This is a genomic window from Flavobacterium sp. TS_SC_5, assembly GCF_056156265.1.
The window spans coordinates 2,859,685-2,975,027 of sequence record NZ_CM149588.1 but is presented as its reverse complement, the minus strand read 5'-3'; the positions used below and the strand labels follow the sequence as shown (position 1 = coordinate 2,975,027).

Sequence of the window (115,343 nt, the reverse complement as noted above, 5' to 3'; positions counted from 1 at the left end):
TGGGTTCAGGTTCGCAACTTATGGCATATGTCAATGCGGACAATCAATCCCGACTTAATTCGGGATGGAAAATTGATAATCTGGAATTTGAAATTGTAAATACTATCGACGGCGCTGTTGAAGCGTTGACAAATGGAACGGCTGATTATTTTATGTGGGAACGTTTCATGACTAAACCATTAGTCGATAAAGGAATTTTTAGACGAATTGCGGATTGCCCAACGCCTTGGCCTTGTTTTGTAATTGCGGTTCGAGAGGAAGTTTTAGAAAACAATCCAGTCCTTATTTCAAAAATTCTGGAAATCATCAATCAAACCACAGAAGATTTTAAAGAAATTCCGAGCATTGATAAAACGTTGGCTTCAAATTTCCATCAAAAAGTTGAAGATATTCAAGAATGGTTGTCATTAACGCATTGGTCACAAAAACCATTATCTGTTGAAATGTTAAACAAAGTTCAAAATCAACTTTTTCAACTTAAAATTATCGATAAAAAAGGTACTTTTGAGGATATTGTGAAAACAGTCTAGATTACTGTTTTTATTTTTACTATGATAAAAATAAAAGAAATTAATTTTCAGGGTATTAAGCAGCAATTCCGGGTCAAAAAACCTTGGGATGACGTGATGATTTTTATCCTGAACATATTAATTGCTATTCCGGTTTTTATCATCTTGCATCAAAACTTAATCAACCCCAATTGGCCTCTTAATATTGACCGGGTAGCGCTGTTTTTGGTGATGATTGTAATAATTCAAATCTTACTTCGATTCTTACGAACGATTATCCTCTTTTGTATTATTCTATATTTATTGGTTTTAGTATACGGTTCTACAATTGGAAACTATGGATTTAACAGTGTATTTGAAGATTATAATTCAATTTTGTATACGATGTCAGATAATCCATATCCGCAAGATATCATCATTGCAAAGTTGCTTCCGTTTCCCAATAAATCAAAAATTATCAATGCCATAGAATATCAAAATCCTAAAATCAGGAATTTTGCAGTAATGGCTACCACCAAACATTTTAAAGACCTAAAAGGATATTCGGATTATAGAACTATAATTCAATGCTTTGCCGTTTTCAAAGAAATAAATAGCCGATGGAACTACGTAAGCGACCCAAAAGCAAGAGATTATATCGCAACGGCTACGGAATCACTGCTTTATTTTTCTGGAGATTGTGATGATCATTCAATATTAATGGCTGCCGCAATTAAGTCTATTGGTGGAACTCCGCGATTGATTCATACTACAGGTCACATTTATCCCGAAATATTGATAGGCTCTCTAACTGATTTAGAAAAAGTCAATTTTCTAATAAAGAATGTACTATTTGTTAATGAAAGTAATGAAAATAAACTTCATTATCATGTGGATGAGCGCGGTCAAATTTGGATGAATCTGGATTATACGGCTAAATATCCCGGAGGACCTTTTATGTCTGAAGAAATTCTCGGTGCTTTGACATTGGATTAATTTGCATGCCATTTTCGTTTAAAAAAGCTAATCCAATTTCCTTGCAAATTTTCAAGTATACCAATAATCCTCACTTTTAGTCAATAAATTTTCCTATCTTAACCAAACTGAAATTATTGTTTTAATTAAGTTTTACTATGGAAAATTCAAAATTAAAGGCTTTTATCCCATTTTTTTATCTCGTTTGGTCGGATGACCTTTTATCTCAAAAAGAATTCGTTACGTTACAAGAATTTATAGGTTCACAGCGCTGGATTTCCGAAAAAGAACAAGAATTTCTTCTTTCAAAAGTAGCGATTTCTGTTCCGCCTTCCCGAGCACAACTTACTGAATGGAAAAGTGAAATTGATTCTGTTATTCATCACCATCCTTTGCTAAAATCTATATTTGAAGTTTCGATGGCGCTTGCTGAAAACAATTCTTATATCGAAGATCACGCAGCTGATTTTCTGCAATTGGAAAACGATTTGGGAATTTTAGGCGAAGAAGCAATTGGAAATTTTAAAACAAGGTCAAAAACCTTTACTTCAAATAATCAATCTGCTCATACATTCGAAATTGAAAAACTGACCCAAATTCTGGATGGAAAACAGTCGACAATTATTAAGAAGGTAAAATCAATCATCAGCAGACCTAAATTTGCCTATGAAAATTCGACTGATACTGCCGTATATCGTGAAAAAGTTTACGGCTGGTGTAAAATCCTTGCAGACGAAAACTTAGGAAACATGGCGTACCCAAAACAATACGGCGGCGGCGAAAACATAGCCGATTATTTTGCGATCATGGAAACATTAAGCTATCACGATTTAAGTTTGGTAATTAAATTTGGTGTACAATTCGGGCTTTGGGGAATGAGCATACAATCACTTGGAACCGAAAAACACTATAGTAAATATTTAAAGGATATTGGTTCACTCCAGTTACCCGGCTGTTTTGCCATGACTGAAACCAATCATGGTTCGAATGTAAAAGGATTAGAAACAACGGCAACATACAACCATAATGACCAGACTTTTACCATTCATACACCGCATGAAAAGGCGCAGAAAGAATACATTGGTAACGCAGCAGTACATGGTCAGATGGCGACAGTTTTTGCCAAATTAATTATTGATGAAATAGATTACGGCGTGAATGCTTTTATTGTTCCAATACGCGATATAAACGGCAAAATCCTGAAAGGGATCACAATTGGTGATTGCGGACTTAAAATGGGACTTAATGGCGTTGATAACGGTACTATTCGTTTTGAAAATGTGGTTATTCCAAAAGAAAACATGTTGGATCGATTTGCCTCGGTAAACGAAGAAGGAAAATTTGAAAGTCCGATTCCAAGTGACAATAGACGGTTTTTTACGATGCTGGGCACTTTGGTCGGTGGCCGAATTGGGATTCCGAGATCAGCTTTGGCTGCAGCCAAATCAGGATTGACAATAGCGATCCAATATAGCGACAAACGCAGGCAGTTTGGACCCGAAGCAGGCTCAGAAGTTCCAATCTTGAATTATCGAATGCATCAACGAAGATTGATTCCATTGTTGGCAAAAACGTATGCCATTCATTTTGCATTACAATACGTGACGAATCGTTATATTGATAGAACAGAATCGGAAATGCCAGAAATTGAAGCCTTGGCTGCCGGAATGAAAGCCTACTCAACCTGGAGCACCACGGATGTTTTACAAGAATGTCGCGAAGCCTGCGGTGGTAAAGGATATTTATCCGAAAATAGAATCGACGCGTTGAAAAATGATACCGAAATCTACACTACTTTTGAAGGGGACAATACCGTATTAATGCAATTAGTTGCTAAAAATCGCTTATCAGAATTTCGCAAGGCATTTGGTGAAATGGATGCTATGGGAATAATTAACTACGTTTTTGAAAATGCCAAAACAGCTATTTCTGAAAAAAATCCAATTGTAACGCGCAAAACTGAGGAATCCCATTTAATAGATAATGAATTTCACTTGAGCGCTTTCCAATATCGAGAAAAAACAATATTGGCATCAGCAGCAAAGCGATTGAAAAAACTAATTGATGGCGGACTTGAACCTTATGATGCTTTTAATGTGGTGCAACATCAAATGATTGGTGTATCTGAGGCTTATCTCGAACGAATTGTTCTAGAGCAGTTTCAAAAAGCCATAGAAGACATCGAGGACAAGAAAAGTAAGGAAATAATGACTCAGTTGTGTCAATTGTATGCCCTTTCACAAATGGAAAAAAATAAAGGATGGTATCTTGAAGATGGTTATGTGGAAGCTGCAAAAACGAAAGCCATTCGTAAGATGGTGAATCAGCTTTGCTGGGAAATTAGACCGGATGCCGTTTCATTAGTAAAAGCATTTGACATTCCGGATAGTTGTCTTGCAGCTCCAATTGCTTTAGATTGATGTACACTTAATTCTAAAAAATGATTCATATTTTAAAAGAAACTCATTTTTAATTATTCTATTCAGTATTTAAATAAAATTTGAATAATTAGCGCTGATAAATCCGTTATGGTTTTAAATGAATAAAGTAATTTTGCAACGCTATTCTTTTGTCTTAAAGTTACGAAACTGCCACGAGATGTAATTTTTTAAAAATGTAAAATTTTCACGTTAAACTAGATAGAAGTAATTAGATATTAATAACTACATTATTTATAAATCCAGCATCAATTGTAAAGGCCACGTTTTTTCTTTAAGAGAAAAGCAATAAAAAAGTTTAAATAAAACAGGAAGTAAAAAAATTGAAAAATAAAGAATCAAGCTGGACTATGTGCCTAGAATGTCAAGGTAGAGGCAAGAAAAGTCGAGGGCTAACCAAAAAAGCGCGACTCCAATATCAGATAGTATTAGACCAGTTTGAAAAGACGAATGGCGAAGGGACCATTCCGGTTCCTCCTAAAGGACACCTTCACTCCTGCCCGAAATGTTCTGGATCGGGACTGCTTCGTTCTGCCAGTCCTCCTATAGCTGACAAAGAAAACTATCCACACCTTGCCATTATTGGTGGCGGTATTGGAGGCGTAGCTCTTGCTGTGGCCTGTTTGCACCGCGGAATTCCTTTTACCCTTTATGAGCGCGATGATAATTTTGAAGCCAGGTCTCAGGGATATGGACTTACATTGCAACAAGCCACTAAAGCAATTGAAGGTTTGGGTATTTTTTCATTAGAAGAAGGGGTAATTTCAACAAGACATGTAGTTCATACTACCGATGGAAAAGTTATTGGGGAATGGGGAATCAGAAAGTGGATACAGTCAGATGCGAAAACTTTTCAGAAACGTACCAATATCCATATCGCACGACAATCTTTACGCTTAGCACTTCTGGAGCAGCTAGGCGGGCATGATGTGATACATTGGGGACATCAGTTGGTAGATTTTAAGGAATGTGAGGACAATGGTGTTGATCTAAACTTTCAAGTGGATGGAAAAATCAAGAATGCCAAAGCGGACCTAGTAGTTGGAGCTGATGGTATTCGCAGTTCAGTTCGGAGATTATTGATAGGTGATGATAGTAGCCCTTTACGTTATCTGGGTTGTATAGTGATATTAGGCATCTGTCCTTTGAAAGCACTCGAAGGTCTTAATAGTCATTTACTGGATTCGGCCACTGTATTTCAAACTGCTAATGGCAATGAGCGAATCTACATCATGCCTTATGATTCAGACTCGGTAATGTGGCAATTGAGTTTTCCAATGCTAGAAGAAGATGCTAAGGCGTTAAGTGCTCAAGGACCTCAAGCACTCAAGGAAGAAGCGCGTCGTAGAACTCTGTGGCACAATCCTATTCCTCAGATTTTAGCAGCGACTCTGGAAGCTCAGATTTCTGGCTATCCTGTGTATGATCGGGAATTACTTAAGTTGGAATTTTTGGCGAAAGCCGGACCAGTAACTCTTATTGGAGATGCAGCTCACCCTATGAGCCCATTCAAAGGGCAGGGTGCAAATCAAGCGCTGCTAGATGCTCTATCATTGGCTCGTTTGATCAAAAGAGGATGCAGACCTTTATCGCAATGGAGAAAAGTTGGAATAAGGGAAAGTGTATTAAAGGAGTTTGAATCAGAAATGTTAGAACGCAGTGCTACAAAAGTGAATGACTCTGCAGCTGCAGCACAGTTTCTACATTCTGAAATTGTGCTTTATGAGGGTGATGAACCAAGGGGTCGGCGTTTGAAGAAAAAGTAAATGGTAACCGCAAAGTGGGAAATGAAAGGAGAATAAAAAGTTCACAATGAGTTAATTTAAAATTTACAAAACCAGGCTCAAGATAAAAAGCTGTGGAGAAAAATAAAAATTGATTACTTTCACCATTAACAAAGCTGTTTTTAGAGACTGGAATATAGTAGCACAAGGCACTCAATTTACCTATGATTTCGACTCTTTTTTAAAAAGATATTAGTCGAATCTAACCCTCATGAAACCAAAAGAATAGCTAAATTTCATGGTGTAGATGGAAAAATGCTTCAAAAAATTATAAAGATTTTTTGAGTGACTTTAAATCTTGGGAGAAACGCAATCATACTAAATAATGGCTGTTTTGTCCCCAGAACATAGGTGAAAATCTATTGATAGATGAAACTGCTTTATCTTGTAAAGAATAATATACTATCATTGCAAATAAAAAAAAGAAAAGCAGGAAGTATTGTGGCTATCATCAAAGGGTCTAAATCAGAAATCATTACCGAAATATTTCAAAAAATTTGCTATACTATTATGATAACAAGCGCGGTCATGTCTGGACGAATCTGAATTAAATACAAGTATACCGGTGGACCTTTTTTATCCAAATGAATTTTTAGTTGCTTTAACTTTAGATTAGTTGGATTTCTTTTTAAAATTTTTATCGTAAAGTTGTCTGCCTAACTCTCCCAAAAATGGAGAAGCCAACTTCATCATAATCATAAATATTATCATTAAAAACTTGATCTTTATTCACTAAAATTGTTGCCGAAATCATAAATTCAATTTGATTTTTTATATCGACAATATAAGCGCAGTCAATTAATGTACCATAAGCATCCCCTACCTTATTATATATTTTTATGTTTTCAGGAATAGGCTCTTTTAAATCGCCAAACATAAAGAACTTACAATAACCATCGTAATATTTAGTCGGATCATAACCTGCATTTTTGGGCAGATTTTGCATAGAAAAAAGAATAAACTCCCTATCTTTTTTTGTCAAATTAAAACGCTCTCGCTTTTTAAACGCTTCAGGAAAAACAATTCGTTTCAAAGTATTATGTAAAGTCTCTAACGGATAATAATTCTTCTTTGAAAAATCAAAGGGTATTTGCACGAGTTTTTCATCATTCATATACCCTATTCCTTTCTTTATTTTTTTTAATCGTAAGGGTTTGTTGTCTTTTTTACTCAATACTGATGGCAGAGTCAAAATTGAATTATCATCATTGTATAATGTTACAGACTTAGTTATTGGATTTCCTGAATCTGGTGTAGACAGTCGATGTGATATTCTGAAAGGTTTCAGTCCTTTTGAATGCATGCTTTTATTTAAATAATCAAAACCTATAAATTCTAATAAATTATTACTAGCATCATTATCACTGACCGCAAAAATTTTCGAAATTTCCTCTGTAAATTTATTTTTATCTGATTTTCCCTCGATTGAAAATTCAGAGTTCATTGAAGTATTTTGTATCGTGTTCAATTTTTCTAAAGCTAGAATAGCAATGGGAAATTTTATAGTACTTGCAGGATAAAAATAATTTTTGGCATCTACATTATAGGTATAATCTTTAAACTTCACTTCATTATGTTGATTTCGTATGATCTGAGTATAGATAATCTGAAGTTCAAATTGTTTCGGATTATCCATTACTCTTTTTATACTTTCATTTTTGGAAGACAAAGTTTCTTCAAGAATGTTTTTTTTTAAGGTTGAACATCCTACTATGAAGAAGACTATGGAAATAAATAAAATTTGACTACTATTTTTCATAGTTACTTAATTTATTTTGTGAACTATAGGGAATAGGTTAATGACTTTTATTACACTAAAAATAGGTAAATATAGATCAAAAAAAAAACTCCATTAGAAATAATGGAGTTTTTTGTGGTCCATACGGAACTATTTACGAACTATTTCATGCAGGATTTGAAGAAGTTATCGATACTAGATTGTAAATGATTTTAAATTTTAGTAATTATTGTTATAACTGATTATTTCTTAATAAATTAATTTTCAAGTCAATGTATTGTAATTGAATATTGTTTTTCAATACTTCATACTCAGCAGAGAGAGATTGATTTTTCACCGAAGAATATAAAACAGCTTCCACTTTCCCGCTTTCAAATTTGGCTTGGGTAGTGGCCAAAGATGCTTTAGCATAAGACTTTTTTTTGTTCAACTTATCCTGAAACTGCGTATAATTTCTTTTGTTTGTATTCTCCAATTCAATTTGATTGCGCAAGACTTGTTTTGTCTGTTCCATAACCAACTTTGATTTTTCACTTTCTATTTTTGAAGCACTAATTTTTTTAGTATTCCTAAATCCATTGAAAACCGGAATTGTCAATTGCATCCCAATCTGATGACTTTTATTAGCTTCTAGTTGCGTAAAAAAAGGATCCGTGTTTGAATTTATCTGATTCAATGTTTTATAATAAAAAGAGGAAAACCCATAATAGGCTGTTAACATAGGTAAATTAAGAGCGCGTTCTACACGAATCGATTTCAAACTGTTTTCGTATTGGAGTTCCGCAAGTTTTATTTTAGGATTACGTATTCCTGCATCTAAATCTTCAGTGTCTCCTTCTTTAAAATAGGAATCTAATACGATTGCATCAGAAAGTCCCACATCGCTAACATTCATCAATTGAAACAATTCCATTTTTTTAATAGTATACAATTGTTCAGTTTCTAAATTTCGGTTTTCTTCCTCCGAAAAGCTCAATTGCATATCATACAAATCGCTTTGGGGTTTGCTGCCAATAGCAACTTCTTTTGTCACTCTGTCCAAATTAAAAGTGGTTTGTACAAATTGCTCTTTTTGAATTTTCAATAATTCCTGTGCGTAAAGTACTTGATAATAGCTTTCCAAAATCTGCAATTTATATTCGTTTTCCACTACTTCTTTTTCGGCCTTAGCTTGCTCTATATTGATTTTATCTTTTTGAGCATTCGCAAAAGCACTGAAATCTATCATATTTGTTCTTGCATTCAGGTAGAAATTATCATTTTGAATATTGGAACTTACTCTTCCATTAGTCGAAGGATCAATGGTGGAACCAAAATTATAGCCTTGTTCACCAAATAAATTGATAGCCGGCAACATTCGATTCAAAACTGAGTTTTGGGACTTTTCTGTTTTTTTTATTTCAAGTTGTCTGATTTTTATTTCGATGTTATTCTTCAAAGCCGTTTCCATGCATTTAGTAAGCCTCCAAGATTTTTCCTGAGCACTTCCTAAAGCAATAATTAAAAAAAAGACTAACGTAAAAATTGAATTCTTATTCATATTTTAAATATTTTAAAACATCTGTTTTTGTTGCTTGAAAGGCTTTTGTAAGCACTATCGAAAGTGTTAGTAGTAACAAAATAATAAACCCATAGACAAATGGAAACAAAGCCATTTCAATTCTAAAAGCAAAATTCTCTAACCACCTATTCAATAAATAATAGGTAGGAAACAAGGCGATTAAAAACCCAATGATGCAATACAAAATATATTGTTTAGATAATTCTTTTAATAACACATTCGTCTCTGCCCCAAGGGTTTTGCGTATGGCAATTTCTTTTATGCGTCTTTGTATTGAATACGAAGCTAAGGCGAATAACCCGAAAAGAGCGATTAGAACTACTACTACATTCAACAATGAAAATAGATTCTTTTGCTTCACATACGATTCATAAGTTCTTGCATATTGTTTATCGACAAAATCATATTTAAAAGGATACTTTGGATCCATTTTTGTCCATAATTTTTCAATATCGGTAATTGTATTTTCAATATTATCCGATTTTAGTTTTACAAAAACCTTATTGATATTTTGAGCAATATCTACCGTTTTAAGATGATAGAAATACATCCCTGACACCTCTACTTCAGGACTTAATAAATTAAAATCTTTTATAACTCCTATGATTTTTAATTTTCGTTCTTTGATAATTAGTTCTTTTCCTATAGGCTCTTTCATGTTCATCAACTTTTGTGCTGTTTCATTAATCACCACAGAAGTAATAGTATCCGAAGCATGTTGCTGATCAAGAGACCTTCCTTTAACTACTTCTATTTTCATCATTTCGAACATACCAAAATCAACTGCAATTGTTCGTGATTTAAAAAGTTCATCATTGTACAATACACCTCCTAATGAATCATCTGAACCATCAAATGAAATCAATCCTGTAGAAGCTTGTTCTACACCTTTTATTTTAGCCAGTTCTTGTTTTATTGTACTGTATTTGTTGTAGATATTTTGCCCTACGTTTTTCACTTCATAATCCGAATCAGGAAAATTCAAATTAATTTCAATCACTTGATCTCCCTTAAAACCTAAATTTTTATTGGTTAGATAATCGATTTGCTGATACACAATATAAGAACCAACAATAAAGAAAGTAGCCACTGTAAACTGGAAAATCAACATTCCGTTACGCAACCAGATTCCGTTTTTACTTCTTCCAAAATTGCCTTTGAGAACTTTTAAAGTTTCGAAATTAGCAACGTAAACGGCTGGAAGTATTCCTGCTACCAAAACTGTAATACAGAAAATCAGAAGTAATTGCAGATAAAACTGACTACCAATTATTCGTAAACTCTTATTTAAAAAATCATTGTAATACGGCAAAGTCAACTCAACAATAACTAATGCTAATAAAATCGAAAATAAACTTATTAGAGCAGTTTCAAAAATAAATTGAATAACAATAGTACTTTTTGAAGCCCCCACAACTTTACGAACACCAACTTCTTTAGCACGTTTAACCGCATTCGCTGTAGCCAAATTGATATAATTTACAATCGAAAGGATGAGAATTAAAACAGATAACCCAACCATAATCAACAAAAACTGATAATTACCTCTCCCTTCTGGATATCCATCTGTAATAGAATGCAATCTCGCTTTTGAAAGTGGCTCTATAACTACATTAAAGTGACCCATTTTCTTAGCCATTTCTTCTAAAGTAAAACCTTCTTCCTTGGCAATTCTCCGAACAAAATCTTGGTTGTAAGTTTTCTCTAAACTCTTTCGAGTATTCTCAATTTTTGATGGATCTTTAATTTTAAGAAGTAACTTGAATATAAAAGGTCCTGTCGTATTTTCACTTTTGAACTGCGTCATTTTATTCATTATAACATCTGGAGCAATTGAAGAGTTCCCTGGAATATGATACAAAGCGCGCACTATAAACATTTGATCCAAACATGTTATTTGTTTACCAATCGGATTTTCGTTACCAAAAACTCGTTTAGCAATCACATCTGAAATAGCAACACTTGAATCATCTTTTAATGCTGAAACCACATCTCCCTTAATAATTTCAAATGGAAAAAGAGAAAAGAAATCAGGCTCAACATTAATAATTTTATCAACTATTTCTTTCTTCCCTTTGAAGATAATTTTATCCTTTTGATACCAGCTGTCAGCATAAACTACCTTTTCTACATTAGTATCTTTATCTAAAATAGGTTTTAGGAATAAAGCACAATCTGAAAAAACTGGCATTCCTGTTAACTGTACTAAAACCTGATACACATTGTCTTTTTTGGGATTCCAAGCATCATAACTTTGTTCTTCATTCCAATACAGTAATGCGAAAATTAATCCTGAAATTCCAATGGCCAATCCAAAAATATTCAAGACAGAAAATAGCTTATTATTTTTGAGGTGGTATAAAAATATAGTTATCCAGTTTTTTAGCATGATTTTAGTTTTTAGATTCCGTTACTAATATATCCACGTTCCTGTTATTAACTTTTTCTGAAAGTATCATTCCATCTTTCATTAAAATGGTTTTTTGAGAAAAAGAAGCATCATAATTAGAGTGCGTTACCATTAATATTGTGGCTCCATTGGCATGTAAATCAGTTAAAAGTTCCATTACTTCATTTCCGTTTTTACTGTCTAGATTTCCTGTTGGCTCATCGGCAAGAATGATTTTTGGGTCGTTAATCAAGGCTCTTGCCACAGCCACACGCTGTTGCTGTCCTCCGGAAAGTTGCTGCGGATAATGTTTCAATCGGTGGGAAATCCCTAGTTTATCAGCGATTGCTTCTACTTTTTTCTTTCTGTCAGAGGATGGAACTTTATTGTAAATCAGCGGTAATTCAATATTATCATAAACCGACAATTCGTCTATCAAGTTGAAATTCTGAAAAATAAAGCCAATATTTTCTTTTCTAGCTTTCGATTTTTCTTTCTCTTTCAGCCCAATCATTTCCTGGTTCAGTAATTGATAACTTCCGCTCGAAGCGCTATCAAGTAATCCGATAATATTCAATAAAGTGGACTTCCCGCTTCCCGATGGTCCCATAATCGAAACAAAATCACCTTGATTAATGGTTAATGAAATTTCGCTTAATGCCATGGTCTCCACTTCTTCGGTTCTAAATACTCTTGAAAGATTTTTAATTTGAATCATACTATTATTCGTTTTTTGATTGATGATATTTGTTTATTTCTCTTTATTCTTTATTATTTATTATTTATTCTTTACTCTTGCTTCTTTCCTCTAAGCTCTTTTTCTTTATTCTAAATTCAAAATCTCGACTTCTTTGTAATCTTTATAGGAAGACGTGATCACTTTTTCACCCGCTTTTAAACCGCTGAGAACTTCATAATACAAAGGGTTTTCTCGCCCCAATTTGATTGCTTTTCGCTCTGCTTTGTTGCCATTGACAACAAAAATCCATTTTCCGCTAGTTTCTTCGTTAAAGCTTCCTTTAGAAAGTACTACCGTCTTGGTTTTTTCTGACAGATTTAATTTCACTCCAAAACTCAATCCTTGTTTTAAATCTAATTTTTCAGAGGAAACAAAATCCAATTCTACTTGAAACCTACCATTTTTAATTTCAGGAATCACTTTGGTTATTTGAACTTCGATGGATTTGTTTTCAAAATCTACTGTTCCTTTTTGTTGCTCTGCAACTTTATCCAAATAAAATTCATCGATGTAGGCCATCAATTTATAGCCTTTCCTGTCATCAATAGAACCAATACTTGTATTTTGCACATAGGTTTTCCCGAGTATAGGTTCAAAGGAAGAAAGTCTTCCAGAAATGGGTGCTGTGATTAGGAAATTCTTTTTATTCATTCTCAAAATATCCAAACTTTTATTCATAAAACCAATAGATTGATTCAATTGTCCTATCTGGACTTGATTTGCTAATTTTTCTTTTTTGACACTTTTTTTGATGATGTTCATTCGCTCTTTTTGAAAACGATAATTTTCTTGGGTCTTTTCCCATTCATTTTTTGAAAGTATTTCTTTGTCAAAAAGTTTGTGGTTCAATTCAAATAGGTTTTTGGCATCAAGATAATCGTGTTCTATTCCGATCAAGTCTTTTTCTAAATTCAATTCCTGATTTCTTAAATCGAGTTTGGCTTTGTTCAAATTATTGATTTGTTCGATAATCGCTGTTTCCTGCTGCATGTACGCCAATTCTGCATTAGGATTATACAAGCGCACTAACGGCTGTCCTTTAACGACCATATCGCCGTTTTCAACAAATATTTCCTGAACGGCTCCACCTTCAATGATATTAACTAACATTGAATTTAAAGGAACGGCTTTTGCCTGAAAAGACATAAAATCTTCGAAAAAATTATTTTCTACGGTCTTAATCGTAATTTCAACTTTTTTTACGTTCAAACTTCTTTTTTTAGTCACAGAAGTAAAGACAAAATACCCGAGGAGTAAGATAATTGGCAAAACGATTAAAAGATACTTATTTTTGTTAGTTTTACGTACGATTTTGGTGTCCATTGTTTATTATTTGTATATTCTATTAGGATAATCGTACCATAAAATTAAAAACTGTAATAATCTTATTATTAGGTTTTTAATTTCAATAAAATTTACACAATGTCCATAATTGAACACTATTTGTCCAAAACCGAACAATAATTCCATTTTCTGAATAAAAAAATACAGATATTCCGTTAGAATGAAAAAGACCAACGCCTCCATATTAGTCATAGACGACCAAGAAGATATTCTTTTTGCTTCAAAAATGCTACTTAAAAAGCATTTTGAAAATATTTATACGCTCACTAACTCTAAAAATGTGGTTGAATTATTAGCAAAAAACACAATAGATGTGGTTTTACTCGACATGAACTACAGAATTGGGTTTGAGGATGGTAAAGAGGGTTTGTATTTATTAAGAGAAATAAAAACGCTTTCGCCAAAAACTGTCGTTATTTTGATGACCGCTTTTGGCAAAGTAGAAACGGCTGTTGAAGGATTAAAATCAGGGGCTTTTGATTATATTTTGAAGCCTTGGGAAAATGCAAAATTACTTAGCGTTGTAAAACAAGCTGTCGATAAAAGCCGGAAAGAGCAAAAGAAACCAAATAATATCGAGATTGCAGACGAATTCTTCGTTGGTAATTCAGATGTTATAAAAAAAGCTTATTCTCTGGCTGATAAAGTGGCTAAAACTGATGCCAATGTTTTAATCCTTGGCGAGAACGGAACTGGTAAATTTGTTTTGGCGCATCATATTTATTGCCAATCGGAGCGGAAAAATAATCCTTTCATTCATGTTGATTTGGGTTCTTTGAATTCCAATATTTTTGAAAGCGAATTATTCGGCTATGCCAAAGGCGCTTTTACAGATGCTAAAATCGATACTCCAGGACGTTTTGAGATGGCTCAAAACGGGACTATTTTTTTGGATGAAATAGGAAACGTCCCATTGCATTTACAATCTAAACTCTTGCAGATAATTCAAACCAAAATGGTAACCCGATTAGGAGAATCGAGAGCGAGACCATTGAATGTACGCATTATTACAGCCACCAACCTGAATTTGAAGCAAGAAGTTGTAGATAAAAACTTCAGGGAAGATTTGTATTATCGCATTAATACCATGGAAATCGTGTTACCTCCATTGCGAGAACGAGACGAAGATAAAATCCCTTTGGCACACTATCTCTTGCAAAAAATGGTGGTTAAATACGGACGGGATGAAATTAATTTTGACGAAAAAGCATTGGAACAAATCGAAAAACATGCTTGGAACGGAAACATCCGGGAAATGGAGAACCGAATAGAGCGTGCCGTGATTCTTTGCGAGAACAATCATATTACCGTTTCGGACTTGGATTTGGAACAAATAACGGCTTACGAGAACAATCAAGACGATATTCAACTTTCGGCTGTCGAAAAAACAGCCATCGAAAAAATATTGTTCAAGAACAATAACAATATTAGCAAAACCGCTGAGGAATTGGGATTGTCCAGAGGATCATTATATCGACGTTTAGAAAAATACAATATCAACTAATATGTTTAAATCCTTAAAAATATACCAACTCCTTTTTCTTAGATTAATTTTTATTCTTTGCTTTTCTGGAATTTCCATATTTATTTTTCAAAAAGGATTACTTTTTTCAGCACTTTTTGGGCTTCTTGTACTTTTTCTTCTCTTAGTCGAAATGTATTTCTATATCAAAAAAGCCTTTTTGATTTATGATGGAACGATCACCTCTATTTTACAAAATGATTTTACATCGGATTTTTCCAAACATAAATCGTATCAAAATTATTCTAGTTTGTTCAAGCTGTATGAAAGGCTAAAAAATAAAAAAAACGAGCAGGTTTCAAAAGATATAGTGTATCGTTCTATTCTAAATACTATTGAAACGGGAATTATTATTCTGCAAAAGGAAGGAAATGATTGGAATATCTTTTTGATGAATGATTATTTCTCCAAACATTTTGATGTGCCAAAAGTTTCCAAATGGAAATACTTAAAAAATCATTTACCTTCCTTGTGTGAAATTATTGAGGAACAGGATTTTCAAGAAATTAAAACGTCATTAGAAATACGTGTTAATCAGCAAGACACACAAACATTTGTGATGCAGACTTCGAGAAGCGAAATTTACAATACGGATTATTTTATTGTCTTATTGGATTCAATTCAAAATGTAATCGAGAAAAAAGAGAAAGAGGCTTGGGTCAATCTGATGAAGGTGATTTCTCATGAACTTTTGAATTCGATTACTCCTATTCGGTCACTTTCACAAAATTTACAGGAATTGGTACAGCAGGAAACCATTTCGGCAGAAGATTTAGACGATATGAAAAGCAGTGTTGCCACAATGTTGAGACGAAGCGACCATTTACAGCAATTTGTGGAAAGTTACCGAAAACTGGCCATGTTGCCTTCTCCCAAAAAAGAAGTAATTGAACTATCAAAATGGATTGACAACAGTTGTCAAATCATGAATCCTTTGTTTAAAAAGGAACACATAGAAGTTATAAATACTATTGCTTTAGACCGCAGACTTAATATTGACCCACAACAAATGGAGCAGGTATTGATAAATCTTTTGACTAATTGCATTTATGCTTTGAAAGATGGCGTAAAGAAACAGATTGTTATTTCGGCGGAAGTAAAAGAAAAAAGAACCTTTATTATGATTACCGATAATGGGAAAGGCATTGAAAAAGAAATAGAAAGCAAAATCTTCCTGCCATTTTTCACTACTAGAAAAGAAGGTGCTGGAATAGGTTTGACGTTATCCAAAAACATTGTCGAAGCCCACGGTGGTTATCTGGCTTATAGAAATGACAATGGAAAAACCGCTTTTGTGATTTGCTTGGTAAATAATTAATTAATCCTAAAAAGAGAACAAAAATGTAGAGGTGAAAAAACATAATTGTTATTGGATTATTTCTTGTCATATGCAATTCGAACATGCCATTATAGCAATCAATGTTGTTGAAAGATTTTATAAAATATCTGTCAATTTTTCAAACCAAAAAAACCTCCAAAATCAATGACTTTGGAGGTTTTTAAATTTATGGTGGGCGATGAGGGGTTCGAACCCCCGACCCCCTCGGTGTAAACGAGGTGCTCTGAACCAGCTGAGCTAATCGCCCTAAACAATGCAGTCATTTTCATTTCCTTATTGCGAGTGCAAATATAGTGTTAGAAATCGTATCTGCAAGCAAAAAAGTAAAAAAAATGAATAAAATATAGACTCTATTTTCTTTTATGCTCTATTCTAGTACTTTATGTCAATCATGAAACGTAGCTATTTTTTTGTATTGATTCTTTATAGTCTTACATTTGCGATATAAACAATAGATAATGGCCAGGTTCAAAGAAAACGATTTACCAAAATCAAAAATTACCGCAAGTTCACTCCAGAAAGCAACTGTAATATTTCAATACGCAGGAAATCACCGTTGGAAATTTTATATAGGTTTAATTTTTTTATTATTCACCGGAGCGACTGCTCTTGCCTTTCCAAAGTTAATGGGAATGCTTATTGATTGTGTGAAAAACAAAGACAACTCTCAGGCGAATATGATTGCTGGAGGTTTGATAATAATCTTATTTCTTCAATCGATTTTTTCGTTTTTTAGATTGTATTTATTTGTCAATTTTACTGAAAATACATTAGCTAATCTTAGAGTCGCACTTTATAGTAATTTGGTAAAACTGCCGATGTCTTTCTTCTCACAAAAACGTGTTGGAGAATTAAACAGCAGAATAAGCTCTGACATAACCCAAATACAAGACACTTTAACGTCAACAATTGCCGAATTTTTAAGACAATTTATTCTCATTATTGGTGGCGTTCTTTTATTGGCAAACGAAAGTATCAAATTAACGTTATTGATGCTATCCGTAGTTCCGCTTGTTGCAGTTGCTGCTGTTATTTTTGGGCGATTCATCAGGAAATATTCAAAAAATGTTCAAGATAAAGTTGCTGAAAGTCAGGTAGTTGTTGAAGAAACTATGCAAGGCATCAGTATCGTTAAGGCTTTCGCCAATGAATGGTACGAAATCGCCCGTTATAATGGAAAAATAAAGGAAGTAGTTAAGATTGCTATCAAAGGTGGAAAATATCGTGGTTACTTTGCTTCTTTTATTATTTTCTGTCTTTTCGGAGCTATTGTAGCTGTAGTTTGGTACGGCGTTCGGTTGAGCATCAGCGGCGAAATGAGCGTGGGACAATTGATTTCGTTTGTATTGTATTCTACATTTGTTGGTGCTTCTTTTGGAGGAATCGCTGAACTTTATGCCCAAATCCAAAAAGCGATCGGTGCAACAGAACGTGTTTTTGAATTATTAGATGAAACTCCTGAAAAGATTAATTCGGTTCGTGATCTTGGTACAATTGAAAAAATAAAAGGAAACGTTACCTTCAATAATGTAGCGTTCAGTTATCATTCCAGAAAAGAAATCAAAGTATTGAAAGACGTTAGTTTTACGGCTAACTTTGGTCAAAAAATAGCGATCGTTGGTCCAAGTGGAACCGGAAAATCAACTATTGCTTCACTTTTATTGCGTTTTTATAATATTGATAACGGAGAGATATTGATTGACGGAAAAAATATTTATGATTTTGATTTAGAAAGTTTGCGAGGAAATATGAGTATTGTGCCGCAAGATGTAATATTATTTGGTGGAACCATCAGAGAAAATATTGCTTATGGAAAACCAAATGCAACCGAAGAAGAAATTGTTACCGCTTCAAAACAAGCCAATGCGTATAATTTCATCGAAAGTTTCCCTGAAAAATTTGAAACTATAGTTGGAGAAAGAGGAATTAAATTGTCTGGAGGACAAAGACAACGTATTGCAATTGCCAGAGCATTATTGAAAAACCCAAGTATTTTGATTCTGGATGAAGCCACATCATCATTAGACAGTGAAAGTGAAAAATTGGTTCAGGAAGCGCTTGAAATTCTGATGCAAGGAAGAACAAGTATCATAATTGCACACCGTCTTTCAACTATTCGAAGTGCGGATCAAATTTTGGTTTTGGATAAAGGAAAAATTACAGAGCAAGGAACGCATCAAGAATTAATAGCTTTAGAAAATGGTATTTATAAAAATTTAAGTAATTTGCAATTCAGCAATTCTTAAATTTTATTTCTAATTTGACATAAAAAAACTCCATTCAGTGCATACTGAATGGAGTTTTTTTATGAATTTAAATTTACCTGAATAACTAAAAACTGATGTTTACTTCCCTTTTCTTCGGTTGCGCTCTGTTTTTATCATCTCTAATTCACGACTCGTTTGTCCCGCTACTGAAGTATTTTCTTCAGCACGACGAATTAAGTACGGCATCACATCTTTAACTGGACCAAAGGGCAAATATTTTGCTACATTGTATCCATTTATAGCTAGATTGTAACTGATATTATCGCTCATCCCATACAATTGACCAAACCAGATTCTATCATCGTTTGTTTTAATTCCTTTTTCCTGCATCAATTCCATTAAAGTATACGTACTTAACTCATTGTGGGTTCCTGCAAAAATAGACATCAAATCTAAATGATCAATCATATAGTGAACAGCGGCATCGTAATTTTCATCAGTAGCTTCTTTTGAAGCGCATATTGGTGATGGGTATCCTTTTTCTTCGGCACGAACAATTTCTTTTTCCATGTAAGCGCCACGAACTAATTTCATTCCAATAAAGAATCCGTCTTTTTTGGCTTGTTCGTGTAATTTTTTCAAGTAATCCAAACGATCCCAACGATACATTTGCAATGTATTGAAAACAATAGCCTTTTCTTGATTGTATTTACGCATCATTTCAGTTACTAAATCATCCGCTGCATCTTGCATCCAACTTTCTTCACCATCAATCAAAAGAGCTACATTTTTTGAATGGGCATCTTTACAAACCAAATCAAAACGCTCCACTACTCTATTCCATTCCGCTTGTTCTTCTGGGGTTAACACTTGTTTTTCTCCCAATTTCTCATATAACTCAAAACGACCAAAACCAGTAGGTTTAAAAACAGCAAAAGGAATCGCTTGACGTTCTTTGGCAAATTCTATTGTTTTTAACGTCATTTCAAGCGCAGCATCAAATTGATCTTCTTCTTCTTTTCCTTCTACAGAATAATCTAAAACAGATGAAACACCTTTGGTATACATTTTATCAACCACAGAAAGACAATCCACTTCATTTACTCCACCACAAAAATGGTCAAAAACTGTAGCGCGAATCAAACCTTCAACAGGAAGATTTGCTTTAAGGGCAAAATTTGTAACCGCAGTTCCAATACGAACTAGTGGCTGATTAGCAATCATTTTGAAAAGAAAATAAGCTCTATCAAGTTCCGTATCACTTTTTAATGAAAAGGCAACTTGAGTATTATTGAATATTTTTTCCATTATTTGTTAAATTTTTGTACAAATATAGACAGAGTTTTGAATATTATTTTAAAAAACTATTATTAAAAAAAGAAAAACGCATTTTAAAAAAAGTCAAAAACTAATTCCCTTAAAAAAAATACTAATTTAATATTTAACCAATTTTTGATTTAAATCAACTTTAGAATAATAAATATCTTAAATAATTTTGAATGATTTATTATGTATGTGCAAACGTTTAAATTCTTTTTTTTTGATTACTTGGCAACAATATGGTACTAAACCTTTAAAAATTTAGCAAATACACAACATCAAAGGATTATTATTAAATTTCTGTATTTTGAAAAAACTATCTTTAAATAAAATAAATAATTAATAGATTTGCTTTGAAGAAATAACAAATTAAAAAATATGAAAAAACAAATTATTGCGAGTATTGATCTGAACTCAGAAGTAGCACCTCAAAATAATGTCTATTATGATTTTATGTCATTGTTATTTTTAGCTTGCTATTTGTTAATGGATTTTTTACCGGATTTTAAGAGTATCGAAATTATTGGAACACAATACTTTTACATTTCAATATTAAATTTGATTATCGCTCTTTTTATATTTAAAAATCCTACTTTTATAAATCAAAGTTTAAATACAATTTTACGGAAAAGTCATCTTCTTAAAATTTACATTTTATTTATTCTTTTAAGCGGAATTTCATTCTTTTCGACTAAAAATTTATCCTTAACTATAGTAAGCTTTATCGAAATATTGGTAGTTTTTATCATGTTTCTAAACGTATTAGCTATTGTATCTAATAGATTACATTTAATTTACAGAATTTCCATACTTTTCGGTATTAGTGTAGTACTTCAAACTGTACTACAACTTAGTGATATCCTAAAAGAAGCGGGGTCTGTCATCAATGCACTATCAAAACTAAAGGGTAATACCGGAAATATAAATATCTTCGCAGCTAGTTTAAATATAAAAATTCCTTTTCTTTTAATTGGAGCTATCCATTTTTCAAATTGGAAAAAATGGTTTCTAATTTTTTCATTATTTTTAGCAACATTTACGATTTTTTTGATAAGTGCAAGGGCTGCATATTTGGCTTTGTTTTTTGAACTATTACTATTTATCATCTTTTATTTAAAACTATACTCCTTAAAAAAAATTACAGTTCTTAATGTAGTTTACTTGCTAATCCCAATACTATTGAGTTTAATTTTAGCAAATATTGTTTTTAAAGTTAACAATGGTACTGGCCGATATGAATCTGTTGGTAGTCGAGTTGTTCAAATAGCCAGTACAAACGAAGCATCAGTAAGTGCAAGATTTACATATTGGAATAATGCGCTAATTCTAATAAATAAATCGCCTTTTACTGGAATTGGTTTGGGTAATTGGAAGATTGAAAGTATTCCTTATGAGAAGACATCAATTGATGACGGCTTCATCTCTTCACATACTCACAATGATTTTTTGGAAATAGCAGCTGAGACCGGTGTTTTTAATGGATTAGTTTATTTGTCATTATTTATAATTGCATTTTTTATAAACATGAAGGCGATTTTAAGTAAAAGTGATCTAAATAATAAGATTATAGCACTTTTAGCCGTATTAATTTTAACCGGATACTTTATAGATGCCTTTTTTAATTTCCCTTTGTACAGACCTACAATGCAATTTGGTTTTGTTCTGTTTTTAGTTTTTACAGTAGTGAATACTTTAAAAACGGATGAAGTCAATACTGTGAGAATAACACGTCAATTTTCAATCGGAATTATCATATTAAGTTTGATTACCGTTTATATTACTTTTTTAACTTTAAAAGCATATCGTTTAGAATACGCAATTAAATACGATAAAAACCCGGCCAAACATCCGAAGAAATATTAAAAAATTTACCTCAATTACCAAATGTAGGAATCTATTCAGAAACCTTTTATGAGCATTTAGCAATTGCCTATTTTAGTGAAGAAAAGTATGAAAATGCAAAAAAATACTTTTATTTATCAAACAAAATAAATCCTTATTTGGGTGTATCAAATTGGTATTTGCATAAAATTGAAAAAATAAATGGAAATTTTGACACCGCTTATGAATATATAAAAACAGCTTTTTATTCTAGACCACGAACAACTAATTTTTATTTAGATGCCCTTAAAATGGCCTCAATAAAAAAAGATACCTCTGAAATATTCAAAATTCACGAATTATTTACCAAATACAGAAGTATGCCCAGTAATTGGAAGAATACCGCTTCTGCTTTATCACTATCTAAATACGAGACAAATAAAATAATTACTTTTGTTAACCAAGGTTTAAAAATTTATCCTACCGATACTACTCTTTTAAATAGAAAAACAAGATTAATAAAACGTAAAGAATCTACTAACATAAATAACACATTTATTAATGGACTCCCCGCAGAATCTGCCGCTAAAATAAATTATATGTTAGAAGCAAAAAAAATGGGTGATGCACAGCAATTTGAGAAAGCAATTGTATTATATAATAAAGCATTTAAGGAAAATCCTGAAAAAGTAGTAATTTTGCAGGATATTGCGGTTTGTTATTATCAACTCGATAAACCTGAAATTGCAATCAATTATTTAGAAAGAATATTAAATAATCCACGTTTAAATGATGGTAAAACAGAATACTTGTTATCTGGATGCTATTTCAAAATAAAGGATAAAACAAATGGATGCAATTATTTAAATATTGCTTTTAACAAAAAATACCCTAACACAGAACAACTACTAAATCAATTCTGCAAATAACTACAAAACTAAGATGCAGTCAATTCAAGCCAACAGTTATCCCATACATTTCAACGAAAAAGGATATGAAGCATTAAACCTTCATTTAAAAGAAAATAAATACTCCAACTTATTTATTATTGTAGACAGCAATACTAATGAATTTTGCTTGCCTAATTTTCTTCCGTATCTGGAAACGGATCTTACCATTGAAATCATTGAATTTGATGCCGGTGAAGAAAATAAAAATATTGAAACTTGCGTCCAAATTTGGAATGTACTAACGGAACTTGGTGCCGAGAGAAAAAGTCTTATAATTAATCTGGGTGGTGGTGTTGTTACTGATTTAGGTGGTTTTGTAGCTTCAACATTCAAGCGTGGAGTTGATTTTATACATATTCCTACTACGCTACTATCAATGGTTGATGCTTCTGTTGGAGGGAAAAACGGGGTCGATTTAGGGAATTTAAAAAACCAAATTGGTGTTATAAATGTTCCAATAATGGTTCTTATTGACACCCAATATCTTGAAACCGTGCCACAAAACGAAATGCGTTCCGGTCTTGCCGAAATGTTGAAACACGGTTTAATATATGACAAGGCCTATTGGGAGCATTTTTTAGATTTAAAAGCCATAGATTTTGCTGATTTTGACGAATTAATTTACCGTTCAGTTGAAATAAAAAATGAAATTGTGCTTCAAGATCCTACCGAAAAAAATATCCGAAAAGCATTAAATTTTGGTCATACATTAGGCCACGCCATTGAAAGCTACTTTTTGGAAAATGAAAATAAAACTACTTTGCTGCACGGAGAAGCTATTGCCGTTGGGATGATATTGGAAAGTTTTATCTCATTGGATAAAAAACTAATCAGTAAAGAAGAATATTCTGAAATAAAATCCTGTATTAAGGCTGTATATGACGACATCATTTTTGAGGAAAAGGACATGGAACCTATCCTGGAATTACTGATTCACGACAAAAAAAATGAGTACGGCAACATTCAATTTGCATTAATTGAAGGTATCGGAAAAATAAAAATCAATCAATCGGTTGAAAATGAATTAATTCTTGAGGCTTTTCTGGATTATAAATCTTAATTATTTTTTATAAAAAGGATTGCATTGCGTATATAATATTTTTTACATTTGCACCGATGAAAAAAAGTCAAAACAAGCCAAATTATAGTTCCAGTAAAACCAGAAACAATATGTCTTTTCTAAGGATATTGAAACGGTTTTATTCTATTAAAGGAAACTTTAGTTTTGACATTTTCCAATACTTAAAAGCAGACCACGAGAAGCTTCAGATCGTATATGCAAATATTCGGGTTTGAATTATAGGTTACTTTATTTTATAATATTTTTAATCTATAATCAAGACATCTAATGAATACAAAATATTCTGATTTAATCAATCAAACCTACTATTTTCCCCAAGAAGAATTTACATTAAACAAAGATAATCTTCAGTTTCACAATATCGATTTGATGAAATTGGTTGAGCAATACGGTACACCATTAAAATTTACGTATTTACCTCAAATTTCCAACAACATCAACAAAGCCAAAAGCTGGTTTCGTAAATCGATGGAAAAAAACAAATACGAGGCAAAATATTACTATTGTTATTGCACAAAAAGTTCCCATTTTGAATATATTATGAACGAAGCGTTCAAAAATAATATTCATATTGAAACGTCTTCAGCTTTTGACATTAACATTGTAGAAAACCTTTTGGCAAACGGTAAAATCAACAAAAGTACCTATGTAATTTGTAATGGTTTCAAAAGAGATCAATACATCGATAATATTGCAAGACTTATCAATAATGGTCATAAAAATACCATTCCAATTATTGATAATTTTGAGGAACTTGATTTACTTCAGGGACAAATAAAAAACAAATTCAAAATTGGAATCCGTATCGCAGCTGAAGAGGAACCTAAATTTGAGTTTTATACCTCCCGTTTAGGAATTGGATACAAAAATATTGTTCCATTTTATAAGAGAGAAATCAAGGAAAATAAAAAGTTGGAACTGAAAATGTTGCACTTTTTTATTAATACAGGAATTAATGACAATGCTTATTACTGGAATGAATTAGTAAAATGTATCAAGGTATACGTGGCATTAAAAAAAGAATGTCCTTCTCTTGACGGATTAAATATTGGCGGCGGTTTTCCAATTAAAAACTCGCTGGCTTTTGAATACGATTATCAATACATGATTGACGAAATCATCAATCAGATCAAAATAGCTTGTGATGAAGCCGAAGTTGATGTTCCCAATATTTTTACTGAATTTGGTTCCTACACTGTAGGAGAAAGTGGCGGAGCTATTTACCAGATTTTGTATCAAAAACAACAAAATGACAGAGAAAAGTGGAATATGATCGACTCTTCTTTTATCACGACTTTACCGGATACTTGGGCAATCAACAAACGTTTTATCATGCTTGCAGTCAATCGCTGGAATGATACGTACGAGCGGGTTTTGTTGGGTGGTTTGACCTGCGACAGCGATGATTATTACAATTCCGAGCAAAACATGAATGCTATTTATTTGCCAAAATACAACAAAGAAAAACCATTGTATATCGGTTTTTTCAATACTGGCGCTTATCAGGAAACCATTGGAGGTTATGGTGGTTTGCACCACTGCTTGATTCCGCAACCTAAACATATTTTGATAGATAGAGATGAAAACGGTATTTTGGCCACTGAGGTTTTCTCCGAACAACAAACCTCTGAAGAAGTTTTGAAAATATTAGGTTACGACAAAAAATAAATTACCAATTATTCAATTATTCAATATAAAAATTCGTTAAATTTGAGATTATAATTTTAACGTTTTGATTCATAAGCATTTAAATTTTAAAAAATGAGCAAAGGACCAATCAGTCAGTTTATAGAAAAGCATTATTTGCATTTCAATTCTGCATCTTTAGTTGACGCAGCTAAGGCATACGAAGAACAATTAGCCAACGGTGCAAAAATGATGGTGAGCATGGCTGGAGCTATGAGTACCGCCGAGATTGGAAAAATATTTTCTGAGATTATTCGTCAGGATAAAGTTCATATTATTTCGTGTACCGGAGCGAATCTTGAAGAAGATATCATGAATTTAGTTGCTCATTCTCATTATGAAAGAGTTCCAAATTATCGTGATTTGACTCCGCAAGACGAATGGGATTTATTAGAAAGAGGTTTAAATCGTGTAACAGACACTTGTATTCCGGAACATGAAGCTTTCCGTCGTTTGCAAAAGCATATTTACAAAATCTGGAAAGATGCCGATGATAAAGGTGAGAGATATTTTCCGCATGAGTTCATGTACAAAATGTTGCTTTCAGGTGTTCTTGAAGAATATTATGAAATTGACTTAAAAGACAGTTGGATGTATGCAGCTGCTGAGAAAAATTTACCTATTATTGTACCGGGATGGGAAGACAGTACGATGGGAAATATATTTGCATCGTATGTAATTAAAGGAGATTTGAAAGCTTCTACAATGAAATCCGGTATTGAATATATGGTTTTCTTATCGGATTGGTATCCAAAAAACAGTACAAAAGGTGTAGGTTTCTTCCAAATTGGTGGTGGTATTGCAGGAGATTTTCCAATATGCGTGGTACCAATGTTGTACCAAGATATGGAAATGCATGACATTCCTTTCTGGAGTTATTTTTGTCAGATTTCAGATTCAACAACCAGCTATGGTTCGTATTCTGGAGCGGTGCCAAATGAAAAAATTACTTGGGGAAAATTAGACATTAAAACCCCTAAGTTTATTATTGAGTCGGATGCTACCATTGTGGCACCTTTAATTTTCGCTTATTTATTAGATCTATAGAATATTTTTATGAAAAGAGTAATTGTTGATTACGCAAAACTTACCAATGAAATTTTGAACCTATTGGTGGATAAATTTCCAGATGGTTATGATGATTCAAATATTATTAGTTTTAGAAACGCTAAAAATGAATTGGTTGAAGCAGTTGAAGTACGAACTGAAGACACTATTTATTTAGTAAAAGTGAGCACCAAACTTGCGGACAGAATTGAAAATTATGATGAAGATGATGAAATCCTTATTGATGAAGTTGTAGAACCTATCAAAGGTTTAGATTTAGACGACGATATTGACGACGATGATGAGGATGACGCTATCGACAAACCGGATTCTGATTCAGGAGATGATGAGGATGACGAAGATACTGATGAAAAAGATTTCTCAGATGAAGACGATGACGAAGATGAGGATTAATTAATCCCATTTTAAATATATTTATAAAAAGGAACTCATTCACGAGTTCCTTTTTTTATAACTTTAGACTTCTAAATACACGCCACAATGACCCATGAAATTTTACACGCCAAACTCAAAGAAAACTTTGGTTTTGAAAAATTCAGACCCAATCAGGAAGAAATAATAAACTGTGTTCTCTCTGGGCAAGATACATTGGCAATTATGCCAACAGGTGGTGGGAAATCAATTTGTTTTCAATTACCAGCATTACTTTTTCCCGGAATTACAATCGTAATTTCCCCACTGATTGCTTTGATGAAAGATCAGGTCGATGGCTTGAAAGCAAACGGAATTGAAGCCTGTTTTATCAACAGCAGCCAAACCGAAGACGAACGACAATTTTATATAGAAAGCTTAAAATCGAATACGATTAAGCTCGTTTACATTGCGCCGGAAAGCTTGTCTTTTCTGGACAATATTTTTAATAGTTTGACCATAAGTCTTATTGCAATTGACGAAGCGCATTGCATTTCATCGTGGGGACATGATTTTCGACCAGCATATACAAATCTTGGATATCTAAAAAACCGCTTCCCTTCTACTCCAATCTTAGCTTTAACTGCAACTGCCGATAAAGCTACACGTAAGGATATTAGCGAACAATTAAACCTTAAAAATCCGAAACTATTTGTAGCTTCTTTTGATCGAAAAAATTTAAGTTTAGAAGTGCGTCCCGCTTTAGACAGAGTCAAACAAATTACAGATTTCATCCAAGAAAAACCAAATGAATCCGGAATAGTTTACTGCTTGAGCAGAAAAACAACCGAAGAACTGGCCGAAAAGTTACAAAAAATCGGCATTAGCGCTAAGGCCTATCACGCCGGCTTAGACAATAAAATTCGCTCAAAAACACAAGATGAATTTATCAATGATGACTGTAAAGTAGTTTGTGCAACAATTGCTTTTGGGATGGGAATTGACAAATCAAATGTTCGTTGGGTGATTCACTACAACCTGCCGAAAAACATAGAGGGTTATTATCAGGAAATTGGTCGTGCAGGTCGAGATGGTCTGCCATCAGAAACGGTATTGTTCGAAAGTTATGGCGATGTGATTCAATTGCAAAAATTTGCTTCCCAAGGTTTGAACGCCGAAGTACAACTGGCAAAACTGGAGCGCATGAAACAATATGCCGATGCGTTGAGTTGTCGCCGAAAAATATTGCTTTCCTATTTTGGAGAACTCGTTACAGAGAATTGCGGGAATTGCGATATCTGTAAAAATCCGCCACTTTTTTTCGATGGAACCATCATTGCACAAAAAGCATTATCGGCAATTATACGGCTACAGGAAACAGAACCACTACCTGTAATCATTGACTTTTTGCGCGGTTCTAAAAATGCTTACATCTATGAAAAAGAATACCAAAACCTGAAAACGTATGGTGTTGGTATAGATCTTTCATGGTTTGATTGGAATCAATATTTAATACAATTGATAAATCTTGGGTACTGTGAGATTGCTTTTCATAAACAAAATAAAATTCGACTTACTTCTTTAGCTAAAAAAGTGTTATTTGAAGGTGAAAAAGTACAACTGACAACGGTTCAGAAAATCAATATCGAGAAGCAAGAAATCAAAGAAACGAAAAGCAAATCAGTAGCAAATTCACTTTTTGAAACCTTACGAAAATTACGCTACGAAATTTCTAAAGAAGAATCCGTTCCCGCTTATGTAATATTTAGTGATGCTGCTTTGCGCCAAATGGAAACCGAAAGACCGATGAGTGATACTGAATTACTCGCAATTGATGGCGTTGGTAAAGCAAAATTGGAAAAATATGGAGATGCTTTTATAAAAGTTATTCAAGATTTCCAAAAAGCAAAAGGTACTAAAAAGAAAAAAGAAGCCACTACTTACAAAGAAACATTGGAACTTTATAAAAACGGATTTTCTGTCGAGAAAATTGCTCAAAAAAGAAAATTAGGATTAAGTACGATTATGTCGCATTTAGCGAAACTGTATGTTGATGGTGCTGACATAGATTTGGATTCCTTTATCTCAAAGGAAGAAGTTTCGCAAATTGCCGAAGCACAAATAAAATTGGAATCACCAAACGCCTTGAAATCCTATTTTGATTATTTTGAAGAAAAAATAGATTATGGAAAAATCCGATTGGCATTAGCAATATTAGAAAAAGAAAATGCAGTACTTTAATTGAATGATATGATATGATACAATCCTTTCCTCCTTTTATAAATTCTCAAACCAAAATTTTGATTTTAGGAACTATGCCTGGCATTGCTTCATTGGAAAAGCAGGAATATTATGCGCACAAAAGAAATCATTTCTGGCGAATAATGTACACGTTGTTGAATAATTTACCAATATCTGAAATCTTCGAAGAAAAAATACAAATGCTCCAAACGAATAAAATTGGACTTTGGGATGTTTTAGAAAATTGCGAAAGAAAAGGAAGCTTGGACATCCATATCAAAAATCAAAAGGAAAATGATTTTGAAACCTTGTTTAAAGAATTCCCGGGAATCACTGCAATCATTTTTAACGGAAAAGAAAGTCATAAATACTTTCTGAAAAAATTTGGACAAATAAAAGGCATCACTTATTATGTGATGCCTTCTACTAGTCCTGCAAATACTATGACATTTGAAAACAAGCTAAAAATTTGGTCTACCGGTTTTTAATAAATTATAAATACCTTTCCTGAAAAACATTTTGATGGTGTTTTTGATGCCCAATCATAATAAAACCGATCGCACGAACTGATACAGCAGCATTAGAAGCAGTTCCAATTCTCTTTAGTTGTTCTTCAGACAAACTTTTGAAAAGAAACAAATTCGAATGTCGCACAGCTGAAAATTCAGTTAGTAAATCCTGAATACTTCTATTGGTAGCTTGAGTATTGTTTACATAATCATTTTCATCAAATCCTGGCAAAGGCGTTTGGTCATTTCTGGAAATTCGCAAGGCACGATACGCAAAAATACGCTCGGTATCTATGACATGCTGAATAATTTCTTTGATGTCCCACTTCTCTTCTGCATATCTGTAATCAAACTTATCCATTGGGATATTTTGCACAAAACGGATAAAATCATGCAATGAAATTTCTAATTCTTCTATCAGATTTACTTCTCCTAAAGCGTTTACATAAGGAGTATAATAAGGAGCATATTCATTTGTTGGCAATTGTGTTGACATCATTTTTTTATCCTTTAAGCGGAGTTTCTACTAGCATTTGTATTTCCAAAAAGAGAACGAGTTACTATTTTTTCGTATACTTTTATTAAAGCTTCATCCGGTTGGTCTTCCTTGTTTAATTCATTAATTCGCAACAAAGCATATTGCTGTATCGTTAACAATGGCAATACTATACGTTCTCTTATTTGTATCGAAGCTTTACCGTCAGGATAATTCTCCATCAGCTCTTTGTGACCTGCGATTTTCAAAAGTAATCGTTTTGTTTCTAAAAATTCTTCATAAATAATTTGCCAAAAATCGCCAAATTGAGGGTCTTTTTTCATGTAAGCTGTCAGTGGAAAAAATGATTTAGTCAATGACATCATACTGTTTTCTAACAAGGTTTTAAAGAACAATGAATTATCATATAAGTCCTGCACTTTACTCCATTGATTCGTATCTTCAAAATGTTTGAGCGCCGTACCAACACCAAAAAATCCGGGTACATTTTGCTTCAACTGGCTCCAAGAACCCACAAAAGGAATCGCTCGTAAATCAGCAAAATCTAAATGTTCTGATTTACTTCTTTTGGATGGTCGGCTTCCAATATTAGTTTTGGCATAATATTTCAACGTGCTCATTTGCTCCAAATAAGGAATAAATTTTGGGTGGTTTTTGAAACTTAAATACTTTTCATAACCAAAACCGGCCAATTTATCCAATATATTTTTTTCGTCCAAAGTCAATTCATTTTGCCCTTTGCTAAAAACCTGATTGGTTACACCAGCACTTAATAAATTTTCTAAGTTATATCGGCATGAATCTAAAGTCCCAAAATTAGAACTAATCGTTTGCCCTTGTACAGTAACCTGAATTTCATTGTTTTCAATATTTGGACCCAATGAAGCGTAGAATTTATGAGTTTTTCCACCACCACGAGCAGGAGGACCGCCACGACCATCAAAGAAAATCGCTTTTACGCCATATTTTCTGGAAATTGCGGTAAGTTCTTCTTTTGCCTTATAAATACTCCAATTCGCCATTAAATAGCCTCCGTCTTTTGTACCGTCAGAGAAACCAAGCATGATTGTTTGCTTATTGGTTCTACTGGCTAAATGTGCCGCATAAGTTGGATTTGTGTACAATTTCTCCATAATTGCATGCGCATTCTGCAAATCATCAACCGATTCAAAAAGCGGAATAATATCAACTGGAGGATTCTCCCAATTACTCAAACGGAATAACGCAAAGGTTTCCATCACATTAAGCGCACTTTCATTATTACTTATAATATAACGGTTTGCACCAAATTCTCCATTATTTTCCTGAATAGTTTTAATTGCTTGAATGGATTCGATTGTCAAACGAGTCATCTCATTCGGAAAAACAGCCGCATCAAGATTTCCGCTTACATTTGATAAGACCTTTAGCTTATCTTCTTCTTTTAATTCAAAATAATTTTTCGGAAAAACATCAGGATTAGCTTTCAGATAAAATTCAACAACGTCATTAAACACAGCATCATGAATTTTACTATTCTGACGAATATCTAAAGATGCAAAATGAAACCCAAATAAATTTACTTTTATTAAAAGCGCTTCCAATTCATCTACATACAACGATTGATGCTGATCAATAATTATCTGTTTTATTTTACTCAATTGCGATTTAAATTCGTCAAGAGTAATGAAAATTTCTCCTTTAGAATAAAAAACAGACCTGTAAAGTTTTTGTTCCAGTTCCGTAACCAAAGTATCAACCCCTGAGAATGTTAGCTTTCTTTTTAAATTTCGCATTTCGATGTAATAACATTTCAAAATCGAAGTTCGCAAGCGTTCCGCTACTTTCAAAGTTATTTCGGTTGTTACAAATGGATTTCCATCACGGTCACCACCGGGCCAAAAACCAAGTTTAATTAAAGGATTTTTTATAGAGTTACCATTAAAAATATTCTTTTGAAGATAGTGCACCATCTCACCGGAAGTATGATAAAATACATTTTCAAGATACCAGATCAAACTTACTGCTTCATCAAAAGGATTTGGTTTTTCATTTTGAATAAAAGGAGTTTTACCTAATTGAGCCAGTAACTGCTTAATGTTCAGTAAGTCATTTTTACGAATCGCTTCAGTTAAATCATTGATAATTCCAAGCACAGCACCAGGATAAAACTGTGTAGGATGCGCAGTTAAAACTGTTCTAACATTGAAATCTTCCAGAAAATCAACCAATTCGTCTTCTTTGTCTTTTGCATCAGACTTCTCCTTTATATCTCTCAACGATCCTCTTCCCTCCATATTATTAACAACCGGAAAAGCAGCATCTTCAATAGCATCAAACAAAACAATCTGACGTTCGATATATTGAATAAAACGAAACATGATATCAATCTTATCTGATTCTGAAGGATCGTGTAAATACCTTTTTGCAAAAAAATCTACAATCTCTTTTGGAGTCTCTTGCTTTTTAAATCCTGTATCGCAAATATCTGTAAACAAAGGAAGTAAAGCACCCGTATTATCTATGGATTGAAAGGGCAATGTAATAAATACACTATTGTAAATGTTGTATTTAGAGAGAACATCTTGATTGAAACGTTCAATTTTAGGCAGTGTGTACATAATTTAGCTGTAGTTGGTTTAGTTAATTTTTCATAAAAAAACCCCAAGAATTAACTTGAGGTTATATTTATATATAGCGCATTCAAGATAATTACATGTTTTTGAAAATAGTATGCATCAAGCGCTTCTTGTCATTTATACTTTCCTCCAGTGAGATCATTGTTTCTGTTCTGTAAACGCCATCAATATCATCAATCATAAAGATAACATCTTTTGCATGCTTCGTATCTTTAGCTCTAATTTTACAAAAAATATTAAATTTCCCAGTAGTTACTGAGGCTACCGTTACAAATGGAATTTCGTTGATACGTTCCAAAACAAATTTTGTTTGAGAAGTATTGTTTAGAAAAACACCTACATAAGCGATAAAAGAGTACCCCAATTTATCATAATCAAGAACTAATGACGATCCCATTATAATTCCGGCATCCTCCATTTTTTTAACTCTGACATGCACAGTTCCTGCAGAAATCAATAATTTTTTTGCAATATCCGTAAATGGAACTCTTGTGTTGTCTATCAACATATCTAAAATCTGGTGATCTACTTCATCTAAACGAAATTTACTCATAATTCTTAAATTAATATTATTAATTGCTATAACAAAGTATAAAATTATACATAAAAACAACAAAAAGACATAAATATTATATTTTTATCATTCCGTTAACAAATTTTATGCTTTTATCTAAATAAAAATCAGCTTTTTGATTTAATTTAGGAATCGACTCAAAATCATCTTTATATAAAGCACCTTCAGCGTCGTATTCAAAATGACCAAAATAATTTTCTAAATCGCCTATTTGTGAAACATAAGCGTTAAAACAAATCTGATTTTCGATTAACTCTTCTTTGTATTGTGCTGCAAAATTGGTGATTATTTCGATACCATCATAATTTATTTTGATGTTTTTATACATTAAATCATAAAAAACGACTTTATTTTGAGGAATATTCAAATATTTGTTAATTCCGTTGCTAACTATAACGTTTTCGCTAAGTATGGTAAAACTCAAGATTAATGCCATAAAAACATATTTACGGGTTTCCTCTCTTTCATAATCGTTTGCAAAATGACCCGCTTCAAACAATAATGTAGGTACGCCCAGATATTGAAATGTATCACCAATACAGTTTATATTGAAAGAATCATCAAAACGACCAATTTGATTCGGTAAATACTTCTGAAGCTCTTCATTTATACTCGCAATCAAATTAATAGCCTTTAATCTCGATTCGTTTACTTCTCTTTCTTCATTATGAGAAGGCGCCAAAAATGATAACGTAGCCGGTTTACCCGTATCGCTTACGCCAAAAATAGTGCGCTGATCATGAAGATTAAAGCAATAATCTGGTTTAAAAGATTCAAAAACTTCTCTTAAAATCTTACTTTCTGGCTGTGTAAGCGCTTGCGAATCGCGATTTAAATCAACTTTATTAGCATTTTCTCTGGTATATAATGTGGCACCGTCAGGATTCAACATTGGAATACTGCAAAAAGTAAAAGTATTTAATAATTGTTGTGCCAATTGCGAACCGCTTTGCAACACATTCAAAAAATCAAATAGTGCCTTTGTAGTTGTACTTTCATTCCCATGCATTTGTGACCAAAGGAAAATTCTAGTTTTACCTTTTCCAATTTCATACGAATAAATAGATTTTCCAAGAACTGATTTCCCGATAATTTGAAGTTGATTGTTGGTGTTTAATTTTTGTAATAACGGCTCAATAGAATCCAAAGTGATGTAACGACCGTGAATGGTTTCTTCTTTATATTGACTAAATAATTGTTCTAAATTCATGCTGTTTTATTTGATTTACAAAAGTAAACATCTTTGTATTTACATTTGTAAACAAATAAGATTTCAACTATTTCAATCCTGTAAACACATCTTTGCCTTTTAAGTGAATCCTTTTACTACTTGCGGTTAACAAATGTTATCTAATAATTAATTAGTATCTAATTAACATACTATCAATTACTTATAATTAATCACATTATCTTATACTTTATGCTAATTAGTCTTATAAATACTATTTACACTTGTAATATTGGTTATTTGATAACTTTTGATTACATTTGTAAATAGTTAATTTATATCAATAATTTACAATGGTAAACACAGAAGATTTTATAAAAAGATTAGAAATTATACTGGATTATTACAGCTTGAATGCTTCTTCTTTTGCGGATAAAATTGGCGTTCAGCGCTCCAGTTTGTCTCACCTGCTGTCAGGAAGAAACAAACCCAGCTTGGACTTTATCCTTAAAATATTAGAGGTTTTTCCTGATATAGATCTGTATTGGATTTTAAATGGAAAAGGAAATTTTCCTAAAAACTCGGAGCAGTTTGATAAAACAGTAAACAACGTTGAGCAAGTTGTAAAACAAAATATTCCTGCTCCACCTTCTGCTGATATAATTCCTGAGAATTTATTTTCCGAAATAAAAATTCCAAATCCGATTCCTGCATTGGAAACAAAAAAAATAGAAAATCAAAATAGCCCTAAAGAATCAAATTCTGATGCTATTGATAAAATCGTAATTTTTTATAAAAATGGAACTTTTAAAAGTTATGTTCCTGATTAAAAAAAGAACCCCAATTCGGAATTTCGAATTGGGGTTCTTTTACATTATTTTTCTGTAACAATTATTTTTACGATAAACTGAATTTATTGTTTACACTGTTATTTATTCAAATGAATATCCGTTTTCCGGAATTTTACCTTTTACACCGTTATAGTGTTTCTTCAAAACTGCCATATCACTTTCGATATCTCCAGTTGGTGAAACTGGATTTCCTAAATTTACTTCTTTTCTTCCAAAATCAAATGTGACAGGGATTATAGGAACATTTGCTTTCAACGCAATATAATAAAATCCTGTTTTTAGTTCAGTAACTTTTTCGCGGGTTCCTTCTGGAGCGACAGCCAAACGAAAAATTTCCTTCCTTTGAAAAATAGCCGCAATAGAATCGACTTTGTTCAAACCTCCAGAACGATCCAGTGGTTCTCCGCCCATATATCTAAAATAAAATCCGAAAGGAAAACGAAACAATTCTTTTTTACCCACCCAGTTCATTTCTAATCCGGTTATTCCTCTGGTAAAAATTCCCAAATAAAAATCGTGCGCACTCGTATGCGGCATTACCATCATTACACATTTTTTGATATTAGCATCAATTCCTCCAACTATTTTCCAGCCCATGAGTTTGAAAAATATCCATTTATAAAATTGTTTCTTCATTCTTTCTTATTTAGTACAAAATAAATAATTTAAATCTGATTTTTGAGTAAAACCGCCACCAATGATTAAAAAAATATTCAGTTATCTCATTCCAATAAAAATTTATGAAACAAAATCTGCATTGAGTAAATCGATAGAAGTGACTTGGACAAATGGTGAATTGGTTTTAGACTCTAAAAATGCCAATTATTCGTATGGCAGTTTGCAACGCATTTTAAGATTTGGATTAAAAAACATTGGCTATGAAAAGATAGTTCCAATGAAATATATTCTTGTTTTGGGAGTTGCAGGCGGAAGTGTGATTAAGACCTTGGTGGACGAAATAAAATACAAAGGAAAAATTACCGGAGTTGAAATTGATCCCGAAATAATTAAAATAGCCAATACCTATTTTAAATTAGACGAAATTGAAAATCTTGAAATTGTAATAGATGATGCTTTCGAATTTGTTTTGAAAACCAAATCTAAATACGATTTAATTATTATTGATATTTTTCAGGATACCACAATGCCAAATTTTCTATTTGAAACTTTTTTCATCAATAGAATTTGCTTTCTTTTGAAAAGTCATGGTTTTATACTTTTCAATACAATGTTATTAAATGAAAGCCAAAATCTACGAAATAAAAAATACGTTTCAGAGTTTTACAAAGATAAATTTCAGATTAAGACCATTCCCAGACTTGAAGTTCATAACGAACTAATTCTAATTGAGAAACTGAGTTAAATCATTAATTTTTTGTCAAAATTCACAATGGAATTCTGGTCAAGCAACACAATTATTTTGTAACCTTACATAGCGTTATTTAACACTTTGCTGGAATGAAAAAAATGTTAAAAAAACTTCTTCTCGGAAAAACGTCAAAGGGCGCTCAACCTAAATTTAATCCCATTCAAAAACGGATACAGAATATTCAATCCATTTGGAATAATGATCATCATGAAGACAATGGGATTGAAAAAATTGTCCGTTTAATACTGGCTTCGTCCCAATTACTTTTTCCAGGGATTTACATTAAATATTGGGCTAGTAAGAAAGGAGTTGAATACCAAGATTTAGCTTTAGACTTTTATGTTTTATTAAAAGTAATTTTTCCAATAGTGATATTAATAAATCAATGGCAAAGCCATCAGTGGATTATTTGGATTCTTGTTTATGTTTTTTTGGAAACTGTTTTTTATATTCCAACACTGATTTTTGCTTCTGATTTATTTTCAAAACCACGCTCATACAAGAGATCCATGTTGTTGCTTTTCTTTAACTATTTAGAGATTGCATTTGCGTACGCAGTCTTTTATTCTGTTGGAAATTATATGAACAAACCGTTTTTCCATTGGTTTGATTCTATTTATTTCAGCATTGTAACTTCCTCTTCCATCGGTTATGGCGACTACCATCCAATTACACCAATAGGGAAATTTCTAGTTACTACACAAGCCTTACTGTTTCTGTTTTTCATTGTGCTTTTCTTAAATTTCTTCTCCACCAAAGTAAAAACGAAAGGCTATTTCGATCATGAAAATCTGGAATAATTACAGCATTTTTCTGGCTTTTTCTAAATCTTCCGGAGTATCAATTCCGATTCCGACATGTGTCGTTTCGACCATTTTAATTCGTTTTCCAAATTCCAGATAACGCAGCTGTTCCAATTTTTCAGATGCTTCCAAAGATTGCATTGGTAAACTGTAAAAATCCAATAGTGCTTGTTTTCTAAAAGCATAAATACCGATGTGTTGCATGTAGCGAACACCCACATTTTTCTCTCTTGGATATGGAATTGCCGAACGTGAAAAGTACAATGCAAAACCATTTTGATCCACCACTACTTTTACATTATTGGGATTGTTGATGTCGGCTTCATCTGTTATTTCGCGCATTAAAGATGCCAAATCTACTTTTTTATCCAAATCATTTCTAAAAACTTCAATGACTTTTACCAAAGGTTCTGCATCAATAAAAGGTTCGTCTCCTTGTACATTAATCACAATATCAACGTCCAGATTTTCGACTGCTTCTGCAATTCGATCACTCCCTGATTCGTGTTCTTTGATACTTCGAATTGCTTTTCCACCGTGAGAAACGATTTCGTCATAAATCAAATCCGAATCCGTTACCACAAAAACATCATCAAACAATTTAGTGTTTATGGCTGCTTCATAAGTTCTTAAAATGACCGTTTTACCTCCTAAATCCTGCATCAGTTTAGCGGGAAATCTTGTCGAAGCGTAACGTGCGGGAATGACTGCTATTATTTTCATTTTATATGGAATTGCTAAAGCGCTAAGTTAGTATGTTTTTAGGATTTAAAAATTTTTCTCAATCCTTAAATTTGCTTCATGATATTCCAAAAACTAATTTTACGCCTGATTGTAAAACCCAATTTCTCGTACAATTGTATTGCACCTTTATTAACTTCAATCACATGTAAATAAGGAATTTTATTTTGCTTGAAAATTTCATTTACGGTATGGATCACTAATTGTTTGGCGTATCCTTTTCCGGTATGATTGGGATGTGTGACTACGGCGCTTACTTCAATAAAGTCATTCATTTGCATGCGCTCACCAGTCACGCTAACAAGTTCTTCATTTTTGAAAATGCCATAATAATTACCTAATAAAGCGGTTTTCTTTTTAAAATACCCTGGTTGCACCAAGTTCACCAACTCATATAAAACATCAATATGTTCGTCAGTCAGTTTTACAATTGGGTCATTAATAGCAATGTCGATTGGATTACAAACAATCATTTGAAGGCAAACCAATTCTTTATTTAACTTTAATAGATTTGAAAGTTCCGGTTTTTCTCCAACAATAAAAAAACTATCAACCATCTCAGAATATTCATCGATAGAAATAGCATCGCATTTTTCAAAACCACCAAACGGACAATAATCCGGATGATAGAATTTTACACTGCCATAATCTACTGCAAAAATTTGATGCGTTTCTGATAACGAAAACCAAACTGGATTATCTAATTTTTTATCGTCTTGTGTTTTCAAAATAAGTAGTTTTGAAGGTTGGTTTTGGGTTAAGTATAAATATGCACTTTTTTATGAATAGACAGGAGTTAAAAACAATCGTCATAAAAGCAATTCAGCTTTATCATCTAAATATCGCATTTTTTATTAAATTTTCCGCAGAATGCATCTCAGCATATTCGTGCATTGATCCAATTTCAAATTTTATTGGTTCATCAATATCAGTATTTGCTATAATTCTATGCTCCTTTTGATAACTAAAAGTATATGATTTATCAAAAAAAGTCAAATCATGGTTATTTTTTTTGTAGTCATGATAATTAATAAGATTATGCAAATTTGAAAAGCCTTTTTTGTTTAACTTATCTGAAATTAAAGAAATAAACATTGCAACATCTTTAACTATAACACAATGTGTCCCAAATTCCAACATTCGCTTATCTATTCGATGAATTACTTTTCGCTTAAGCAACTCATCAGAAAGTGCATATGTAGAGTAAATATTTCCAATATGGCCTTTTAATTTTTTTCGAAGTTGAATCTTATTAGGATTTAAAGTTATTGGATTATCAGGGATTTCTAAAGTCAATTTTCCTTTTCTAAAATTACTTATTTCAAAAGTACCTTCTAACTTATCTCCAACACCTGGTTTATCTAATTCTTGAAATAGTTTTATTGTATTCATATAAACTTCCCCTTTATTAAATAGATTTTCCATGTCTTGTTTCTGTCCAAACTTTAAAAGATATTTAATCTTAATAGTATTGTTTTTCATAAAATTATTTTTTTACCATCTAATCATTTGAAATACATTATTTAAAAAAAAACACTCATTTAGTATCTGTCCTACATAATCTTCACAGAAGTCATACTCAAAGAACCCGCCAATAATTTATCATTAAACAAACTCAATTCTTCGGATTTTCCTTTCAGTCCCAAAGTGTAAATCAAAGGCAAATAATGCTCTGGCGTAGGAATCGCTAATTGAAACGCCTTGCTTTGTTTTTCAAAATCAATCAATGGTTGAAAATTTCCGTCCAGTAAATAATTATTAACAGTTTCCCTTGCTTCAATTGCCCAATCGTAGCCATAATTGTCCTTATCGAAATTTTGAAAATCGACTAACCTTAAATTATGCACAATGTTTCCGCTACCTACAATTAGGATTCCTTTGGTACGCAACGCGCTTAATTTCTGAGCCAGTTCAAAATGGTATTGCCCAGATTTTGTATAATCAATACTCAACTGAATTACAGGAACATTCGCTTCCGGATATAAATGCTTGATAACACTCCAAGCACCGTGATCCAAACCCCAATGTTCGTCCAGCTCTACTTCTACCGGCGATAATAAATGTTTGGTAGCAATTGCTAATTCCGGACTTCCTTTTGCTGGATATTGCAAATCGAACAACGCTTGTGGAAAACCTCCAAAATCATGAATCGTTCGGGGCATTTCCATGGCGGTAACCTTTGTCCCTTTAGTAAACCAATGTGCCGAAATACACAAAATGGCATTGGGTTGCGGTAACGTTTTGGCTAAATTTCGAAAACCAGTAACAAACTGATTTTCCTCAATCGCGTTCATCGGGCTTCCGTGTCCCAAAAATAAAACCGGCATTTTTTCGGTATTCGAAAAAGAACCAGAAATTTTATGTAAGTCGTTTAAAGTGTTCATTACCAAACTATTTTAAAATTATTGAACCATATAAGTTATATAAGGTCACTTAAGTTTTTCTTTGATTTTAGCTTATATGACTTATATGTTTATCAAATTTACTCTACAAAATTCTCATCCTTAAATCCTATCAAATATAATTTATTTTTGGCTCGGGTCATCGCTGTGTACAACCAGCGAATATAATCTCTATTGATGCCGTCCGGCAAATACGGTTGTTCTATAAAAACCGTATTCCATTGACCACCTTGTGATTTATGGCACGTAATTGCATACGAGAATTTCACTTGCAAACCGTTGAAATATTCGTTGGCTTTTACTTTTTGGAATTGCTTAAATTTGGTTTCGCCTTCGTAATCTTTCAATACTTCCTGATACAATCTATTCGATTCATCATAGGTCAATGATGGTGATTCACTTTTTATGGTGTCCAATAATAAAACGGTTTCAAACGGAATCTGATTGGGGTAATCGACCATTCGTATTTTTACTTTGGCAAACTTAAAACCGTACAATTCTTTGATATTGAAAATTTCTAATATTTCGATAATGTCACCATTGGCAATAAAACCCGCTTCATCCGAATCTTTTAACCAAAAATAATTGTTCTTAACTACCATCAAAAAATCACCCGTAGACAATTCGCTTTCTTTATCGAGGATTTTGGTTCTGATTTGCTCATTATATTGATTCGCCCTTTTATTGGAGCGAACAATAAAAGCGGTATCTTCAATACTGTAATTACTATAAGCAGAATTGATGGCATCCTGAATATCATAACCGTCAGTCAACCGAACTATATCTTTGAACTTTTTGAGATCAAATTTGAATTCATCAATAAAAGAATCTTTCAATAATTCCCGAAGTTCCGTAGCGTTATGCAAAATCCCGGAATTTTCTTCCTGACGCATGACTTCATCCAACTCAATATGTTCTACTTCCTTATCATAATTCATTCCCAGAGTACGAATGTCCAGTGCGGGACTGATATCTAAATTCACCGGAGGCAACTGAGCCGTATCTCCCAATAAAATCATTTTGCAATTGGTTCCAGAATAGACATACGAAATCAAATCATCTAATAAAGAACCGTTTTCATACAACTTAGAATCGGAATTCGTATCAGAAATCATAGAAGCTTCATCGACTATGAAAATCGTGTTCTTGTGTTTATTTTGTTGCAACGTAAACGAAACGCCACCACCGGAAGATTTCTTGGGAAAGTATATTTTTTTGTGAATCGTAAAGGCAGGTTTATTCGAATAATTAGCAATTACTTTAGCCGCGCGTCCCGTTGGCGCAAGCAAAACATACTTTTTATTAATGTCTAATAAACTATTTACAATCGTAGAAATCACGGTTGTTTTTCCAGTTCCCGCGTACCCTTTTAAAACAAAAATGGTTCTATTATCGATTTCAGTCAAAAAAATAGCAATTTTTTGAAAAAAAATATCCTGTTTATACGTGGGTTGAAAAGGGAATTTTTTTTGTAAAAGACTATAAAACAGGGAGGAATTCATTTCATGTTATTTGATTGCAAAGTAAAGAATGTTTTTCCAATTTCAAGGTCAATAGCAATTTCAATTTTCAAATACTACCATTGAATTTTGCTATTGTCATTGCTATTGTCATTGGTACTGCTATTGTCAATGCAATTGAGTTTTGTAATTGATTTTTGCCATTGCAATTGAATTTTGATAATGAAATTGATTTTTAAATTTGTAAGTTTGCGTTGTTGAAAAAATCAATAGTATGATAAACATAGCCGAAAAAAAATATAAAAAACTTTCCATTCAAGTTTCCTTGACAGGACTTTCTTTTTGTTGTTTTGACACGCTAAATAATACTGTAATTTCATTCAACGAAGTGCATTTTGATACGTTTCAAAAAGCTGCAAAAATTGAAGATTTGTTTGCTGATGCTTTCAACAATCATCCAGAATTAAAGGATTCCTATGATGAAATTCTGGTAATTCACAATAATAATCTTTCAACATTCGTTCCCGAACCGTTATTTGATGAAAACTTTTTAGGCAGTTATTTGCAGTACAATACAAAGGTTTTTCAAACTGATTTTTTCGCTTTTGATGAAATTCCAAACTATCAAATGAATGCGGTTTATATTCCGTATGTGAATATCAATAATTTTTTCATTGACCAATTTGGCACTTTCGATTACAAACATGCAAATAGTATTTTGGTTTCCAAATTATTAGTTGCTTCCAAAAATAACGATGAGAAAAAAATGTTTGTACATATTAATACAGGCCATTTTGAAATCATTGTGGTTCAGAACCAAAAACTAATTCTTTTCAATTCTTTCGATTACAGCACGCCAGAAGATTTCTTGTATTACATCTTATTTACTGCCGAACAATTGAACTTAAATCCCGAAAACTTCCCATTCGAACTAATCGGAGATATTGATACCGAAAGCGATTATTTCAAAATCGCTTTCAAATATATTCGCAACGTTTCCCTCATTGATGTGGAAGATTTGCGATGGAACAATTATTTTTCTGAGGCCGAAAACAGAAATCATTTTATACTTTTCAACTCATGAGAATCATTTCAGGAAAATACAAAGGAAGACGCATTTTTCCACCAAAAGGATTGCCTGTTCGTCCTACAACCGATATGTCTAAAGAAGCATTATTCAATGTTTTGAACAACCATTTCAGTTTTGAAGGACTTAAAATATTAGATTTATTCGCAGGAACAGGAAATATCAGTTACGAGTTTGCATCAAGAGGCTGTACGCCAATCACTTCTGTTGATGGTGATTTTGGTTGTGTAAAATTCATCAAGCAAGTTGCAGCCGAATATGATTTTAATATTGCTGCCACAAAAAGTGATGTTTTCACGTATTTAGAAAGATGTAAAACGTCCTACGATATTATTTTCGCAGATCCACCGTATGCTTTGGACCAAAAAACTTTTGAAAAAATTATCTTATTAGTTTTCGAAAAAGAATTGCTTAATGAAGATGGAATGATGGTAATTGAACATTCAAAATATACCAAACTGGATCACATGATTCACTTTTCGTTCCAAAAAAGTTATGGAGGTTCCATTTTTAGTTTCTTCGAAATTGGTTCTGATGATTCAGAAGATTCTGAAAATGAATCAGGACAAAACGATGCTGAAGAAGAATAGTCTTGATAGAATATAAAAACAAAAAAGCTCTTGTAATTCCAAGAGCTTTTCTGTTTTTAGTAATCATTTAAAGCAACTTTTTTCCAATTACCAAAAGTAAAGTTTAAAACGGGAACCAATTTGCTGTCATTTTTGTCATAATTATAACCAACACCCATATTCAAATCAAGGTTAAAATTCCGTTTGTGCGTTACTTGAAAACCTTAAACCGGGGCTACAGTAATCGATTCATAAACCTGAACTTAATTCTGAGTAAAGTATATTTTATAACTTTGTCGCAATTTGTAAACAAATCCTAAAAGTATTTAATTCATTTTAAATTGACTTTTTGATATAGCTGGTTTTTCTTTTGCGTTAGCGTTTGAAGTTATGAAATAGAATACATTAAGTAAGAAAAACTATTTTACATTCTTAAAACTGATACTTTCACAGATTCTAGTTTATTTAGTTTGTCGAAATGTAATTCGATTTTTATCGGGAACCAATATCATAATTTAAATTCTGATTTGTAAGAATTTGATCTTTTTTTTAAATAATTATTACTTTTTTGCATAAAAAAAGCAGGTCAATTGACCTGCCCTTTATGTATCCTTAATTTTTCTTTAACAACCAATTAAATATAATTAAGAATAGCATGTGTATATCATTAATAATCAGTAAGTATTTTAATTTTAGGTAAATATAAAAATTAATATTAATTCAGCAAATATTTTGCCAAAGATTTAAATTTTACAAAATATCTAAACTTCCTTTTCCTTCTCTTACTACAATTGGTTCATCACCTGATAAATCGATAATTGTAGATCCTATATTATCACCATAACCACCGTCAATGACTAAGTCAACAAAATTTTGCCATTTCTCAAAAATAAGTTCCGGATCAGTGGTGTATTCTATCACATCATCTTCATCATGAATTGACGTAGAAACAATAGGATTTCCAAGTAATTTTACAATTTCTAAAGCAATAGCATTATCAGGAACCCTGATTCCAACAGTTGTTTTCTTTTTAAATTCCTTTGGTAAGTTATTATTTCCCGGTAAAATAAAGGTATACGGTCCCGGCAAAGCTCTTTTTAAGATTTTAAAAGTGGTTGTGTCAATTTGTCTAACATAATCAGAGATATTACTCAAATCATGGCATACAAAAGAAAAATTAGCTTTATCAAGCTTCACTCCTTTGATCTTTGCAATGCGTTCCAAAGCTTTGGTATTGGTAATATCACAACCCAAACCGTATACTGTATCCGTTGGATAAATCACTAAACCACCTTCTTTCAGAACCTTAACCACTTTAGCAATTGCAGCTTCATTTGGTTTATCTTCGTATATTTTTATAAATTGAGCCATTTTATTTTAGTTTAAAGTTTAAAATGTTTAAGGCTTAAAGTTCTTTTAACTGACAACTTTAAACCTTAAACTTGAAACAAATTTTTACCCAATAATATCCAGTTTCGCAAAACGCAACAATAATTTTTTGATTCCGCCAACTTCAAATTTGATTTCGGCTTTTTTGTCTGCTCCTACTCCTTCAAGGTTTAAAACTTCGCCTTTTCCAAAACGTTCGTGCATTACAATATTCCCGGCAACGAGTTTATTATCAAATAAATTCGCACTTCCTGAAGCAGCATTATTGGTAACAGGCTTCAATTTACGAATATTTATCTCTGCTTTTGGTTCATTATCTGAACTATATTTGGTCGGAGGAGTTCCATTCGCAGGTTTTGCCAGACGCAATTTGGACTTATCTACATCTCCAAAAATATCACTGTCAATCATCGGTTTGTACCTGTAATTATTTTCAGGAGGTGTCATATATTCCAGATATTGACTGTCGATTTCCTCAATAAAACGGGAAGGTTCACTGTCTGTCAATTTCCCCCAACGGTATCGTGATTGTGCGTACGTCAAATACGCTTGGTGTTCTGCTCGGGTCAAAGCTACATAAAACAAGCGTCGTTCCTCTTCTAATTCACTCCTAGTACTCATACTCATGGCACTTGGGAACAAATCTTCTTCCATTCCCACTACAAAAACATGAGGGAATTCCAATCCTTTTGCCAAGTGAATGGTCATCAACGCCACACGATCTTCATCACTGGTATCTTTGTCTAAATCGGTTGCCAAAGCCACATCTTCCATAAATTCAGACAGAGCGCCACGAGCTCCATCTACTTCTTTTTGGCCATCGGTGAAATCTTTGATTCCGTTTAATAATTCCTCAATATTTTGAATTTTAGCCATTCCTTCCGGAGTAGCATCTTTTTTTAATTCCTGAATCAATCCAGTTTTTTTGGCAACATGATCAGCAAGATAGAACGCATCCTGGTTTTCATTTATAGCCTGAAAACTCTGAATCATCGTAACAAAATCGAGTAGTTTTTGCTTTGTTCCCGAATTCAATTTTAAGTCGATTCGTTCTATGTTTTGCATCACTTCAAATATCGAACGCTTGTAATGATTGGCTGCAATAGTCAGTTTTTCGATAGTTGTATTACCAATTCCACGCGCCGGATAATTAATCACCCGAACCAACGCTTCTTCATCTTTTGGATTGATAACCAATCGCAAATAGCACAAAACATCCTTGACCTCTTTTCTTTGGTAAAATGAAAGTCCGCCATAAATTCGGTACGGAATGTCTCTTTTTCTCAATGCATCCTCCATTGCACGGGATTGTGCATTGGTGCGGTACAAAATAGCAAAAGCACCATTAGGCAACTGATTTTGCATTTTTTGTTCCCAAATGGTACTAGCAACAAAACGGCCTTCTTCATTATCCGTTAAACTGCGGTGTACTTTTATCTTTGGACCAAAATCATTCGCAGTCCAAACTATTTTGTCCAGTTTTACTTTATTTTTATCAATAATCGTATTTGCAGCCTCAACTATATTCTTTGTAGAACGGTAATTTTGTTCCAATCTGAAAGTTTTTACGCCTTCGTAATCTTTCTGGAAGTTCAAAATGTTATTGATATTTGCACCACGAAACGCATAGATACTTTGCGCATCATCACCAACCACACAGATGTTCTGAAATTTATCAGATAAAGCTCTGACAATTAAATACTGTGAGTGATTGGTATCCTGGTACTCATCTACTAATATATAACGGAAACGGTTTTGATATTTAGCCAAAACTTCTGGAAAACGAGTCAGTAATTCGTTGGTTTTTAATAATAAATCATCAAAGTCCATAGCCCCTGATTTGAAACAACGATCGACATAATTTTGATAAATTTCACCCATTCGAGGCTTTTTAGACATCGCATCCGCCTCTTGTAGCTCCGGATTATTGAAATAGGCTTTTACGGTAATCAAACTGTTTTTGAAATTTGAAATTCGGCTTAAAACCTGTTTTGGTTTGTACACATCACGATCCAACTGCATTTCTTTGATGATTCCGGAAATGGCACGCAACGAATCCTGAGAATCATATATGGTAAAGTTGGAAGGATAGCCAAGGTGTTCGGCTTCTGATCGTAAAATTCTAGCAAAAACCGAGTGAAATGTTCCCATCCAAAGATTTTTTGCTTCACCGGCACCCACGATATCCGAGATCCGTTTTTTCATTTCTCGAGCCGCCTTGTTAGTAAAGGTGAGGGATAGAATACTAAACGCATCGATACCCTGACTCATCAAATAAGCAATTCTAATAGTCAACACCCGCGTTTTACCGGAACCTGCACCCGCAATAATTATCATGGGGCCGTCTTTTTGGAGAACGGGTTCGCGTTGGGCTTCATTAAGTTGATCGATATATTTGTGCATGGAAGTTTTTATAGTATTGTATGCAAAAATAAGCATTAAAGATGGAAAAGTGTAATTTTAAATGAAGCTAAAAAACCATTCTTCATTTGTTGAACCAGATAAGAAATAGCAGTACGTATATGCCCTATATTTTATAAAAAACCATATTTGATTTTCAACATATAAGTCATGTAAGTTAGAGAAACTAATTTTTAAATAATTGATTTTATTGGTAATGTAAGCTAAATCGCTCTTTGTAAAGAGTTGTCTTGTCACAATAAACTACTAGAATTTCTAATCTACATTCAAATTAAAAACTTATCTGACTTATATGTTTAACACCTATATTCATTAATAAAACACATCGTACGCAAAACGAATTAAAGTCCCAACAACCACAACCAAAAAGAAAATCCGAATGAAACTATTTCCTTTGTTTATCGCTAATTTAGCCCCTAACCACCCTCCAAAAGCATTGCTGGCAGCCATTGGCAAGGCAATTGCCCAAATGATTTTTCCTTTTAAAATAAACAAACAAATAGAACCGAAATTTGTCGCCAGATTCACCATTTTAGCATTTGCGGAAGCGTGCAAAAAATCGAAACCCATAATGGCAATAAAAGCCACTACCAAAAAACTTCCGGTTCCTGGTCCGATAAATCCATCGTACAAACCAACTACAAAACTGATTCCGACAGCATTCCAAATTTGGGTTCTGGGAGAATGATTCTTTTCAATGTGTTGTCCAAAATTTTTCTTGGCATAGGTATAAATCACTAAAAATGAAAGAACCACCAGCAATAACGGTTTCATGAAGTCATTGCTGACATACGTCAATAAAGTGGAACCCAAAAATGCCGAAGGAAATGCCAGAAGCATCATAATCGACAATAGTTTCCAGTTCATATCTACCTTTTTCAGATATTGATATGCTGCAAAGGAAGTACCACTAAAAGCAGGAACTTTCAAGGTTCCAATTACGGTTGAAACAGGAAGATTGGGCAATAAAATCAATCCCATAGGTGTTTGAATCAATCCGCCACCGCCCACAATTGCGTCAATAAATCCTGCAGCAAAGGCCGCTAAACAAAGTAAAACCAGAACATAAGTCTCCATTATGATATTCAATTTTAAGTAGTGCTGTTACAAGGAGCAAAAATACTATTCGGATTGATTTATTGCTATTAAATAGAAATTGATTTGTACTCAAAAAAGTATATTTTTGCTCTTTAAATTTTTATAACAAAATGGACTCAACAAAAATCATAGAAATTCTGGCTTATACTGTACCTTCATTAATTACTGGAGGAGTGGCTTATTATTTGTTCAACTCTTATTTTAAAGACCAACAAAATACAAGACGCTGGTTGTTGCAAAAAGAAGCTCAAAAGGACGCTTTACCACTGCGTTTACAGGCCTACGAGCGTATGGTTTTATTTATGGAACGCATCAATCCTACTAAATTATTGATTCGAATTGCTCCTGTTTCTAATGATAAAAACGATTACGAAAATTTGATAATTGCACAAATCGAACAGGAATTTGAACACAATTTAACGCAGCAAGTATACATGTCAGACGAATGCTGGACGATCATTGTCACGGCAAAAAATAGTACTATTCAAATGATTCGAAAAGCGAATATGAGTGATCGTGTAGATAATGCCGATAAATTACGTGAAGTACTTTTAAGTGATTTGATGGAAAAACAATCTCCTAGTAATGCAGCTTTGGCTTATATCAAAAACGAAGTGAGTCAAATGTGGTAAACATATAACATTACAAAAAAAATAAATTTCACTAATTTCTACAACAATAATCTTTTGAAATTAGTGAATTAGCGGTTATCAAATCCATATTGATTCAAAACTTATTCTTTCAACAATCGATTCAATTGAAATTGTTCGGCTTTATTTAAATACGGGACGATTCTTTCCAAAGAAACTCTCATTTCTGGATTTTTTAATAATTTTCGAATGTTATCTCTACCAAATTTCGTGAATTGCCACATGTGATGCGTGGTAGCATTTACGAGATTTTTCAAAACAACTTCATTTATTATTTTGAAAGCGAGTAATTTCTCCAAAGCATTTAGCCTGGTATTCGCTTCATATTCAATTGATGAATATTGCATTAATTCAGTTTCCAAAGCTTGTTTGTCAATAGGATAATTTGGTGTTGAAAGTGCTAAAGACAGCCACAGCGTCCTTAAATTATAATCATTGAAACCTACCCAATTTTTTGATTTATCCAAATAGAGAATGCGTTGTTCCGGAAAATTATTCCATAAATTATATAGCGCCAGTTCTTGTGTTTGATACGATTTGTCCTCTAATAAAGTTTCATATTGCGTTCTGAAACTCTCAGGAATTTCATTCAATGCTGCTGCAACCGTTTGACGTAATTGCACATTTTTAGTTTCTAAAGCTAAAATAAAAAGACTCTTTTTATTCTCCCATTTTTCATTTTTCAATTGATTCAGAATCGCTTCTTTTACCGAAAAATAAACGTCAGACTGCATTATTTTTTCCAGAAAATCTCTTTTCTCTGACAATGGTTTATTTTTCAATTTATCAACTTCAAACAGCGTCTGAATTGATTTATTTTTTAGTAACAAACTGTTGGCTTGTTGTGTATTGAAAGCAGTAGTTTCAAGCCATAATTTACTAAAATTATCCAAATCATAACTTGATACTTTTTTGATTTCAGTGAAAAAATCTTGTGTATTCACATTCTGAAATGCATGTTTTTTCATATAGTTTTTTACCGCTTTTTTAAACGCCTTATCGCCTATTTCTTCGCGCAAAACAAAAAGTGCCCAGGCGCCTTTTTGATAAAAAGTCAACGAACTTGCTTTGGCATTCAAAACAGGAATAGTATCCGTTCGGGAAGCAAATTTCAGTTGTTGTGCCGACTCGAATAATTTGGAATAAAAATAATCTTCTCCATAGATTTCCTTTTCGGCCAGCAACGCATAATAAGTCGCAAAACCTTCCTGCAACCAATGGTGTTTTCCGCTTTCGGCAGTGACTAAATTCCCGAACCATTGATGCGCCAATTCATGTGCATTGACATTGGTGTAACTTCTGTCTTCAAAACCTGTGGAATCGACCACATAACGCGTGTTGAAAAGTGTTGATGATGTATTTTCCATTCCGGCGTACAAGAAATCTCGAACGGGCGCTTGTTTATAAATTTCCCAAGGATACTTTACTCCTGTTTCCTTTTCTAAGAAATCAAACATCCGTTTTGAATCCCTATAAGTTGGTTCAAATTTGGAAACGTCTTTTGGTTCCAAATACATTTCTAAAGGAATTCCGGATTTAGATTTTTGACTGATTTTTTCAAATTTTCCGATGGTAAGCATTAATAAATAGGAACTCATTGGTTTTTGCATTTGATATTGCCAAAGCGAAAGTCCATCAAGTGTTGATTTAAATTTCAATATTCCATTTGAAATTACCTGATACTCGTTATTGCATACAATATTCAAATTAAAAACCACTTTTTCATTCACATCATCAAAACTCGGAAACCAGTGACTGGTATATTTTCCTTGTCCCTGTGTCCAAATTTGTAAATTATCATTTGCTGCTGAGCCAACGAAATACATCGTTTGTTTTGGCTTAGCCAAATACTGAAAAGTCAGGTTATTTTTCCCTTTTTTAAAAGGAAAAATAATTTGCAATTGTTTTTGTGTATTGATATAATTAACCGATTTTCCGTTTAATTTCAAATTTGAAAATTCCATGTTTTGAGCATCAATTTTAATCGTGTCAATAGATTTCAAAACATTAAAATCATAATCGACATCCCCAGAAACTGTTTTTTCAATTGGATTTATGGTAATTTTTCCGAGAACCGATTTAAAATTAACAAATTGGGTTTGTTGGGCAAACGTGAACGTGGAAATAAAAAAGAATAGATATTTCATTAGGAAGGCATTTAATGCTGCGATTTCCAAAGTTACAAAGGTTTCCCAAACTAATCCGACTAATTTTGTAAGTTTACCTCCAGAAAATCACAAGAGAATCACATTGAAAAAGAAAGCGTTATTTAACTGGAGCAGCGGCAAAGATTCTGCGCTGGCCTTATATAAAAGCCTCCAAAATCCCGAAATTGAAATTGTCTGTTTACTAACCAGTGTAAACCAACAACATCAGCGTATTTCGATGCATGGTGTTAGAGTTGAATTATTGCAGCAACAGGCCGAAAGCATTGGATTGCCACTTGAAATTATGCAAATCCCTGAAATGCCTACGATGGAAGTCTACGAAAATGTGATGCGAGAAACATTGGCTACACTAAAAAACCAAGGCGTAACACATTCTATTTTTGGTGATATTTTTCTCGAAGATTTACGTAAATACCGTGAAGATAAATTAGCCGAAATAGGTTTTGAAGGTGTTTTTCCGCTTTGGAAGATCCCAACTCTTGAAATTATTCAAGAATTTATCAGTTTAGGTTTTAAAACGATCGTGGTTTGCGTCAATGAGTGTTTCTTGGATAAAAGCTTTGTGGGTCGTGTGATTGACCAGGACTTCATCAATGATTTACCTGAAAATGTTGATGTTTGTGGCGAAAACGGTGAATTTCATACCTTCACTTTTGACGGTCCCATTTTTTCAAAACCAATTGATTTTGAAATTGGCGAAGTCGTTTATAGAAAATATGAAAAACCAGAAAAACAAGATACCTCAGATAACGCTTGTGATACGAGCGCTTCTGATGCTTTTGATTATGGATTTTGGTATTGTGATTTGGTTAGGAAATAATCTATTTAGTGGCTACTAAATTCATCGCTTTAGGATTGATTTCATTTTTTATAGTTAGGGCTTTAAAATAGAAAAAGAGCATCAAAAGTTTTTCAACTTCTGAGTACTCTTTAGCAAAAGTGCTTCATAATCCTAAAATTAACCAAAACTAAACCTTATGAAAATGTTCAATAAGCACTTATAATTTACTTTTTATATTCTAATCCGGGACCATCGCAATAACTCCATGTACTGGACAAAGAATTATTGGCATTCAAAAACAGTACTTCTTTTTGGTTTCCGTAACAGCTGCCTATAATTTCGCTGTCATTGGGATATGTTAATTCAAAAAATATTCCGTCAGATTGAGTTGTGGTCGTATAAGTTCCCGAAAGTGTTGTTTTTACAGAATTTTCCTCTCTGGATTTTGTAAAAGTTCCATTGGCATTGAACAAATAAAATTCTTGCCAAGCCATTGCTGCGCCTGTAGTTTCAGAATTAGGAATAGAACCCGACATCGCAACCAAAGTCCATTTTCCATAATAACCAGTGTTATCTATTGTTACACCATCATCTTTAGAGCAGGAACTGAAAATAGTAAGGAAAACAACAAAAATGATTAGTATTTTCATGTATCAGATTTTACAGATATTCTTAAGACACTACTTCTTACAAAAGGTTGCGTCAAATTATAATTATTTTTTTTCTAAAATAAAAAAAGTTAAAATAGTTTCTGAAACATCCTTGTTTTGACTCTAAAAAAACACCGCCAATTCGCAAATTTCAAATGGATGATAACATTTAAAAATTAGCGAATTAGCGGTTGAACTAGACTTAAAGTCTTATTCTCTTTCCTCGTACATTTTTAGCAGTTGCGTAACTGTATTCCAATTTCGGATTGTTGCGATAACATTCAGTTTTTTCTCAATGTATTTTTGATCGAATCTAGTTTTTCCGGCGCCAACAGCGTATTTTATAAAAATTCTGTTACCATCAATACTGGCTTCATCCGGTTTGAATTGGCTAATTTTCAAATCATTAATACTGGTACTTTGCAACTTGGTCGAAATAAAAGCCACATATAGCTTCTTAGTATCAATATCTTTTTCCTTCAAGAAAGGATTATTCTTGAAACACGCTTCTAAATCTGCCGAACTAATAACCACAACTGGCACTTCATGACCAAAAGCCTTGAAAATTTCCTGCTTTATTTTGAAACCAACAGCCGCAGGATTTTCCTCCTCCGTATCCAAAAAAACATTTCCCGATTGAATATACGTTTGCACATTTTGAAAACCAATGGCTTCCAAAGTCGTTTTTAATGCCTCCATTTTTATCATACTGTGACCGGAAACATTGATGCCGCGAAGTAATGCGAGATGAGTTGTCATGATTTAATTCTTTTTTTGCAAATGTATTATCTATTTAGCATAAACAATAGGTTCTGCAAACCAATATTCCAAATTGCTTTTTGAAATAACAATTAATGATGCTAAACTCTTATTTAAATTGAATTGGAATCCATACTTCCTCCGCAGAAGTGGGATTGTTTTTTTGATATTTTTCTCCAAGAATTTCAAAATGCGGACGATCTGCCAATTCATAAATAGAATTTGGCAACCAACTGCTATAAATCGATTCAAAGAAAGAGGGTGCCGTTGATCCGTCTCCTTTGTACATAAATACAGCATACAAGCCAGCTGGAATGATTAATGTATCCATTTCGGCGGGAATGTCTTCTAAAACACTTACCTCGACCGCGGCCCATTTCTGAAAAGTATTTTCTGCATTAAAAGTATTCCAATACGAGTTCCCAAATACCTGAATGGATAGATAATCAAGACCTACTCTATTTTTGATTTCATTGCGCCTTGGCATAAAACGTTTCCAAATTTCTTGCGCTTTATAATCAGCATAGGACATGTTTTGGTTCAGACCAATACATTTTTTTTCAGTGAGTCTAGTTATTGTTGGATTCATCTATTAAGCGATTTATTTGTAGGTAACATCAAGAAACCATTTATATTTCAAACTATTATTTAAAGCAAAAGTAACTAACCTCAATGACAACAAAAGAACATTGCTTCTTTTGTTGTTTTTTTGATCTGGTATTTTTTATTTATCGAAATAAGGTTGGTTCTTTTAGGTATTTTTTCTTTTCAGATCGACTGAATTCAAGAGTTAGCTGTTCTTCAGTGTAAAGTGCCTCATAGTAATTGTTTGACACGATTTGTGCGACACCGTTTTCAGTAACAAAATAGGGAGCTAAATAGGTATATTTAGAAAGGTAATTTTGAAAAAATTGTTTGGATGCAGTATTAATTTCTTTGTCGGACCAATAAAAAATAAAAAATCTGCTCGATAAACACCTGGATTGAATTCTTCTATTACTCCTAACTCAGTTTGAGGAAAGACGGTTTGACCTAATTTTACAAATATTAGATTTTTTTTAAATCCATTGTATATCGCTATTGTTCCATCTGAATGTTCCACAGTGATAGAATTTGTTTTACTTGTCTACATCACAGAGCGCTCACCTCTAAAGTCAGGAAACAAATAGCTATTGGCAGGATAATTTTATTTCGCATGGAATTTAAAATAATTTAATTGTTAGATTCCAAATATACCAATCCTTCATGAATACCCCATATGGTTTCCCGTAAATACAAAAAAAGCCTAAAACAAAATATGATTTTGATTTAGGCTTTTTGTTAATAGCCATACTATAGTATTGTATGACAGAACTTAATACATTATTTTACTTGTACGCTACTACAAACTCTTCGGTTGGTACTCTTACTTTTTTCATAGGAGCAATCCAGTCGTTTGGAGTATCAGCATAACCAACGTACATTAGTGAAACACTTTTTAGCCCTAATTTGTCTAATTCTAGTATTTCATCTACTACACTGTTTTCAAATCCTTCAACAGGTGTACTGTCAACTTTTGACTCTGCAGCTTGAGCCAATGCCAATCCTAATGCAATATAAGTTTGTCTGGCAATGTGCGCAAAGTTCTCCTCAGGTGCTTGTCCCAAATAAATTTTCTTCAACATATCGGTATAACTATTAAAGCGACCTTGTGGCAATCCGCGTTCAGTAGTAGTAAAATCGTATACTTTATCAATTCGTTCTGCTGTGTAACGATCCCATCCTGCAAAAATAATTACATGAGAACAATTGCGCATGCATTCTGGATTAAGAGCACCTTGTACTAATTTTTCTTTCAACTCTTGATTTTCGACAACCAAAACCTGAAAAGGTTGTAAACCTGAAGAGGTTGGTGCCAAACGAGCAGCCTCGATAATCTTATCAATTTTGTCCTTGCTTACTTTTTTTGTAGGATTGTACGCTTTTACAGCATGTCTCCAATTTAAATTCTCTATTAAAGCCATTTTTTTTATCTTTTTTTAGTTTTGAACCTCGTCATTTGATACCGTTAATGTCACTTCCATATTTCCTCTAGTAGCATTAGAATACGGACAAACCTGATGTGCTTTTTCTATTAAATCCTGAGCAATATCTAGTGTCACACCCGGAATATTGGCATGTAAAGCAGCTTCGAGAGCAAATCCTCCAGTTGGGTTTGGACCAATTCCTACCGTGGCACTTACGCTTGTTTCACCAGTTTCGATTTTTTCTTTTTTGATTACTAAATTGAGTGCACTGTCAAAACAAGCGGCATAACCTGCTGCGAATAACATTTCGGGATTCGCAAAATCATCGGTTGCTCCGCCTAAGGCTTTTGGATATTGAACAGCCAAGTCTAAAATTCCGTTTTCGCTTTTTACTTGTCCATTTCTGCCTCCTAGGGCAATTGCTTTAGTATTGTATATTGTTTTCATTTTTTATTATTTTTATTTGAAATTTTTGAAATAATATTTTTTAACTCCTGTAAGTCCTCTACCGTTACATTCATGGTTTCGATTAGTTGTGCGGGAACATTTGCTGCTTTTATTTGCAAAGCTTTGCCATTTTGCGTTAAGGCAATGTTTACAATACGCTCATCACTGCTACTCCTAGTGCGTGTTACTAATAATTTTGCTTCCATACGTTTTAGCAAAGGTGTTAATGTACCACTATCTAGTTTTAACTTTTCGCCTAATTGATTTACAGTTTGTGACTCAAATTCCCACAGGACTAGCATTACTAAGTACTGGGGATAGGTCAATTCAATCGCATCTAATAAAGGTCGGTATTGATTGATAATTTCCTTTGCAAAAGCATAAATAGGAAAGCAAACTTGCTGACTTAAAATTTGTTGCTTTTTCATGTTCTAGTTTTAATGATACAAAGATATCAGTTAATTAAATTGTACACAATTTAATTGTTTACAATTAATATTACTTTAACATTTGAGTCATAATGCACAACAACCTCCTTTTGAAAATCATGATTGCAAATGGTTCTAAAAATAATCAGCAATAGGATATGGAATGTATACTTTTACGTATTTATCCTTGATGGTAAAGAAAAGCCTTTGAGAGAAAAAAAAAGTTTTGTGCCGCAAAGCTTGTAATAGATAGCGAGAACGGTTACTAAAAAATGTAGTACAGCACCACGTTTCGAATCCTGCTGTTAATGACGCTGCAACAAGAATATTTTTTTGCCTTTCCTCTATTTTCGATTTACCAAACAAAAAACTATCTTCGCTCCATCAAATTAAAAATCCGTTTTTATCCGCGTTTTTGCTTTTGCAAATCCGTTTTATCCGTGTCCAAAAAAATCTAAATGCAAAATCTCCTACTTACTCCCATCGAATACCTCAAAGGCGTTGGTCCCAATCGGGGCGAATTGCTTCGTAAGGAACTGGGGATTTATAAGTATCAGGATTTGGTTAATTTTTTTCCAAACAGATACATTGACCGAACGCGGTATTACAAGATTAACGAACTGCAGAACAACATTGCCGAGGTTCAGATTATAGGTAAAATCATCAATATCAAAACTGTGGAATTTGGCAAAAACCAGAAACGATTGGTTGCCACTTTTATCGATGATACGGGCCAAATGGAACTTGTTTGGTTTCAAGGTCACAAATGGATTCGGGAGAGTTTAAAGCTGAACGAAATGTGTGTGATTTTCGGAAAATGCACGTCTTTTGGGAGCACCTTTAATATGGCGCATCCGGAAATTGAGTTGATGAGCGAGCACGAAAAAAGTCTTCGTTCTGCCATGCAACCCGTCTATCCTTCTACCGAAACCTTGACAAATCGCGGGATTTCAAACCGAGTGATTAATAAATTGATGCAGCAATTGTTTCTGGAAACACAAGCGTTGTTTACAGAAACTCTGCCAGATTATTTAATCAACGAATTGAAGCTGATTCCTAAAAAAGCAGCTTTATTCAACATTCATTTTCCAAAAAGCACCGAAGTTTTGGCGAAAGCCAAATTCCGATTAATCTTCGAAGAATTGTTCTTTATTCAGTTGCAATTAATCACGAAGAATCTCATTCGGAAACATAAAATAAAAGGACATCCGTTTGCAACCGTAGGCGAAAATTTCAATGATTTTTACCAGCATCATTTGCCTTTTCAACTGACAAATGCCCAAAAAAGAGTTATCAAAGAAATCCGAACGGACATGGGAAGCAACGCCCAAATGAACCGTTTGCTGCAAGGTGATGTAGGTTCCGGAAAAACAATTGTAGCTTTTATGAGCATGCTTTTGGCGCTTGATAATGGGTTCCAAGCCTGCTTGATGGCTCCCACGGAAATCTTGGCAAACCAGCATTTTATCGGTTTATCCGAATTGGCAGAAACTTTAAATATAAATATCAGAATCCTAACGGGTTCGACTAAAATAGCGCAGCGAAGAATTATCCATGAGGAACTGGAAAACGGAACGTTACATATTCTTATCGGAACGCATGCTTTATTGGAAGACAAAGTAAAATTCAAGAATTTAGGACTGGCTGTAATTGATGAGCAACATCGTTTTGGCGTAGAACAACGCTCTAAATTGTGGAAGAAAAATGTGATTCCGCCACACGTTTTAGTGATGACCGCTACGCCTATTCCACGAACTTTGGCTATGAGTTTATATGGCGATTTAGACATTTCAGTGATTGACGAATTGCCTCCGGGACGAAAACCAATTCAGACCGTACACCGATTTGACAGCAACCGATTGAAGGTTTGGAAATTCCTTCGGGACGAAATTGCTTTGGGAAGACAGATTTATATTGTGTATCCGCTCATTCAGGAATCGGAAAAAATGGATTTCAAGGATTTAATGGACGGGTACGAAAGTGTTTCCAGAGATTTTCCGTTGCCTCAATATTCTATTTCCATACTTCACGGAAAGATGAAACCCGCCGAAAAAGATGCAGAAATGAAACGTTTTTCGGAAGGAAAAACCAATATTATGGTCGCCACGACTGTAATTGAGGTCGGCGTGAATGTTCCAAACGCCAGTGTAATGATTATCGAAAGTGCGGAACGTTTTGGCTTATCGCAACTGCATCAGCTTCGCGGTCGTGTGGGTCGTGGTGCCGAACAAAGTTATTGCATCCTGATGACGAGCCATAAATTGAGTTCCGACAGCAAGACCCGAATGGAAACGATGGTGCGAACGAACGATGGTTTTGAAATTGCCGAAGTCGACTTAAAGCTTCGTGGTCCTGGTGATTTAATGGGAACCCAACAAAGCGGTGTTTTAAATCTTCAAATTGCCGACTTGGTTCGAGACCGAGATACTTTGGCTTTAGCCAGAAATTATGCTTTAAAACTTCTGAAAGATGATGCGGGCATGCAAAAACCGGAACATGCCGCTTTGAGAGCTGTTTTTATCGAAATGACCAAAAAGAAAAATATTTGGAATTATATTAGTTAGTTTAATTTTATTCATTCCTTTTATAATATAAAAAGTCATTTGAGAAATTATAATTTGATAATTTCTCAAATGACTTTTACGATAAAAGCGCTTATTATTTATAGTTTACTGATAAAACTACCGTAAATATCCTTGAACTGATATCCTTCAGAAAAACGGTCTTTGCTTAGTTTCTTGTATTCAACCAATCCCCAAAGAATAAATTCCTTCATGAAAAATTTATCTTCTTTTTCCAATTGCGGTTGATATTTCTTGATTAAAATTTCAAGCGGAACAATACTTCCTAAGATTCTTTCGTATTCTTCATCAGAACAATCATCTAATAATTCGAAACCGCTTTCGGCAAAAAACCATTCAATGATATCCGTATAGGCATTTTTGACGCCTTCTTTCTCTAGTTTTTCAATTTTTGGAAAATAAGCCGGGAAAAAAGTATGAATTGCATCGCCCAATAAATGTTGTGCTACAGCTGCAGCTCCCTCCTGCTCTCCTTCGTAAACCAACTCTACTTTTCCGGTAATAGCAGGAATAATTCCCATAAAATCAGATAAGCGCAAAGTTGTTTTATCAGCTCCAGACTTCAAAGCCCTTCTTTCTGCGGTACTTAGTAAGTTTTCAAAAGCAGTAATGCTCAATCGCGCACTCACTCCACTTTTGTTATCAATATATTCGCTCTCTCTTGCTTCAAAACTGATTTGTTCCAATAAATCCCTTGCCAATGAAGGCACATAAACCATATCATTTTGAGTTACATCCAGTTTCGCTTCTTGTTCTGTAATGGTTCTGGCGATTTTGATGGTTTCCGGATAATGCGTTAATATTTGAGACCCAATTCTATCTTTTAATGGCGTTACAATACTGCCACGATTCGTATAATCCTCAGGATTTGCAGTAAAAACAAATTGCATATCGAGTGGCATTCTTAATTTGAATCCACGAATTTGGATATCGCCTTCCTGCAGAATATTAAACAACGCTACTTGGATTCGCGCCTGTAAATCAGGTAATTCGTTGATGACGAATATACAACGATTCGCTCTTGGAATCATACCAAAATGAATCACACGATCATCCGCATACGATAATTTTAAATTGGCTGCTTTAATTGGATCCACATCACCTATTAAATCAGCAACGGTAACATCCGGCGTAGCTAATTTTTCGAAGAAACGGTCACTTCTGTGTAACCATGAAATTGGGGTTTCGTCGCCTTTTGTTTCTATAATGTCTTTGGCAAAACGGGAAAGTGGCTGCAACGGATCATCATTAATTTCGGAACCCGTTACAAACGGAATGTATTCATCTAATAATTCGATCATTTTACGCGCCAATCTGGTTTTGGCCTGACCACGAAGTCCCAATAAATTGATATTGTGACGTGATAAAATTGCGCGCTCCAATTCTGGAATCACCGTGTTTTCAAAACCGTGAACTCCTTCAAAAGTTGGTTTTCCCGATTTTATTTTTTCTCTAAGATTAGAACGCAACTCATCTTTAATGCTTTTGCTTTCGTAACCTGATTTTTTTAATTCTCCGAGTGTTTTTATATTTTCTATTTTCATTTTTTTACTTTATTGTTATTTATTGGATCAACTGAACACTAAAATCTGAATACTGATCACTTATTTAATTCTCTTTTTTCGATTGGTTTCATAATCTTCAAAAATCATTTCGCCCAGTCCTTTTAATCCGGTGTAAAAAGCTTTTCCCTGATTTGATTCTGTAAACTTATTGACGAATTTTTGCAGATATGGATCATTGGCAATCATAAAAGTGGTGATTGGAATGTGCAGTTTACGGGCTTGTTGCGCCTGATTGTAGCATTTATCCACAATATATTCGTCGAGCCCATTACTGTTCATATAATAGGAACCGTCTTTTTCGCGCACACAACTTGGTTTCCCATCGGTAATCATAAAAATTTGCTTGTTGGTATTTCGTTTTCGGCGCAGAATGTCCATCGCTAATTGTAAACCGGCGACGGTATTCGTATGATAAGAACCCACCTTTAAATACGGTAAATCCCGAATTGCAATAGTCCAGGCATCATTTCCAAAAACTAAAATATCTAAAGTATCTTTTGGATAACGGGTCGTAATCAATTCAGCAAGAGCCATTGCTACTTTTTTGGCAGGAGTAATTCTATCTTCACCATACAAAATCATACTGTGGCTGATGTCAATCATTAAAACCGTACTCATCTGAGATTTGAACTGCGTTTCTTCAACAACCAAATCATTTTCGGTTAGCATAAAATCGGCTACTCCATTATTGATTTGCGCGTTACGTAAACTTTCAGTTAACGAAATCCGTTCCAGTCCGTCACCAAAATGAAACTCCCGAAATTCACCGGTGTGTTCGTCTCCGTTTCCGGAATGTTTGGTTTTGTGATTTCCGCTTCCGGAACGCTTTAAATTTCCAAAAATGTTGTCTAAAGCTTGCTGACGAATGGCACGTTCTGTCTTGGCAGTAATTCCAATTCCCGAAGTTCCATCCTCTTTGAGTTCGTCGCGGATGTAGCCTTTTTTCTTTAAATCTTCAATAAAATCATCGACTGTGTAGTGTTCATCGGTGAGTTTATATTCTTTGTCTAATTCCCTCAACCAGTCGATTGCTTCATCAAAATCTCCCGAAGTATGTGTGATTAATTCTTTGAAAATACCAAAGAGTTTATCAAACGGAGTCTGGAATGGCGCTTCGTATTGCTTGAAATAAAATCCTTTTTTATTATCATTTTTCATAGACAATAAAATTACATCAATAAAAATGCACTTAATAGAAACGTTTATTAATTTTTAGTTAAAACAATACTGTGAAAAGGATACTCTAAAGCTAATTAAAAAATTGTCCATCCACATAAAACCAACTTCCATTTTCAAATTTAAAAGTAGAAAGTTCGTGATGAATCTGTTTTTGAAGTTTGCTGTCCAAAAAATAAGCTTTGAATTCCACCGTATTTTCTGTAGCATCAACAATCTCTAATTGAAGCCAATGATTGTTGGTTGCCCAATTTAAAATTTCGGATTTCGAATAGTATTTTCTTTCCGAAATATGTGTAGTTTCCAACAAATAATCTGCTTGATGAGTTGCATAAGCGGAATATCGGGAACGCATCAAGCATTGAGCTGTTGTCGCTTTTTGAATGCCTTTTATAATTGGTTCGCAACAATCCTGAAAAATTATATTTGAACCGCAATAACACTTGTTTGCCATTATTTTTGATAATAATCGTTTAAAGAGATTCCGTTGCCTGACCATTAAGTCCTACTATTCGTTGATGCAGTTGATTCAATAATACCTGATAGCGACTAATTTCCATTAGATCTTCATCTTCCTCTGCAAAATCGAGTAATTCATCCAATTCTTCGCTAACTTCTGCTAATTTGTTGTTGGCTTCTTTGGCATTTTTCTGTGCTATAAAATCAATTATTTCCTGAACACCACTTTTTACTTCGTCAAATCTATTTTTTTCCATGATATGAATGTATATTTTATTCTTCTGAAGCCTTGTCTTCATTAAACTTTTTAGTAATTTGTTTTAGTTTTTCCTTGCGCAATAGTACAGCTTGTTTAGCTTTGTCTTGCGCTTTGTGTAACTTATCGTTATGCTTTTTAATGTTTCTTTCGTTATTTCTGCTCATGTGTTTATTTTTAAATAATCAAATCACGTATTAGATTCGAAAACCGCAGCAAAGTTCGGATTTATTATCGAAATTATATTCATTTAGTTTGTTAGTTTCTTTCTTGTTTAAAATTGAAGCTATGATTTGGTAATTAAATATTTGGAGAATAAAAAAATATTTATTTTAAAACCATTAAGGCTTAAATTATGAGTTTTGACAAAAGTTTGCCTACTTCACAGATTCATTAAAAAGTATTTTAAAAACTATTAACTGAGAATAAAACTATAATTCACAAATAAGTATGGTCATATATTTATTTTTTATATCTTTATTTTTTGAACCAAATTGACGCCCAAACCTACTAATAAATTAAATGAAGTCTGAAAAAAAATACCCTAAATTCATCAGATGGTTCTTAAAAAGACCGAAAACAACTGGTTTTGTAGTATTCCTATTTTTAAGTTACGTTGTAGGTTTTATACTCTTACAGCAATACAAACTAATAAAAGAAGATGAGCAACGTGAAATGAATAACATTTTGAATGTTGTTCATCAAAATATAGAACAAGCGCTAAAAAACTGTTATACGACCACTTTAACGCTGGCACTAACAATAAATGATAAAGGCATTCCTGAAAATTTTGACTACGTGAGTGAAAAATTAATGGAATCAAATGCAAATATTAGTACGGTCCAATTGGTTCCAGATGGCATAATTAAGTATATTCATCCATTGAAAGGTAATGAACCCGCTTTAAATTTAAATATTCTAACTGAACAGAACCTTAAAAAAGAAGCTTTGAAATCAATCGCTAAAAAAAAGATGTATTTTGCAGGCCCTTTTGAACTAAAACAAGGCGGAGTAGGAATTGTAGGCAGATTTCCAGTTTTTCAAAATAATAAATTCTGGGGGTTTTCTGCTGTTATCATCAAATTAGAAACTTTCTTAAAAGCTTTGGGTATAAATAACGTAGATGATTCAAAATATTACTTCCAATTTTCAAAATATAATGTTGAGAAACAAAAAGAAGTCTTTTACCTGCCCAACCAAACTGATTTTTTAAAAAATTATAGCATTAGCAGAACAATCCCTGATGGCGACTGGAAGTTATATTTGATCTCAAAAAATAACAATTATATATATTTCCAAATCATAATTCCTGGGATTATTGGAATTATTCTTGCTGGACTTTTTGGTATCCTAATTTATTTTCTTGTAAAAACACCCGAAGAATTGCAATCTTTAGTTACCGCACAAGCTACTAAATTATTGAATTCTGAAATCAAGTTTAAAATTATTTTTGATCAAGCAGCAATTGGGATTGCTAGTGTAGATCTTTCTACAGGGACTTTTTTGGAAGTAAATAATAAATTTTGTGACCTTTTGGGCTATACTCAAAGCGAAATTAAACAAAAAAATTTTCAGTCCATAACTCATCCTGATGATCTTGAAACAGATTTAATACATGTGAGCAAACTGAAAAATGGAATAATCAATGAATATTCCATGGAAAAAAGATATTACACAAACAATGGAAAAATTATTTGGGTCAATTTGACGGTTACACCAATAATAGACAGAAAAAACGAACAAATTACTGCTATTTCAATTATTGAAGATATTACCTTAAAAAAAGAAGCTGAAGAATTAATCAAAAAAAGTGAAATTCGATTTAAAAGTTTATTTGATGATTCGCCTTTACCATTAAGAGAAGAAGATTTTTCTAATGTTAAAAAATACCTTGAAGAACTTAATTTAATGCATGAAGATATAGAAGTTGTTAGAAACTACTTTGAAAAAAATCCAAATATTGTTGATAAATCCCATTCGTTAGTTAAATTAATTGATGCAAACAAAGCCTGCCTTAAACTACATAAGGTTAAGACTAAAGAAGATTTAATCCAAACAAAATCTAATTTATTCAACAACAAGGCATTATATTGTTTTACCGAGCATCTTATTGCAATAACTCAAGGTGAAAATAAATTTATTTTAGATACGATTATAAAAAATTCAGAGGGAGAATATCGTAATATAAATTTGCGTTGGAATACAATCCAAGGATATAAAAATTCATTAGCAAGAATTATAGTTTCTACCGAAGATACTACTGACAGGAAAGCTGTAGAAAAGATTATTCTTGAAACAAATCAAAGAATGGAATCCTTGATTAATACAATTGATGGGATTGTTTGGGAATGTGACGCAGTAACTTTTAATTTTAATTTTATCAGTCAGAAAGTACAGAATATTTTAGGTTACAGCCCTGAAGAATGGCTCGAAAGTCCTACTTTTTGGCTAGACCATATTTATGTAGAAGATACTGAATGGGTTCAGAATTATTGCAGGATAAAAACTAATGAGAAGGCAGACCATGATTTTGAGTATAGAATGGTCGCCAAAAATGGAACTTTAGTTTGGCTCCGTGACATCGTAAATGTTGTCATTGAAAATGGCAAAACAAAAAGTTTACGAGGTATCATGATTGATATCACTAAAACAAAGGAAGCTGAAAAGGAACTGAATAACTCCTTCAACCTGGTTACCGAACAAAATAAAAGACTACTAAATTTCTCCTATATCGTTTCTCATAATTTAAGATCACACACCAGTAACATTGCCTCTATTGTGGCTTTGATTGAATCCTCGGAAACCGAAGAAGAAAGAGAACAAATGATGGAATTATTGAAAACTGTTTCCTGTTCGTTAAACGAAACGATGCTTCATTTAAACGAAGTCATTAACATTAGAACAAATATTGGTTTAGTATCGGAACCTTTAAATTTAGAGCATTACATTACAACAGTAAGAAATGTACTTTCGGAACAAATCACAACCAATGAAGTTACGATTTTAACAGAAATACCCGATGAAGCTATAATTAATTACAATCCTGCATATCTGGAAAGCATCCTTTATAATATCATTTCAAATTCAATTAGATACAGACATCCATCACGCAAACCAATTATAACAATTAAATTTTTGATGGAGAATGACATGAAAATTCTACAAATTTCGGACAACGGGATAGGAATTGATCTTGTCAGAAATGCAGATAAAATTTTTGGTAAGTACAAAACATTTACAAACAATTCCGACTCAAAAGGAATTGGATTATTTATAACCAAAAATCAAATTGACGCGATGGGAGGAAATATTACCGTGGAAAGTGAACCGAATATTGGAACTACATTTAAAATCTATATTCAATGACAAAAAAAGCAATCTGGATAGTAGACGATGATGCTATTTACCAAATCATCGTAAATAAAATAATTCAAAAATCCGAAATGTTTTCAGAGAGTTCCTCTTTCAAAAATGGAAAAGATGCTATTGATGACTTGCATAATGCTTTAGAAAATAACGAACAACTTCCAGATATAATTTTATTGGATATCAATATGCCTATAATGGATGGATGGGAATTCATGGAGGAAATGGGTATAATCAAACCTAAATTTCCAAAAGAAATAGTCGTTTATATTGTAAGTTCTTCCATTGCGGTAGAAGATAAAAACAAATCAAAATCGTACTGCAATATATTAGGGTATCTATCTAAACCAATTACAGTAAACGATTTGATATTAATTGCTTCAAATGATTAAAAGTTTAAGCTGAATTTTGAATCGCAGAAAAGACAGGAATTAGAAACCAGAGATGAATTCTTTTTTTATTTCCTCCAAAGTTTTAGTGGTAAAAATTAGTTCCTGAATGATTTTTTTCCTCAAATCATCTATGTCTTCATATTCAAAATACTTGGCCCAAGAAGTAAGACTGAATAAATTCCGAATTTGTTTGATGCGTTTAGTGGTTTCAAAGCTGGTTCTTAATATTGCCCTTTTATCGTAGTTTGGATTATTCTTGTGTTGGTAATTGACCGTTCGGTTTTGGTAATTTGCTTCTAAATAATACAGTTCTTCAACAGCATTATCGGGATAAAAATTTTCCCAAGAGGCATAGCCCAACTTAATTTTGGATTTGGTTTCAGGTTCCAAAGGTTCTAAACGCCATTTGCTATTAGCCAAGCGGCCCCAATGATTGGACAAACGATACATTCCTGTTTTAGTGTAGTAATATTTACTTCCAGATTTACTGTCGTACTGGATTTTCAATCCATTTATAGACTCAATAGCCACTTCATCAAAAACACAGAACGTATTCTTGAATGAATTAGGGTTTGGTCGAAAAAATTTTTCCATATTACAAAGGTAATCAGAAAGCCCAATTCGTAGCAAGACAAACTATATTTGATTAACTTTGCCAACTGGAATTATTAAAATAAAAAGATTATGACTAAAGCTTCTGAAGAAAGAATGTTACAAAAAGGTGTTTACACCGGAATTATGGAAAAAGATGAAAATAACAACTTTTTTTGTGGCGAATACCTGTTAGACTATAAAATGGCTCAAAAACATGCTATTGGAGATTGGATTACTATTAAATCAATCATAGAAAATCCAAGCGATATCAGTTATAACAAATATCCAAAAAAATCTAAAAATTTCGATAAGGCAAATAATAAGCCGCAACAATAACTGTTTTTAAATTCTAAAATATTCAATTAAGAACTTTAAAAAGTACTTTTTGATTAAAATTTATTGGTCTGAAACTAAAAAAATAAAAAAAAGTGTACCTTTGCAAAAAATTTGTCGATTTTAAAATCAAATTATATTGATTTTATAGTAAAAGACAAGTAGTTACCTTATTTATGAAAAAAATAGTTGAATACCGCAAACTGCTAAATGTAGACAAAACTGCAGAGCTGAAAGATTTAAAAACGATTTATCGTAATGCGATGAAAGAATCACATCCGGACAAGTTTTCAGGTGATGATGAAGGTTTGAAAGCTGCAGAAGAAAATAGTAAAAAAATTATTGAAGCATACCACTTTTTGGTAAGTATCAATCCTGAAACTATAAAAGCAAACTTACCAGAGTATACTGAAACAATCTCTACATCAACAATTACAGATTACAAATTTGTTGAAGGACGATTAATAATTAATTTTTCTAACGGCAGCGTTTACGAATATATTAGTGTTCCTAAAGCAACTTACGTGAAAATGGTCAATGCTGAATCTCCTGGAAGATTTGCGAAGAGACATATTTTAAATTCATTTACTTGGAGAAAAACCATCAATCAAGATTAATTTTCTACAGATAGAATACACAAGCATCCTAATCAAGGATGCTTTTTTTGTTTAAAATAATTTGATAATTAAATTAAAAAATCATTTAAGCAATTCAGATAATAAATTATGTTGCGTAATAAACTTGATTATACTAAATTAGCATCTCAAAATTATACAAACTTACCTTACATATTATGATAGACTTTTGCAAGATATACAAGTCGCAATATAAAAAAGCAAAAGAAATACTTGATGTATTAAAAGAGCAAAGAAGTCAAATTGATTTTAATTTACAATCAAATTCATCTTGCGCAATTCTTCATAAAGAACTAAGGGATATAAACTTAGATATTAGAATTACAGAAAATGAAATAGAACATGCTGAATCCGTAATAATTAGACACAACCAAAACAGCGTAATTTAACTGTAAATCATTTCTCAGCATTACAATGCTTTACATCCTTAAGCTGCAACTTTACTTTTTACAAGCAACAAACAATTCCGCTACCGAACCTAATAAGTTTCGATTTTTTTGAAATTAAAATTCTATTTCGAGTACGATTCAAAAATCCATTTTCCGGATCTTGGTTGGTGTAATCTACACACCTCTTGACTTTTTAAATAGTATTACATTTCGCTATCAGCCAAAGCCTCTAATAATGAAGGGGATTTATTTCATAATCAACTCAAAACAATACACATTTAATACCAAATTATAACAAAAATTTAGGTTCTAAAAATATTTGTATTTTATATTTTTTAAATACTTTTGCAGACTTAACTCAATTAACTAATTAATAATGAAAAAAATAATTTTATTACTTTCGGCAGCTGTAGTTTTAATCTCTTGTAGCAAAGTTGGCAAAGATGAATACCTAATTACAGGAACTGCAACAGGAATTGATAATGGTAAAACTATTATCTTAGAAACGCAAGATGCAACCGGAATGGTTTTACCAAAAGATACTGTAAAAGTTGAAAATGGTAAATTTGAAATGAAAGGAAATATTACAGAGCCTGCATTCTATACCATTCAATTAGAAGGAGCGCAAGCTAAAATACCTTTCATATTAGAAAATGGTGAAGTCACTATTACTATTAACAAAGACAGTATTCAAAAATCTAAAGTTTCTGGTACGTATAATAATGATGAGTACGTATCTTTCAATGAAGAAATCACTAAAGTTCAAAAGAAACTAATGGATTTCCAAACTAAGAATATGGAAGCAATGAATGCTGCACAACAATCTAAAGATACTGTTGTGATTAATAATTTGATGCAAGAATTCTCTAAAATTCAAGAAGAAGTTGGTGTTGCTTCAAAAGCAAAATATGTTGCTTATGCTGAGTCACATCCAAAATCGTTTATTACTGCTTTGATTATTCAAGGTATGTTAAACGATCCAACTGCTGACATTGCAAAATCTGAAAAACTGTACAATGGTTTAGATGAATCATTGAAAAAAACTAAGCCAGGTATAGCAATTAAAACTAAACTTGCTGAAATGAAAGCGCCCGCTGGTGTAGGAGCTGCTCCTACTCCTGCTGGAGAAGCTAAATGAAGAGCAGATTTTTCAGGCCCTAATCCTCAAGGGAAAATAATTTCTCTTAAAGAAAGTTTAGGAAAAGTAACAATAGTTGATTTTTGGGCTTCTTGGTGTGGACCATGCCGTCAAGAAAACCCGAATGTTGTTGCTCTTTACAAAGAGTTACACGGAAAAGGTCTTAATATTATTGGAGTATCTTTAGACAAAGATGCTAAAGCTTGGAAAGATGCTATCGCAAAAGATAAATTAACTTGGAATCAGGTTTCAAATTTAAAATTTTGGGATGAACCTATCGCAGCACAATACAAAGTGGAATCTATTCCAGCAACTTTTATTCTTGATGCATCAGGAAATGTAGTTGCAAAAGATTTACGAGGGGAAGCGCTTAGAGCTAAAATATTAGAACTTTTAGCAAAATAAGGAACTACATCAATACAAAATAAAAAAATCTCCCTGTAGACTGCACCCAAAACTTTAGACAAATTTATAATTAATTTTGATAATAATGGGCTCGATATTTTATCGGGCTCATTTTGTTTAAATTATACTTAATTCAATATTTGTTATAATAATTTATATACTCCTCTATTTCTTGTTTTAATTATTCTATTGAATGATACTTGTTCAAGTAATATAATTCTGGCTTTGTACACAAAAAAATTTTCAATTATTGCATTATCTAAACAATTTCCCTTTCTTGACATACTTTGGATTATTCCTTTTTCTTTTAGTAAGTATTAATATTGTTTCATTTGATATTGCCATCCTTGATCAGAATGTAAAACTAGATTAGTGTTGTTTGATATTTTCTTAAATGCCTTCGTCAACATCATTACCACTTGATTGAATACTGGTCGTTCTGCTAGCTCATAACTCATTATTTCCTTGATTATATAAGTCGATTATTGGCGATAAATATAATTTGTTTCCTGCAATATTAAATTCAGTTACATCAGTTGCCCATTTTTGATTTGGTGCTGTTGCTTTAAAATTTCTTTCTAATATGTTTACAACAATTTTACATTGTTCTCCTTTATCCTATTTGTGCTTTTTTACTCTAAAAATGCCTTTTAATACCAATAAATTTATCAATTTAAAAACGGTTTTATGATTGATAATTATTCCTCTATTTTGTATCTCATCCGTTATTCTTCTGTAACCATAGCGCCCTTTATGTCTTTGATAAATGGCTTTAATTAACTCTTTAATTTCTTTGTATTTAACAGGTAATTTATTCTGCCTTTAATGATAATAAAAACTACTACGTGCCATACTAGTTCGATTTAAAAGTAAATTTAAATCACATTTATGCCTTAATTACATTATGCCTTGCGCTTTTTGGCTTTCTCTTCGGCTTGAATTAAGGCTTTTAACTTTTTTAAATATTCAAGCGCACAGCGTAATGCTTCATTTTCTAAAAGAAGTTCATCTTCTTTGGTTAATGGCTTGTCTGATTTCTGTTTTTACGTTTAAAATTACTCGTAGATTTTCCTCTGCCTTTTGCTTTTGAATGTGGTGCTTCAATACCAAAGTTAGCAAAATCTTTTTTCCATTTAAAATAGTAGATTCTGAAGGAATATTAAATAGCAAACACGCTTCTCTTAAAGATAATTAATTTTTGGATAATGTTTTTAAAACGTTTACCTTAAAATCAATGGTATAAGTCTAATTCCTTGCTCATTGCAAAGCTTTTTGACCATGCTTTTTAAATAAACTTAACCATTTTTGAACTCGGGATTTTATTATTTCTTTTTGTTTCGATACAACACCACATGATTGGTCTTTGTTTAAAACTAATTCTACACATTCTAATTTAAATGTATAATCATATTTTACTTTTCTTTCCATAAAAAATGCCCCAAATAGTGTCTAACTTTTTGGGGCATGTCAAAGATGGGACTTTTTCATTTATAATTTTGAATTTATTTTATCATTTCAATTTTTTGAACTTCTTCTTCATTGATGCTGTCGAAGAAACCTTGTTCATTCATCCAATCATCGCTAAATACTTTACTCATATAACGAGATCCATGATCCGGGAAAATTGCGATAACATTACTGTTTTCGTCAAATTCACCTTCTTCTGCATACTGTCGTATCGCTTGCATTACTGCTCCTGAAGTATATCCAACAAATAAACCCTCTTTTCTGGTGATTTCTCGGGCAGCATGAGCGCTTTCTTCATCAGTAACTTTCATGAACTTATCAATAATATCAAAATCCGTTGCAGATGGAATTAAATTTTTACCCAGACCTTCAATTCTGTATGGATAAATTTCATCATTATCGAATTCTCTTGTTTCATGGTATTTTTTCAATACAGAACCAAAAGCATCAACTCCAAGAATTCTAATATTAGGATTTTGTTCTTTTAGGTATTTTGCAGTACCTGAAATAGTTCCGCCTGTACCACTACAAGCAATTAAGTGTGTAATTGCTCCGTTCGTTTGTTTCCAAATTTCCGGACCAGTAGACTTATAATGCGCGTCAACATTCAATTGATTGAAATACTGATTGATATAAACCGAACCTTTCGTTTCTTCGTGCAAACGTTTAGCCACGTTATAATAAGAACGTTCATCATCGGCAGATACATGCGCCGGACAAACATATACTTTAGCGCCTAAGCTGCGAAGCATGTCTATTTTATCTTTAGATGATTTTGAACTAACCGCAAGAATACAATTGTAGCCTTTTATGATACTGACCATTGCTAAACTAAAACCAGTGTTTCCGGACGTAGTTTCAATTATAGTATCACCAGGAGATAAAATGCCTCTCTTTTCAGCTTCTTCAATTATATATAATGCTATTCTATCTTTAGAGGAATGTCCAGGGTTAAAAGCTTCTACTTTAGCGTAAAAATTACCTTCTAAATTTTCAGTAACTTTATTTAGCTTAATAAGTGGAGTATTACCTATTAATTCTAAGACATTATTATAAGCAGTTATTTCTTTTTTCATAAAAAAATAGTTAGTCGTGGCAATTTTACATTAAACACGAATGTTGCAAATCTAACAAAAAAAATCTAATTAGTTTTTAATTCCTTCTAAATCTAATAAAAAACTATATTCTTTTGCTAATTCCTTTAGAGCTTCAAATCGTCCTGAAGCGCCACCGTGACCGGCATCCATATTTGTATTAAGATATAAAACAGTATCATTTGTTTTTAGGGTTCGTAGCTTTGCAACCCACTTGGCAGGTTCCCAGTATTGTACTTGAGAATCATGAAGCCCGGTGGAAACAAACATATTAGGATATTTTTGAGCCTTAACATTATCATAAGGAGAATACGACAACATATAATCATACGATTTTTTCTCGTTTGGATTTCCCCATTCATCATATTCTCCTGTTGTAAGGGGAATTGTATCATCAAGCATCGTAGTGATAACATCCACAAATGGCACTTGAGCAATTACTCCGTTATACAGTTCCGGTGCCATATTGACTACTGCTCCCATTAATAATCCGCCTGCAGAACCGCCTTCAGCATATAAATGCTTTGGTGAAGTATATTTTTCCTGAATTAAAAATTTAGAACAATCGATAAAATCAGTAAAGGTGTTTTTCTTTTTCAATAATTTTCCATCCTCATACCATTGTCTTCCTAAATCTTCACCACCACGAATATGCGCTATGGCAAAAACAAATCCTCGATCCAAAATCGATAAACGTGTTGATGAAAAATAAGCATCCATGGTCACTCCATAAGATCCATACGCATAAAGTAGTACCGGATTTTTCCCGTCTTTTTTCAATCCTTTTTTGTACACCATTGAAATTGGCACTCTAGTTCCATCTGTTGCAATGGCCCAAACTCGTTCTTCAATGTAATTATTTTTATCAAATTTTCCACCTAGAACCTGTTGCTCTTTCATTATTTCTTTCTCCTTGGTCTTCATATTAAAATCAATAACCGAAGATGGCGTTGCTAATGATTGGTAGCTATAACGTAAAATATCAGTATCAAAGTCAACATTCGTCGTTGTGTAAGCACTATATGTTTCACTTCCAAAAGGTAAATAATATTCCCCTTCTACACTCCAAGGCATAATGCGAATATGATTCAAACCATTAGAACGTTCTTCGACAACCAAATAGTTTCTAAAAATCTCAATATCTTCCAATAAAACGTCTTCTCTGTGCGCGATTACATCTTTCCAATTTTCTTTTGCAGTAGCACTTTCAGGCGTTTTCATCAACTTGAAGTTAGTCGCTTTGTCTTTATTGGTCATAATGTAAAAAGAATCCCCAAAATGAGAAATACTGTATTCTAGTCCGCGAACTCTTGGTTGAAAAACAATAAATTCTCCGTCTGGATTATCTGAATTCAAAATTCTATACTCAGTGGTTAGTGTACTTCCAGAACCTATTACAATGTATTTTTTTGATTTTTCTTTACCAACAGAAACGTTGAATGTATCATCTTTTTCATTAAAAACCAATACATCAGCAGCTGAATCTGTCTCTAATTTATGTTTGAAAACCTTATCAGAACGTAACGTAACTTTGTCTTGTCTGGTGTAAAATATCGTTTTATTATCATTAGCCCAAACTGAACTTCCGGTAGCATTTTCAATCTTATCCGAAAGAATTTCTCCCGTTTCTAAGTTTTTGATTTGTATAGTATAAATGCGTCTTCCCACGGTATCGATTCCAAAACTCGCAAATTTATTATCCGGACTCACGCTCAAACCGCCCAATTGAAAGTAGGTTTGTCCCTTCGCTAAGTCATTACAGTTGAACAAAATTTCCTCAGTAGCGGTCAGACTTCCTTTTTTTCTGGAATAAATGGGATAATTTTTTCCAGTTTCAAAACGCGTGATATAATAATAGCCATTGTATAAGTAAGGAACTGATTGGTCATCTTCTTTGATGCGGGCTTTCATTTCTTCGTACAATTCTTTCTGAAAACCTTTTGTATCCGCAGTCATAGCGTCATAATAGTCATTTTCCTGATTCAAATAATCAATCACTTCCGGATTCTCTCTGTCGTTTAACCAGAAATAATTGTCTACACGTTTTTGATTGTGTTTTTCTAAAGTTTTTGGAATTATTTTAGCTATTGGAGTTGGAATATTTTTTGACATTTTTTGTGCTTTAATTTTAGTATTTGATGCTGCAAAAATAACACAAAGACAACTGAGGAAGAGTATATTTTTCATGAATATTTTATTGATTATGACTATGCAATATAGTAATTTTGTAAATAAAATTAATTTAAAAAATTAAAACATGGATTTAATGGGAATGATGGGCAAACTTAAAGAGACCCAACAAAAGATAGAAGACACAAAAAAACGTTTAGATACTGTTCTAATTGATGAACAAAGTACAGATGGTTTATTGAAAGTAACTTTGACTGCTAACAGAACTATAAAATCAATCACCATTGACGACACTTTATTAGAAGATAAAGATCAACTGGAAGATTATTTGATTTTAGTATTGAATAAAGCGATTGAAAAAGCAACAAATGTGAATCAGAACGAACTGGATGCCGTTACCAAAATGGATATACCAATGATTCCAGGAATGGATAATTTGTTTAAGTAAATATGAATTATAAGTTATGAATTATGAGTTTCGACAACTTGAAAAACTCATAATTCATAACTCATAACTTTTTTAAACCAATTTTTGTAGCGTTTCTAATACATACGTATGCATTACTTCTTTATAATCAAGATGTGTGACAATTCGCAGTTTTCCATGCCCCATCGAACTAATTAAAATATTTTTTTGTTTCAACAATTCAATTAAATTCTTTTCGATACAATTTGGAACCAACGTGAATATCAAAATATTAGTTTCAACCGGCTCTACTGATGCCACCCAGCTTACGTTTTTCAAAACTTCACCTATTTCTTTAGCTCTTCGATGATCTTCAGCGAGACGTTCTATATTATTATCTAAAGCATAAATTCCGGCTGCCGCCAAATAACCTACCTGACGCATTCCGCCACCTAATATTTTTCTGACACGCAACGCTCTATGAATCGTAGCTTTATCACCTAATAAAACCGAACCAATTGGTGCTCCCAAACCTTTAGACAAACAAACAGAAATCGTATCAAATAATTTCCCAAACGCTTTCGGGTCTTGATTTTTGGCTACCAAAGCATTCCAGATGCGGGCACCATCCATGTGAAATTTTAAATTATTGGCATCACAAACCATCTTTATTTTTTGCAAATCTTCCAATTCGTAACATGCACCGCCACCTTTATTGGTAGTGTTTTCAACACAAACTAAACTCGTCAACGGACTGTGGTAAAATTCCGGATCATTAATCGCTCCAGCCACTTGTTCCGCGGTTATCATTCCGCGATTTCCATCTAATAAACAACACGAGACACCGCTGTTAAAAGAAACTCCACCGCCTTCGTAATGATAAACATGCGCATATTTGTCGGCAATCAATTGTTCTCCAGGCTGTGTATGTAATTTAATTGCCGTTTGATTGGCCATAGTTCCGGAAGGGAAGAAAAGTCCTGCTTCCATTCCGAACATTTCGGCAACTTTGGCTTCAAGTTCAATAACCGTAGGATCTTGTTTGTAAACATCATCACCCACTACAGCATTTAACATGTGTACCAACATTTCGCGTGAAGGTTTTGTAATCGTATCGCTAACTAAATTTATTTCCATATTATTTATTTATTTTTGATAAGGAGAAGCCGTGACTTGTCCCTGCGTAAAAATTTTCTATTTTTGTGCCACAAATTTACACAATACCGTTTGTTAATTCCAACTAGTTGCGTTAAAACTAAACTAATTGTAGTACACAACGGCATTTTTGATAAATATTGAAAACAGACCTATCAAATTAATATAATTTTATGACAACTACCGAACAAATTAAAGGTATTGTAGAGCGCCTTGGTGCGTTGAGGAGGTATCTTTGACGTTGATGCCAAGCTAATTGAAATTTCAAACGAAGAAGAAAAAACTTTTGCGCCAGACTTTTGGAATAATGCCAAAGAAGCTGAACTCATTGTTAAAAACCTTCGGAACAAGAAAAAGTGGATTGAAGATTACAACAAAGCAGTCGAAATGACTGAAGAATTGCAACTCGCCTATGATTTTTACAAAGAAGGTGAACTTACCGGAGAAGAATTAGATGAACATTACATCTCTACGCAAGCACATATTGAAGCCATCGAATTCAAAAATATGCTTTCGGATGAAGGTGATACTTTGAGTGCTGTGGTACAAATAACCGCTGGAGCCGGAGGAACAGAAAGTTGTGACTGGGCCGAAATGCTGATGCGTATGTATATGATGTGGGGCGAAAAATACGGCTTCAAAATAAAAGAGCTGAATTTCCAAAAAGGAGAAGCGGCGGGTATAAAAACCGTAACACTCGAATTTGAAGGCGATTATTCTTTTGGATATTTAAAAGGAGAAAACGGCGTACATCGATTGGTTCGCATTTCCCCCTTTGACAGTAATGCCAAACGTCATACTTCATTTGCTTCCGTTTATGTGTATCCGCTAGTAGATGACAGTATAGAAATTGAGATTAATCCTGCTGATATCGAGATTACGACTTCGAGATCCAGCGGTGCGGGAGGACAAAACGTAAATAAGGTAGAAACCAAAGTCCAATTGTTTCATAAACCAACCGGAATCCAAATACAATGTTCTGAAACACGTTCCCAACAAGATAACAGGCAACGCGCCATGCAAATGCTGCGCTCTCAACTATACGAAATTGAGTTAAAAAAGAAACAGGCACAACGCGCTGATATTGAAGCCGGAAAAATGAAAATAGAATGGGGATCCCAAATCAGAAATTATGTGATGCAACCGTATAAGTTAGTCAAAGATGTTCGTACCGGTTATGAAACGAGTAACGTTGATGGTGTTATGAACGGAGAAATTGACGAATTTCTGAAAGCCTATTTAATGATGATGGGGCAAAAAGATGAAGAATAAGATATTATTATAAGCACGATTTATAAATTTTCACAATGCTCTCATAAATATTACCCCCTTAACATCATATGATCGATGAATTTAAGGGGTTTTATTTTTAACCAAAGTAAACATTTATTTTTAATTCAAAAAAACATTTGCAATTTCAACGTTAAATGATTTTATTTGAAAACGATAACAAAACTAATTCCTATATACTCCATGAAATCTTATTCAATTGAAGAAATAAACGATATTCTTAAGGGCGCTATCGTAGGAAGCATAACTCAAAAAATTACAGCTCCTGAACAGTTAGAAATGGCCACTATTTCCGAAATTTCATTTATTGGAAATAAAAAATATGAAAAATTTTGGGCTTCATCTAATGCTTCTGTTGCCGTTGTTAATGAAGACATATCTATAGAACCTGGCGAAAACAGAGCTTTTATAAAAGTAAAAAATGCTGATTTGGCGATGTCACAAGTATTAGAACTTTTTGCTCCTCCTACACCATTATTCAATATTGACATTCATCCAACTGCAATAATAGACGAAACAGCAACTATTTGCAATGGAGTCAGAATTGGTGCTGGATCTTATGTTGGACCAAAAGTTGTCATTGGTGACAACACAACAATCTATCCTAACGTGACCATTCTAGATGAATGTACCATTGGAAAAAACACGGTTATCTGGTCAGGAACTGTAATCAGAGAACGTTGCCATATAGGAAACGACTGTATTTTACATCCCAATGCAACAATTGGAGCTGATGGCTTTGGTTTTCGTCCTGATCCGCAAAGAGGTTTGGTAAAAATTCCACAAATTGGAAATGTAATTATAGGTAATAATGTAGAAATTGGCGCTAATACGTGCGTTGATAGAGGAAAATTCAGTTCTACCGTTTTAGGTGATGGTTGTAAAATTGATAATTTAGTGCAAATTGGACATAACAGTAAATTAGGTAAATTTTGTATTATGGCTGGAAATAGCGGACTTGCTGGTTCAGTAACATTAGGAAACGGAGTTATTATTGGCGGAAGCGCTTCTATAAAAGACCATACCACTATTGGTGACGGAGCTATAGTAGGTGCTGGTTCAGGTGTAACAGGAGATATTCCAGCAGGAAAAACCATGTTAGGATATCCTGCTGTAGAAGCTCGAGATGCACTGAAACAATGGGCTATTTTGAAAAGACTAGTAAATGAATCTAAAAAATAAACTTTAGCTTTTTTATTAAATTCATAAAAAAACAGAAGTTCGCTTCTGTTTTTTTGTTTTAATAGTAAACAAATATTCGATTTTCATTGTTTACACTTTAAAATAATAAAATTTATTTCGATGGATTTTGTATTTTAGCACAAACTTTTTTAACATTATTTCATCATGGATTTGAACTTCAACAAAAACGAAGACCACAATAAACTTTTACTTTCTGCTTTGCGTCAAAAATTAAGCGTAGTTAAATTAGGCGGCGGCGAAAAACGCATCCAAAAATTACATAGTGAAGGCAAAATGACTGCACGCGAACGTATCGATTATTTATTGGATCCAAAGGCGAAGTGTATAGAAATTGGAGCGTTTGTTGGTGAAGGAATGTATGCGGAACACGGCGGCTGTCCATCAGGAGGTGTTGTGGTAAAAATAGGGTACATAAGAGGGAAACAATGCATTGTTGTGGCCAATGACGCTACCGTGAAAGCAGGTGCTTGGTTTCCTATCACCGCAAAGAAAAACTTACGTGCGCAAGAAATTGCAATGGAAAACAGATTGCCAATCATCTATTTAGTGGATAGTGCCGGAGTTTACTTGCCATTGCAAGACGAAATTTTCCCTGATAAAGAACATTTCGGACGTATTTTTAGAAATAATGCCCTGATGAGCAGTATGGGAATAACTCAAATTTCTGCTGTGATGGGGAGTTGCGTTGCTGGTGGTGCCTATTTGCCAATCATGAGCGATGAAGCTATGATTGTTGATAAAACGGGAAGTATTTTCTTAGCTGGAAGTTATTTAGTGAAAGCTGCTATTGGCGAAAGCATCGATAATGAAACATTGGGGGGAGCAACAACCCATTGTGAGATTTCGGGCGTTACGGATTACAAAGCCAAAGATGATAAAGATGCATTAGATAAAATAAAAAATATAGTCGACAAAATAGGTGATTTTGACAAAGCCGGTTTCAGCCGAATTAAAGCTGAAAAACCGGCATTAGACCAAAATGAAATTTACGGTGTTTTGCCAAAAGCCCGAAATGAGCAGTACGACATGATGGAAATCATTAATCGTTTAGTTGATAATTCTGAATTTGAAGCGTATAAAGACGGTTACGGTCAAACCATTATAACCGGTTATGCCAGAATTGATGGATGGGCAGTGGGAATTGTTGCTAACCAACGAAAAGTGGTGAAAACTAAAAATGGAGAAATGCAGTTTGGAGGAGTAATTTATTCCGATAGTGCGGATAAAGCCACTCGTTTTATAGCCAATTGCAACCAGAAAAAAATTCCATTAGTATTCGTTCAAGATGTTACGGGATTTATGGTTGGATCTAAATCTGAACATGGCGGAATCATAAAAGACGGTGCCAAAATGGTAAACGCAGTTTCTAATTCGGTTGTACCAAAGTTTACGGTAATCGTGGGAAATTCATACGGAGCAGGAAATTATGCTATGTGCGGTAAAGCCTATGACCCAAGATTAATTTTTGCTTGGCCAAGTGCAGAATTAGCCGTTATGGGTGGAACACAGGCTGCAAAAGTATTAGCACAAATTGAAGCTTCTTCGCTTAAAGCAAAAGGTGAAGTCATAGATGAAATCAAAGAAAAAGAGTTATTTGATAAAATAAAAGCGAGATATGACGAACAAGTTTCTCCTTATTATGCTGCATCACGTTTATGGACAGATGCGATTATCGATCCAAAAGATACCAGAACTTGGATATCTATGGGAATTGAAGCGGCAAACCACTCGCCAATTGAGAAAAAATTTAATTTAGGAGTTATTCAAGTTTAATACTGATTTTCAAATACTTATAGTAATGTTTTGTATATTTATGGCTGTTTTACTCCCGCTTTGTAGCAGTTGTAAAATAGCCTCATTTATTAAAAAATCTTAACCTAATTCATTTTATTAATTTAAACTTGAATAAGAAATGAAAAAGATTTTGGCGCTACTATTTAGTATAATGCTACTAATGGGTTATTCAATTTGTGCACAAAACAAATTAGGCAAGACTGGTACTCAAAAAGAAAAGAAACCTATTTATTTTGAATCGGGACTCAATGCATCTTTACCAGTTCATATCGAGATGTATCGGACGCACCGACTAGCGATTGGTTTGAATGCGAGAGCTGGAAAATTGATTTCAAAAAAAATAGAACTAGGAATCCGATTTGATTATGATTATCGGTTCATCCGAAAAAACACTCGAATTCTAACCCCCGAAAGTACACTGCAAGAAAGAGCCAGTCATAATAATTTTAGTCTTTTTAGTATCAAACCCAACATTCAATTCAATATGAATTCACATTGGTTTTGGGGAGCAGAAACAGGCGTTGGCTATGTTTTATCAGATGAAGACGGTAAAATTGGAATGGGTTTTGTTTCAGAATACGCCAGCGATCAACAATTTGGTGCCTGCTCCGGTTTGTATGTGGGTCGCTACTTTAATATTAGTCCTAACAAAAATAAATTAGGTGTATCGATGAATTTAACTCAGTTTTTGGCTCGTGGCCATGCTGAAAATAGTTTAGGTTTGAGATTCAATTACCGATTTACAAACTAATTTTTATTAAAAAGTATCAAATTCAAAAGTGTCTTCCAGAAAAGATTGTTTTTGAATTTGATACTTATACTAATTTATATGCTCTCCAGTATTTCTTTTCTTTTCAGCTTACCATTTTCAGTTTCGGAAAATTTTGCTATATAAAATACTTCTTTTGGTTTTTCATATTTATCTAACCCATCAAAAATACTTTCCTCCAAAGTTTGATTTTCGCCTTCGATTACTAAAACTAATTTTTCGCCTAAATCAGCGTCATGTATTCCAGTTACAAAAAATCTGGATTGAATCTTTGCCGACAATTTATCCTCGATTTTTTCAGGGATTAATTTAATCCCACCGCTGTTGATTACATTATCTATTCTTCCTAAAAAAACAAATTGATTTTCACCAACTATTTCCACTAAATCATTCGTAACAATCGATTCTTCTGAAATTTTAGGTGCATCAATGACCAGACAATTTCTGTCATCTTTGGCAATTTTTATGTTAGGTAAAACTGAAAATGCCTTCTCTCCTATTTTTTTAGCTGCAATATGCGTAATAGTTTCAGTCATACCGTAGGTTTCGTACACCTGTGTTTTCAATTTAGAAAGTCCTTTTTCTAAAGCATTGTTCATTTTTGCACCGCCAATAATCATCTTCTTCACATTATTTAATGCTGCCAAAGAGTTTTGGGCCTGTAAAGGAACCATAGCTACAAAATCATATTTAGTGTCATTTTTCACCATTGGATGCGAAGTTGGCGCCACAAAATCGATATCAAGACCAAGAATAAAGCTTCTAACAAACATCATCTTTCCAGCGATGTATTTCGTTGGCAAACAGTGTAATGCTCTATCGCCCGGTTGTAAATCAAAAAAATCACCAGTAGCAATCGCTGAATTGACCATTGCTTGTTTCTCAATTCGGATTATTTTGGGCGTTCCCGTAGTCCCGGATGTATTCAGTTCGAGGTAGGATTTATTGTCAAACCAATCAAGTATGAAGTCTCCAACAGACTTCTCATATTCATCACCTTCTTTGATGAAACTATACGCAACTCGACATAAATCATTTCGATTTAGGTGAAATCCGTTCAATTTAAACAGATTATGAACACTCTGATAAGTTATTGTATTGGTCATGAGCGAGTATTTTTTAAATTATTTAATGCTTAAATCAACTATATATTGCCGCTTAGTTTTTCTTTCCAGTTCGTCCAGTTGTATTTTTTACTAAAGATAAATAAAAGTATTGGGAATATTATGACAACAGGAAAAATAACATCTAAACCCGCTGAAGGATCTGAAATATCTTTGAAAATAGAATGCGTTTGAAAAGCAGACCAATCTGAAGTGATTAACAATGCACCAACTAAATTATTAGCTGCATGAAAGCCCAAAGCCAATTCCATTCCCTCATCCATAAGCGTTATAATTCCCAGAAACAACCCAGTCCCAATGTAATAAACCAGAACAATTGGACCAATCTTAGTAACTTCTGGATTAAACCAATGCATGCCACCAAAAATCAATGATGTCATCAGTAGCGGAAACCATTTGTTTCTGGCAAGATTGGCAAATCCCTGCATCAAGTAGCCTCTAAAAATATATTCTTCGGAACTGGTTTGTATAGGAATAAGGAATATAGCGATTATTGCCAAAATAGCAAATGGAACAGGTTTAAAGTTGATGACAAAATCACTTGGAGAATAATAATAAAATAACAATGTAGATACAATAGTTATTACTGACCAAATCAAAAATGAAAACACGATTCGGCTCCAATCTACTGTATTTCTTGAGGTTGTGACAGAAAGTACCGTTTGATGATGCAAATAGCGGATTACCAAAATAATTCCGAGCATTATAATTACAAACGAAATCATGATCAAGAACAAAGTGAAATTGGGTTCAAAAAAACGCATGATTGCCTCATTGCTGGTAGGATACGATTTTCCATGTACGAATGTCTCATAAAGTAATGCCATAAGGAGTGGCAATTGACCCAGAAATGAAGCAAAAATGATTATTAGAGAGCCCACAATATACTTCCAAAACTTATTTTCTGATTTTAAACCTTGTTCTATAAACATGTATTTTTAGTTTAATATTTTTACCTAATTAGTATAACAAATGTTATTTTTGCTACACTTAATATACTTTTCAATCCTAACTTACTTTCATTAAAATATGATACAAATATACCATAATTCACGCTGTGGAAAATCAAGAAATTGTTTAGCTCTTCTCGAAAATTCTAAAAAAGAGTTCGAAGTTATTAATTATCTGACCAACCCGCCATCTCTTGAAGAATTATCCTCCATCCTTCAAAAACTGAACAAAAAACCTATTGAATTAATTCGCCAAAAAGAAAAAATTTGGATTGAAATTTTTAGAGATAAAAAAATGAATTCGGATGAAATTATTCAAGCAATGGTCGATAACCCAATTCTTATAGAAAGACCCATCGTTGTTATTGGGGAATCGGCGATTATAGGACGTGACTTAGAAAAAGTAGAATCGTTTATATTATGAAAATTCGCATATTTTAATTAACATTTATTTGTGATTTATAGTATTAAACCAAATCTTACTTTTACAATCTAATTGGCATAACCAAAGTTTTTTAAAAAATGAAAAAAATAAAATCCGTATTAATTCTTGTTCTCTTCTTAACAACCTTATTCAGTTTTGCCCAACAAGGTCCTGCTGTTCCAAAAATCAAAATTACCGGAAAGGTAGTGGAAAAAATAAGTAAACAACCACTTGAGTACGCAACAATTACTTTCTCAGTGCCTAATAATCCAAAACCAGTAGCAGGTGGAATTACTAACGCAACTGGAGAATTTGATATTGAAGTCAACCCCGGAATTTACGACATAAAAATCGAGTTTATATCATTTAAATTAAGCGAGTTTAAACTAAAAAATCTTCAAAAAACTACCAGTTTAGGTTTAATCAGTTTAGAGGAAGATGCTAATCAATTGAATGAGGTTATCATTCGTTCCGAAAAAACGACAGTTGAAATAAAATTAGATAAAAAAGTATATAATGTAGGTAGTGATCTAATGGTAAAAGGTGGAACTGTAAGTGATGTTTTAGATAACATTCCTTCTGTTGCTGTAGATGTGGAAGGAAATATAAGCCTTCGTGGAAATGAAAATGTAAGAGTTCTTATTGATGGCAGACCTTCAAACGCTATTAATATTGCTGAAGCATTGCGATTGATTCCTGCTGATGCGATTGAAAAAGTTGAAGTAATCACTAATCCATCGGCACGATATGATGCAGAAGGTGGTGGTGGATTATTGAACATTATATTAAAAAAGGAAAAAACCAAGGTTTAAACGGAACAATAATTGCATCTGCCGGATATCCTGAAAATTTTGGTTTAAGCGGAACCTTAAATTACAAATCCAAGAACTTCAATCTTTTTACAACACAAGGATACAATGACCGCAGTAATCCTGGAAACGCCTTTACAAATTCAAGATATTTAAATGTCGACAATTCAACTCGAAATTATGTAAATGAAACGAGAGAAAACGAAAGAGACAATAAAGGATACAATGGAAACTTTGGAATGGAATGGTATTTAACCGAAAGCGTTTCTTGGACCAATACTTTTAACTACAGAAAAAGTAATGGTAACAATGTGGATAACGTTTTCCAGAATAACTATGATGCAGGATTTAATTATGATTACACTCGTAACCGAATCAATTTGGAAAATAGCGACAGTGAAAATGTAGAATTTACAACTAACTTCACTAAGAAATTTAAAAAAGACGGTCATAAATTAACATTTGATGGTTCCTTCTCCACCAATGATGACATCAATGACGCTTTAATTACAGACACAGCAACAAATACAAGTGTAGTAAAATTTGACAAAACCATCAACAATCAAAATCAGAGCAGAAATTTACTTCAAATGGACTATGTACTGCCTTTTGGAAAAGGAAGTCAGTTCGAAGCAGGTTACCGTGGTGATTTCTCCGAATTACTGACTGATTACAGAGTTGATAATGATGGCGTAATCAATGAAAACTTTACTAATACATTGGAATATAAAGAAAAAGTAAATGCTCTTTACACTCAATACGGCCTGAAAATCAATAAACTTTCAGCTTTATTTGGATTGCGTTTTGAAGATTCAAATATTGAGATCAATCAATTAGCAACTAATGATTTTAATACTAAAAAATACAATAACTTTTTCCCAAGTGCATTTTTTACCTATGAGATCTCAGATAAAAGTAGTGCTTCTGTAAGCTACAGCCGAAGAATTCAAAGACCAAGAGGAAGAATGTTGAATCCGTTCAGCAACTTGTCAAGTAACATCAATATTTTTGTTGGAAACCCAGATTTAGATCCAGCATTTTCAGATGCTATTGACTTTGGTTACATCAAAAGATGGGAGAAATTGACTTTCAATACTTCCTTATACGTAAATAAAACAACTGATGTTTTTCAATTTGCAAGAAGAGAATCGGGAGATTTTGTAAATGGTATTCCTATTATTATTAGTTCTCCTATCAACTTAGCAACTGAATACAGAACAGGATTTGAATTCACATTAAACTACTCTCCATACAAATGGTGGAAATTAAACAGTAATTTCAATTTCTTCAGAAACGAAACGCAAGGAGATTTTACTTACACTGATTTTAACAATACTGAAATTGTTCAAAATTTTGACAACATCGCAACTTCATGGTCTACAAGACTAACTTCAAAAATCACACTGCCTTACAAAATTGACTGGCAGACTAATGCAACGTACAACGGTCCGCAAAATAACGCGCAAGGAAGAAGTTTAGGAATATTTGCTGCAAACATCGCATTCAGTAAAGACGTCTTAAAGGATAAGGGAACACTTTCATTTAATGTAAGTGATGTTTTCAATTCAAGAAAAAGAATGATGGAAACTTTCCTTCCGGGAACTGTTGATTCTTATAGCGAAATGCAATGGAGAGTAAGACAATTTAATTTATCGTTTACCTATCGTTTTAACAAACCTAAAAACGAAAGAGAACAACCTAAGAGAAATCAAGGTGATAATGAAGGAGATTATCAAGGATAATAAAATTAAGGACTCATGAAAATGGGTCCTTTTTCTATATAAATTATTTTTGTTTTCAGATCATCTAAGCAATTCGGATTATTCGTTCTTTTGGAACAGATCCTAAATATCGTTAAGTAAATAATCTGTTTTAAAAAAAAACCAACTAAATTCATAGAATACATTTGATTGGTTTTGTAAACTGTCTGATACAAAACCTAGCCTTTGCTATAAGATACATAGCTTATGGTTCATATTAGATAACCAGTTAATACACTTAACAACAAACACTTATACTAAGTCAATTAATTTATAACTTGTACCTCTTCCTGCCCCTTCTTGCACTAAAATCCCTTTAGATATTAAATCTTGCAAATCCCTTAACGCAGTATCAGTAGAAACGCCTGTTATCTTTGCGTATTTAGAAACGGTCAGTTTTCCAAAAAAAATATCAAGTAACATTTGAGTAACCTTCTGTTGGCGATGATTAAAATCAATATTGTGATTAATTTCCCAAAATTGAGCACGTTTTAAAGTCATGGCAATAGTTTGATCTGTTTGCTTCATAGAACGCAACAAACAGTTCAAAAACCATTCTAACCAATCTGTAATATCCAGATCCCCTTTTTGCGTTTTTTCTAAAATACTATAATATGTTTTACGCTCAATTTGAATTTGTGCTGACATGGTGCTGCCATGATTATTCAGATTTCAGATTCTCAATAATTCGAACTAAATCTGTATTCAAGAATTTATCTTTCACACGACCAGCCCAAAAATTATTTAGTTTTTGCATGCCTTGAAGCGTATGATACGAAACATCTTCAGCCATAATCAACTCCACAAAAGACTCTCTTTTTACAAATCCAGCTCTTTTATAATTATTTAAAATAAGTACTGAATTAGCCAGTAATTCCATTTCTTCATCAACAGGATCAATTTGTATTATCTTTTTCATATCTTTGTATTGTCTTGACAAACTTTGTAAATAAATAGTTTGGTTGGTTTGTATTGTTTGACAGGACAAATGTACATAAAGTATCGATATAAATACATATTGTATCGATAAAAATACAAAATAATTTAATATTTAACCTTAAATAACTGATTATGTATAACTTGACTAAAGAAGAAAAATTGAACTTTGTATTAAAAACCCAGAAAGAATTAAAAGTTTCTGCAAATACAATATCAAAAAACACCAAATTAACAGAAGCTGGAGTTCAAAGAATTTTAAACGGAACAAGTAAGAGTCCACAGGAAAACTCTTTGAATCAAATTATTGATTTTTTTAAAAGTAAAATATCTGAAGACACGCCAAACAATCCAGCGAACGAACCCGAAATGAAATACATTACCATTCCGGAAACAACTGAATTGCAACAGCAAATCATAAATATGTATAAGGAGATCTTTGATATAAGAAATGAAGTTGGAAGACTTCAAAAGATTTTAGAAGAAAATTCAGTTAAATATTAATTTTTTATACATTAGAGAAAAAAAAACAATGAAAAAAATTATACTATTATTACTCATTAGTTTTTCAGGATTTGCTCAAAAAGCAATTTACAACAAAACTAATGATTCAGGAAAATTCACGGAGTACCAAACCAAAGATGGTTTTACTTTAAAAATAGGAGACACTATCACCATAGGCTATCCTTTAGGGAAGGACTTTACATTCATCACTCAAGGAAATGTATCGGCCGCTGCTTTTATTTCAAATAATAAAGTTGTAGTTTCAAAAATAAAATCAGTGGGAAATACTGCCAGAGGTTTTAAAACTTATGCACTTTTCAGCGGATACGGATTTTCAGCATATATTGATTATGAAGCAGCACTGGAAACTGGAGAAATAAAAAATCCATTTATCCAATAATATCAAAAAGCGCTTTATCTCTGATTTTTTCAGGATACTTATCTTTGTAATAATTATCTACATCATCGCGTTCGTGGCCCATAAGTTCCCGGATCACATCAGTATCAATATTTAAGGTTTTCGCCAGGTTCGCAAAAGTATGCCTTGCCACTTTTATTCCAATATTCCCGCCATCCGGCAACACTTCAAGTTCATTTGCGGTTTGCACCAATAAAATATCCCGCTGGTAATTCCTGCGAAAAGTCAAATAAGAGCTGTTTTCTTTTTTCCAAGGAAATAGCCAGTCGCCATCATTTGGGTATTTTGCCAGTAGCGCGCTTGCTTTAGGATGCACTTTTAAATCAATGCGGGTTCCGGTATTAGTTTTGGTTCGTTCAAACACAATACGACCTTTGCGTATTTGGCGTTTTTTGAGGTAATACAAATCAATCAAATCACAACCGCCAAAATAAAACTGCAGCAGGAATAAATCAATATATTTCTGTTTTTCATTTTTCAGGTCTAAATTTTCCAAGTTTACCAAAGTTTCACGATCCAAATACTTTTTTTGGCTATCATAACTTCGGGTTTTCAAGCCTTCAAAAACGCCAGCAAATGGCTTTTGGTCCGCAAACTTATGCATCAGGATTCCTTTATTATAAATCGAACGCAAAGTGCGTAAATATAAATGCGTTGTAGCCTTAGAATTCCCAATACTAGTATTATAATTCTTAAAACGCATCAAAATTTCATAATCCAAGTTTTGCAAACTCACATTTTTGCCAAAATTTTCAAATTGCGCGATCACATTATCATAACAGCGAATATTCCCCAACAACTTATTTTTAGCCTTCAAATTATGTTTTCCCACATTTTCAGCCACACTATTCATTTCATTAATCAGTTTTCTTGCATAATCCAAAAAACCAATTTGCGAAAAATCCATGGCAAACATATCCTGATACGTTTTTTCCACATCAGTAACGCCACTCAAAATCAGTTTTCGTGCTCTAATTTTCAATTCCATTATAATAGGAGCCAAAACGTCATAATCCGGATGCTTACTTGAAATTGTTTTCCCGTCCTGGATAAAATGATTAGCTTTACAAAAAGCAATCGTTTTAGATTTCCGTTTATTTTGGTGCGCAATTTCCACCACCAAAGGAAAACCTTCAATAGATTCTTTTCGGGAAGTAATAAGCTTGATTTCAATTTTCATGTTCGTGATTTGTTCGTGAAAATGTCGCAAAATGTCGCGTTTTGTTGTTGTAAATGTAGGAAATTATAAAACACAAAAATCATTAAACGCAAAAAACCCACTGAATACAGTGGGTTTTGTTGTGAAGGCAGAAGGATTCGAACCTTCGACCGCCTGCTTAGAAGGCAGGTGCTCTATCCAGCTGAGCTATGCCTCCATTGCTCTTGGAAAAAATTAGTCGGGGTGGCAGGATTCGAACCTGCGGCCTCCTGCTCCCAAAGCAGGCGCGATAACCGAGCTACGCTACACCCCGAAAAAAAAAATTATAAAAGCGGAGGGACAGGGACTCGAACCCTGGCACCGATTGCTCGATGACAGTTTAGCAAACTGCTCCATTACCACTCTGGCACCCCTCCAAGCTCAAGGAAACGCGTCCTGTTTTGCGGTTGCAAACTTAAGACATCTTTAGACTTCTCACAACTATTTTAATGCTTTTTTTCAATCTTTTTTGTCATTAATATAAAAACACTTCACTATCAAACATATAGAATAAAAATAAATTTAAAAAAGATAATCTGAACATCAAAATATGAAATTGTTTAAAAAAGATTAAATTTGCTACATAAACTAACATTATGAAAGTCATGAACAAAAGAGTTGTTATCGTTTCTGCCGTTAGAACACCTATCGGAAGTTTTATGGGGGGATTATCTACAGTTACCGCTCCAAGATTAGGTGCAGTAGCTATTAAAGGTGCTTTGGATAGAATAAAATTAGATCCAAATTTAATTGATGAAGTATTTATGGGTAACGTAGTTCAAGCTGGCGTAGGACAAGCTCCTGCCAGACAAGCTGCTATATTTGCCGGTTTACCAAATACGGTTGCCTGTACAACAATAAATAAAGTTTGCGCTTCAGGAATGAAAGCAGTTATGTTGGGCGCTCAAGCGATTCAATGTGGCGATGCTGAAATTGTAGTTGCCGGTGGAATGGAAAACATGAGTTTAATTCCACATTATATGAATTTAAGAACAGGAACTAAATTTGGTCCAGCAACCATGATTGACGGAATGCAGAAAGATGGACTTACTGATGCCTACGATAACAGCGCTATGGGAGTGTGTGCTGACTTATGTGCAAGTGAATATAGTTTTACCCGCGAAGACCAAGATAACTTTGCAATTCAATCGTATGAGCGAAGCGCAAAAGCATGGGATTCTGGTAAATTTGACAATGAAGTAGTTCCTGTTGCTGTTCCACAAAGAAAAGGAGACCCTATTATCGTTTCTAAAGATGAAGAATTCACTAATGTGAAATTAGATAAAATACCTTCATTGAATGCTGTTTTTACAAAAGATGGAACTGTAACTGCAGCCAATGCATCAACAATAAATGATGGTGCAGCAGCAGTAATCTTAATGAGTGAAGAAAAAGCGATTGCTTTAGGACTAAAGCCTTTGGCGTATATCAACGGATATGCTGATGCGGCGCAGGAGCCAAAATGGTTTACTACAAGCCCTGCAAAAGCGATTCCTAAAGCATTAGAAAAAGCAGGAATAGCGATTAGTGATGTTGATTATTTTGAATTCAATGAAGCATTTGCTGTTGTAGGATTAGCAAATTCAAAAATTTTAGGTTTAGATGACAGCAATGTAAATGTAAACGGTGGCGCAGTATCCTTGGGTCATCCTCTTGGTTGTTCCGGAGTAAGAATAATTGTTACATTAATCAATGTTTTAGAACAAAATAACGGAACTATCGGTGCTGCTGCAATTTGCAATGGTGGTGGTGGTGCCTCGGCAATTGTTATTGAAAAAGCATAACTAATACAAAATTTAATGAGTTATAGGTTTTCGAACTTATAACTCATTTTTCTTAACTCCTAAATCAAACTAAATGTTCGGAATTTGTAATCTAGCCATAATCCCACTTCGCATTGAACCCAGTGACAGAAGCGAAATCGTTTCTCAAGTTTTATTTGGTGAACATTTTGAAATTTTAGAGCAACTAAAGCAATGGTCTTACATCAGAATGCAATATGATGATTATGAAGGCTGGATAGACTCTAAACAGTTACAACCGATTTCAGAGTCCAGCTTTAAGCAATTGTCAACAGAAGCTATCATTTTAAATTCTGATTTGATTGAATATGTTACTGCTCCAAACAACTTATTAATGCCAATTCCTCTTGGGTCTTCGTTAGCATTTATCAATCACAATGAAATAAATGTTGCTAATTTTGATTTTGAAGGAATTAAAACCAGTGGTGAAAAAGCTAAAAGCAACTTAATCAATACAGCCTTTATGTATGTGAATGCTCCTTATTTGTGGGGAGGAAAAACACCTTTTGGTATTGACTGTTCCGGATTTACGCAAATGGTATATAAACTAAATGGTTACAAATTACTTAGAGATGCTTCCCAACAATCAACACAAGGAGAAGCCTTAAGTTTTATTGAAGAAAGTGAACCTGGAGATTTAGCTTTTTTTGACAATGATGAAGGAGCAATTACCCACGTTGGAATTATGATGGAAAATAATTACATTATTCACGCCAGTGGAAAAGTTCGAATTGACAGATTAGATCATCTTGGGATATATAATGCCGAAATAAATAAACACACTCATAAACTCAGAGTGATTAAAAAAATTATTTAAAACGGCATCTTTATATTTTTTGAACTTATAAATTTACTAAACGTGCTTTTAATGAATTATACTCTGCCGTCATATCTAGGGCTCTGTATAAATTCAGTAGCAGTTTAGAAATATCTTGATTCTTGGGAATTTCTACATTACCTTTTTCTAAAAAGGAAATAGCTTTTTTAAGTAAATTATCCTTTTTAATTATCATCTGTTCATACACCTTCATATCACTAGGTGATGTTCCAAGATTACTCATCTGATCCATTATCTCTTTTTTCTCATCAAGTTTTAAGTAGGCTAAATTTAGATAGGAATCAGGGTTTTTAGGATCGATCTCTAATAGCTTGTTATTAAATTTTTCTGACCTTTCTAAATCTCCTTTTTCAAGATACATATAAGCCATACTTGTATATATCTCAACTTTTTTAGATGGGGATTTTTCCATCCTTGGCTTTACATGAGTTCCTGATTTAATAGATAAATCTCTCGATGCTGCAGAACTAAATAATTCATCTTCATTATTTTGCTTATTAACAGCGTAATAATCTAAACCCTTCCCTGAATATTTTAGAATATCCAACTCCTCATAAAGTTTTAAAGCCTGATTATAATCTTTAGCGTCTCTAAAATAAGAAGCTGCATAATATAAATTAATTGTATCTCTTTTATTAGTCAAATAAATAGTATGCATTTTATTAGCACCTTCTAAAAACCTTTTAGCTTTAGCATCTGAAAGAGCACTAATAAATAAATCCTTTTGTATTTTTTTAATAGATTCTAATGCAGCAACTGAATATTTAAATTTTTCTGAAGCCTTTTCAGCCGCGATCAACTCTTGATAAGCAGTTACTGTAAGAGCAACGTTTTTAGTTGGTTCAATATTATTTTCTACTAAACCAGTTAAAACTTTAGCTTTTAAGTTATAGAATTCCGATTGATCAGCTGCTTCCGCATTAAAAATTAAATACTCTGCACCATTTAATATATTTATTGCCTGCTGAAATTTACCACTATTATACTCTATTGCAGCTGCCTTTATTTGATTTTTTTGAGCAAATGTTACTGTTGAAAAAAATAATAAGAAGATAATCGAAAAGTAATGCTTTTTCATATTAATATTGGTTTTGGTTTTAAAGTTAGATTTTGATTTTATTTTAAGAGTTTCACTGGTAAAAGTCCATTCTAATTACTAAAAATTAAACATAATGTAATTTAAAAATATAATTAAATTTTTGTTTTACAAAAAAAATAGTGACAATTATTTAATATAACAATCACCCATTTTTAACACATTAATTATCAGTAAATTAAAAAATTACATTATTTTTCCTTATTAATTACTATTCCTACTAAATAAAAAAATCATACAAAAAACAAAACCCTTTCAAAGTATAAACTTTTGAAAGGGTCTTTAAGTATTTTTGTTAAGCAATTATGCTATATCTGTAAACTTTTTTACATTTTTGCTTTTAATGCTTTGTATTCTGCAGTCATTTCTAAAGCACTATAAACCCCTAAAAGAGTTTTAACAACATCTTCGTTTTTAAAATCTAATTCAACCGCTTTTTCAAGATAAGGAATTGTTGCTTTAAAAAGTTCTTCTCTTTTCTTTTTCAAATCATCATAACGCTTCATATCCTTTGTAGATGTCCCCAATTTGTTCATTTCATCAATAATAACTTTTTCATTTTCTAACTTCATTGCAGCTAGATTGATATAAGCATTGATGTATTGTGGGTTAATTTCAATAACTTTTTTGTAATATTTCTCCGCGTCATCTTTGTTCTTCGTATTAGCACTTAATACTCCAAGGTTAAAAATTAATTCTACGTCGTTTGGGTTTTTTTCCAATACTTCAGCGACTAATTTTTTATACATGTCAAAATCTTTAGTTTCTAAATAAAGATTAGCTTCCGTTAATATCAAAGATGTATCCTCAGGATTAGCTAATCTTGCTGCAGAAATTGCTTTTTTAGCTTCTTCAGTTTTACCTTTTTCAACTAAAATTAAAGCCATGTTTTTATAAATTTCTCCTCTTTTAGAAGGAACAACTTCAGTTCTTGGCTTTTCGTGCGTCCCTAATTTCACCATTCTATCTCTCTCCTGACTAGTCGTAAAAAAATCTTCCTGAGTCGTTAATTTATTGATAGCAAAATAACTTGTTCCTTTTCCAGAATAGTTCAACGTTTTTAAGTTATCATACAACTCAAGCGCTTTATCATACTCTTTTGCATTAACATAAGTAGACGCGGCATAATACAAATTAATTGTGTCTTTCTTGTCTAACAAATAAGCATCATACAATTTTTTAGCACTATCTAATTGCTTATCCACTTTTGAATCAGCAATTGCACTATTAATTAATTTGAATTTAATATCTGTAATTGAAGTAGCAGCTTGCGTCGAGAATTTTACTTTCCCAGAAGCTTTTTCAGCAGCAATTAAATCTTGATACGCTTTTGCTGCAAGCGAAAGATTCGTGTTTGCATCAACATTTTTGTTTGCTAAATCTAATAAAGCATTTCCCTTTATAAAGAAAAACTGTGCTTTCTCAGCATCCGGTGCATTAGCTATTAAAGATTCTACTTCTGTCAAAATGGTTACCGCCTCTAGAGATTTCCCACCTTTAAGCGCCTTTTCAGCTGCTTTAATTTGATCTTTTTGAGCAAAAGTAGCTACTGATATCAATAACGCTGATGCTAATACTACATATTTACTTTTCATAATATTCTCTGTTTGTTTAATAATTATTCTTGTTCTTCTTTTTTTAATTAAGCTTCGTCGTCAGAATCGTCTTCTTCAGTGTCATCTTCAGTGTCATCTTCTTCTGTTTCATCTTCATCATCGTCCTCTTCTACACCTTCGTCCTCGAGAACTTCTAATACCGGTTTCACTCTTTCGATAGCGTCAGATTCAATAATATTTCCGTCTTCATCAACAACCACTTCTGCCACATCGTCTTTCATTACTTTGGTAACAGCAGCAATTGAATCTTTACCTTTTAGATTTATCAATTTAACCCCTTGGGTAGCACGTCCCATTACACGCAAATCTTCAATAGCCATTCTGATTGTTAATCCAGATTTATTAATAATCATCAAATCATCAGCGTCAGTAACTGCATTTATCGAAATAAGTTTTCCGGTTTTTTCTGTTATATTAAGTGTTTTAACACCCTTTCCTCCACGATTAGTAATTCTATAAACATCTTCACCATCTTCATCGACTAATTTGGTACGCTTTCCATAACCATTTTCAGTTACTACTAAAATTTGGGAATCGTTAATATTTTCCTTATCTACAGTAACCATGCCAATAACTTCGTCCGTATCATCCTTAAGAGTAATTCCACGAACTCCGGAAGCTGTTCTTCCCATCGGACGTGTTTTTGTTTCTTCAAAACGAACTAATTTTCCAGATTTCACAGCTAAAATAATTTGACTTTCTCCGTTTGTCAATTTAGCTTCTAATAATTCATCGCCTTCCTTAATAGTAATTGCAGCAACACCATTAACTCTAGGTTTAGAATATTTCTCCAAAGAAGTTTTCTTAACCTGACCTTTTTTAGTAACCATAATAAGGTTGTGACTTTTAATGTATTCCTGATTTTTTAAATCTTGAGTACAAATAAATGCTTTTACTTTATCGTCACTTTCAATATTTACTAAGTTTTGGATTGCTCTACCTTTAGCAGTTTTGCTCCCTTCCGGTATTTCATAAACACGCATCCAGAAGCATTTTCCTTTTTGGGTAAAGAACATCATATATTGGTGATTCGTTGCCACAAACATATGCTCTAAGAAATCTTGATCTCTTGTTCCGGCGCTTTTTTGTCCAACTCCTCCTCTATTCTGAGTTTTATATTCAGTAAGATTGGTACGTTTAATATAGCCTGCATGTGAAATGGTAATTACCACATTTTCATCGGCAATTAAATCTTCGATACTAACATCACCACCAGAATACTCAATTTGAGAACGACGCTCATCACCGTATTTATCACGAATTTCAGTCAATTCTTCTTTAATCAAGGCGATTCTCAAGTTTACATCGGCTAATAAAGCTTTCAAATGCTCAATTAACTTCATGATTTCATCGTATTCTGTTCTTAACTTATCTTGTTCAAGACCTGTTAATTGACGCAAACGCATTTCTACGATAGCACGAGATTGAATATCGGATAATTTGAATCTTTCGATTAATTTCTCTCTTGCTTCTTCCGTACTTTTTGAAGCTTTGATTAATGCTATTACTTCATCAATATTATCCGAAGCAATAATCAACCCTTCTAATATATGTGCTCTTGCTTCCGCTTTTTTCAATTCAAATTGCGTTCTGCGAGTCACCACATCATGACGGTGTTCGATAAAATAATGAATCAGATCTTTTAGATTCAACATTTGCGGACGCCCTTTTACAATTGCAATGTTATTTACACTAAACGAAGACTGTAATTGTGTAAATTTATAAAGTGTATTCAAAACTACATTTGGTGTTGCATCACGTTTCAAAATATAAACGATACGCATTCCGTTTCTATCTGATTCATCACGGATATTCGCAATGCCATCAATTTTTTTGTCATTAACCAAATCAGCTGTACGCTTAATCATATCGGCTTTGTTGACTTGGTAAGGAATTTCGGTAACAATGATGCACTCACGACCATCAACTTCTTCAAAACCAACTTTAGCACGCATCACAATACGCCCTCTACCTGTTTTGAATGCTTCACGAACGCCTTCATATCCATATATAATTCCACCAGTTGGGAAATCTGGGGCTTTAATATGCGTCATCAACTCATCAACCTCAATGTCATTATTATCCATGAAGGCTAACGTACCATTGATTACCTCCGTTAAATTGTGAGGTGGCATATTAGTAGCCATACCTACCGCAATTCCTGTTGCTCCATTTATCAGTAAAGTAGGAACACGCGTTGGCATAACTGTTGGTTCCTCTAAAGTATCATCAAAATTCAATTTAAAATCAACTGTTTCTTTATCTATATCTGCCAAAATTTCTTCCGAAATCTTACGCATTCTGGCCTCCGTATAACGCATCGCCGCAGGACTATCGCCATCTACAGAACCAAAATTACCTTGACCATCAATCAATAAATAACGCATACTCCATTCTTGTGCCATACGAACCATAGCATCATAAACAGAGGTGTCACCATGAGGGTGATATTTTCCAAGAACTTCCCCGACAATTCTTGCTGACTTTTTATGAGCAGATCTAGAGTTAACTCCTAAATCATGCATTCCATAAAGTACTCTTCGATGTACTGGTTTCAAGCCATCTCTGACATCTGGAAGCGCTCTTGATACAATTACTGACATCGAATAATCGATATAAGCTGTTTTCATTTCATCTTCAATGTTAATAGGAATTAACTTTTCTCCTTCAGACATAAGTTGTTATATTAAAAAATTATATTAGTTTCAAACGTGCCAATATACACCTTTTTGAAATTTTTAAACCAATTTCGAAGTACTTATTTCAATGATTTATTAACAAATTAAACTTCGTTTTTAGTTAATAATTTAAGGGAAAATTAACTTTAATATTATGATTATTTTTGTCTCTTAGCTGACATTACTTCTTATGGGAATGGTTTTTGTTTTTCTATCACTAATTCACTAAATTTACGATATCAAATATATATTATGGATGATAATTTTTCACCAAGAGTAAAAGACGTTATTACTTACAGCAAAGAAGAAGCTTTGCGTTTAGGGCATGACTTCATAGGAACGGAACACTTAATATTAGGCATTCTAAGGGACGGAAATGGAAAAGCAATTCAAATATTGAATAACCTGGATGTTGATTTGGATCACTTACGTAGAAAAGTAGAAATCCTAAGCCCAGCAAGCCCAAGCTTAGAGGTAAATGTTGAAAAGAAAAACTTACACTTGACACGACAAGCAGAACGAGCATTGAAAACCACTTTTCTTGAAGCTAAAGTATTTCAAAGTTCGTCTATCAGTACAGCACATTTATTACTGTGTATTTTACGAAACGAAAACGATCCAACAACCAAGCTACTAAATAAACTAAAAATTGATTATGATGTAGCTAAAGAACAATACCTAAACATGACTCCAAACGAAGAAGATTTTATAGAAAATTTGCCCCGAAACGAATCATACAATGACGATTCAGGACAAGATGACAGTCTGAAAGAAGGAACTTTCAACAATCCGGCCAATAAATCCAACAAAAAATCAAAAACTCCTGTTTTAGATAATTTTGGAAGGGATTTAACAGAAATGGCCGAAGAAGGAAAACTGGATCCTGTAGTAGGACGTGAGAAAGAAATTGAACGTGTTTCTCAAATTTTGAGCCGTCGAAAAAAGAATAATCCATTACTTATTGGAGAACCTGGAGTGGGAAAATCAGCTATTGCTGAAGGTTTAGCATTGCGAATTATTCAGAAGAAAGTATCTCGTACTTTATTTAATAAACGTGTCGTTACTTTGGATTTAGCGAGTCTTGTTGCGGGTACAAAATACCGTGGACAATTTGAAGAACGAATGAAAGCAGTTATGAACGAATTGGAAAAAAATGATGATATCATTTTATTCATTGATGAAATTCACACTATCGTGGGTGCCGGTGGCGCAACAGGTTCTTTGGATGCATCCAATATGTTCAAACCAGCATTAGCGCGTGGAGAGATTCAATGTATTGGTGCCACAACATTAGATGAATACAGACAATACATAGAAAAAGACGGCGCATTGGAAAGACGTTTTCAAAAAATAATTGTGGAACCTACATCGGTTTCTGAAACAATTACTATTTTGAATAACATTAAAAACAAATACGAAGACCATCATAACGTTACCTACTCGCAAGAAGCTATCGAGGCTTGTGTAAAATTAACGGACAGATATATGTCGGAACGTTTCTTGCCGGACAAAGCTATTGATGCATTAGATGAAGCAGGTTCTAGAGTTCACATTACCAATATTGAAGTTCCAAAACAAATTTTAGATCTTGAACGTCAATTAGAGGATGTACGTGAATTAAAGAATGTTGTAGTTAAAAAACAAAAATACGAAGAGGCTGCAAAACTTCGTGACGATGAAAAACGTATTGAAAAAGATTTAGCTATCGCCCAAGAACAATGGGAAGAAGATGCTAAAAATAACCGAATAGAAGTTACTGAGGATAATGTAGCCGATGTCGTTTCGATGATGAGTGGAATTCCCGTGAATCGTATTGCTCAAACAGAAAGTAACAAACTAGCTAAACTACCAGAACTAATTGAAGGGAAAGTTATTGGACAAAAAGAAGCAGTAATGAAAATTGCTCGTTCTATCCAAAGAAATCGTGCTGGATTGAAAGATCCTAATCGTCCAATTGGTTCTTTTATTTTCTTAGGACAAACCGGTGTTGGTAAAACACAGTTAGCTAAAGTTTTAGCCAAAGAATTATTCGACTCGGAAGATGCATTGATTCGTATTGACATGAGTGAATACATGGAAAAATTTGCGATTTCTCGTTTAGTTGGAGCGCCTCCGGGATATGTAGGATATGAAGAAGGTGGTCAATTAACAGAAAAAGTTCGTAGAAAACCATATTGTGTTGTATTATTGGATGAGATCGAAAAAGCACATCCTGATGTTTTCAATATGCTATTGCAAGTTTTGGATGATGGTTATTTGACTGACAGTTTAGGTCGCAAAATTGATTTCAAAAACACTATAATTATTATGACTTCGAATGTTGGAGCTAGACAATTAAAAGATTTTGGACAAGGAGTGGGTTTTGGAACTGCTGCCAAAGTAGCTCAGGCTGACGATAATTCGAAAAGTATTATTGAAAACGCATTGAAAAAAACTTTTGCTCCTGAATTCCTAAACCGAATTGATGATGTAATTGTTTTCAATGCTTTGGAAAAACATGATATCGATCTTATTATAGAAATCGAATTGAAAAAATTATTTGCTCGTGTAGCAGAATTGGGTTATCAACTGAATCTTTCTGACAAAGCTAAAGCTTTTATCGCTGACAAAGGTTTCGATAGACAATTTGGCGCAAGACCTCTTAAAAGAGCTATTCAGAAATATGTTGAAGATACGCTCGCCGAAGAAATTATCACTTCGAAAATTAGTTCCGGAGATGAGATTTTCATGGATATAGAAGAAGGTGCTCAAGAATTAACAGTAAAAGTTCACAAGGCGGGAGAACCAACAAATCCATAATTATTAAACAATTATCTTGATATAAACCCGTTACGTTTTTATAACATAACGGGTTTATTCTTTACGGCAAATACCCTTTTTTTTAAAAACAAATATTTACATTTGAGTTTTAAAAAAAGATTTAATAAAATTAATTTATGTCAGATAATAAAGTTATTCTAGGTAGTGAGGAATGGTGTTCTTTTCCAGAACTAGGAATTCCCACTATAAAAGCCCGAGTGGACTCGGGCGCAAAAACATCTGCTCTACATGCTATAAACATTGCTCCATTCATTAAAAATGAAAGCAACTGGGTAAAATTTGACATTAATCCGATACAAAATAATCTAAAAACGGTAATCCATTGTGAAGCACCATTAATTGATAAACGGATTGTTAAAAGTTCCAGTGGATTTAGAGAGCAACGCTATGTTATTCAAACAAATCTACAAATTGGAAGTTCTCAGTGGCCAATAGAAATGACATTGACCAATCGAGATTCTATGGGTTTCAGAATGCTTTTGGGACGTGAAGCCATGAGCGGAAGAGTTTTGGTTGATCCAGAACAAAAATACCTTTTGGGACAACCCACAACAGACACTTTAAAAGAGTTATATAAAAATTCTGAAAAAGCAACTTCCGGTTTACGTATTGGACTTTTAGCCAGTAATCCTGAATTGTACAGCAACAAGCGTATTATGGAAGCTGGTGAAATGCGTGGTCACGAAATGCACTTTCTAAACATCAAGGAATGTTACATGAAGTTGGATGCGAAAACACCGGAAATCCATTATCGTGGCGGTAAAATTTTAAATCAATTTGATGCGATTATTCCTAGAATCAGACCAAGTATCACTTTTTACGGATGCGCATTGACACGACAATTTGAAGCTTTAAAGGTATATTGTTTGAATTCATCAAATGCCATTACACAATCACGCGATAAATTATATTCTTTGCAATTACTGCTAAATCATGGTGTAGAAATTCCTACGACTGGTTTTGCCAATTCTCCTTTGGATACCGATGACTTGATAAAAATGGTTGGAGGTTCTCCTTTAATCGTAAAATTACTTGAAGGAACCCAAGGAAAAGGAGTCGTATTAGCAGAAACAAAAAAGGCCGCAGAAAGTGTTATTAATGCTTTCAAAAGTTTAAATGCCAATATATTAGTTCAGGAATTCATCAAGGAAGCTAATGGAAAAGACATCCGTTGTTTTGTAATTGACGGAAAAGTAGTAGCTGCAATTCAGCGTGAAGCGATGCCTGGTGAATTTAGAGCCAACATTCATCTTGGAGGAACAGCATCAGTTATAAAGGTAACCGCAGAAGAAAAACGTATTGCCATAAAAGCTACGAAAGCTATGGATCTGAAAGTAGCAGGAGTTGATATTATTCGTTCTGCGAAAGGACCATTGTTACTGGAAGTAAATTCATCACCTGGATTAGAAGGCATTGAAGGTGCAACAAATAAAGATATTGCAGGAGAAATGATTAAAGCAATTGAAAAAAATTTCAAACAAAAAGCTGAATTGAAATAATCAATTATTCTGTACTTCTGCAAGTGCAACATATGGAATTACTGAGAATCTAATATTATAACAAAATGTAATAAACCTAAAAAATGAACTAGTACTTTGCGATTATTCTCCGCAGTAGTGCCGTTTATTTTTTTATGGTTATCGCTTTACGCCTTTTTGGCAAAAAAGAATTGTCACAACTGAACACCGCTGATGTAATATTGATTCTGCTCATCAACAACTCTTTTCAAAATGCAATGGTAGTTAACGACACTAGTTTATGGGGAGGTTTTTCCAAAAGACTAAGTTGAATTAACTAAATCCCTTTTATCTAAATAGTAACAAAATTAAATTAGAAATTAATGACAATTGAACATTTAAACGAAACTAAAAGTGGCTATTTTAAAGCGGTGGTACACAAGGAAGAAATTGGAAAAATGGCATATACATGGTCGGGAACTAATACATTTATCATTGACCACACCGAAGTAAATCCAGATTTTACCGGACAAAGCGTGGGCAAAAAAATGGTGTTGGAAGCCGTACAATATGCCCGAGAAAATAATTTGAAGATTATACCCACATGTTCTTTTGCGAAAAGCTTATTTGATAAAACTAAAGAAATTCAGGATGTACTTTTGTAAAAAACTTAATTTTAGAGCATAAAAAAACCATTCTTGAAGAATGGTTTTTTTTATGATTGTAATTTTAGCATTAAATAAAAATATTAAAAATATAGTAGATGATTGCCGCTAATATTGCTGAAATTGGAATAGTTAAAACCCAAGCCCACAACAAACTTACTGTCATTCCCCAGCGTACTGCAGAAACTCTTTTAGTAAGTCCTACTCCAATTATAGATCCAGTAATAGTATGCGTCGTACTTACGGGAACTTTAAAATGCTCCGTAAAATATAAAGTCAATGCCCCTGCAGTTTCCGCAGCAACACCTTCAAAAGAAGTTACTTTTGTGATTTTTGAACCCATCGTTTTTACGATTTTCCAACCACCACTTAAAGTACCGGCAGCAATTGCAGAATAACACGCTAACGGAATCCAGTCTGGCATTTTGAAAGCTCCATTCTCATCCGGAAGAACTACATCTAACCAGTCTGGTAAACTTTCCTGTGCAATACCACTAGTTTGAATGTAAACTGTTACGGCCGCAGCTATAATACCCATCACTTTTTGAGAGTCATTCCCACCATGCCCTAAACTAAAAGCAGCTGATGATAACAATTGCATTTTCTTTAACCAATATGTTGACTGATGAAGATTTAAACTGCTAAAAATCAGACAAAAAGAACTTATTGAAAGTATAATAAATGCAACTAAAAACCACTTAATATTGTGTGACTCAAAAACAACACTCCAAAACTGTGAGTCGAAACGTGGTTTCTTGATTTCATCAAAGTACACCATTTGACTTTCCACAAACCAAATAGTTAACAGCATTAATCCAACTGTAAAGATTTTTGGATAGATACTTCTTTTCGAAGCATTAAGAAGCCAAATAGATATTAAATATGACATTAAAGCACCGATTAAAGGAGCCAAAACAATGAAAGCAATAATGATTAAGACTCCAGAAGGAAATCCTCCATTTTTTCCTGCTGTATACCAGTTTACAGTATCATACCAATATGCGGTATGAACTTCTGTTCCTTCAATTACTGCATATCCAAAAAAACCATGGACAGCAATAGCATGCGCAATGGCTGCTCCAGCAAATCCTCCAATAAGAGTATGTGAAGAACTGGATGGAATCCCTTGCCACCATGTGAACAAATTCCAAATAATCGCAGCTATTACTCCAGCGAGAATTACAACTAAATCAATTTCTAAAGTATTGGCTGTTTTTGCTACCGTATCCGCTACACCAAAACCAAAAACCCAGTAGGCTAAAAAGTTAAAAAAAGCTGCCCAAACAACTGCTTGAAAAGGGCTTAATACTTTTGTGGCAACAACGGTTGCTATAGCATTGGCAGCATCATGAAAACCATTAATATAATCAAAGATCAAAGCCAGCACTATAATAACTATAAGTAATGTAAATTCCATAAATTATAATTTCAGAATAAAACCGATTGAATTAAGAGTGTTTTACAGAAATAGATTCTAAAACACTAGCTACACTTTTACATTTATCAGTTGCAGTTTCTAAAACTGATAATACTTCCTTGTACTTGATAATGTTTTTTGCATCTGTTTCATTTTCAAACAAATCAAGAACTGCTTTATCATAAACATTGTCTGATTTATTTTCCAATTTATTAATTCGAAGACAAGCATCAGTGATGTTTTTCATTTTTTTCAAATCTCTCAATTCTCTTATTGCAATATCAATGTTCTGACACGCTTCAAGATTAATTTCAGTCAATTTTCTGATAGATTTTGTAATTTTATCGACTTGATACAATCTCATTCTACTTGCTGCGCCGTGAAGATTTCCGGCAACATTGTCTATAGAACTTATTAATGAATAAATATCTTCTCTATCAAATGGAGTGATAAAATTTCTGCTCAATTCAAGGTTAGTTTGACGCGTTATATCCTCCCCTTTTTGCTCTAGAACATCAATTTTCTGAAAGAGAACTTCACGCTCTTTCAACGGAAGGTTTACTGCATCATGCAAATTTATAGCAATTTCAATTAAATTACTTGATGCTTCTTCAAAGAGTGGAAAAAATTTCTTGTCTTTAGGAACCAAAAATTGGAAAAAATTATTTATATTCATTTTATTAAAATTTAGTCCGGCAAAATTACTTCATTATTTACCGCTAATGTTAAGCTAACATTAACAAATCGTTTTCTATTTGAAAAGTGTTCAAAAAAGAGACCGTCTTTTCAATATCATAATGCAATATTCGGTCTTCTTTAATCAAAGGAACTTCTTCGCGATATGCGTTTAAAAACATTTCAATAAAATCACTGGATTGTAATGGCCGTCTGTATTCAATAGCTTGGGAAGCACTCATTAATTCGATAGCTAAAATGCGTTCCAGATTATCCAAAACGCGTAATGCTTTGGTAGCAGCATTTGCGCCCATACTGACATGATCTTCCTGCCCGTTGCTGGAAACTATACTATCCACACTGGCGGGAGTTGCCAATTGCTTATTTTGGCTCGCAATACTTGCCGCTGTATATTGCGGAATCATCAAACCAGAATTCAAACCGGGATTGTCTACTAAAAATGCAGGAAGATTTCTAGTTCCTGAAATCAATTGATACGTTCTTCGCTCAGAAACACTTCCCAATTCGGCCAATGCAATCGCCATAAAATCTAAGGCTAAAGCTAAAGGTTGTCCGTGAAAATTCCCGCCAGAAATGATTTGGTCGCTTTCAATAAAAATATTTGGATTATCCGTCACCGAATTGATTTCTGTTTTAAACACTTTTTTCACATAATCAATCGCGTCTTTTGAAGCGCCATGAACTTGCGGCATGCATCGGAACGAATAGGGATCCTGAACATGATTTTTGGGCTGCTCGATAATTTCACTTCCTTCTAAAAATCCTTTTATGCGGTTGGCTGTTACAATTTGTCCTTTGTGAGGTCTAATAAAATGGATCAATTCGTTGACAGGTTCAATTCTTCCATCAAAACCTTCGAGAGAAATTGTTCCTATCAAATCAGCCAAATAAGAAAATTTGCTGACTTTCATTAAAATATGCGCTCCATAAGCACTCATAAATTGCGTTCCGTTCAACAAAGCCAATCCTTCTTTTGACTGCAAAACAATCGGTTCCCAATCAAAATGTTTCAAAACTTCGCTGGAATGTACTTTTTTTCCTTTAAAATACACCTCGCCTTCTCCCAACAACGGCAATGATAAATGCGCCAAAGGAGCCAAATCTCCTGAAGCTCCCAGCGAACCTTGCGTGTAAATTACCGGTAGAATGTCATTATTATAAAAAGCAATCAATCGTTCAACCGTTTGTAATTGAATTCCGGAATGACCATAACTTAACGATTGAATTTTAAGCAACAACATCAGTTTCACAATTTCAGTTGGCACTTCCTCGCCTGTCCCGCAAGAATGTGATTTCACTAAATTCTCTTGCAATTTTGACAAGTTCTCGTTGGATATTTTTACATTACAAAGTGATCCGAAACCCGTATTTATCCCATAAATAGGATCTGACTGCGAAGCCATTTTTTTGTCTAAATAATCACGACATTTTTGAATATTTATTTTCGCCTCATCAGACAAAGACAATGATTTATGATGCGAAACAATTTCACCTAATGTTTCCAGACTAAGTAATTCAGTACTAATGTAATGCGTATTATCCATTTTGATAGTGTTTAAAAGGTAAAATTGAATAAATCTTTATGATTACACAACATTTATTGCTAATAATTTAAACATACTCGTTAAACAAAACAAAAAATTAGATTTCATGTAAATATTCTTATACGAGTGCAAAACACTAATTTAAATTATCACTTTTCACGGCCTTTACTAAAAAACAAAGGTGAGTGTACAAATTAATAAACTGGTTTTCCCTGTTTTGACTGCAATTAAGAGTGAATTACATCTTTTTGATTCAATAAAAAACATACTTGCGTGCTTAACCAATTTAAAAAAATTGCTGATTTATAAGAATAGCTTCATCAAGGACTTGATAAACCATACAATATTTCACAATCCTCAAATAGTATCGAATATTTTCAAATATTCGCAAAAACAAAATTTAAGGCACTGCTTTTTATAAAAAGCTGTACTTTTGGAATATCAAAATGGTAAACAATAAAGCTACATATCACTCTTCGATAACAACTCAAATCTGGATTGGTACTGCTGTTACGTTTACTACAACAACTACAACTACCCCTTTGGGGTAAACAATCTACATATAATCCTATTTATTATATTTTTTTTCGGAAGGAAGAAAGTCCTTGGGTATATAATAAACATTGCATTTTCAAAAAAAAAAACAACACACACCATTAAATCGCCTGCAAGAACTAAATAGCGATTTATCATTACATTTAAAATAACTTGATATGAAAGTATTAAAATTTGGCGGAACTTCGGTTGCCAATGCACAAAATATAAAACTGGTTTTAGACATCGTTAGTGACAAAGCCAGAGAAGAAAATTTAATCGTTGTGGTTTCTGCTTTCAGTAAAATCACTGACTTGCTTCAACTTGCCTCCCAAAAAGCGGCTGCCGGAGACGAAAGCTTCAAAGATATTCTTTCCGAAATCGAGAAAAAACATTTAGATGCTTTAAAAGAACTTATTCCCGTAAGCGAACAAAGCAGTCTTTTGAGCCACATCAAAAGAATCGTCAATCACCTGGAAACTTTACTGGATGGCTGTTACCTTTTAGGCGAATTATCTCCTCGAACTTCGGATACAATTTTGAGTTTTGGCGAATTACTGTCTTCGTATATCATCGCAGAAGCGTTAAAACAAAACCTAAAAAACAGCAGTTATAAAGACAGCCGTGAATTGATAAAAACCAACAACCATTTTGGAAAAGCTGTCGTAAATTTTGATGTTTCCAATGAGTTAATTGTTGATTTTTTTGCTTCGAATGAGAATCAGGTGGTAGTGATGCCCGGGTTTATAGCTGCTTCGCTTGACGGAATCAATACTACTTTAGGACGAGGAGGATCAGATTATACTGCCGCTATTCTTGCAGGCGCTCTTGATTCAAATGACTTGGAGATTTGGACTGACGTCAACGGAATGTTTACTGCTAATCCAAAAATTGTAAAACAAGCACAACCTATCGCCTACATTTCATATCAGGAAGCGATGGAGTTATCTCATTTTGGTGCCAAAGTTTTATATCCACCAACAATTCAACCGGTGTTGAGAAAGAATATTCCAATTCTGATCAAAAATACTTTTGAACCAGCAGCTGAAGGAACATATATATCCAATCAGGTTTTTGCGCAATCTAATCCCGTAAAAGGAATTACACATATTGATGCAATCACATTGATTACACTTGAAGGCTCTGGAATGATTGGTGTTTCCGGTTCCTCAAAAAGACTTTTTGAAGTATTGTCTAATAAAAATATCAATGTAATTTTCATCACTCAAGCCTCATCTGAACATTCTATTTGTATCGGAATTCTAAATTCAGATGCTGATGTGGCAGAAGATGCCATTAACAAAGCGTTTGAAGTAGAAATTTTACAAAATAAAGTAGAACCTTGTATCGTCGAAAAAAATCTGTGCATCATTGCTTTAGTTGGCGAAAACATGAAAAATCATCAAGGTTTGAGCGGTAGAATGTTCAGTACTTTGGGTAAAAATAACGTCAACATTCGAGCGATTGCTCAAGGTGCTTCCGAAAGAAATATTTCGGCAGTAATCAATGAAAGAGATGTAAAAAAAGCATTAAATTCACTACACGAAAACTTTTTCGAGGAAAACACAAAACAATTAAACCTATTTGTAATGGGTGTTGGAAATGTGGGTGAGAAATTCATCGAGCAAATTCACCAACAAAAGAAATTCCTAAAAGACAATCTGAAAATAAACCTGCGTGTTATTGCGTTGTCAAATTCCCGAAAAATGTATTTCGATGAAGATGGAATCTCCTTAAAAGATTGGCAATTTGCATTAGAAACAGGAGAACCTGCGGATAAAGAACAGTTTATTAATAATGTAAAACAACTCAATTTACGCAACAGTATTTTTGTGGATATTACTGCAAATGAAAGCGTGTCTAAAACCTACGAACAGTTTTTAAAAAGAAACATTGCGGTGGTAACCTGCAACAAAATTGCCTGCGCCTCCGAATATGATAATTATAAAAAACTGAAAAAATTATCGCAACAATTCAACGCTCCTTTCCTTTTTGAAACGAATGTGGGAGCTGGATTACCAATCATCGATACGGTAAAAAACCTAGTTGCTTCGGGCGATAAAGTCAATAAAATTCAAGCCGTATTATCTGGAAGTCTGAACTTTATCTTTAATAATTTCGATGAAAACAACACTTTTCATAATGTCGTTAAAGAAGCTGGTGTACAAGGATTTACAGAGCCGGATCCAAAGATAGATTTGAGCGGAATTGATGTTGCCAGAAAGATATTAATCTTGATTCGTGAAAGTGGCTACAAAATGGAAATTGACGAAATCACTAACGAATCGTTCATGCCTGCAGAATGTTTAGATACGACTTCAAATGAAGCGTTTTTCGAATCCTTACAAACTAATGCAGCTCATTTTGAAACTATTTATAAAGAAGCTTTAAACAAAGAATCTCGTTTGAAATACGTAGCACAATTCGAAAATGGAAAAGCAAACGTTGGTTTAAGATTCATTCCGAAAGACCATCCGTTTTACAATTTGGAAGGAAAAGACAACATTGTATTATTCTTCACCGATCGTTATGTGGACCAACCTTTATTGATAAAAGGTGCCGGCGCCGGAGCTGCAGTTACTGCTTCCGGAATTTTTGCTGATGTGATTAGAATTGGTAACATATAAAATTAGTTTAAAGTTTTCTTTGTTTAAAGTTTCAAGTTCAAGAACTGGTAACAACTTTAAACTTTAAACCTGAAACAAAACAACATGAACGAAATAAAAATATTTTGCCCCGCAACAATCGCCAATCTTTCCTGCGGATTTGATGTCTTGGGGCTTTGTTTAGAAACTGCCGGTGACGAAATGATTATTCGGAAATCAGATGTAAAAGGGATTCGCATCACTAAAATTGTGGGTGCCGACTTACCTTTCGAAACCGAAAAAAATGTTGCCGGAGTATCTGCTTTGGCGATGTTAGAAGCTGTAGAAACCGAATTTGGATTCGAAATTGAAATCTACAAAAACATCAAAGCCGGAAGCGGAATTGGAAGCAGTGCCGCGAGTTCAGCGGGAGCAGTTTTTGGAATCAATGAATTACTGGGAAGGCCATTTACCCGAAAAGAATTAGTTTTATTTGCGATGCAAGGCGAAAAATTAGCCAGTGGAAACGCCCATGCCGATAACGTTGCTCCTGCTCTTTTGGGTGGTTTTACATTAGTAAGAAGTTCAAATCCTTTGGATATTATCAAAATAGAAAGCCCATCCGAATTGTACGCAACCGTGGTTCATCCTCAAATTGAGTTGAAAACTTCCGATGCGCGTTCGGTATTAAAACAAACCGTTTCCTTGAAAAGTGCGATAACACAATGGGGAAATGTGGGCGGATTAATTGCCGGATTATACACTAAAGATTACGATTTAATCGGGCGTTCGTTGCATGACGAAATCGTGGAACCGTTGCGTAGTGTTTTGATTCCCGGATTTGATTTAATCAAAAAAACAGCCTACGAAAACGGAGCTTTAGGTTCCGGAATATCAGGTTCAGGTCCTTCAATTTTTGCTTTAAGCAAAGGAAAGGAAACCGCTGATAAAATTGCAAAAGCCATGAGCGTCGTGTACGACGAAATGAATTTACCCTATGAAATTCACGTATCAAAAGTGAATGACGAAGGGATGAAAATAATATAATCCCATTAACCCCCGAAGGGGGAATAAAAGGAATACGATTATTGATTTTAAAATTACAACAACACATACTGAATCCAGTTTCGCCTCCCTTCCCTTTGGGGAGGGTTGGGGTGGGGATTCTACAATTACTAAACACAATGAAATATTACAGTTTAAACCATGACGCACCCAAAGTTTCTTTTAAAGAAGCCGTAATACAGGGATTAGCTAATGATAAAGGATTGTATTTCCCGGAAACCATAACCCCTTTAGCTTCTGATTTCTTTGATAAAATCGAAAATTTAAGCAATGAAGAAATTGCTTTTGAAGCAATTCAACAATTTGTGGGTAACGAAATTCCCGCAGACACTTTAAAACAAATCATTGCTGAAACCTTATGTTTTGATTTCCCGCTTGTCGAAGTTGAAAAAGACATTTATTCCCTTGAATTGTTTCATGGCCCAACGATGGCTTTCAAAGACGTAGGCGCGCGATTCATGTCTCGTTGTTTGGGGTATTTTAATAAAGATAACAAAGACAGTAAAAACACAGTCTTGGTAGCGACTTCCGGCGATACTGGAGGTGCTGTGGCCAGCGGTTTCCTTGGTGTAAAAGGCGTTGAAGTGATTATCCTTTATCCGTCTGGGAAAGTGAGCGATATTCAGGAACGACAATTGACCACTTTGGGACAAAATATTAAAGCGCTTGAAGTGAACGGCGTTTTTGATGATTGTCAGGATATGGTCAAAAAAGCGTTCTTGGACGAAAGTCTAAAACATAAAAACCTGACTTCGGCGAATTCGATAAATATTGCACGCTGGTTGCCACAAATGTTTTATTTTTTCTTTGCATACAAAGTATTAAAAAAACAAAACAAACCGTTAGTTTTCTCTTGCCCAAGTGGGAATTTTGGGAATATTTGCGCGGGAATTATTGCCAAAAAGATGGGATTGCCTATCGAACATTTTGTCGCTTCCACGAATGTGAATGATACCGTTCCGAGATTTTTAGAAAACGGAATTTATGACCCGAAACCTTCAAAAGCGACGATTTCGAATGCGATGGATGTGGGAAATCCAAGTAATTTTATCCGAATTCAGGAAATGTATGACAATGATTTGGAGCAATTCAAAAAAGATTTTTCTTCGTTTACATTCTCTGATGCAGAAACGATTGAAGCCATGAAAACCATTTACAATACCAACGGTTACATTGCAGAACCGCACGGAGCTGTTGGTTATTTAGGATTGAAAAAAGAATTACAAAACCATACAAATGCAATTGGTATTTTCTTAGAAACTGCCCATCCAATTAAGTTTTTAGATACGGTGGAACCAGCATTAAACGTAAAATTACCGATTCCAACCCAAATTGAAAGCGTTTTAGGAAAGGAAAAAGTGAGTACAAAAATTAAAACTTACGAGGAATTGAAAGCATTTTTGGGATAAAAAATGTCTGTCTAAACCAATAAAAAACGACTAAGAATACAATTTTAGTCGTTTTTTTGTACCAAAATAAATCTGTTTTTAAAGTGATCCCAAACTTGTATTTTGGAACTACAAAACAATTCTACGCATTTTAGACTTCCATTTTAAATATATAATTATGAGTAATTTACAGAGAAGCTAAAAAATAAATTCCACCACAAAAAAATAAAATTCCAGATCTGAAAATATAGCTTGAATATGATTTAAATTATACTTAATTTTGCAAAAAAATTGAGTTGTCTCTATTCAGGTTATTTGAGAGTAAAAAAACAAACCTGAACCCCATTAAAAAAACAACTAAGTATTTAAGAAACTGTTTGAATCTTAACTAATATCAACAGATTAAAAAATACTTAAAAATCTACCTGATAAAGTAGCTTCCCATATCAACATAATTTATTAAAAGAAGAAGAAAAAATTTATGATGGATCATAGCATGAATGCTGTTAGTTTTGAAATTGAATTATTGGATAAGCATAAAGATTACAGAAATCAATATAAGTCAAATGATTTGTATTGGGGCGTAGGAATCGAAAATGAATGTTATTTAGAGTTTGAAAACCATCGTGTGGTAGACAAAAACTTCTTATTAACTAGAGGACTTCATGAAAAATATAGTGTTAATCATTTTAAGAATTACAAAGAAAACATTTACCAGAATTCATTACTAAAAATATTATCAGATAACGAATATTTTTTGCCGGTATTAATGAACTCTCATTCGTTTACAAAAACGGACATTAACAACCAGCATAAGACTTTTGATCCCATAGATAATGAACCAAATCCTGAATATTCAGGGGAAAGTATCTTTGAAATATTACAAAAAAACAATCCTTATTTTATAGACGAGCTTCAAAAAGAATTTATTTTTGACGGCGACACAGTTGAATTTGTTACGCAAAAATTTTACAAAACAGATATTGATTCCGCCATTGCTGAGCTAGCAACAATAAAACAAGGTTTCATAAACAACTTGCAAAGCGCCTTTGATAAAGATAAAATCTTTACGGAATTTGGTGCCATAAAAATATGTTCTAAAAACCATCCTTTTGCCATATTTATTTCAAACAACAGTAATTATTCTGTTTTTAATAATATGACCTATCACTTCAATTTAACTATTCCGACTGAGTTAAATAATGAAGGTGAAATTAAGGACAAAATAGGTTTTATAAAAAAACACCAGAGAGCAATTCGCTTATTCCAATGGCTGAGTCCATTGTTTATGATAAAATTCGGTTCTTCTGATTATTTATCGCATAATGACAGCAGCGTAAATTTAACAAAAGCATCACAACGATGTGCAATGTCAAGATACATCGGGGTAGGAACGTATGACACTAATGAGATGAAAACCGGAAAAATTGTCCAGATGAATTTTGATGAACATCCAATGCATGATAATCCGTTGTGGTGGGTGAACCGTTATTCTGAAATATCAGATTATGAAAAAATTGATAAAATTGGGCTTGACATCAATTTTCACAAGCACAAAAATCATGGCATTGAGTTTCGAATATTTGATTATTTCGACGAAATACACCTACAGGAGGTTTTGAATTTTCTTGTTTTTATTATGGATCATGCCCTGTTAAACGAAATCGAAAATCCGATTTGCGATTTAGAATGGAATAACTTTGTCTACGAATCTATTATTCATGGCAAAGAAACGCATGTACCATCAAAATTCATAGACCTTTTAGAAAACATATTATCTATCACCATAGAATCGAACGATCCTTTAGAAATTTACAATCAAATATTCAGCAGTTTACATGCTACCTATTATGAAAAAGGCTTTTGTAGTTCTTTACTAATAAAAAAATAAGGGGCGTCACAAATACAAGGTCTCTTTTTAGAATAAGCCCTATATAATTACCCTTCTTGTTGACAGTAGTCTGCGAGAAGGGTATTTATTTATACGATTTTTTTTAACTACTCATGGTAAAAAAAGATTGCAGACGCATATCCTTTTTCCGGATCTTTATTGTTCCACCAATCTTTTCTGATTTCAGAAAAATAATTATAATTATCCGCTCCTGCTTGAGACTGTAACGGATAAATGACTTTGCCGTCTTTCCTAAAGGCTTTATCAGTATCCGTTTCTGGAACGACCACTACAATATGTCCAGATTTATTCTGGATAAATCTTTTCGCACAAATGATTCCTACTCCTCCGGTAGCATTTACTTTTTTTTGAAGTTCATCAACATCATCGATTTTTTCCCAACCAAACTCACTTCCCGATTGTAAAAACCAATCATAGATATAATTGGAATAAAAAGGTCTGACCGTTTCATCAAAAACCAATGCTACTTCGTTCCCTTTCTGCAGTTGCTCGATTGCGGTATCAGTCCACCTCAATCTTGGGATATAGACCTTGGCAAAAAAACAATAATCAAAAGTATAAATATTACAGTAAGTATCCGACGCGTCTTTCTGATATCGGAAACTTTTTGAAACATCTAGCGCCTTGATGATGTTTTGAATTGACGTAAGTTTAGACTCAAGATTTGTTAAATCTCTAAACGGAATTGAAGGATCGCCAATAGGTTTGTATGTTTCCTCTTTACTGTCCAAACTTGCTTTAGCACCTGGCTCAAAATTGGGCACCTCAATATCCATACTTTTTTGGTTGGTTTCATCAACAAGCTCAATATCTTGTGACAACACAAATCCCTCTTTTTCAGTATTCAATAGTTTAACTTTCCACCAATCTGATGCTGTTTTCTCAATTAATTTAACGGTATGTCTAAAAGGTATCTGTATTAAAATTTTGGAATTATCCTGCGTGGAGGGAAAATCTCTTAAATTTAATGACGGTATAGCGACTCTATATTTCATATTAATCAGTTAATTACAAATGATTTTTGAGCCAAAATACTAAAAACAACCAAGAAAGCACCGCAAGAAACCATTATTTTTTAGTTTTTTTTTAAACTAATTCTAAAAAACAACAGCACCAAGCAGCAATAAGAAGTACTATTTGGTATGAAGAAAAAGGGAGTATAAACATTAAGATTTAGAAGGAATTGAAAGTGTTTTTGATATTGGATTCAAAGGTATAACCTAGAACACAAATACTCTTCAGGCTTTGGAAATATGTGTTCAAAAAGTACAATGTATTAGAAATGAAATGATTTAATAATATATTTCCTCATTAAAAAACCAAAACGGCTGAGAAAATTTTCTCAACCGTTTTGGTTTTTATCACAATTTATTAAAGGTAAACTTTTGTCCGCCAACTGATGCCTCGTACATGAGTCCGCCTTTTTGCATGGTAAACACCATCAACGCCATCGGTGTATTTTACATTTGCGGAGGCACCCTCGGTTACCGCTACCGCTGAAGCTTGTGCGGAAAACTCGAAACGGCTTTCTTTAAACCGGTCCATTTTATTTTTGGATTCAAAAAATATAACTTCCCGATACGCTTGTCCTCCCGCTTGAAATCCTATGCTCACTTACGATAACTTGGCCATACCCACTCTCTTACTCTGTTCATAAACGACTCCGTTACCCGCTGCTCCACCTATTCCAAGTCCGCCTTTTCCAACATTAGGAAAGATGACATAACCGTACGCTTTATCAAAAAGTGCCTTCATCAGCGGATCACTTTTAATAAATTCAGATTTTGCTGTTTCGCTATCAGCAATAATTTTATTCTTTTTAGCGGTCGTTTGCCCAAATATTGGTGCTGTATTTAATGTAAAAACCACCATCATCACCAAAATACTATTTAGATTTTTCATAATTTTAACTATTAAAATGTTGAATTTATATCTTTATCTAAAGGTAAAAAAAATTATTTACTTAAAATACAAAATATTGATTTTCAATTATTTAAATTTCATTCATTCCTGATAAAATTCA

At 33.4% G+C, this 115,343-nt stretch carries 98 protein-coding genes, 4 tRNA genes and 2 pseudogenes (1 of these 104 running past the window's edge); 49 read left to right on the top strand and 55 right to left on the bottom strand.

The genetic code is table 11. The features are described from left to right. The 4 genes from AC0J6S_RS12815 to AC0J6S_RS12800 all read left to right on the top strand — a co-directional run. Positions 1-530, top strand: the 3' portion of a protein-coding gene (locus AC0J6S_RS12815; RefSeq protein ID WP_474954168.1) for a substrate-binding domain-containing protein. It extends 337 nt beyond the left edge of the window; 530 of the gene's 867 nt are visible here — the last part of the coding sequence; its start codon lies off the left edge, out of view; it ends in the stop codon at positions 528-530. Positions 531-551: 21 nt separating this feature from the next. Further along, a complete protein-coding gene (locus AC0J6S_RS12810; protein ID WP_474954167.1) occupies positions 552-1,484 on the top strand; it encodes a transglutaminase in 933 nt (310 codons plus the stop codon). Between the two features lie 137 nt (positions 1,485-1,621). Beyond that, positions 1,622-3,883, top strand: coding sequence for an acyl-CoA dehydrogenase family protein (locus tag AC0J6S_RS12805; RefSeq protein WP_474954166.1), 2,262 nt, complete (start codon positions 1,622-1,624; stop codon positions 3,881-3,883). 368 nt (positions 3,884-4,251) lie between these two features. Beyond that, positions 4,252-5,667: an FAD-dependent oxidoreductase gene (locus AC0J6S_RS12800; protein WP_474956364.1), complete on the top strand. Its 1,416-nt coding sequence runs from the start codon at positions 4,252-4,254 to the stop codon at positions 5,665-5,667. 655 nt (positions 5,668-6,322) lie between these two features. Here AC0J6S_RS12800 and AC0J6S_RS12795 read toward each other — a convergent pair. From AC0J6S_RS12795 to AC0J6S_RS12775, 5 genes are all read right to left on the bottom strand, one after another. Next, a complete protein-coding gene (locus AC0J6S_RS12795) occupies positions 6,323-7,444 on the bottom strand; it encodes a serine hydrolase (protein ID WP_474954165.1) in 1,122 nt (373 codons plus the stop codon). A 211-nt stretch (positions 7,445-7,655) separates the two neighbouring features. Then, positions 7,656-8,963 (bottom strand): TolC family protein, encoded by a 1,308-nt coding sequence (locus tag AC0J6S_RS12790; RefSeq protein ID WP_474954164.1) that lies wholly within the window; start codon positions 8,961-8,963, stop codon positions 7,656-7,658. After that, the gene (locus tag AC0J6S_RS12785; protein ID WP_474954163.1) at positions 8,956-11,373 is read right to left on the bottom strand and encodes an ABC transporter permease; all 2,418 of its coding nucleotides are present in this window, start codon (positions 11,371-11,373) and stop codon (positions 8,956-8,958) included. Before AC0J6S_RS12785 ends, AC0J6S_RS12790 begins: the two co-directional genes overlap by 8 nt. A gap of 4 nt (positions 11,374-11,377) precedes the next feature. Then, complete coding sequence (locus AC0J6S_RS12780) at positions 11,378-12,091, bottom strand: ABC transporter ATP-binding protein (RefSeq protein WP_474954162.1); 714 nt, start codon at positions 12,089-12,091, stop codon at positions 11,378-11,380. A gap of 105 nt (positions 12,092-12,196) precedes the next feature. Further along, entirely contained in the window at positions 12,197-13,435 is a 1,239-nt protein-coding gene (locus tag AC0J6S_RS12775; protein ID WP_474954161.1) for an efflux RND transporter periplasmic adaptor subunit, read from the bottom strand. Positions 13,436-13,616: 181 nt separating this feature from the next. On the opposite strand from AC0J6S_RS12775, the gene AC0J6S_RS12770 reads away from it, so the two are divergent. Continuing rightward, positions 13,617-14,960: a sigma-54-dependent transcriptional regulator gene (locus AC0J6S_RS12770; protein WP_474954160.1), complete on the top strand. Its 1,344-nt coding sequence runs from the start codon at positions 13,617-13,619 to the stop codon at positions 14,958-14,960. A gap of 1 nt (position 14,961) precedes the next feature. Then, on the top strand, positions 14,962-16,296 hold the full coding sequence (locus AC0J6S_RS12765; RefSeq protein ID WP_474954159.1) for a sensor histidine kinase: 1,335 nt from the start codon (positions 14,962-14,964) through the stop codon (positions 16,294-16,296). A 190-nt stretch (positions 16,297-16,486) separates the two neighbouring features. Here AC0J6S_RS12765 and AC0J6S_RS12760 read toward each other — a convergent pair. Next, positions 16,487-16,564 (bottom strand) — tRNA-Val (locus tag AC0J6S_RS12760). Positions 16,565-16,775: 211 nt separating this feature from the next. On the opposite strand from AC0J6S_RS12760, the gene AC0J6S_RS12755 reads away from it, so the two are divergent. Next, entirely contained in the window at positions 16,776-18,563 is a 1,788-nt protein-coding gene (locus AC0J6S_RS12755; RefSeq protein ID WP_474954158.1) for an ABC transporter ATP-binding protein, read from the top strand. A 99-nt stretch (positions 18,564-18,662) separates the two neighbouring features. On the opposite strand, the gene AC0J6S_RS12750 is transcribed toward AC0J6S_RS12755, so the two are convergent. Next, a complete protein-coding gene (locus AC0J6S_RS12750) occupies positions 18,663-19,832 on the bottom strand; it encodes a proline dehydrogenase family protein (protein WP_474954157.1) in 1,170 nt (389 codons plus the stop codon). Between the two features lie 390 nt (positions 19,833-20,222). On the opposite strand from AC0J6S_RS12750, the gene AC0J6S_RS12745 reads away from it, so the two are divergent. From AC0J6S_RS12745 to AC0J6S_RS12710, 8 genes are all read left to right on the top strand, one after another. Next, entirely contained in the window at positions 20,223-21,707 is a 1,485-nt protein-coding gene (locus tag AC0J6S_RS12745; RefSeq protein WP_474954156.1) for an O-antigen ligase family protein, read from the top strand. Between the two features lie 158 nt (positions 21,708-21,865). Then, positions 21,866-22,594, top strand: a complete 729-nt coding sequence (locus tag AC0J6S_RS12740; protein ID WP_474954155.1) for a tetratricopeptide repeat protein — start codon at positions 21,866-21,868, stop codon at positions 22,592-22,594. A gap of 13 nt (positions 22,595-22,607) precedes the next feature. Further along, positions 22,608-23,675, top strand: coding sequence for a 3-dehydroquinate synthase (aroB, locus tag AC0J6S_RS12735; RefSeq protein ID WP_474954154.1), 1,068 nt, complete (start codon positions 22,608-22,610; stop codon positions 23,673-23,675). A 288-nt stretch (positions 23,676-23,963) separates the two neighbouring features. Continuing rightward, positions 23,964-25,364 carry a type III PLP-dependent enzyme domain-containing protein gene (locus AC0J6S_RS12730; RefSeq protein WP_474954153.1) on the top strand — a complete coding sequence of 467 codons (1,401 nt, stop codon included), beginning with the start codon at positions 23,964-23,966 and terminating at the stop codon, positions 25,362-25,364. 93 nt (positions 25,365-25,457) lie between these two features. After that, the gene (locus tag AC0J6S_RS12725) at positions 25,458-26,429 is read left to right on the top strand and encodes a deoxyhypusine synthase family protein (protein ID WP_131910808.1); all 972 of its coding nucleotides are present in this window, start codon (positions 25,458-25,460) and stop codon (positions 26,427-26,429) included. A 9-nt stretch (positions 26,430-26,438) separates the two neighbouring features. Next, entirely contained in the window at positions 26,439-26,843 is a 405-nt protein-coding gene (locus AC0J6S_RS12720; protein WP_474954152.1) for a DNA primase, read from the top strand. An 87-nt stretch (positions 26,844-26,930) separates the two neighbouring features. Continuing rightward, a complete protein-coding gene (gene recQ / locus AC0J6S_RS12715) occupies positions 26,931-29,042 on the top strand; it encodes a DNA helicase RecQ (protein WP_474954151.1) in 2,112 nt (703 codons plus the stop codon). Between the two features lie 14 nt (positions 29,043-29,056). Continuing rightward, entirely contained in the window at positions 29,057-29,530 is a 474-nt protein-coding gene (locus AC0J6S_RS12710) for a DNA-deoxyinosine glycosylase (RefSeq protein WP_474954150.1), read from the top strand. Between the two features lie 4 nt (positions 29,531-29,534). On the opposite strand, the gene AC0J6S_RS12705 is transcribed toward AC0J6S_RS12710, so the two are convergent. From AC0J6S_RS12705 to AC0J6S_RS12690, 4 genes are all read right to left on the bottom strand, one after another. Further along, positions 29,535-30,050: a DinB family protein gene (locus AC0J6S_RS12705; protein ID WP_474954149.1), complete on the bottom strand. Its 516-nt coding sequence runs from the start codon at positions 30,048-30,050 to the stop codon at positions 29,535-29,537. An 11-nt stretch (positions 30,051-30,061) separates the two neighbouring features. Then, positions 30,062-32,647: a phosphoenolpyruvate carboxylase gene (locus tag AC0J6S_RS12700; protein ID WP_474954148.1), complete on the bottom strand. Its 2,586-nt coding sequence runs from the start codon at positions 32,645-32,647 to the stop codon at positions 30,062-30,064. 91 nt (positions 32,648-32,738) lie between these two features. Next, entirely contained in the window at positions 32,739-33,218 is a 480-nt protein-coding gene (locus AC0J6S_RS12695; protein WP_072943262.1) for an Lrp/AsnC family transcriptional regulator, read from the bottom strand. A gap of 76 nt (positions 33,219-33,294) precedes the next feature. Beyond that, positions 33,295-34,449, bottom strand: a complete 1,155-nt coding sequence (locus AC0J6S_RS12690) for a M14 family metallopeptidase (protein ID WP_474954147.1) — start codon at positions 34,447-34,449, stop codon at positions 33,295-33,297. Between the two features lie 311 nt (positions 34,450-34,760). On the opposite strand from AC0J6S_RS12690, the gene AC0J6S_RS12685 reads away from it, so the two are divergent. Then, entirely contained in the window at positions 34,761-35,237 is a 477-nt protein-coding gene (locus AC0J6S_RS12685) for a helix-turn-helix domain-containing protein (RefSeq protein WP_474954146.1), read from the top strand. 102 nt (positions 35,238-35,339) lie between these two features. Here the strand turns inward: AC0J6S_RS12685 and AC0J6S_RS12680 are convergent, their stop codons facing one another. Then, positions 35,340-35,894 carry a 1-acyl-sn-glycerol-3-phosphate acyltransferase gene (locus AC0J6S_RS12680; protein ID WP_474954145.1) on the bottom strand — a complete coding sequence of 185 codons (555 nt, stop codon included), beginning with the start codon at positions 35,892-35,894 and terminating at the stop codon, positions 35,340-35,342. A gap of 61 nt (positions 35,895-35,955) precedes the next feature. On the opposite strand from AC0J6S_RS12680, the gene AC0J6S_RS12675 reads away from it, so the two are divergent. Then, a complete protein-coding gene (locus AC0J6S_RS12675; RefSeq protein ID WP_474954144.1) occupies positions 35,956-36,621 on the top strand; it encodes a spermidine synthase in 666 nt (221 codons plus the stop codon). A gap of 95 nt (positions 36,622-36,716) precedes the next feature. After that, on the top strand, positions 36,717-37,427 hold the full coding sequence (locus AC0J6S_RS12670) for a potassium channel family protein (RefSeq protein WP_474954143.1): 711 nt from the start codon (positions 36,717-36,719) through the stop codon (positions 37,425-37,427). Here the strand turns inward: AC0J6S_RS12670 and kdsB are convergent, their stop codons facing one another. From kdsB to AC0J6S_RS12645, 5 genes are all read right to left on the bottom strand, one after another. Further along, positions 37,428-38,153: a 3-deoxy-manno-octulosonate cytidylyltransferase gene (gene kdsB / locus AC0J6S_RS12665; protein WP_474954142.1), complete on the bottom strand. Its 726-nt coding sequence runs from the start codon at positions 38,151-38,153 to the stop codon at positions 37,428-37,430. It abuts the gene before it with no gap. Positions 38,154-38,218: 65 nt separating this feature from the next. Further along, on the bottom strand, positions 38,219-38,899 hold the full coding sequence (locus AC0J6S_RS12660) for a GNAT family N-acetyltransferase (protein ID WP_474954141.1): 681 nt from the start codon (positions 38,897-38,899) through the stop codon (positions 38,219-38,221). A gap of 103 nt (positions 38,900-39,002) precedes the next feature. Continuing rightward, entirely contained in the window at positions 39,003-39,653 is a 651-nt protein-coding gene (locus tag AC0J6S_RS12655) for a hypothetical protein (RefSeq protein ID WP_474954140.1), read from the bottom strand. 71 nt (positions 39,654-39,724) lie between these two features. Beyond that, the gene (ygiD, locus tag AC0J6S_RS12650; RefSeq protein WP_474954139.1) at positions 39,725-40,555 is read right to left on the bottom strand and encodes a 4,5-DOPA-extradiol-dioxygenase; all 831 of its coding nucleotides are present in this window, start codon (positions 40,553-40,555) and stop codon (positions 39,725-39,727) included. A gap of 98 nt (positions 40,556-40,653) precedes the next feature. Further along, a complete protein-coding gene (locus AC0J6S_RS12645; RefSeq protein ID WP_474954138.1) occupies positions 40,654-42,075 on the bottom strand; it encodes an ATP-dependent DNA helicase in 1,422 nt (473 codons plus the stop codon). A 232-nt stretch (positions 42,076-42,307) separates the two neighbouring features. Between AC0J6S_RS12645 and AC0J6S_RS12640 the strand changes: the two genes are divergently transcribed. Next, the gene (locus AC0J6S_RS12640; RefSeq protein WP_474954137.1) at positions 42,308-43,117 is read left to right on the top strand and encodes a DUF3822 family protein; all 810 of its coding nucleotides are present in this window, start codon (positions 42,308-42,310) and stop codon (positions 43,115-43,117) included. Then, a complete protein-coding gene (locus AC0J6S_RS12635; protein ID WP_474954136.1) occupies positions 43,114-43,710 on the top strand; it encodes an RsmD family RNA methyltransferase in 597 nt (198 codons plus the stop codon). Before AC0J6S_RS12640 ends, AC0J6S_RS12635 begins: the two co-directional genes overlap by 4 nt. 729 nt (positions 43,711-44,439) lie before the next feature. Here the strand turns inward: AC0J6S_RS12635 and AC0J6S_RS12630 are convergent. From AC0J6S_RS12630 to AC0J6S_RS12620, 3 genes are all read right to left on the bottom strand, one after another. Beyond that, complete coding sequence (locus tag AC0J6S_RS12630; RefSeq protein ID WP_474954135.1) at positions 44,440-45,060, bottom strand: L-threonylcarbamoyladenylate synthase; 621 nt, start codon at positions 45,058-45,060, stop codon at positions 44,440-44,442. Between the two features lie 84 nt (positions 45,061-45,144). After that, complete coding sequence (locus tag AC0J6S_RS12625) at positions 45,145-47,481, bottom strand: ATP-dependent helicase (protein ID WP_474954134.1); 2,337 nt, start codon at positions 47,479-47,481, stop codon at positions 45,145-45,147. A 330-nt stretch (positions 47,482-47,811) separates the two neighbouring features. Further along, the gene (locus tag AC0J6S_RS12620; RefSeq protein ID WP_474956363.1) at positions 47,812-48,576 is read right to left on the bottom strand and encodes a sulfite exporter TauE/SafE family protein; all 765 of its coding nucleotides are present in this window, start codon (positions 48,574-48,576) and stop codon (positions 47,812-47,814) included. A 131-nt stretch (positions 48,577-48,707) separates the two neighbouring features. On the opposite strand from AC0J6S_RS12620, the gene AC0J6S_RS12615 reads away from it, so the two are divergent. Further along, positions 48,708-49,229, top strand: a complete 522-nt coding sequence (locus AC0J6S_RS12615) for a DUF7935 family protein (RefSeq protein ID WP_474954133.1) — start codon at positions 48,708-48,710, stop codon at positions 49,227-49,229. Between the two features lie 101 nt (positions 49,230-49,330). Here the strand turns inward: AC0J6S_RS12615 and AC0J6S_RS12610 are convergent, their stop codons facing one another. Then, positions 49,331-51,394 carry a M1 family metallopeptidase gene (locus tag AC0J6S_RS12610; RefSeq protein ID WP_474954132.1) on the bottom strand — a complete coding sequence of 688 codons (2,064 nt, stop codon included), beginning with the start codon at positions 51,392-51,394 and terminating at the stop codon, positions 49,331-49,333. A 103-nt stretch (positions 51,395-51,497) separates the two neighbouring features. Between AC0J6S_RS12610 and AC0J6S_RS12605 the strand changes: the two genes are divergently transcribed. Beyond that, positions 51,498-52,235 carry a Dph6-related ATP pyrophosphatase gene (locus AC0J6S_RS12605; protein WP_474954131.1) on the top strand — a complete coding sequence of 246 codons (738 nt, stop codon included), beginning with the start codon at positions 51,498-51,500 and terminating at the stop codon, positions 52,233-52,235. 185 nt (positions 52,236-52,420) lie between these two features. On the opposite strand, the gene AC0J6S_RS12600 is transcribed toward AC0J6S_RS12605, so the two are convergent. The 6 genes from AC0J6S_RS12600 to AC0J6S_RS12575 form a co-directional block, all read right to left on the bottom strand. Then, positions 52,421-52,846, bottom strand: coding sequence for a hypothetical protein (locus AC0J6S_RS12600; RefSeq protein WP_474954130.1), 426 nt, complete (start codon positions 52,844-52,846; stop codon positions 52,421-52,423). 210 nt (positions 52,847-53,056) lie between these two features. Further along, positions 53,057-53,605, bottom strand: coding sequence for a DUF1697 domain-containing protein (locus AC0J6S_RS12595; protein ID WP_474954129.1), 549 nt, complete (start codon positions 53,603-53,605; stop codon positions 53,057-53,059). 109 nt (positions 53,606-53,714) lie between these two features. Beyond that, positions 53,715-54,194 (bottom strand): GyrI-like domain-containing protein, encoded by a 480-nt coding sequence (locus tag AC0J6S_RS12590; protein ID WP_474954128.1) that lies wholly within the window; start codon positions 54,192-54,194, stop codon positions 53,715-53,717. A gap of 778 nt (positions 54,195-54,972) precedes the next feature. Continuing rightward, positions 54,973-55,608, bottom strand: a complete 636-nt coding sequence (locus AC0J6S_RS12585; RefSeq protein WP_474954127.1) for a nitroreductase family protein — start codon at positions 55,606-55,608, stop codon at positions 54,973-54,975. A gap of 15 nt (positions 55,609-55,623) precedes the next feature. Further along, the gene (locus AC0J6S_RS12580) at positions 55,624-56,058 is read right to left on the bottom strand and encodes an organic hydroperoxide resistance protein (protein ID WP_474954126.1); all 435 of its coding nucleotides are present in this window, start codon (positions 56,056-56,058) and stop codon (positions 55,624-55,626) included. Beyond that, entirely contained in the window at positions 56,055-56,486 is a 432-nt protein-coding gene (locus AC0J6S_RS12575; protein ID WP_474954125.1) for a MarR family winged helix-turn-helix transcriptional regulator, read from the bottom strand. The genes AC0J6S_RS12580 and AC0J6S_RS12575 overlap by 4 nt, the downstream gene beginning before the upstream one ends. Before the next feature lie 458 nt (positions 56,487-56,944). On the opposite strand from AC0J6S_RS12575, the gene recG reads away from it, so the two are divergent. Then, positions 56,945-59,050: an ATP-dependent DNA helicase RecG gene (gene recG, locus AC0J6S_RS12570; RefSeq protein WP_474954124.1), complete on the top strand. Its 2,106-nt coding sequence runs from the start codon at positions 56,945-56,947 to the stop codon at positions 59,048-59,050. A gap of 98 nt (positions 59,051-59,148) precedes the next feature. Here the strand turns inward: recG and AC0J6S_RS12565 are convergent, their stop codons facing one another. The 5 genes from AC0J6S_RS12565 to AC0J6S_RS12545 all read right to left on the bottom strand — a co-directional run bounded on the left by AC0J6S_RS12565 (position 59,149) and on the right by AC0J6S_RS12545 (position 62,691). Next, positions 59,149-60,612, bottom strand: a complete 1,464-nt coding sequence (locus AC0J6S_RS12565; protein ID WP_131910577.1) for an AAA family ATPase — start codon at positions 60,610-60,612, stop codon at positions 59,149-59,151. A 60-nt stretch (positions 60,613-60,672) separates the two neighbouring features. Further along, on the bottom strand, positions 60,673-61,791 hold the full coding sequence (locus AC0J6S_RS12560) for a vWA domain-containing protein (protein WP_474954123.1): 1,119 nt from the start codon (positions 61,789-61,791) through the stop codon (positions 60,673-60,675). 91 nt (positions 61,792-61,882) lie between these two features. After that, positions 61,883-62,263, bottom strand: a complete 381-nt coding sequence (locus tag AC0J6S_RS12555; protein WP_474954122.1) for a YchJ family protein — start codon at positions 62,261-62,263, stop codon at positions 61,883-61,885. 19 nt (positions 62,264-62,282) lie between these two features. Continuing rightward, positions 62,283-62,525, bottom strand: coding sequence for a hypothetical protein (locus AC0J6S_RS12550; protein WP_196853882.1), 243 nt, complete (start codon positions 62,523-62,525; stop codon positions 62,283-62,285). A 16-nt stretch (positions 62,526-62,541) separates the two neighbouring features. Beyond that, positions 62,542-62,691: a hypothetical protein gene (locus AC0J6S_RS12545; RefSeq protein ID WP_165151136.1), complete on the bottom strand. Its 150-nt coding sequence runs from the start codon at positions 62,689-62,691 to the stop codon at positions 62,542-62,544. Positions 62,692-63,046: 355 nt separating this feature from the next. Between AC0J6S_RS12545 and AC0J6S_RS12540 the strand changes: the two genes are divergently transcribed. Then, entirely contained in the window at positions 63,047-65,890 is a 2,844-nt protein-coding gene (locus AC0J6S_RS12540; protein ID WP_474954121.1) for a PAS domain S-box protein, read from the top strand. Then, complete coding sequence (locus AC0J6S_RS12535) at positions 65,887-66,282, top strand: response regulator (protein WP_474954120.1); 396 nt, start codon at positions 65,887-65,889, stop codon at positions 66,280-66,282. Before AC0J6S_RS12540 ends, AC0J6S_RS12535 begins: the two co-directional genes overlap by 4 nt. A gap of 39 nt (positions 66,283-66,321) precedes the next feature. On the opposite strand, the gene AC0J6S_RS12530 is transcribed toward AC0J6S_RS12535, so the two are convergent. Continuing rightward, complete coding sequence (locus tag AC0J6S_RS12530; RefSeq protein ID WP_474954119.1) at positions 66,322-66,876, bottom strand: hypothetical protein; 555 nt, start codon at positions 66,874-66,876, stop codon at positions 66,322-66,324. A gap of 90 nt (positions 66,877-66,966) precedes the next feature. Here AC0J6S_RS12530 and AC0J6S_RS12525 point away from each other — a divergent pair, with 90 nt between their 5' ends. The 4 genes and pseudogenes from AC0J6S_RS12525 to AC0J6S_RS12510 all read left to right on the top strand — a co-directional run. Then, the gene (locus tag AC0J6S_RS12525; protein WP_039107414.1) at positions 66,967-67,212 is read left to right on the top strand and encodes a hypothetical protein; all 246 of its coding nucleotides are present in this window, start codon (positions 66,967-66,969) and stop codon (positions 67,210-67,212) included. 173 nt (positions 67,213-67,385) lie between these two features. Beyond that, positions 67,386-67,826 (top strand): KTSC domain-containing protein, encoded by a 441-nt coding sequence (locus AC0J6S_RS12520; RefSeq protein WP_474954118.1) that lies wholly within the window; start codon positions 67,386-67,388, stop codon positions 67,824-67,826. Between the two features lie 783 nt (positions 67,827-68,609). After that, positions 68,610-69,371, top strand: a complete 762-nt coding sequence (locus AC0J6S_RS12515) for a DUF4369 domain-containing protein (protein ID WP_474954117.1) — start codon at positions 68,610-68,612, stop codon at positions 69,369-69,371. An 18-nt stretch (positions 69,372-69,389) separates the two neighbouring features. Beyond that, a pseudogene (locus AC0J6S_RS12510) lies at positions 69,390-69,776 on the top strand (TlpA family protein disulfide reductase); the annotation flags it as partial. Positions 69,777-70,093: 317 nt separating this feature from the next. On the opposite strand, the gene AC0J6S_RS12505 reads toward AC0J6S_RS12510, so the two are convergent. From AC0J6S_RS12505 to AC0J6S_RS12490, 4 genes are all read right to left on the bottom strand, one after another. After that, positions 70,094-70,234, bottom strand: coding sequence for a hypothetical protein (locus AC0J6S_RS12505; RefSeq protein ID WP_474954116.1), 141 nt, complete (start codon positions 70,232-70,234; stop codon positions 70,094-70,096). 160 nt (positions 70,235-70,394) lie between these two features. Further along, positions 70,395-70,565 carry an IS3 family transposase gene (locus AC0J6S_RS12500; RefSeq protein ID WP_474956362.1) on the bottom strand — a complete coding sequence of 57 codons (171 nt, stop codon included), beginning with the start codon at positions 70,563-70,565 and terminating at the stop codon, positions 70,395-70,397. Positions 70,566-71,278: 713 nt separating this feature from the next. Beyond that, positions 71,279-72,319 (bottom strand): cysteate synthase, encoded by a 1,041-nt coding sequence (gene capA, locus AC0J6S_RS12495; RefSeq protein WP_474954115.1) that lies wholly within the window; start codon positions 72,317-72,319, stop codon positions 71,279-71,281. 69 nt (positions 72,320-72,388) lie between these two features. Further along, the gene (locus AC0J6S_RS12490) at positions 72,389-74,449 is read right to left on the bottom strand and encodes a S9 family peptidase (protein ID WP_474954114.1); all 2,061 of its coding nucleotides are present in this window, start codon (positions 74,447-74,449) and stop codon (positions 72,389-72,391) included. 145 nt (positions 74,450-74,594) lie between these two features. On the opposite strand from AC0J6S_RS12490, the gene AC0J6S_RS12485 reads away from it, so the two are divergent. Next, positions 74,595-74,915 (top strand): YbaB/EbfC family nucleoid-associated protein, encoded by a 321-nt coding sequence (locus AC0J6S_RS12485; protein WP_474954113.1) that lies wholly within the window; start codon positions 74,595-74,597, stop codon positions 74,913-74,915. A gap of 72 nt (positions 74,916-74,987) precedes the next feature. On the opposite strand, the gene AC0J6S_RS12480 is transcribed toward AC0J6S_RS12485, so the two are convergent. Beyond that, positions 74,988-76,010: a threonine aldolase family protein gene (locus AC0J6S_RS12480; RefSeq protein ID WP_474954112.1), complete on the bottom strand. Its 1,023-nt coding sequence runs from the start codon at positions 76,008-76,010 to the stop codon at positions 74,988-74,990. A gap of 191 nt (positions 76,011-76,201) precedes the next feature. Between AC0J6S_RS12480 and prfB the strand changes: the two genes are divergently transcribed. The 4 genes from prfB to AC0J6S_RS12460 all read left to right on the top strand — a co-directional run bounded on the left by prfB (position 76,202) and on the right by AC0J6S_RS12460 (position 81,066). Beyond that, positions 76,202-77,300 (top strand): peptide chain release factor 2 gene (gene prfB, locus AC0J6S_RS12475; protein ID WP_474954111.1). Its coding sequence is split into 2 segments (ribosomal slippage): positions 76,202-76,264 and positions 76,266-77,300, totalling 1,098 coding nucleotides; the frame shifts between segments, so codons are not numbered across the junction. Positions 77,301-77,501: 201 nt separating this feature from the next. Further along, entirely contained in the window at positions 77,502-78,500 is a 999-nt protein-coding gene (gene lpxD / locus AC0J6S_RS12470; protein ID WP_474954110.1) for a UDP-3-O-(3-hydroxymyristoyl)glucosamine N-acyltransferase, read from the top strand. Positions 78,501-78,665: 165 nt separating this feature from the next. Further along, positions 78,666-80,294 carry an acyl-CoA carboxylase subunit beta gene (locus tag AC0J6S_RS12465; protein WP_474954109.1) on the top strand — a complete coding sequence of 543 codons (1,629 nt, stop codon included), beginning with the start codon at positions 78,666-78,668 and terminating at the stop codon, positions 80,292-80,294. Between the two features lie 139 nt (positions 80,295-80,433). Then, on the top strand, positions 80,434-81,066 hold the full coding sequence (locus tag AC0J6S_RS12460; protein WP_474954108.1) for a hypothetical protein: 633 nt from the start codon (positions 80,434-80,436) through the stop codon (positions 81,064-81,066). Positions 81,067-81,140: 74 nt separating this feature from the next. Here the strand turns inward: AC0J6S_RS12460 and AC0J6S_RS12455 are convergent, their stop codons facing one another. After that, positions 81,141-82,190 (bottom strand): AMP-binding protein, encoded by a 1,050-nt coding sequence (locus AC0J6S_RS12455; RefSeq protein WP_474954107.1) that lies wholly within the window; start codon positions 82,188-82,190, stop codon positions 81,141-81,143. Between the two features lie 38 nt (positions 82,191-82,228). Then, the gene (locus tag AC0J6S_RS12450; protein ID WP_474954106.1) at positions 82,229-83,140 is read right to left on the bottom strand and encodes a lysostaphin resistance A-like protein; all 912 of its coding nucleotides are present in this window, start codon (positions 83,138-83,140) and stop codon (positions 82,229-82,231) included. 97 nt (positions 83,141-83,237) lie between these two features. On the opposite strand from AC0J6S_RS12450, the gene arsC reads away from it, so the two are divergent. From arsC to AC0J6S_RS12435, 3 genes are all read left to right on the top strand, one after another. Then, entirely contained in the window at positions 83,238-83,582 is a 345-nt protein-coding gene (gene arsC / locus AC0J6S_RS12445; protein ID WP_474954105.1) for an arsenate reductase (glutaredoxin), read from the top strand. A 98-nt stretch (positions 83,583-83,680) separates the two neighbouring features. Beyond that, a complete protein-coding gene (locus tag AC0J6S_RS12440; protein ID WP_474954104.1) occupies positions 83,681-84,394 on the top strand; it encodes a carboxypeptidase-like regulatory domain-containing protein in 714 nt (237 codons plus the stop codon). 236 nt (positions 84,395-84,630) lie between these two features. Further along, complete coding sequence (locus tag AC0J6S_RS12435; protein WP_474954103.1) at positions 84,631-86,133, top strand: outer membrane beta-barrel family protein; 1,503 nt, start codon at positions 84,631-84,633, stop codon at positions 86,131-86,133. 270 nt (positions 86,134-86,403) lie between these two features. On the opposite strand, the gene AC0J6S_RS12430 is transcribed toward AC0J6S_RS12435, so the two are convergent. Together AC0J6S_RS12430 and AC0J6S_RS12425 are read right to left on the bottom strand one after the other, a co-directional pair. After that, positions 86,404-86,799, bottom strand: coding sequence for a Fic family protein (locus tag AC0J6S_RS12430; protein ID WP_474954102.1), 396 nt, complete (start codon positions 86,797-86,799; stop codon positions 86,404-86,406). A 13-nt stretch (positions 86,800-86,812) separates the two neighbouring features. Further along, positions 86,813-87,070: a hypothetical protein gene (locus AC0J6S_RS12425; protein WP_474954101.1), complete on the bottom strand. Its 258-nt coding sequence runs from the start codon at positions 87,068-87,070 to the stop codon at positions 86,813-86,815. 152 nt (positions 87,071-87,222) lie between these two features. Between AC0J6S_RS12425 and AC0J6S_RS12420 the strand changes: the two genes are divergently transcribed. Both AC0J6S_RS12420 and AC0J6S_RS12415 read left to right on the top strand, forming a co-directional pair. Next, positions 87,223-87,591, top strand: coding sequence for a hypothetical protein (locus AC0J6S_RS12420; protein ID WP_474954100.1), 369 nt, complete (start codon positions 87,223-87,225; stop codon positions 87,589-87,591). Between the two features lie 28 nt (positions 87,592-87,619). Then, a complete protein-coding gene (locus AC0J6S_RS12415; RefSeq protein WP_474954099.1) occupies positions 87,620-87,991 on the top strand; it encodes a hypothetical protein in 372 nt (123 codons plus the stop codon). Here the strand turns inward: AC0J6S_RS12415 and AC0J6S_RS12410 are convergent. The 4 genes from AC0J6S_RS12410 to AC0J6S_RS12395 all read right to left on the bottom strand — a co-directional run bounded on the left by AC0J6S_RS12410 (position 87,981) and on the right by AC0J6S_RS12395 (position 89,584). Next, positions 87,981-89,189 carry a tyrosine-type recombinase/integrase gene (locus AC0J6S_RS12410; RefSeq protein ID WP_474954098.1) on the bottom strand — a complete coding sequence of 403 codons (1,209 nt, stop codon included), beginning with the start codon at positions 89,187-89,189 and terminating at the stop codon, positions 87,981-87,983. The genes AC0J6S_RS12415 and AC0J6S_RS12410 overlap by 11 nt on opposite strands. Before the next feature lie 122 nt (positions 89,190-89,311). Beyond that, positions 89,312-89,385: transfer RNA gene (locus tag AC0J6S_RS12405), tRNA-Arg, on the bottom strand. A gap of 21 nt (positions 89,386-89,406) precedes the next feature. Then, positions 89,407-89,481, bottom strand: a tRNA-Pro gene (locus AC0J6S_RS12400). Between the two features lie 19 nt (positions 89,482-89,500). Then, positions 89,501-89,584 (bottom strand) — tRNA-Ser (locus tag AC0J6S_RS12395). A 228-nt stretch (positions 89,585-89,812) separates the two neighbouring features. Between AC0J6S_RS12395 and AC0J6S_RS12390 the strand changes: the two genes are divergently transcribed. Beyond that, complete coding sequence (locus AC0J6S_RS12390) at positions 89,813-90,991, top strand: acetyl-CoA C-acyltransferase (protein ID WP_474954097.1); 1,179 nt, start codon at positions 89,813-89,815, stop codon at positions 90,989-90,991. A 73-nt stretch (positions 90,992-91,064) separates the two neighbouring features. After that, on the top strand, positions 91,065-91,826 hold the full coding sequence (locus AC0J6S_RS12385; RefSeq protein WP_474954096.1) for a C40 family peptidase: 762 nt from the start codon (positions 91,065-91,067) through the stop codon (positions 91,824-91,826). A 25-nt stretch (positions 91,827-91,851) separates the two neighbouring features. On the opposite strand, the gene AC0J6S_RS12380 is transcribed toward AC0J6S_RS12385, so the two are convergent. From AC0J6S_RS12380 to gyrA, 3 genes are all read right to left on the bottom strand, one after another. Further along, positions 91,852-92,925, bottom strand: coding sequence for a tetratricopeptide repeat protein (locus tag AC0J6S_RS12380; protein WP_474954095.1), 1,074 nt, complete (start codon positions 92,923-92,925; stop codon positions 91,852-91,854). A gap of 344 nt (positions 92,926-93,269) precedes the next feature. After that, on the bottom strand, positions 93,270-94,538 hold the full coding sequence (locus tag AC0J6S_RS12375; protein WP_474954094.1) for a tetratricopeptide repeat protein: 1,269 nt from the start codon (positions 94,536-94,538) through the stop codon (positions 93,270-93,272). A gap of 47 nt (positions 94,539-94,585) precedes the next feature. Then, the gene (gene gyrA, locus AC0J6S_RS12370) at positions 94,586-97,234 is read right to left on the bottom strand and encodes a DNA gyrase subunit A (RefSeq protein ID WP_474954093.1); all 2,649 of its coding nucleotides are present in this window, start codon (positions 97,232-97,234) and stop codon (positions 94,586-94,588) included. Between the two features lie 255 nt (positions 97,235-97,489). Between gyrA and AC0J6S_RS12365 the strand changes: the two genes are divergently transcribed. The 4 genes and pseudogenes from AC0J6S_RS12365 (at position 97,490) to AC0J6S_RS12350 (ending at position 102,179) form a co-directional block, all read left to right on the top strand. Further along, the gene (locus AC0J6S_RS12365) at positions 97,490-100,036 is read left to right on the top strand and encodes an ATP-dependent Clp protease ATP-binding subunit (RefSeq protein ID WP_474954092.1); all 2,547 of its coding nucleotides are present in this window, start codon (positions 97,490-97,492) and stop codon (positions 100,034-100,036) included. Between the two features lie 137 nt (positions 100,037-100,173). Then, positions 100,174-101,556 (top strand): 30S ribosomal protein S6--L-glutamate ligase, encoded by a 1,383-nt coding sequence (gene rimK, locus AC0J6S_RS12360; RefSeq protein WP_474954091.1) that lies wholly within the window; start codon positions 100,174-100,176, stop codon positions 101,554-101,556. A gap of 134 nt (positions 101,557-101,690) precedes the next feature. Then, positions 101,691-101,825 (top strand): annotated as a pseudogene (locus AC0J6S_RS12355) (DUF421 domain-containing protein); the annotation flags it as partial. A gap of 72 nt (positions 101,826-101,897) precedes the next feature. After that, entirely contained in the window at positions 101,898-102,179 is a 282-nt protein-coding gene (locus AC0J6S_RS12350; RefSeq protein WP_474954090.1) for a GNAT family N-acetyltransferase, read from the top strand. 70 nt (positions 102,180-102,249) lie between these two features. Here the strand turns inward: AC0J6S_RS12350 and AC0J6S_RS12345 are convergent, their stop codons facing one another. The 3 genes from AC0J6S_RS12345 to hutH are packed head-to-tail and all read right to left on the bottom strand — an operon-like array spanning position 102,250 to position 105,836. After that, on the bottom strand, positions 102,250-103,596 hold the full coding sequence (locus AC0J6S_RS12345; protein WP_474954089.1) for an inorganic phosphate transporter: 1,347 nt from the start codon (positions 103,594-103,596) through the stop codon (positions 102,250-102,252). 31 nt (positions 103,597-103,627) lie between these two features. Beyond that, on the bottom strand, positions 103,628-104,272 hold the full coding sequence (locus AC0J6S_RS12340; RefSeq protein WP_474954088.1) for a DUF47 domain-containing protein: 645 nt from the start codon (positions 104,270-104,272) through the stop codon (positions 103,628-103,630). Positions 104,273-104,321: 49 nt separating this feature from the next. After that, a complete protein-coding gene (hutH, locus tag AC0J6S_RS12335; RefSeq protein WP_474954087.1) occupies positions 104,322-105,836 on the bottom strand; it encodes a histidine ammonia-lyase in 1,515 nt (504 codons plus the stop codon). Positions 105,837-106,549: 713 nt separating this feature from the next. Between hutH and thrA the strand changes: the two genes are divergently transcribed. From thrA to AC0J6S_RS12315, 4 genes are all read left to right on the top strand, one after another. Next, positions 106,550-108,997: a bifunctional aspartate kinase/homoserine dehydrogenase I gene (thrA, locus tag AC0J6S_RS12330; protein WP_474954086.1), complete on the top strand. Its 2,448-nt coding sequence runs from the start codon at positions 106,550-106,552 to the stop codon at positions 108,995-108,997. Between the two features lie 84 nt (positions 108,998-109,081). Further along, positions 109,082-110,002, top strand: coding sequence for a homoserine kinase (locus tag AC0J6S_RS12325; RefSeq protein ID WP_441740417.1), 921 nt, complete (start codon positions 109,082-109,084; stop codon positions 110,000-110,002). Positions 110,003-110,139: 137 nt separating this feature from the next. Next, a complete protein-coding gene (thrC, locus tag AC0J6S_RS12320) occupies positions 110,140-111,429 on the top strand; it encodes a threonine synthase (protein WP_474954085.1) in 1,290 nt (429 codons plus the stop codon). A 460-nt stretch (positions 111,430-111,889) separates the two neighbouring features. Then, positions 111,890-113,299, top strand: a complete 1,410-nt coding sequence (locus AC0J6S_RS12315) for a hypothetical protein (protein WP_474954084.1) — start codon at positions 111,890-111,892, stop codon at positions 113,297-113,299. Between the two features lie 107 nt (positions 113,300-113,406). Here the strand turns inward: AC0J6S_RS12315 and AC0J6S_RS12310 are convergent, their stop codons facing one another. From AC0J6S_RS12310 to AC0J6S_RS12300, 3 genes are all read right to left on the bottom strand, one after another. Continuing rightward, a complete protein-coding gene (locus AC0J6S_RS12310) occupies positions 113,407-114,315 on the bottom strand; it encodes an SH3 domain-containing protein (protein ID WP_474954083.1) in 909 nt (302 codons plus the stop codon). A 376-nt stretch (positions 114,316-114,691) separates the two neighbouring features. Continuing rightward, entirely contained in the window at positions 114,692-114,934 is a 243-nt protein-coding gene (locus AC0J6S_RS12305; RefSeq protein WP_474954082.1) for a YSC84-related protein, read from the bottom strand. Then, positions 114,935-115,222 carry a lipid-binding SYLF domain-containing protein gene (locus tag AC0J6S_RS12300; protein ID WP_474954081.1) on the bottom strand — a complete coding sequence of 96 codons (288 nt, stop codon included), beginning with the start codon at positions 115,220-115,222 and terminating at the stop codon, positions 114,935-114,937. Positions 115,223-115,343: the final 121 nt, after the last annotated feature.

What these genes read in the sequence shown, in the direction of transcription:
- AC0J6S_RS12375 (WP_474954094.1), bottom strand. Translation starts at nt 94,538, where the DNA reads ATGAAAAGTAAATATGTAGTATTAGCATCAGCGTTATTGATATCAGTA.
- AC0J6S_RS12410 (WP_474954098.1), bottom strand. Translation starts at nt 89,189, where the DNA reads ATGAAAATTGAAATCAAGCTTATTACTTCCCGAAAAGAATCTATTGAA.
- AC0J6S_RS12365 (WP_474954092.1), top strand. Translation starts at nt 97,490, where the DNA reads ATGGATGATAATTTTTCACCAAGAGTAAAAGACGTTATTACTTACAGC.
- AC0J6S_RS12640 (WP_474954137.1), top strand. Translation starts at nt 42,308, where the DNA reads ATGATAAACATAGCCGAAAAAAAATATAAAAAACTTTCCATTCAAGTT.
- gyrA (WP_474954093.1), bottom strand. Translation starts at nt 97,234, where the DNA reads ATGTCTGAAGGAGAAAAGTTAATTCCTATTAACATTGAAGATGAAATG.
- AC0J6S_RS12645 (WP_474954138.1), bottom strand. Translation starts at nt 42,075, where the DNA reads ATGAATTCCTCCCTGTTTTATAGTCTTTTACAAAAAAAATTCCCTTTT.
- AC0J6S_RS12525 (WP_039107414.1), top strand. Translation starts at nt 66,967, where the DNA reads ATGACTAAAGCTTCTGAAGAAAGAATGTTACAAAAAGGTGTTTACACC.
- AC0J6S_RS12680 (WP_474954145.1), bottom strand. Translation starts at nt 35,894, where the DNA reads ATGAAGAAACAATTTTATAAATGGATATTTTTCAAACTCATGGGCTGG.
- rimK (WP_474954091.1), top strand. Translation starts at nt 100,174, where the DNA reads ATGTCAGATAATAAAGTTATTCTAGGTAGTGAGGAATGGTGTTCTTTT.
- AC0J6S_RS12465 (WP_474954109.1), top strand. Translation starts at nt 78,666, where the DNA reads ATGGATTTGAACTTCAACAAAAACGAAGACCACAATAAACTTTTACTT.
- AC0J6S_RS12690 (WP_474954147.1), bottom strand. Translation starts at nt 34,449, where the DNA reads ATGAATTTAGAACAATTATTTAGTCAATATAAAGAAGAAACCATTCAC.
- AC0J6S_RS12685 (WP_474954146.1), top strand. Translation starts at nt 34,761, where the DNA reads ATGGTAAACACAGAAGATTTTATAAAAAGATTAGAAATTATACTGGAT.
- AC0J6S_RS12730 (WP_474954153.1), top strand. Translation starts at nt 23,964, where the DNA reads ATGAATACAAAATATTCTGATTTAATCAATCAAACCTACTATTTTCCC.
- AC0J6S_RS12555 (WP_474954122.1), bottom strand. Translation starts at nt 62,263, where the DNA reads ATGGCAAACAAGTGTTATTGCGGTTCAAATATAATTTTTCAGGATTGT.
- AC0J6S_RS12805 (WP_474954166.1), top strand. Translation starts at nt 1,622, where the DNA reads ATGGAAAATTCAAAATTAAAGGCTTTTATCCCATTTTTTTATCTCGTT.
- AC0J6S_RS12810 (WP_474954167.1), top strand. Translation starts at nt 552, where the DNA reads ATGATAAAAATAAAAGAAATTAATTTTCAGGGTATTAAGCAGCAATTC.
- AC0J6S_RS12340 (WP_474954088.1), bottom strand. Translation starts at nt 104,272, where the DNA reads ATGAATATAAATAATTTTTTCCAATTTTTGGTTCCTAAAGACAAGAAA.
- AC0J6S_RS12700 (WP_474954148.1), bottom strand. Translation starts at nt 32,647, where the DNA reads ATGTACACACTGCCTAAAATTGAACGTTTCAATCAAGATGTTCTCTCT.
- AC0J6S_RS12390 (WP_474954097.1), top strand. Translation starts at nt 89,813, where the DNA reads ATGAACAAAAGAGTTGTTATCGTTTCTGCCGTTAGAACACCTATCGGA.
- AC0J6S_RS12385 (WP_474954096.1), top strand. Translation starts at nt 91,065, where the DNA reads ATGTTCGGAATTTGTAATCTAGCCATAATCCCACTTCGCATTGAACCC.
- AC0J6S_RS12435 (WP_474954103.1), top strand. Translation starts at nt 84,631, where the DNA reads ATGGAATGGTATTTAACCGAAAGCGTTTCTTGGACCAATACTTTTAAC.
- thrC (WP_474954085.1), top strand. Translation starts at nt 110,140, where the DNA reads ATGAAATATTACAGTTTAAACCATGACGCACCCAAAGTTTCTTTTAAA.
- AC0J6S_RS12325 (WP_441740417.1), top strand. Translation starts at nt 109,082, where the DNA reads ATGAACGAAATAAAAATATTTTGCCCCGCAACAATCGCCAATCTTTCC.
- AC0J6S_RS12540 (WP_474954121.1), top strand. Translation starts at nt 63,047, where the DNA reads ATGAAGTCTGAAAAAAAATACCCTAAATTCATCAGATGGTTCTTAAAA.
- AC0J6S_RS12440 (WP_474954104.1), top strand. Translation starts at nt 83,681, where the DNA reads ATGAAAAAAATAAAATCCGTATTAATTCTTGTTCTCTTCTTAACAACC.
- AC0J6S_RS12675 (WP_474954144.1), top strand. Translation starts at nt 35,956, where the DNA reads ATGATTAAAAAAATATTCAGTTATCTCATTCCAATAAAAATTTATGAA.
- AC0J6S_RS12770 (WP_474954160.1), top strand. Translation starts at nt 13,617, where the DNA reads ATGAAAAAGACCAACGCCTCCATATTAGTCATAGACGACCAAGAAGAT.
- AC0J6S_RS12300 (WP_474954081.1), bottom strand. Translation starts at nt 115,222, where the DNA reads ATGAAAAATCTAAATAGTATTTTGGTGATGATGGTGGTTTTTACATTA.
- AC0J6S_RS12655 (WP_474954140.1), bottom strand. Translation starts at nt 39,653, where the DNA reads ATGAAAAACAATACTATTAAGATTAAATATCTTTTAAAGTTTGGACAG.
- AC0J6S_RS12670 (WP_474954143.1), top strand. Translation starts at nt 36,717, where the DNA reads ATGAAAAAAATGTTAAAAAAACTTCTTCTCGGAAAAACGTCAAAGGGC.
- AC0J6S_RS12485 (WP_474954113.1), top strand. Translation starts at nt 74,595, where the DNA reads ATGGATTTAATGGGAATGATGGGCAAACTTAAAGAGACCCAACAAAAG.
- AC0J6S_RS12460 (WP_474954108.1), top strand. Translation starts at nt 80,434, where the DNA reads ATGAAAAAGATTTTGGCGCTACTATTTAGTATAATGCTACTAATGGGT.
- AC0J6S_RS12630 (WP_474954135.1), bottom strand. Translation starts at nt 45,060, where the DNA reads ATGGCTCAATTTATAAAAATATACGAAGATAAACCAAATGAAGCTGCA.
- AC0J6S_RS12780 (WP_474954162.1), bottom strand. Translation starts at nt 12,091, where the DNA reads ATGATTCAAATTAAAAATCTTTCAAGAGTATTTAGAACCGAAGAAGTG.
- AC0J6S_RS12620 (WP_474956363.1), bottom strand. Translation starts at nt 48,576, where the DNA reads ATGGAGACTTATGTTCTGGTTTTACTTTGTTTAGCGGCCTTTGCTGCA.
- AC0J6S_RS12490 (WP_474954114.1), bottom strand. Translation starts at nt 74,449, where the DNA reads ATGTCAAAAAATATTCCAACTCCAATAGCTAAAATAATTCCAAAAACT.
- ygiD (WP_474954139.1), bottom strand. Translation starts at nt 40,555, where the DNA reads ATGAACACTTTAAACGACTTACATAAAATTTCTGGTTCTTTTTCGAAT.
- AC0J6S_RS12420 (WP_474954100.1), top strand. Translation starts at nt 87,223, where the DNA reads ATGTATAACTTGACTAAAGAAGAAAAATTGAACTTTGTATTAAAAACC.
- AC0J6S_RS12625 (WP_474954134.1), bottom strand. Translation starts at nt 47,481, where the DNA reads ATGCACAAATATATCGATCAACTTAATGAAGCCCAACGCGAACCCGTT.
- AC0J6S_RS12610 (WP_474954132.1), bottom strand. Translation starts at nt 51,394, where the DNA reads ATGAAATATCTATTCTTTTTTATTTCCACGTTCACGTTTGCCCAACAA.
- recQ (WP_474954151.1), top strand. Translation starts at nt 26,931, where the DNA reads ATGACCCATGAAATTTTACACGCCAAACTCAAAGAAAACTTTGGTTTT.
- AC0J6S_RS12790 (WP_474954164.1), bottom strand. Translation starts at nt 8,963, where the DNA reads ATGAATAAGAATTCAATTTTTACGTTAGTCTTTTTTTTAATTATTGCT.
- AC0J6S_RS12615 (WP_474954133.1), top strand. Translation starts at nt 48,708, where the DNA reads ATGGACTCAACAAAAATCATAGAAATTCTGGCTTATACTGTACCTTCA.
- AC0J6S_RS12575 (WP_474954125.1), bottom strand. Translation starts at nt 56,486, where the DNA reads ATGAAAAAGCAACAAATTTTAAGTCAGCAAGTTTGCTTTCCTATTTAT.
- AC0J6S_RS12515 (WP_474954117.1), top strand. Translation starts at nt 68,610, where the DNA reads ATGAAAAAAATAATTTTATTACTTTCGGCAGCTGTAGTTTTAATCTCT.
- AC0J6S_RS12800 (WP_474956364.1), top strand. Translation starts at nt 4,252, where the DNA reads ATGTGCCTAGAATGTCAAGGTAGAGGCAAGAAAAGTCGAGGGCTAACC.
- AC0J6S_RS12695 (WP_072943262.1), bottom strand. Translation starts at nt 33,218, where the DNA reads ATGAGTAAATTTCGTTTAGATGAAGTAGATCACCAGATTTTAGATATG.
- AC0J6S_RS12725 (WP_131910808.1), top strand. Translation starts at nt 25,458, where the DNA reads ATGAGCAAAGGACCAATCAGTCAGTTTATAGAAAAGCATTATTTGCAT.
- AC0J6S_RS12600 (WP_474954130.1), bottom strand. Translation starts at nt 52,846, where the DNA reads ATGAAAATACTAATCATTTTTGTTGTTTTCCTTACTATTTTCAGTTCC.
- AC0J6S_RS12745 (WP_474954156.1), top strand. Translation starts at nt 20,223, where the DNA reads ATGAAAAAACAAATTATTGCGAGTATTGATCTGAACTCAGAAGTAGCA.
- AC0J6S_RS12350 (WP_474954090.1), top strand. Translation starts at nt 101,898, where the DNA reads ATGACAATTGAACATTTAAACGAAACTAAAAGTGGCTATTTTAAAGCG.
- AC0J6S_RS12710 (WP_474954150.1), top strand. Translation starts at nt 29,057, where the DNA reads ATGATACAATCCTTTCCTCCTTTTATAAATTCTCAAACCAAAATTTTG.
- hutH (WP_474954087.1), bottom strand. Translation starts at nt 105,836, where the DNA reads ATGGATAATACGCATTACATTAGTACTGAATTACTTAGTCTGGAAACA.
- AC0J6S_RS12585 (WP_474954127.1), bottom strand. Translation starts at nt 55,608, where the DNA reads ATGGCTTTAATAGAGAATTTAAATTGGAGACATGCTGTAAAAGCGTAC.
- AC0J6S_RS12480 (WP_474954112.1), bottom strand. Translation starts at nt 76,010, where the DNA reads ATGGAAATAAATTTAGTTAGCGATACGATTACAAAACCTTCACGCGAA.
- AC0J6S_RS12450 (WP_474954106.1), bottom strand. Translation starts at nt 83,140, where the DNA reads ATGTTTATAGAACAAGGTTTAAAATCAGAAAATAAGTTTTGGAAGTAT.
- arsC (WP_474954105.1), top strand. Translation starts at nt 83,238, where the DNA reads ATGATACAAATATACCATAATTCACGCTGTGGAAAATCAAGAAATTGT.
- AC0J6S_RS12505 (WP_474954116.1), bottom strand. Translation starts at nt 70,234, where the DNA reads ATGAGTTATGAGCTAGCAGAACGACCAGTATTCAATCAAGTGGTAATG.
- AC0J6S_RS12415 (WP_474954099.1), top strand. Translation starts at nt 87,620, where the DNA reads ATGAAAAAAATTATACTATTATTACTCATTAGTTTTTCAGGATTTGCT.
- AC0J6S_RS12545 (WP_165151136.1), bottom strand. Translation starts at nt 62,691, where the DNA reads ATGAGCAGAAATAACGAAAGAAACATTAAAAAGCATAACGATAAGTTA.
- AC0J6S_RS12530 (WP_474954119.1), bottom strand. Translation starts at nt 66,876, where the DNA reads ATGGAAAAATTTTTTCGACCAAACCCTAATTCATTCAAGAATACGTTC.
- AC0J6S_RS12455 (WP_474954107.1), bottom strand. Translation starts at nt 82,190, where the DNA reads ATGACCAATACAATAACTTATCAGAGTGTTCATAATCTGTTTAAATTG.
- AC0J6S_RS12550 (WP_196853882.1), bottom strand. Translation starts at nt 62,525, where the DNA reads ATGGAAAAAAATAGATTTGACGAAGTAAAAAGTGGTGTTCAGGAAATA.
- AC0J6S_RS12560 (WP_474954123.1), bottom strand. Translation starts at nt 61,791, where the DNA reads ATGAAAAATGATAATAAAAAAGGATTTTATTTCAAGCAATACGAAGCG.
- AC0J6S_RS12310 (WP_474954083.1), bottom strand. Translation starts at nt 114,315, where the DNA reads ATGAAATATAGAGTCGCTATACCGTCATTAAATTTAAGAGATTTTCCC.
- AC0J6S_RS12785 (WP_474954163.1), bottom strand. Translation starts at nt 11,373, where the DNA reads ATGCTAAAAAACTGGATAACTATATTTTTATACCACCTCAAAAATAAT.
- AC0J6S_RS12765 (WP_474954159.1), top strand. Translation starts at nt 14,962, where the DNA reads ATGTTTAAATCCTTAAAAATATACCAACTCCTTTTTCTTAGATTAATT.
- AC0J6S_RS12430 (WP_474954102.1), bottom strand. Translation starts at nt 86,799, where the DNA reads ATGTCAGCACAAATTCAAATTGAGCGTAAAACATATTATAGTATTTTA.
- aroB (WP_474954154.1), top strand. Translation starts at nt 22,608, where the DNA reads ATGCAGTCAATTCAAGCCAACAGTTATCCCATACATTTCAACGAAAAA.
- capA (WP_474954115.1), bottom strand. Translation starts at nt 72,319, where the DNA reads ATGAAAAAAGAAATAACTGCTTATAATAATGTCTTAGAATTAATAGGT.
- thrA (WP_474954086.1), top strand. Translation starts at nt 106,550, where the DNA reads ATGAAAGTATTAAAATTTGGCGGAACTTCGGTTGCCAATGCACAAAAT.
- AC0J6S_RS12755 (WP_474954158.1), top strand. Translation starts at nt 16,776, where the DNA reads ATGGCCAGGTTCAAAGAAAACGATTTACCAAAATCAAAAATTACCGCA.
- AC0J6S_RS12750 (WP_474954157.1), bottom strand. Translation starts at nt 19,832, where the DNA reads ATGGAAAAAATATTCAATAATACTCAAGTTGCCTTTTCATTAAAAAGT.
- AC0J6S_RS12425 (WP_474954101.1), bottom strand. Translation starts at nt 87,070, where the DNA reads ATGAAAAAGATAATACAAATTGATCCTGTTGATGAAGAAATGGAATTA.
- AC0J6S_RS12535 (WP_474954120.1), top strand. Translation starts at nt 65,887, where the DNA reads ATGACAAAAAAAGCAATCTGGATAGTAGACGATGATGCTATTTACCAA.
- recG (WP_474954124.1), top strand. Translation starts at nt 56,945, where the DNA reads ATGCAAAATCTCCTACTTACTCCCATCGAATACCTCAAAGGCGTTGGT.
- AC0J6S_RS12775 (WP_474954161.1), bottom strand. Translation starts at nt 13,435, where the DNA reads ATGGACACCAAAATCGTACGTAAAACTAACAAAAATAAGTATCTTTTA.
- AC0J6S_RS12345 (WP_474954089.1), bottom strand. Translation starts at nt 103,596, where the DNA reads ATGGAATTTACATTACTTATAGTTATTATAGTGCTGGCTTTGATCTTT.
- AC0J6S_RS12520 (WP_474954118.1), top strand. Translation starts at nt 67,386, where the DNA reads ATGAAAAAAATAGTTGAATACCGCAAACTGCTAAATGTAGACAAAACT.
- lpxD (WP_474954110.1), top strand. Translation starts at nt 77,502, where the DNA reads ATGAAATCTTATTCAATTGAAGAAATAAACGATATTCTTAAGGGCGCT.
- AC0J6S_RS12795 (WP_474954165.1), bottom strand. Translation starts at nt 7,444, where the DNA reads ATGAAAAATAGTAGTCAAATTTTATTTATTTCCATAGTCTTCTTCATA.
- AC0J6S_RS12380 (WP_474954095.1), bottom strand. Translation starts at nt 92,925, where the DNA reads ATGAAAAAGCATTACTTTTCGATTATCTTCTTATTATTTTTTTCAACA.
- AC0J6S_RS12720 (WP_474954152.1), top strand. Translation starts at nt 26,439, where the DNA reads ATGAAAAGAGTAATTGTTGATTACGCAAAACTTACCAATGAAATTTTG.
- AC0J6S_RS12565 (WP_131910577.1), bottom strand. Translation starts at nt 60,612, where the DNA reads ATGAAAATAGAAAATATAAAAACACTCGGAGAATTAAAAAAATCAGGT.
- AC0J6S_RS12635 (WP_474954136.1), top strand. Translation starts at nt 43,114, where the DNA reads ATGAGAATCATTTCAGGAAAATACAAAGGAAGACGCATTTTTCCACCA.
- AC0J6S_RS12580 (WP_474954126.1), bottom strand. Translation starts at nt 56,058, where the DNA reads ATGAAAACAATATACAATACTAAAGCAATTGCCCTAGGAGGCAGAAAT.
- kdsB (WP_474954142.1), bottom strand. Translation starts at nt 38,153, where the DNA reads ATGAAAATAATAGCAGTCATTCCCGCACGTTACGCTTCGACAAGATTT.
- AC0J6S_RS12315 (WP_474954084.1), top strand. Translation starts at nt 111,890, where the DNA reads ATGATGGATCATAGCATGAATGCTGTTAGTTTTGAAATTGAATTATTG.
- AC0J6S_RS12595 (WP_474954129.1), bottom strand. Translation starts at nt 53,605, where the DNA reads ATGACAACTCATCTCGCATTACTTCGCGGCATCAATGTTTCCGGTCAC.
- AC0J6S_RS12590 (WP_474954128.1), bottom strand. Translation starts at nt 54,194, where the DNA reads ATGAATCCAACAATAACTAGACTCACTGAAAAAAAATGTATTGGTCTG.
- AC0J6S_RS12705 (WP_474954149.1), bottom strand. Translation starts at nt 30,050, where the DNA reads ATGATGTCAACACAATTGCCAACAAATGAATATGCTCCTTATTATACT.